Origin of the sequence: Lysinibacillus sp. NPDC097214, from assembly GCF_050277945.1 — a bacterium.
In the GTDB taxonomy this organism is placed as follows: Bacteria; Bacillota; Bacilli; order Bacillales_A; family Planococcaceae; genus Lysinibacillus; species Lysinibacillus xylanilyticus_B.
The window spans coordinates 1-105,253 of sequence record NZ_JBNNSS010000013.1 but is presented as its reverse complement, the minus strand read 5'-3'; the positions used below and the strand labels follow the sequence as shown (position 1 = coordinate 105,253).

At 38.1% G+C, this 105,253-nt stretch carries 87 protein-coding genes, 1 rRNA gene and 1 riboswitch; of the genes, 31 read left to right on the top strand and 57 right to left on the bottom strand.

Annotation, left to right across the window (positions count from 1 at the left end):
* Positions 1-288: 288 nt before the first annotated feature.
* The 9 genes from ACQKMI_RS21920 to hutH all read right to left on the bottom strand — a co-directional run bounded on the left by ACQKMI_RS21920 (position 289) and on the right by hutH (position 12,486).
* Positions 289-2,136 (bottom strand): SLC13 family permease, encoded by a 1,848-nt coding sequence (locus tag ACQKMI_RS21920; protein WP_427492372.1) that lies wholly within the window; start codon positions 2,134-2,136, stop codon positions 289-291.
* Between the two features lie 256 nt (positions 2,137-2,392).
* Positions 2,393-3,007, bottom strand: coding sequence for a nicotinate-nucleotide adenylyltransferase (nadD, locus tag ACQKMI_RS21915; protein ID WP_427492364.1), 615 nt, complete (start codon positions 3,005-3,007; stop codon positions 2,393-2,395).
* A gap of 27 nt (positions 3,008-3,034) precedes the next feature.
* Positions 3,035-4,504, bottom strand: coding sequence for a nicotinate phosphoribosyltransferase (locus tag ACQKMI_RS21910; protein ID WP_427492362.1), 1,470 nt, complete (start codon positions 4,502-4,504; stop codon positions 3,035-3,037).
* A 15-nt stretch (positions 4,505-4,519) separates the two neighbouring features.
* A complete protein-coding gene (locus ACQKMI_RS21905; protein WP_427492361.1) occupies positions 4,520-5,071 on the bottom strand; it encodes a cysteine hydrolase family protein in 552 nt (183 codons plus the stop codon).
* Between the two features lie 91 nt (positions 5,072-5,162).
* A complete protein-coding gene (locus ACQKMI_RS21900; protein WP_427492359.1) occupies positions 5,163-5,963 on the bottom strand; it encodes an NUDIX domain-containing protein in 801 nt (266 codons plus the stop codon).
* Positions 5,964-6,570: 607 nt separating this feature from the next.
* Complete coding sequence (gene hutI, locus ACQKMI_RS21895; protein WP_427492357.1) at positions 6,571-7,857, bottom strand: imidazolonepropionase; 1,287 nt, start codon at positions 7,855-7,857, stop codon at positions 6,571-6,573.
* Positions 7,854-9,524 (bottom strand): urocanate hydratase, encoded by a 1,671-nt coding sequence (gene hutU / locus ACQKMI_RS21890; RefSeq protein WP_427492355.1) that lies wholly within the window; start codon positions 9,522-9,524, stop codon positions 7,854-7,856. Before hutU ends, hutI begins: the two co-directional genes overlap by 4 nt.
* Before the next feature lie 15 nt (positions 9,525-9,539).
* Positions 9,540-10,868 carry a YjiH family protein gene (locus tag ACQKMI_RS21885; RefSeq protein WP_427492353.1) on the bottom strand — a complete coding sequence of 443 codons (1,329 nt, stop codon included), beginning with the start codon at positions 10,866-10,868 and terminating at the stop codon, positions 9,540-9,542.
* Positions 10,869-10,971: 103 nt separating this feature from the next.
* Positions 10,972-12,486, bottom strand: a complete 1,515-nt coding sequence (hutH, locus tag ACQKMI_RS21880; protein WP_427492351.1) for a histidine ammonia-lyase — start codon at positions 12,484-12,486, stop codon at positions 10,972-10,974.
* Positions 12,487-12,717: 231 nt separating this feature from the next.
* Between hutH and ACQKMI_RS21875 the strand changes: the two genes are divergently transcribed.
* Entirely contained in the window at positions 12,718-14,163 is a 1,446-nt protein-coding gene (locus ACQKMI_RS21875; RefSeq protein ID WP_427492349.1) for a helix-turn-helix domain-containing protein, read from the top strand.
* A 438-nt stretch (positions 14,164-14,601) separates the two neighbouring features.
* Positions 14,602-16,107 (top strand): catalase, encoded by a 1,506-nt coding sequence (locus ACQKMI_RS21870; protein ID WP_427492347.1) that lies wholly within the window; start codon positions 14,602-14,604, stop codon positions 16,105-16,107.
* A gap of 258 nt (positions 16,108-16,365) precedes the next feature.
* Here ACQKMI_RS21870 and thiC read toward each other — a convergent pair whose 3' ends face one another.
* Positions 16,366-18,144 (bottom strand): phosphomethylpyrimidine synthase ThiC, encoded by a 1,779-nt coding sequence (thiC, locus tag ACQKMI_RS21865; RefSeq protein WP_427492346.1) that lies wholly within the window; start codon positions 18,142-18,144, stop codon positions 16,366-16,368.
* A 133-nt stretch (positions 18,145-18,277) separates the two neighbouring features.
* Positions 18,278-18,392, bottom strand: a riboswitch (TPP riboswitch).
* 61 nt (positions 18,393-18,453) lie between these two features.
* On the opposite strand from thiC, the gene ACQKMI_RS21860 reads away from it, so the two are divergent.
* Entirely contained in the window at positions 18,454-18,579 is a 126-nt protein-coding gene (locus ACQKMI_RS21860) for a hypothetical protein (RefSeq protein WP_427492344.1), read from the top strand.
* A gap of 424 nt (positions 18,580-19,003) precedes the next feature.
* Here ACQKMI_RS21860 and ACQKMI_RS21855 read toward each other — a convergent pair whose 3' ends face one another.
* Positions 19,004-19,933 (bottom strand): AEC family transporter, encoded by a 930-nt coding sequence (locus ACQKMI_RS21855; protein WP_427492342.1) that lies wholly within the window; start codon positions 19,931-19,933, stop codon positions 19,004-19,006.
* 335 nt (positions 19,934-20,268) lie between these two features.
* Here ACQKMI_RS21855 and ACQKMI_RS21850 point away from each other — a divergent pair, with 335 nt between their 5' ends.
* The 6 genes from ACQKMI_RS21850 to ACQKMI_RS21825 all read left to right on the top strand — a co-directional run bounded on the left by ACQKMI_RS21850 (position 20,269) and on the right by ACQKMI_RS21825 (position 27,166).
* Entirely contained in the window at positions 20,269-22,173 is a 1,905-nt protein-coding gene (locus ACQKMI_RS21850) for an S-layer protein (protein WP_427492341.1), read from the top strand.
* Positions 22,174-22,249: 76 nt separating this feature from the next.
* Positions 22,250-22,495 (top strand): hypothetical protein, encoded by a 246-nt coding sequence (locus ACQKMI_RS21845; protein ID WP_427492339.1) that lies wholly within the window; start codon positions 22,250-22,252, stop codon positions 22,493-22,495.
* 288 nt (positions 22,496-22,783) lie between these two features.
* On the top strand, positions 22,784-24,082 hold the full coding sequence (locus tag ACQKMI_RS21840) for a hypothetical protein (protein WP_427492337.1): 1,299 nt from the start codon (positions 22,784-22,786) through the stop codon (positions 24,080-24,082).
* Positions 24,083-24,823: 741 nt separating this feature from the next.
* Positions 24,824-25,078 carry a FeoA family protein gene (locus ACQKMI_RS21835; protein WP_323650688.1) on the top strand — a complete coding sequence of 85 codons (255 nt, stop codon included), beginning with the start codon at positions 24,824-24,826 and terminating at the stop codon, positions 25,076-25,078.
* Entirely contained in the window at positions 25,075-25,800 is a 726-nt protein-coding gene (locus tag ACQKMI_RS21830; RefSeq protein WP_427492335.1) for a FeoB small GTPase domain-containing protein, read from the top strand. Before ACQKMI_RS21835 ends, ACQKMI_RS21830 begins: the two co-directional genes overlap by 4 nt.
* Positions 25,772-27,166: a nucleoside recognition domain-containing protein gene (locus ACQKMI_RS21825; protein WP_419150419.1), complete on the top strand. Its 1,395-nt coding sequence runs from the start codon at positions 25,772-25,774 to the stop codon at positions 27,164-27,166. The genes ACQKMI_RS21830 and ACQKMI_RS21825 overlap by 29 nt, the downstream gene beginning before the upstream one ends.
* Positions 27,167-27,351: 185 nt before the next feature.
* Here ACQKMI_RS21825 and ACQKMI_RS21820 read toward each other — a convergent pair whose 3' ends face one another.
* Positions 27,352-31,764 carry an S-layer homology domain-containing protein gene (locus ACQKMI_RS21820; RefSeq protein ID WP_427492333.1) on the bottom strand — a complete coding sequence of 1,471 codons (4,413 nt, stop codon included), beginning with the start codon at positions 31,762-31,764 and terminating at the stop codon, positions 27,352-27,354.
* 483 nt (positions 31,765-32,247) lie between these two features.
* The gene (locus tag ACQKMI_RS21815) at positions 32,248-33,816 is read right to left on the bottom strand and encodes a sensor domain-containing diguanylate cyclase (RefSeq protein ID WP_427492331.1); all 1,569 of its coding nucleotides are present in this window, start codon (positions 33,814-33,816) and stop codon (positions 32,248-32,250) included.
* A 272-nt stretch (positions 33,817-34,088) separates the two neighbouring features.
* On the opposite strand from ACQKMI_RS21815, the gene ACQKMI_RS21810 reads away from it, so the two are divergent.
* Together ACQKMI_RS21810 and ACQKMI_RS21805 are read left to right on the top strand one after the other, a co-directional pair.
* The gene (locus tag ACQKMI_RS21810) at positions 34,089-35,000 is read left to right on the top strand and encodes a CAP-associated domain-containing protein (RefSeq protein ID WP_427492329.1); all 912 of its coding nucleotides are present in this window, start codon (positions 34,089-34,091) and stop codon (positions 34,998-35,000) included.
* Positions 35,001-35,552: 552 nt separating this feature from the next.
* Positions 35,553-36,737: a CaiB/BaiF CoA transferase family protein gene (locus ACQKMI_RS21805; RefSeq protein WP_427492327.1), complete on the top strand. Its 1,185-nt coding sequence runs from the start codon at positions 35,553-35,555 to the stop codon at positions 36,735-36,737.
* Between the two features lie 118 nt (positions 36,738-36,855).
* Here ACQKMI_RS21805 and ACQKMI_RS21800 read toward each other — a convergent pair whose 3' ends face one another.
* The 3 genes from ACQKMI_RS21800 to ACQKMI_RS21790 form a co-directional block, all read right to left on the bottom strand.
* Entirely contained in the window at positions 36,856-38,331 is a 1,476-nt protein-coding gene (locus ACQKMI_RS21800; RefSeq protein WP_427492325.1) for a hypothetical protein, read from the bottom strand.
* 557 nt (positions 38,332-38,888) lie between these two features.
* A complete protein-coding gene (locus ACQKMI_RS21795) occupies positions 38,889-39,443 on the bottom strand; it encodes an HPP family protein (RefSeq protein WP_427492323.1) in 555 nt (184 codons plus the stop codon).
* A gap of 212 nt (positions 39,444-39,655) precedes the next feature.
* Complete coding sequence (locus tag ACQKMI_RS21790) at positions 39,656-41,014, bottom strand: acetamidase/formamidase family protein (protein WP_427492321.1); 1,359 nt, start codon at positions 41,012-41,014, stop codon at positions 39,656-39,658.
* Positions 41,015-41,936: 922 nt separating this feature from the next.
* On the opposite strand from ACQKMI_RS21790, the gene ACQKMI_RS21785 reads away from it, so the two are divergent.
* Entirely contained in the window at positions 41,937-42,659 is a 723-nt protein-coding gene (locus ACQKMI_RS21785) for a response regulator transcription factor (protein WP_427492319.1), read from the top strand.
* Positions 42,656-44,047 (top strand): sensor histidine kinase, encoded by a 1,392-nt coding sequence (locus ACQKMI_RS21780; RefSeq protein ID WP_427492318.1) that lies wholly within the window; start codon positions 42,656-42,658, stop codon positions 44,045-44,047. The genes ACQKMI_RS21785 and ACQKMI_RS21780 overlap by 4 nt, the downstream gene beginning before the upstream one ends.
* Positions 44,048-44,074: 27 nt before the next feature.
* On the opposite strand, the gene ACQKMI_RS21775 is transcribed toward ACQKMI_RS21780, so the two are convergent.
* The 7 genes from ACQKMI_RS21775 to ACQKMI_RS21745 all read right to left on the bottom strand — a co-directional run bounded on the left by ACQKMI_RS21775 (position 44,075) and on the right by ACQKMI_RS21745 (position 50,954).
* Complete coding sequence (locus tag ACQKMI_RS21775) at positions 44,075-44,437, bottom strand: YxeA family protein (RefSeq protein WP_427492316.1); 363 nt, start codon at positions 44,435-44,437, stop codon at positions 44,075-44,077.
* A gap of 1 nt (position 44,438) precedes the next feature.
* Positions 44,439-46,307, bottom strand: coding sequence for an FtsX-like permease family protein (locus tag ACQKMI_RS21770; protein ID WP_427492314.1), 1,869 nt, complete (start codon positions 46,305-46,307; stop codon positions 44,439-44,441).
* On the bottom strand, positions 46,294-47,061 hold the full coding sequence (locus ACQKMI_RS21765; protein WP_323650654.1) for an ABC transporter ATP-binding protein: 768 nt from the start codon (positions 47,059-47,061) through the stop codon (positions 46,294-46,296). The genes ACQKMI_RS21770 and ACQKMI_RS21765 overlap by 14 nt, the downstream gene beginning before the upstream one ends.
* Positions 47,062-47,352: 291 nt before the next feature.
* Positions 47,353-47,826: a glutathione peroxidase gene (locus tag ACQKMI_RS21760; protein ID WP_427492312.1), complete on the bottom strand. Its 474-nt coding sequence runs from the start codon at positions 47,824-47,826 to the stop codon at positions 47,353-47,355.
* An 18-nt stretch (positions 47,827-47,844) separates the two neighbouring features.
* Complete coding sequence (locus tag ACQKMI_RS21755) at positions 47,845-49,179, bottom strand: FAD-dependent oxidoreductase (protein ID WP_427492310.1); 1,335 nt, start codon at positions 49,177-49,179, stop codon at positions 47,845-47,847.
* A gap of 13 nt (positions 49,180-49,192) precedes the next feature.
* On the bottom strand, positions 49,193-50,338 hold the full coding sequence (locus tag ACQKMI_RS21750) for a VanZ family protein (protein WP_427492309.1): 1,146 nt from the start codon (positions 50,336-50,338) through the stop codon (positions 49,193-49,195).
* Positions 50,339-50,666: 328 nt separating this feature from the next.
* Positions 50,667-50,954 (bottom strand): DUF6509 family protein, encoded by a 288-nt coding sequence (locus tag ACQKMI_RS21745; RefSeq protein ID WP_323650648.1) that lies wholly within the window; start codon positions 50,952-50,954, stop codon positions 50,667-50,669.
* Between the two features lie 173 nt (positions 50,955-51,127).
* Here ACQKMI_RS21745 and ACQKMI_RS21740 point away from each other — a divergent pair, with 173 nt between their 5' ends.
* The 6 genes from ACQKMI_RS21740 to tatC all read left to right on the top strand — a co-directional run bounded on the left by ACQKMI_RS21740 (position 51,128) and on the right by tatC (position 56,603).
* The gene (locus tag ACQKMI_RS21740) at positions 51,128-52,312 is read left to right on the top strand and encodes an alanyl-tRNA editing protein (protein WP_427492307.1); all 1,185 of its coding nucleotides are present in this window, start codon (positions 51,128-51,130) and stop codon (positions 52,310-52,312) included.
* Positions 52,313-52,481: 169 nt separating this feature from the next.
* A complete protein-coding gene (locus ACQKMI_RS21735; RefSeq protein ID WP_427492305.1) occupies positions 52,482-52,616 on the top strand; it encodes a hypothetical protein in 135 nt (44 codons plus the stop codon).
* 418 nt (positions 52,617-53,034) lie between these two features.
* Positions 53,035-53,781 carry a gluconate 2-dehydrogenase subunit 3 family protein gene (locus ACQKMI_RS21730; RefSeq protein WP_427492303.1) on the top strand — a complete coding sequence of 249 codons (747 nt, stop codon included), beginning with the start codon at positions 53,035-53,037 and terminating at the stop codon, positions 53,779-53,781.
* 16 nt (positions 53,782-53,797) lie between these two features.
* Entirely contained in the window at positions 53,798-55,510 is a 1,713-nt protein-coding gene (locus ACQKMI_RS21725; protein ID WP_427492301.1) for a GMC family oxidoreductase, read from the top strand.
* A 32-nt stretch (positions 55,511-55,542) separates the two neighbouring features.
* On the top strand, positions 55,543-55,746 hold the full coding sequence (gene tatA / locus ACQKMI_RS21720) for a twin-arginine translocase TatA/TatE family subunit (protein ID WP_323650642.1): 204 nt from the start codon (positions 55,543-55,545) through the stop codon (positions 55,744-55,746).
* Positions 55,747-55,757: 11 nt separating this feature from the next.
* Positions 55,758-56,603: a twin-arginine translocase subunit TatC gene (gene tatC, locus ACQKMI_RS21715; protein ID WP_427492299.1), complete on the top strand. Its 846-nt coding sequence runs from the start codon at positions 55,758-55,760 to the stop codon at positions 56,601-56,603.
* 14 nt (positions 56,604-56,617) lie between these two features.
* Here tatC and ACQKMI_RS21710 read toward each other — a convergent pair whose 3' ends face one another.
* The 11 genes from ACQKMI_RS21710 to ACQKMI_RS21660 all read right to left on the bottom strand — a co-directional run bounded on the left by ACQKMI_RS21710 (position 56,618) and on the right by ACQKMI_RS21660 (position 66,483).
* Positions 56,618-57,433, bottom strand: coding sequence for a metallophosphoesterase (locus ACQKMI_RS21710; protein ID WP_427492297.1), 816 nt, complete (start codon positions 57,431-57,433; stop codon positions 56,618-56,620).
* Positions 57,434-57,751: 318 nt separating this feature from the next.
* Complete coding sequence (locus ACQKMI_RS21705) at positions 57,752-58,474, bottom strand: amino acid ABC transporter ATP-binding protein (protein WP_427492295.1); 723 nt, start codon at positions 58,472-58,474, stop codon at positions 57,752-57,754.
* The gene (locus ACQKMI_RS21700) at positions 58,467-59,126 is read right to left on the bottom strand and encodes an amino acid ABC transporter permease (protein ID WP_323650637.1); all 660 of its coding nucleotides are present in this window, start codon (positions 59,124-59,126) and stop codon (positions 58,467-58,469) included. The genes ACQKMI_RS21705 and ACQKMI_RS21700 overlap by 8 nt, the downstream gene beginning before the upstream one ends.
* Positions 59,127-59,211: 85 nt before the next feature.
* The gene (locus ACQKMI_RS21695) at positions 59,212-60,009 is read right to left on the bottom strand and encodes a transporter substrate-binding domain-containing protein (RefSeq protein WP_427492292.1); all 798 of its coding nucleotides are present in this window, start codon (positions 60,007-60,009) and stop codon (positions 59,212-59,214) included.
* Between the two features lie 707 nt (positions 60,010-60,716).
* A complete protein-coding gene (locus ACQKMI_RS21690) occupies positions 60,717-61,076 on the bottom strand; it encodes a Na+/H+ antiporter subunit G (protein WP_323650634.1) in 360 nt (119 codons plus the stop codon).
* Positions 61,054-61,338 carry a Na(+)/H(+) antiporter subunit F1 gene (locus tag ACQKMI_RS21685; RefSeq protein ID WP_079562764.1) on the bottom strand — a complete coding sequence of 95 codons (285 nt, stop codon included), beginning with the start codon at positions 61,336-61,338 and terminating at the stop codon, positions 61,054-61,056. Before ACQKMI_RS21685 ends, ACQKMI_RS21690 begins: the two co-directional genes overlap by 23 nt.
* The gene (locus ACQKMI_RS21680; protein ID WP_427416564.1) at positions 61,338-61,820 is read right to left on the bottom strand and encodes a Na+/H+ antiporter subunit E; all 483 of its coding nucleotides are present in this window, start codon (positions 61,818-61,820) and stop codon (positions 61,338-61,340) included. Before ACQKMI_RS21680 ends, ACQKMI_RS21685 begins: the two co-directional genes overlap by 1 nt.
* Entirely contained in the window at positions 61,820-63,325 is a 1,506-nt protein-coding gene (locus ACQKMI_RS21675; RefSeq protein WP_427492290.1) for a Na+/H+ antiporter subunit D, read from the bottom strand. Before ACQKMI_RS21675 ends, ACQKMI_RS21680 begins: the two co-directional genes overlap by 1 nt.
* Positions 63,318-63,656 carry a Na(+)/H(+) antiporter subunit C gene (locus ACQKMI_RS21670; RefSeq protein ID WP_079562761.1) on the bottom strand — a complete coding sequence of 113 codons (339 nt, stop codon included), beginning with the start codon at positions 63,654-63,656 and terminating at the stop codon, positions 63,318-63,320. Before ACQKMI_RS21670 ends, ACQKMI_RS21675 begins: the two co-directional genes overlap by 8 nt.
* 3 nt (positions 63,657-63,659) lie before the next feature.
* Positions 63,660-64,082 (bottom strand): Na(+)/H(+) antiporter subunit B, encoded by a 423-nt coding sequence (locus tag ACQKMI_RS21665; RefSeq protein ID WP_427416562.1) that lies wholly within the window; start codon positions 64,080-64,082, stop codon positions 63,660-63,662.
* Complete coding sequence (locus ACQKMI_RS21660; RefSeq protein WP_427492288.1) at positions 64,069-66,483, bottom strand: Na+/H+ antiporter subunit A; 2,415 nt, start codon at positions 66,481-66,483, stop codon at positions 64,069-64,071. Before ACQKMI_RS21660 ends, ACQKMI_RS21665 begins: the two co-directional genes overlap by 14 nt.
* Before the next feature lie 834 nt (positions 66,484-67,317).
* Between ACQKMI_RS21660 and ACQKMI_RS21655 the strand changes: the two genes are divergently transcribed.
* Positions 67,318-68,004 (top strand): histidine kinase, encoded by a 687-nt coding sequence (locus ACQKMI_RS21655; protein ID WP_427492286.1) that lies wholly within the window; start codon positions 67,318-67,320, stop codon positions 68,002-68,004.
* Positions 68,005-68,569: 565 nt separating this feature from the next.
* On the opposite strand, the gene ACQKMI_RS21650 is transcribed toward ACQKMI_RS21655, so the two are convergent.
* Entirely contained in the window at positions 68,570-69,775 is a 1,206-nt protein-coding gene (locus ACQKMI_RS21650; protein ID WP_427492284.1) for an MFS transporter, read from the bottom strand.
* Positions 69,776-69,894: 119 nt separating this feature from the next.
* Here ACQKMI_RS21650 and ACQKMI_RS21645 point away from each other — a divergent pair, with 119 nt between their 5' ends.
* Positions 69,895-70,620 (top strand): DUF421 domain-containing protein, encoded by a 726-nt coding sequence (locus ACQKMI_RS21645; protein ID WP_427416558.1) that lies wholly within the window; start codon positions 69,895-69,897, stop codon positions 70,618-70,620.
* 403 nt (positions 70,621-71,023) lie between these two features.
* Here ACQKMI_RS21645 and ACQKMI_RS21640 read toward each other — a convergent pair whose 3' ends face one another.
* The 5 genes from ACQKMI_RS21640 to ACQKMI_RS21620 form a co-directional block, all read right to left on the bottom strand.
* Positions 71,024-71,806 (bottom strand): ABC transporter permease, encoded by a 783-nt coding sequence (locus tag ACQKMI_RS21640; protein ID WP_427492282.1) that lies wholly within the window; start codon positions 71,804-71,806, stop codon positions 71,024-71,026.
* On the bottom strand, positions 71,803-72,696 hold the full coding sequence (locus ACQKMI_RS21635; protein WP_427492280.1) for an ATP-binding cassette domain-containing protein: 894 nt from the start codon (positions 72,694-72,696) through the stop codon (positions 71,803-71,805). The genes ACQKMI_RS21640 and ACQKMI_RS21635 overlap by 4 nt, the downstream gene beginning before the upstream one ends.
* Positions 72,693-72,896, bottom strand: a complete 204-nt coding sequence (locus ACQKMI_RS21630) for a PLDc N-terminal domain-containing protein (RefSeq protein WP_427492278.1) — start codon at positions 72,894-72,896, stop codon at positions 72,693-72,695. Before ACQKMI_RS21630 ends, ACQKMI_RS21635 begins: the two co-directional genes overlap by 4 nt.
* A 279-nt stretch (positions 72,897-73,175) precedes the next feature.
* Entirely contained in the window at positions 73,176-73,607 is a 432-nt protein-coding gene (locus ACQKMI_RS21625) for a protein-tyrosine phosphatase family protein (RefSeq protein WP_427492276.1), read from the bottom strand.
* Between the two features lie 20 nt (positions 73,608-73,627).
* Entirely contained in the window at positions 73,628-74,575 is a 948-nt protein-coding gene (locus ACQKMI_RS21620; protein WP_427492274.1) for a carbohydrate kinase family protein, read from the bottom strand.
* Positions 74,576-74,924: 349 nt separating this feature from the next.
* On the opposite strand from ACQKMI_RS21620, the gene ACQKMI_RS21615 reads away from it, so the two are divergent.
* Together ACQKMI_RS21615 and ACQKMI_RS21610 are read left to right on the top strand one after the other, a co-directional pair.
* Positions 74,925-75,488 carry a GNAT family N-acetyltransferase gene (locus ACQKMI_RS21615; RefSeq protein WP_427492370.1) on the top strand — a complete coding sequence of 188 codons (564 nt, stop codon included), beginning with the start codon at positions 74,925-74,927 and terminating at the stop codon, positions 75,486-75,488.
* A gap of 17 nt (positions 75,489-75,505) precedes the next feature.
* Positions 75,506-76,423: an EamA family transporter gene (locus ACQKMI_RS21610; RefSeq protein WP_427492272.1), complete on the top strand. Its 918-nt coding sequence runs from the start codon at positions 75,506-75,508 to the stop codon at positions 76,421-76,423.
* Between the two features lie 256 nt (positions 76,424-76,679).
* Here the strand turns inward: ACQKMI_RS21610 and ACQKMI_RS21605 are convergent, their stop codons facing one another.
* The 4 genes from ACQKMI_RS21605 to ACQKMI_RS21590 all read right to left on the bottom strand — a co-directional run bounded on the left by ACQKMI_RS21605 (position 76,680) and on the right by ACQKMI_RS21590 (position 80,157).
* Positions 76,680-76,877 carry a bacteriocin-like WGxF protein gene (locus ACQKMI_RS21605; protein ID WP_427492270.1) on the bottom strand — a complete coding sequence of 66 codons (198 nt, stop codon included), beginning with the start codon at positions 76,875-76,877 and terminating at the stop codon, positions 76,680-76,682.
* A gap of 1 nt (position 76,878) precedes the next feature.
* Positions 76,879-77,508 carry an ATP-binding cassette domain-containing protein gene (locus ACQKMI_RS21600; RefSeq protein WP_427492268.1) on the bottom strand — a complete coding sequence of 210 codons (630 nt, stop codon included), beginning with the start codon at positions 77,506-77,508 and terminating at the stop codon, positions 76,879-76,881.
* A gap of 7 nt (positions 77,509-77,515) precedes the next feature.
* Positions 77,516-79,693: a DUF1430 domain-containing protein gene (locus tag ACQKMI_RS21595; RefSeq protein WP_427492266.1), complete on the bottom strand. Its 2,178-nt coding sequence runs from the start codon at positions 79,691-79,693 to the stop codon at positions 77,516-77,518.
* A 65-nt stretch (positions 79,694-79,758) separates the two neighbouring features.
* Positions 79,759-80,157, bottom strand: coding sequence for a lactococcin 972 family bacteriocin (locus ACQKMI_RS21590; protein WP_427492264.1), 399 nt, complete (start codon positions 80,155-80,157; stop codon positions 79,759-79,761).
* 654 nt (positions 80,158-80,811) lie between these two features.
* Between ACQKMI_RS21590 and ACQKMI_RS21585 the strand changes: the two genes are divergently transcribed.
* The 5 genes from ACQKMI_RS21585 (at position 80,812) to ACQKMI_RS21565 (ending at position 87,741) form a co-directional block, all read left to right on the top strand.
* Positions 80,812-81,912: an extracellular solute-binding protein gene (locus ACQKMI_RS21585; protein WP_427492262.1), complete on the top strand. Its 1,101-nt coding sequence runs from the start codon at positions 80,812-80,814 to the stop codon at positions 81,910-81,912.
* 538 nt (positions 81,913-82,450) lie between these two features.
* A complete protein-coding gene (locus ACQKMI_RS21580) occupies positions 82,451-83,521 on the top strand; it encodes an ABC transporter ATP-binding protein (RefSeq protein ID WP_427492260.1) in 1,071 nt (356 codons plus the stop codon).
* A gap of 12 nt (positions 83,522-83,533) precedes the next feature.
* Entirely contained in the window at positions 83,534-85,255 is a 1,722-nt protein-coding gene (locus tag ACQKMI_RS21575; protein WP_427492258.1) for an ABC transporter permease, read from the top strand.
* Positions 85,256-85,282: 27 nt separating this feature from the next.
* Positions 85,283-86,797 carry an argininosuccinate lyase gene (argH, locus tag ACQKMI_RS21570; protein ID WP_427492257.1) on the top strand — a complete coding sequence of 505 codons (1,515 nt, stop codon included), beginning with the start codon at positions 85,283-85,285 and terminating at the stop codon, positions 86,795-86,797.
* A complete protein-coding gene (locus ACQKMI_RS21565; RefSeq protein WP_427492255.1) occupies positions 86,785-87,741 on the top strand; it encodes an N-acetylglucosamine kinase in 957 nt (318 codons plus the stop codon). The genes argH and ACQKMI_RS21565 overlap by 13 nt, the downstream gene beginning before the upstream one ends.
* Positions 87,742-88,045: 304 nt before the next feature.
* Here the strand turns inward: ACQKMI_RS21565 and ACQKMI_RS21560 are convergent, their stop codons facing one another.
* The 4 genes from ACQKMI_RS21560 to ACQKMI_RS21545 form a co-directional block, all read right to left on the bottom strand.
* Positions 88,046-89,350 (bottom strand): transglutaminase domain-containing protein, encoded by a 1,305-nt coding sequence (locus tag ACQKMI_RS21560; RefSeq protein WP_427492368.1) that lies wholly within the window; start codon positions 89,348-89,350, stop codon positions 88,046-88,048.
* Between the two features lie 100 nt (positions 89,351-89,450).
* Positions 89,451-90,605, bottom strand: coding sequence for a transglutaminase domain-containing protein (locus ACQKMI_RS21555; protein WP_427492253.1), 1,155 nt, complete (start codon positions 90,603-90,605; stop codon positions 89,451-89,453).
* A 246-nt stretch (positions 90,606-90,851) separates the two neighbouring features.
* Complete coding sequence (locus ACQKMI_RS21550) at positions 90,852-91,112, bottom strand: metal-sensitive transcriptional regulator (RefSeq protein ID WP_010857552.1); 261 nt, start codon at positions 91,110-91,112, stop codon at positions 90,852-90,854.
* A 78-nt stretch (positions 91,113-91,190) separates the two neighbouring features.
* On the bottom strand, positions 91,191-91,901 hold the full coding sequence (locus ACQKMI_RS21545; protein WP_323650590.1) for a glycosyltransferase family 2 protein: 711 nt from the start codon (positions 91,899-91,901) through the stop codon (positions 91,191-91,193).
* A gap of 360 nt (positions 91,902-92,261) precedes the next feature.
* On the opposite strand from ACQKMI_RS21545, the gene ACQKMI_RS21540 reads away from it, so the two are divergent.
* The gene (locus ACQKMI_RS21540; RefSeq protein ID WP_427492251.1) at positions 92,262-94,199 is read left to right on the top strand and encodes an SEL1-like repeat protein; all 1,938 of its coding nucleotides are present in this window, start codon (positions 92,262-92,264) and stop codon (positions 94,197-94,199) included.
* A 479-nt stretch (positions 94,200-94,678) separates the two neighbouring features.
* Here ACQKMI_RS21540 and ACQKMI_RS21535 read toward each other — a convergent pair whose 3' ends face one another.
* The 6 genes from ACQKMI_RS21535 to ACQKMI_RS21510 all read right to left on the bottom strand — a co-directional run bounded on the left by ACQKMI_RS21535 (position 94,679) and on the right by ACQKMI_RS21510 (position 99,797).
* On the bottom strand, positions 94,679-95,083 hold the full coding sequence (locus ACQKMI_RS21535) for a hypothetical protein (RefSeq protein WP_427492249.1): 405 nt from the start codon (positions 95,081-95,083) through the stop codon (positions 94,679-94,681).
* Positions 95,084-95,159: 76 nt separating this feature from the next.
* The gene (locus ACQKMI_RS21530) at positions 95,160-96,530 is read right to left on the bottom strand and encodes a sensor histidine kinase (protein ID WP_427492366.1); all 1,371 of its coding nucleotides are present in this window, start codon (positions 96,528-96,530) and stop codon (positions 95,160-95,162) included.
* A complete protein-coding gene (locus tag ACQKMI_RS21525) occupies positions 96,530-97,201 on the bottom strand; it encodes a response regulator transcription factor (RefSeq protein WP_427492247.1) in 672 nt (223 codons plus the stop codon). Before ACQKMI_RS21525 ends, ACQKMI_RS21530 begins: the two co-directional genes overlap by 1 nt.
* Positions 97,202-97,335: 134 nt before the next feature.
* Entirely contained in the window at positions 97,336-98,433 is a 1,098-nt protein-coding gene (locus ACQKMI_RS21520; protein ID WP_427492245.1) for a DUF1648 domain-containing protein, read from the bottom strand.
* Positions 98,434-98,436: 3 nt separating this feature from the next.
* Positions 98,437-98,832 carry a GntR family transcriptional regulator gene (locus tag ACQKMI_RS21515; protein WP_427492243.1) on the bottom strand — a complete coding sequence of 132 codons (396 nt, stop codon included), beginning with the start codon at positions 98,830-98,832 and terminating at the stop codon, positions 98,437-98,439.
* A 77-nt stretch (positions 98,833-98,909) separates the two neighbouring features.
* Positions 98,910-99,797, bottom strand: a complete 888-nt coding sequence (locus ACQKMI_RS21510; RefSeq protein WP_427492241.1) for a LysR family transcriptional regulator — start codon at positions 99,795-99,797, stop codon at positions 98,910-98,912.
* A gap of 128 nt (positions 99,798-99,925) precedes the next feature.
* On the opposite strand from ACQKMI_RS21510, the gene ACQKMI_RS21505 reads away from it, so the two are divergent.
* Complete coding sequence (locus tag ACQKMI_RS21505) at positions 99,926-100,591, top strand: O-methyltransferase (protein WP_427492239.1); 666 nt, start codon at positions 99,926-99,928, stop codon at positions 100,589-100,591.
* Between the two features lie 422 nt (positions 100,592-101,013).
* Here the strand turns inward: ACQKMI_RS21505 and aceB are convergent, their stop codons facing one another.
* Together aceB and aceA are read right to left on the bottom strand one after the other, a co-directional pair.
* Positions 101,014-102,612: a malate synthase A gene (gene aceB / locus ACQKMI_RS21500; protein WP_427492237.1), complete on the bottom strand. Its 1,599-nt coding sequence runs from the start codon at positions 102,610-102,612 to the stop codon at positions 101,014-101,016.
* Between the two features lie 110 nt (positions 102,613-102,722).
* Positions 102,723-104,006, bottom strand: coding sequence for an isocitrate lyase (gene aceA, locus ACQKMI_RS21495; protein WP_427492235.1), 1,284 nt, complete (start codon positions 104,004-104,006; stop codon positions 102,723-102,725).
* 214 nt (positions 104,007-104,220) lie between these two features.
* Between aceA and ACQKMI_RS21490 the strand changes: the two genes are divergently transcribed.
* Complete coding sequence (locus ACQKMI_RS21490; RefSeq protein WP_427492233.1) at positions 104,221-104,892, top strand: LytTR family DNA-binding domain-containing protein; 672 nt, start codon at positions 104,221-104,223, stop codon at positions 104,890-104,892.
* Positions 104,893-105,111: 219 nt separating this feature from the next.
* Here ACQKMI_RS21490 and rrf read toward each other — a convergent pair.
* Positions 105,112-105,227, bottom strand: a 5S ribosomal RNA gene (gene rrf / locus ACQKMI_RS21485).
* Between the last annotated feature and the right edge of the window lie 26 nt (positions 105,228-105,253).

Genomic DNA, 105,253 nt, shown 5'->3' with positions numbered 1-105,253 from the left:
TATTTAATTTAATTGTTTTTCAGAAGTTATCTTGGCGACTCGTATAATATTACTCTCTTAATTCAAAAAGGTCAACACTTTTTCTAAAAAAAATTGATACTTTTTCATTTCATCGAAAAACTTCCTATTTATATACTTACGAAAAAAATTATTATTAGACGCTTCATCTCTAGTTAATTTAACTTTATATTGGTATCTAAAATAGAATTCTATCATAATTTTCAATAAGAAATTAATAGATTTCAAAAAATAATCAACAAAAAAAACTCGGTATAGAGACCGAGTTTTTTAAAACGGGAAGAAGAATGGAATTGCGAGCATCATGACGATAAACATAACAACTTGTAACGGAATTCCAACCTTCACAAAGTCCATAAATTTGTAGCCACCCGCTGTCATAACAAGTGCATTGGTCGGGGAAGCAATTGGTGTAACAAAAGCCATACTTGCTGCTACAGCAACAGCAATCATAAATGTCGTAGGACTTGCTTCCATCGCTATCGCGGCATTCATAGCAATCGGTGCGAACAATACAGCAGTCGCCGTATTACTAATAAATTGTCCAAAAATAGCTGTTAAAATATATACGCCAACTAGTACTCCATATGATCCATAATCTCCAAGCGCGTTAATAATACCGTCGGATAAAATGACCATACCGCCTGTTTTCTCCAATGCGGTCGCCATCGGAAGCATTGCAGCTACAAGCACAATACTTTCAAAATTCATATTGCTGTATGCATCTTCCATATTACGCAAACAACCTGTTAATATCATCAATACGGCACCAATCATAACGGAAATAACAGCAGGGAAAATTTCAAAAGCCATTAACACAATCATTAAAAGCATAATGACACCAGCAATACCTGCTTTCCCCGTCGCTGCTGCTACACTAGCATGCTCTTTTGGCTGACCAACAACAACGACATCCTGTGTTTCCCTTGCCAGTAACAAAATTTCATCCCATGCACCTTGTACTAAAATGGCATCTCCAAATTTCAATTTATGCATCACCATATCTTGAAGTTTATAGCCACCTCTACGATTAATGCCAATTATATTAAGATTATATTTCTCTCGGAAGCCCAGGGTGCTTACAGTCTTATTAATAAAGCTAGAATTTGGTGTTAATAATACCTCAGCAATACCAAGATGCTTCGATACCAACTCATCAGCCTCACCTTCAGCCAGTTCTTGCATCTCAAGACTATAATCAGAAGCAAAACGACGAATATTCTCTTCCTCACCTTGGACATACAATTCATCTTTGGCATGTATCACACTTGTCGGACCTGCCATTTCCTGATATGTCACCGGTAAAAAATTAATGCCTTCTTGAGATCGTCGATGAATTTTCATCATACAAAGCGTATATTTGGCCGGAAGCTTTAATTCTGCTAATGTTGCGTCAATAATCGACGAATCCTCGGGCACAAACACTTTAAACAAACGATTGTTTAAATCATATTGCTTAATAATTTTCTTCGGAGAAAGTCTATAGTCAGCCTTTGTTTGTGTACGACTCTTTTCATTTGGTAAAAGAATGTTGCGTACAAGTACTAAATAGGTAATACCAACAATCATCCCTACAATACCGATGGGCGTTACTTCAAAAAAACCTAGTTTATTGTAACCACGATCGACCAATAACTGACTAACGATTAGATTTGTCGGTGAAGCAATAAGTGTCATCAGCCCAGAAAGACTTGCAACGTAAGAAAGTGGTAGTAAAAATTTTGACGGGCTTATCTTCATACTAATCGCGATACTAACAACTATTGGCATCATCAAAGCTACAGTACCTGTATTACTCATAAATGCACCGACAGAACCTACAATAATGAGCAATAACACAAATAATTTCAACTCACTATTACCTGACCACTTTAGTAGTAATTGCCCTGCCATCCCCGCAAGTCCTGTTCGTAAAATTCCTGCACCCACGACAAACAGCCCTGCAATCATTAAAACTACAGAGTTTGAAAAACCAGCTAGTGCTTCTGCGGGTGTTAAAATATCCGTAATAACAAATGCTAGAAGTGACACAATCGCAACGAGATCTGCTCGTACTTTATTAGTCACAAATGCAAAAATTGTCGCTCCTAAAATAAGAAATGTTAATGTAAGTTGCACATCTAAGAATTCCTTTCTAACATTAATCACTGTGTTTTATTGAGGGTGATACGCAAAGCCTTTTGTAATGCCAGCACTTTGCATGTTTCCTATATCACTTAGATTTATTATATCTTACTAAGATTTAAATATGAGAAAGTTCACCATCTTTTCAAAATAAAAGTCTCGTCACATAACGCGAGGTTGATTTTCGTTTCGAAAAAAATAAGTGCGGTCTTATCCCGCACTCTACTATCATATATCGGCCACAGCTAAATTATTTTTGATAAAGATTATGTTCTTTAATATAGTCATAACAAGCGTCAGGGAGTAGGTATCTTGGTTCACCGCCCATTGCAAATTCTTCTCGAATATAGGTAGAGCTAATTTCCATCGCTAACCCTTTGTCAATTAAATGAAATCTTCCATCGTCATGATTCCTCAAAATAGGGGAACGACTAATTGTTGATAACATATCAATTCCGTGCCTTGCCATTACAATAAATTTATTCTCAGCTACTAAAGCATCTCCCTTTTTCCACAACCCTGCACCAATATCAACTAATAAATCAGCTCCCATAATAAAATGAATTTCATCATTCGGGTGTTGTTCTCTAAAATATTTCATCGTATCGTACGTGTAAATATTCCAGCCCTCTTGCTCCATTTCATATGAATCTGCAATAAAACGCTCATCCTTAGCAATAGCCAGCTGCAGCATATTCCATCGATGCGAATTCTTTGTTTTTATCTCCTTGTCTTTTCGTTTATTAGAGCAAGGTAAAAATATCACTTTATCTAATTTGCAACGATGTGCGACTGTGCTTGCGGTCCAAAGGTGAACATTTGTAATTGGATCAAAGGATGATCCGTAAATCCCTATTTTCGCCATTTCCTATCCCTCCATTCCTCTTCCCTATTAGTTTCTCCCATCCATCATCTTCGTGACTTTTTCTTTAATTTCTTTAATTCTTGTCATTTTGTTATCCCAGCACGCTTGACTTAAATCGACCGGATACTCTTCCGGATTCATTGTTCGTTTGTACTCACTCCATAGTAGATGTAAATTTTCTTCTACATATACTTGAATTTCTTGAAGTGTTGGTTCTTTGTAAAGAATAGATCCATTGACTACAATGTCTTGATGTAATTCTTTCGCTGTAAAATTCGTCACAAATTTACTGATATAAGTATGAACAGGGTGAAACATTTTCAAGCGTTTTTCCTCTTGCGGGTTTTCGTAGTCCAATGCAATATAATCTCCTTCCGCATGACCATTGTCTTTATTAATAATTCGATAAATACGCTTGCCGCCTGGAGTCGTTACTTTTTCAGGATTTCCGGAAATTTTGATGGTATCGACCATTTCCCCGTTTTCATCTTCAATAGATACTAATTTGTATACGCCCCCAAGAGCTGCTTGATCGTAGGCTGTAATAAGCTTAGTTCCGATTCCCCATGTATCAATTTTAGCCCCTTGTGACTTCAAATTTATAATCGTGTATTCATCCAAATCATTAGATGCTATAATTTTCGCTTCAGTGAAGCCAGCTTCATCTAGAATTTCCCTTGCCTTTTTTGACAGATACGCTAAATCTCCACTGTCCAAACGAATTCCTACGAAATTAATTTTATCTCCAAACTCCTTGGCGACCCGAATTGCATTAGGGACACCCGAACGCAACGTATCATACGTATCTACTAAAAAAACACAATCTCTATGCGTATTTGCATATTTTGTAAATGCAGTGTATTCATCACGATATGCCTGTATCATGGCATGTGCATGAGTACCTGAGACAGGGATGCCGAATAATTTTCCAGCTCTTACATTGCTAGTTGCAGAAAATCCACCTATATAAGCTGCACGAGTTCCCCAAATCGCTGCATCAAATTCATGCGCTCGACGAGTACCAAATTCCATCGCCACATCCTTACCAATCACTTGTTTAATGCGCGAAGCCTTCGTTGCAATAAGAGTTTGGTAATTAATGATATTCAATAAAGGTGTCTCCATTAATTGAGCTTCTGCCAACGGGGCTTCAATTCGTAAAATAGGTTCATTTGCAAATACCAATTCACCTTCCTTCATTGCAGAAATAGAGCCTGTAAATTTTAGACTTTGAAGGTATTTAAGAAATTCCTCTGAGCATTTTCCTTCCTCGCGTAAATATTGAATATCGCTATTAGAAAAACCAAAGTTTTCGATAAACTCCATCACCTTTTTTAAGCCTGCAAATATCGCATAGCCATTCCCGAACGGAAGTTGTCGAAAGTACAGTTCAAAAACCGCTGTTTGATTTTGAGTACCATCATTCCAGTAAGTTTCCACCATATTAATTTGATATAAATCCGTGTGCAACATGAAGCTATCGTCTGCATATTTCATGCCCTGTTCCTCCGTTTACATAATAGTAGCTCCTAGCGAATGCTCGAAATGTCCTAACGCCCACTCATGCCCTGCTTGATTAAAGGATGCTACTGCATTTTTATGAATTACAATGTTAAATCCTTTATTATAGGCATCTACCGCTGTATGAAGAACGCAAATATCCGTACATACACCTATTAAATGCAGTTCAGTAATGCCTCTTTCGCGCAATTTAATCTCTAAATCCGTACCTGCAAAAGCAGAATATCTGGTTTTATCCAAGTAGTAGACATGATCTAACTCTTTATTGCCTTCATATAGTTCTTTTAAAGAGCCATATAGTTCTCTCCCCCGTGTATCTCGAATATTGTGAGGAGGAAAAAGCTTTGTTTCTGGGTGATAGCTATCTTCTTTTTCATGAACATCAATAGCGAAAACTACAAAATCGCCGTTTGACATAAATTCCTTTGTTAATTGTGTATTTACCTCTTCCAATAGTTGCCCCGGTATTCCACAAGTTAGAGCTCCATCTGGTGCTACAAAATCCACTGTATAATCAATATTTATCAATGCACGTTTTGGCATATTTCCATCACTCCTCTTTCTTTCATTAATTAGTAATTAACAAATTACAAATTAGTTTATTGAAAATTAATTAGGAAAGACAAATGCTTTCCTAATGATAAATTGACTCTACGATTTCGAAGTCATTAAAAGAATATAATTGCGACGGTCTAAATGAATTTCTTTTCGTTTTCTTCGGTTTCCCTTCTTCATCTAAAACTTTTTCAATAAAAGGCAACTTGGGCGCTTTTGTAAAGAACACCGAATCATTTGAAATGCGTGGATCATCTCCCACTGTCAATAAAACCCTCTGTAGTTCAGATAACGTGAATTCTTCCAGTAAAAAGTTTTTAGCAACCGTTGTTTGAATCATATCTTTCTTAATAAATTCTAATGCGTCTGAAATAATTTTCCGATGATCAAAGGCTAATTTGAGTTTGAACACTTCATTTATATCGAATAGTTCTACTTCTGCCGCATCATCATTGGCTTGACGCTGGTCAATGTATACTTCCGGAACGATTGCATAAAAGGCATTTGAAATCATCCAACCTCGAGGATCACGATCTATATTATCGTAGACACCAAAGTGCTTAATGTGTAGACCGTCGACATTCGTTTCCTCCTTCAATTCTCTTTTAGCAGCTATATAGGCAGTTTCCCTTTTTGTCGCATCTACAAATCCACCTGGAAGCGCCCATTTTCCACCTTCGATATTTGGATTTCCTTCATGATCTTTTTCAGCCCGTTTAATCAACATGATTTTAAGCGTCATCATCGGAGGTGCTTTTTCCTCTACTTTTTCGGATGTTATTGTAAAAATTGCGATATCCGACGTATACCCATCAGGTGTTATATATTTAGAAGAATCATAATTCGCAAGAACTTCTTCTTGTGAGCGATATTTTGTCATTTTAAGATAACTCCTTTGATTCAATGTTTTGCAGGAAAAGTTTTGATAAAGCATAATGCGATGAAATGTATACACCCCTTTAGAGGGCGAGTATTTGTCCATAACGTATGGTTGATTTCCGTTCCGACTGGGCGCTTTGCCGCTGACGCTTCGCTTTCGCGCAGAGCAGAGCTTCCTGGGGGCGTCCGATGAGCCGCTTCGCTTCGCTGCAGGGTCCCGAGCCAACACGATGTTGGTCACGAAGGCGTTATCACAGGATGTGATGCTTTTAGCCTTCGTTCCCCTAATCGCTAATCCCCGAGGAGTCGCCCAACCTCCACTCCAATCAACTCCTGTATATGGTAGACGTTTAACAAATGTCATCCACAACACTTGTTGACGAGTCAAAAATTAGCTTATCCAGAAATTCGAACATTACCCTATTCATTTTCCATAAATCACTAATTATCAATCAGTAATTTGCAATTCAAGAATTACTATTTAATAACATGATAACTTTTCCAGTTGAAAATTTCAACTGTTTTTATAATAAAGAGTAAGAAGAATTACCTTCCATAAAAAAAGCATAAACAAAGCATCTCTGCCTTATTTATGCCTTTCTTATTATTTAATTTACTAGTTGATTTTTTAAAAGAATTCCATCCTGTACGACAACTCGCCCATTCTTAATGACAGTATTCGTATGATTCATGCCATAGAAATATTGTAATTGCTTGTAATTGGCAACGTCCAATATAATGAGGTCAGCTTGTTTGCCCGCTTCAAGTGAACCAATTTGATGTCCACGGTTAAGAGCATATGCTGCATTAACGGTAGTCGCCGTTAACACTTCCTCTAGTGTCATCCCCATATGCATACAAGCTAAATTCATGATAAATGGCAGACTCAACGTCGGAGATGAGCCAGGGTTAAAGTCAGTTGAAATAGCTACTGGTACCCCTTCATCAATCATTAGGCGTCCTCTCGCAAATGGTGCACGTAAGAAGAATGCTGTTCCAGGTAGTAACACGGCAATCGTGCCAGCTTCAGCCATTTTTTGTATCCCTTCATCAGAAGCAACTAGCAAGTGCTCCGCCGATATGGCTCCTACTTCCGCAGCAAGCTCCGCTCCCTTATAAGGCTCAATTTCATCTGCATGAATTTTCGGTGTTAACCCCAACGCTTTCCCGGCCTCTAAAATGCGTCGTGATTGCTCTGGCGTAAATACACCTTTTTCACAAAATACATCATTGAATTCCGCAAGGTTTAGCTCAGCTACTTTCGGTAACATATCATGAATGACTAGATCCACAAATTCATCCTCACGTCCCTTATAGTCACGCGGCACCGCATGAGCTCCCATAAAGGTACTAACAACCTCGATGTCATGTGTAGCTTGCAATTCCTTTGCTACTTCCAGCTGTTTCTTTTCTGTTTCCCAATCCAAACCATAGCCTGATTTGGCCTCAACCGTTGTGACACCATGCTTTAAAAACACATCTAAATGATTCATCGTTTTTTCATATAAATCATTAAAGCTAGTTTCTCGTGTCCGGTTTGTTGTGGCATGAATCCCGCCACCCGCATTCATAATTTCCATGTATGTCGCACCATTGAGTCGCATATTAAACTCCTGCTCACGTGTACCTCCGTGAACTAAATGCGTATGACAATCGACGAGACCCGGCATAACAATCTTACCTGTGGCGTCAATAACTTCAGCCACCTTTACAAGTTCAGGGAAGTCCGCTTTTAACTGTGCAATTGGCCCTACTGCAATAATGCTACTTCCCTCCATTAAAATACTACCATTTTCCACTACTGCAATATCACGCATTTGTTCTTTTGTACGCGGACCTTGTACGGCACTTTTTAACGTGATCACTTCATTGGCGTTCTTAATTAAAATAGTCACTTAGCATCATCCTTTAACATTGGTATATGCACACCTTTGTTCTTCGCTGTATTAATGGCAATTTCATAGCCTGCATCTGCGTGACGCACAACACCCATTCCTGGATCCGAAATTAACACTCGTGCAATCTTCTCTGCGGCTAGTTCAGAACCATCCGCTACTAGCACTTGGCCAGCATGTTGCGAATAACCCATTCCTACACCCCCACCGTGATGCACACTTACCCAGCTAGCACCACTCGCTGTATTAACAAGTGCATTTAGAATTGGCCAATCTGATACTGCGTCAGAGCCATCAAGCATACCCTCTGTTTCACGATTTGGTGATGCAACTGATCCTGAATCTAGATGATCTCGACCAAAGACAATCGGCCCTGATAGCTCACCATTAGCCACCATTTCATTAACCTTCAATGCAAAACGATGACGATCACCATAGCCTAACCAGCAAATTCGCGCCGGTAACCCTTGCCATTTAACCATTTTTTGCGCCATATCAATCCAATTCACAAGACCTTCATCTTCAGCAAACATTTCTTTAGCAAGTGCATCTGTTTTATAGATGTCCTCAGGGTCACCTGAAAGTGCAGCCCAACGGAATGGCCCTTTCCCCTCACAGAATAAAGGACGAATATACGCTGGAACAAAACCAGGGAAATCAAAGGCATTCGTTACACCCATCTCTTTGGCATAAGCGCGAATATTGTTACCGTAATCAAATACCTCTGCACCCGCCTGTTGGAATTCAAGCATTGTACGAACATGCTCAGCCATCGTCTCTTTTGCTCTTCGCTCATACGTTTTTACATCACTTTTACGCAAATCAAGCGCTTCCTCAAACGTCATGCCATTTGGAACATAGCCATTGATCGGATCATGGGCAGATGTTTGGTCTGTGACAAAATCAGGAATAATTCCGCGGTTCAACAGTTCACGATTAACATCTGCACAGTTGCCAACAAGACCAATCGACGCAGGTTCTTTTTGGTCACGTAGTTTATTGACTAATTCAATCGCTTCATCTACTGTCTCTACAAGATAATCACAGTAGCCCTCTTTAATTTTACGTTCAATTCGAGCACGATCCACTTCGACTACTAAAATAACAGCGCCAGCCATTTTCCCAGCTAAAGGCTGCGCACCACTCATACCACCCATACCACCCGTAAGGATGAATTTGCCGCGCAAATCCGCTGAGCCGAATACTTTTTTACCTGCCTCTACGAATGATAAATATGTTCCTTGTAAAATGCCTTGTGCACCAATATAAATCCAGCTACCAGCTGTCATTTGACCGTACATCATTAAATCACGGTCCTCTAACTCATAGAAATGCTCCCAATTCGCCCATGACGGTACTAAATTAGAATTTGCAATTAATACACGTGGTGCATGTTCATGTGTACGGAATACAGCTACCGGTTTTCCTGACTGAATCAGAAGTGTTTCATCATTCTCTAATTCTTTTAATGATGCAATAATTTGCTCATAGCTCTCCCAATTACGCGCCGCCTTACCGATCCCACCATAGACGATTAGCTCATCCGGATTTTCTGCCACTTCAGGATCTAGATTGTTCATTAACATACGCATTGCAGCTTCTTGAGTCCACCCCTTACAAGATAATTCATTCCCACGTGGTGCACGAATATTTGTTTTGACTACCATAAAAAACACACTCCTTTAAAATAGTAAAAATGCTATTGGTGTTACGATGATTAAAGTTAATACGACACGTTCAAACCAAATGATTATAATTTGGCGCAATGTCAATGGAATTTCAGATGATAAAATAAGCGGAATAACAGCTGAAAAGAACAAAACTGCCGATATTGATACGACCGCCACAATAAATTTCGTCACAAGTGTTGCTTGTGTGACAACAAGTGCTGGTAAAAATACTTCTGCTAACGATAATGACAGCGCTTTCGCCGTCAAATATGGTTCTGGAACTTGTAACAAATATGTGAATGGTACAAAAATGTACGCAAACCAGTCAAAAATTGGTGTATACGTTGCAAGTACAATTCCTAAAAGTCCAATTGATAGAATCGATGGGATAACCCCCATCGTCATGATGAAGCCATCCTTTAGATTCGCCCATAAAATTTTAGATAAAGGTGGATTTTGCTCAACTGCATCCATCGCTTGACGCCATGCTTCTTTAAAACGGTCCTTCTTAACAATCTTTTCTGGCATCGGCGTCGCGCCCTTGTAATATTCATCCTTCATGGAACGAAGTGGATAAATACGTGCTGTTAACGCAGTGACCACGAATGTTACAACGAGCGACACCCAGAAAAACGCATTCCAATGCTGCATAATATCCAGCGTACTCGCAATCACAACCATGAACGTTGCAGATACAGTCGAAAAACCTGTTGCAATAATCGCGGCTTCCTTTGCTGTGTAGCGACCTTCCATATAAACACGGTTCGTTAAAAGTAATCCAACGGAATAACTGCCGACAAATGAGGCAACAGCATCCACTGCTGAACGTCCCGGTGTTTTAAAAATAGGCTTCATAAACGGCTGTGTTAAAACACCGATATATTCAAGCAATCCATAGCTTACTAGAAGTGCCAAAAACAAAGATCCAATTGGTATTAGTACCCCTACCGGCTTAATAAGCTTCTCCATTAAATATGGACCGATACTTTCATTCGCTAGCCATGCAGGCGCTATATTGAAAATTAATAAAATCCCCGCAACCATACCGCCCACTTTGAAAATGGACAATACAATATTGACTATCGACTTATTCCACTTCTTAGTAAGAAATGGATGGACCGCTCCACCTACAAGCATTATGAGCACATATGCAGTTACTAGCAGTGGTGCTTCGGTGCGAATAAAGTTCACAATGTGATCAATTAAAATTGTATCCTTACCTTGCCATTCAAATGATATAAAGAAACTGAATATTCCGACTAAACTACATGCAATCATCTTCATAGCGGAGGAGACTCGAAATTGCGAGTCTTGCCTCAGCTCTTGTTGTTGAAACTCCATCCTATCCCCCCATGTAAGTATCACTTCCTAGAGAAATTTCCAGGTCATCCGAACAAGCTAATGGATTTTTTGAATTTTCTCTAGGGAGTTATCGCCTTAAAACCTACATATACTCATTCAACAGAACATCACTTGTTAATAAATATTCCGAAAGCGCTTCAATTTCATCCCCGATAGGTTGATCCGCTAATAGTGGTGGGCAAAACTCACGCACTTTTTCTAAAAACTTTCGTGTTGTTGGAGATAACTGCTCTTCTGCCTTATCTAAATGGATCGCCTGCGAAGCACAAATCATTTCTATCGCGATGACACGAGCGGCATTGTGTACGATTTGGCGTACTTGGCGAGCAGATGTTGTACCCATGCTCACATGATCCTCCTGGTTACCTGATGTCGGTATAGAATCTACACTTGAAGGATGTGCCAATACTTTGTTTTCAGATACGATAGAAGCTGCTGTATATTGAGCAATCATTAGTCCACATTCAATACCAGGATTTGTCGCTAAAAATGGCGGTAACCCTTCATTAAGATGTGGATTAACCATGCGTTCTGTACGTCGCTCCGAAATATTAGCCCACTCGCTTACACCGACTTTTAAAAAGTCCATTGCTAATGCAATTGGTTGACCGTGGAAATGCCCACCAGACAATACTTCTCCATTTTCTAAAACAATCGGATTATCTGTCGTTGCATTCATTTCAATTTTCACGCGTTCCTCCGTATAGAAAAACGACTGCCATGAAGCACCATGTACTTGCGGAATGCAACGTAATGAATAGGCATCCTGCATGCGGATTTCACCTTGCTTTGTCACACGTTTACTTCCATCAAGCCACTTGCGGATTCGTCCACCAACAAGCTCTAGTTCTGGGTGTGGTCTTACCGCCAAAAGCGCTGGATCAAATGCGGAAGTAATCCCCTTCAGTGCCTCAAGCGTTAAACTCGCTGCCATATCTGCTGCTAGCCCCATACGCTCTGCCTCGTTCACTGTTAAAACGCCGATGCCCGTCATTGCTTGTGTACCATTTACAAGCGCTAGCCCTTCCTTAGCTTGTAATCGGACAGGCATTAGCCCAGCTTGCTGTAACGCCGCACTGCCGCTCATAACCTCTCCATTAAACTCCGCCTTACCTTCGCCTACTAGTACTAAAGCCAAATGTGATAACGGCGCTAAATCTCCACTTGCTCCAACTGAACCTTGAGAAGGTACAATCGGATGGATTCCCTTATTAATAAAATCCAATAGTAGCTGTACTGTTTCTAGACGAATTCCTGAAAAACCACGTGCTAAAGCATTGGCACGTAAAACCATCATGGCGCGTACAACATCTGTTGGGAATGGTACACCAACACCTGTCGCATCTGAGCGTAATAAATTCAACTGTAAAAGTTCAATGTCTTCCTCTTCAATCTTTATATTACTTAGCTTTCCAAAGCCTGTATTCACACCATATATCGTTTGGCCCTCAGCTAAGCGTTTTTCAATTCGCTCCCTACTTAAACGAATACGCTCCACACTGTCTGCAGATAGCGCAACCGTAGCAAGACCGTTTACAATTTCCCCTATTTGTTGTCTTGTTAATGTCTTGCCATCAAGCTCGATAATAGACTTCATAATGCCATCCCCCTGTTTCCTTTATAACTATGTAAAAATGTTTTTAATCCATTTCGCTATCGCTACTAAAGATAAATAACAATTACTCTACCTACATTGTACTAACTACCTTTTTCAGAAAATAGGGAATTTTAAAAGAGAATACATGAATTATTTCAGATTTTTTGTTATTTTAACAATATAATCGTATTTTTTTACGAAACTAGATAATTTTAAGGTGGGTTTGTACGTATGAAATTGTTATTAATTGATAGAGACTCCGCTGATCTTTCAGGTATTCGTTGGTTTTTACATACATATTTCCCTGGGGATGTAACCATTGAAATATGTACAACTATTAATGAAGCACTTCAAAGTATCCAGCAATTCGAGCCTGACGTGATACTACTGAATATTGACCTATTCTCGAATAATCGTTTAACTGCGCTTTATCGTGTTTTACAAAAACATTCAGGAACTATTTTAGCTATGACAACAGAGCCATTATTTAAAAACGCATTAAGGGCAATCGATTTACAGGTCGCACATCTCTTCGTTAAACCAATTGATTTAGAAGTATTAAAGCAAAAACTCACTGCTATTTCCCTTCGAACACCCAAGGCAGAGGCAGTGTATCAAGAAGCTACAGATGAATCTTTTTACGATCAACTATTTTTAGATAGCAAAACTAGTACTCTAGAGACAAATATACATTTCACCATGATTGAGCCTGAGCATCCCGAAATGTTTAACAAACTATACAACTGGCTTCAGCAAACTCCTATTTATTCTAGTATGAGGATTTATCCTTTATCAGAGAGAATGGTTTGCTTATTCCAAACAAATGATTTAGAGAAAGATGTTCGTTCATTAATCAAGGAATGGCGATTGACAAGTAATAGCTCTTTAAATATCGGCATTTACGATGGGGAACCTACAACTATGAAGAATATGTATACCTTAACGAAGCGTGCACTTCGTCAAAGTTTTTACGAAGGCTATGGGCATATTTTTTATACGAGTAAACAGCTGAAGACACAGCCCTTCGATCCTTTACTAACACCCGAAGAGCAACAATTATTGATAAGTAGTTTAGAGGACGGGAATATCGAGGCTGTCAAAGTCTTTTTATATCGACTATCTAATGAAGGAATTTATTACGAGCAAGATGACTTACGTATTCATCTAACAAGTGTCTTAGCGCAAATCCGACGTTTTATGCTGAAGTATAAATTACATGAGAAAGCTGCAATTGAGCAAAATTATCGTCAGCTTTTTCATTTAATTATTGAACATCCTATATTTTATACGATTCAAAATGGCATCATATCGTTTACACAAAAACTGATTGAATTGGCCCGTGAGGCACGAATGGAGAAACGGGCTGACTATGTAGAATTGGCCATAGAAATTATCGACCAACAATTTCAGGATAGCGGGTTATCTTTACCTTACGTTGCCCATAAATTAGGAATTAGTCCCAATTATTTAAGTACGATTTTTTCAAAGAAGCAAGGCTTGCCACTTAAACGCTACCTGCAGCAGGTCCGAATTCATAATGCTACAAAAATGCTTGTAGAAACTGATTTTGCTATTAGTGAAATTGCCGATTTAAATGGTTTCGAAGATTCGAATTACTTCATTAAAATTTTCAAACAGCACATCGGCATTACTCCTAATCGATATCGTAAAGCTTAATAGGGCTTATCAACGTAACGTGGAGTTGATTTACGTTCCGACTGAGCGCTTTAGGCGAAAGTGTAGAGGATAGAGGCGTTATCACAGAATGCGTTGGCTTTAACCCTTCTTTGTTCATAAGCCATAAAAAGCCCTTTTTTCAATTATCATATTTCATTTTCAATAATCAAAAGAATTCACTTTAAAACCTTTTAATTTTGAGCTATCCCTTCTTTATAGCTCATTTTCAATAATTCTCGAAAAACGTTTCAATAAACTAGTTTTGTTGTAAAAGTTATTCATAAGCACTTTTAATCTAGCATATATTTATAGTTTATATCTTAATATAAATATTCTTTAACAATAATGATTATAATTTACTAGCAATTCTAGTTTGTATTTGTTATAGTTATTGATGAAGAGTTTGACTCACAATTTTTCTTTAGGAGGTAAACTAATATGACAAACAAAAATGATCGTAGCCGTCGTTTTACAACAGCAGGTGGCGCTCCAGTAGTAAGCAACCATGATTCAATGTCAGCAGGTCCTCGTGGTCCTCTACTTCTTCAGGATGTATGGTTAGTTGAAAAATTAGCGAACTTCAACCGTGAAGTTATTCCTGAACGTCGTATGCACGCTAAAGGTTCAGGTGCATTCGGTACTTTCACAGTAACGCATGATATTACTCAATATACAAAAGCAAAAATCTTCTCAGAAGTTGGGAAAAAGACAGACATGTTTGCACGCTTCTCAACAGTTGCAGGTGAGCGTGGTGCAGCGGATGCTGAGCGCGATATTCGTGGCTTTGCACTTAAGTTCTATACTGAAGAAGGTAACTGGGATTTAGTTGGTAACAACACACCTGTATTCTTCTTCCGTGATCCTTTACACTTCACAGATTTAAACCACGTGGTAAAACGTGACCCACGTACAAATATGAAAAACGCTAATTCAAACTGGGATTTCTGGACTTCATTACCAGAAGCGCTTCACCAAGTAACAATCGTAATGTCTGACCGTGGTATTCCATCTGGATACCGCAATATGCACGGTTTCGGTTCTCACACTTATAGCTTTATTAATGAAGAAAATGAGCGCGTATGGGTTAAATTCCACTTCAGTACAGAGCAAGGGATTAAAAACCTAACTGGTGCTGAGGCTGCAGAAGTAATCAGTAACGACCGCGAATCTTCACAGCGCGATCTATATGGAGCAATTGAAAATGGCGACTTCCCTAAATGGAAAATGTCTATTCAAGTAATGACAGAGGAACAAGCTCGCAAATTACCATATAACCCATTCGATTTAACAAAAGTATGGTATAAAAAAGACTTCCCATTAATTCCTGTGGGTGAATTTGAGTTAAACAAAAACTCGGACAACTACTTTGCTGAAGTTGAGCAAGCTGCATTTGCACCATCTAACATTATCCCTGGAATCAGCTTCTCGCCAGACAAAATGTTACAAGCTCGTATCTTTGCGTATGCAGATGCACAACGCTACCGTTTAGGTGTAAACCACTACATGCTTCCTGTAAACGCACCAAAATGTCCATTCCGTTCATTCCACCGCGATGGTGCTATGCGTTTCGATGGCAACCTTGGTTCTACTTTGGGCTATGAACCAAATAGCTACGGCGAATGGGAGCATAACTTAGACTATAAAGAGCCTGAATTACGTATTGACGGTCATGCAGGTATCCATGACTTCCGTGAAGATGACAACAACTACTTCGAGCAGCCAGGTAAATTATTCAACCTAATGACTGCTGAAGAGCAACAACGCCTATTCGAAAATACTGCTAATGATATGGCATCAGTTGAAGAGTTCATCAAACGTCGTCACATCCTTCACTGCTATTTAGCTGATCCAGCATATGGTGAAGGTGTAGCAAAAGCTATGGGTCTTTCATTAGAAAGTATGGATCTTTCAAATCCATACGTGAAACAACCAACTAACGTTTAACTTATTTCAGCAAACAAACATCTGCTGAAATAAGTTAAAGCCTCCAGCGGATGTCACGGAATCAGCAAGGAGTTCTTTGTACAAGCACAAAGCCGATTCCAGACGCAATTATGCCGAGGCAAAATTGATTTCCAACTATTATTGATATCCAAATCCAACTTTTTACTCCATGTGAAGGGCAACCTCACATGGAGTTTTTTTCTTAATGACAAAATAAAGCTTGTGCCTAATTTGATAGACACAAGCCCGCTCTAATAATTATTGATAAATTTGACTGCCTGCCTTTTTAAATTCCTTCGCCTTCTCCTGCATACCTTTGTGGATTGCTTCAGTCGTATTTAAGTCTTTTTCTTTTGCATAAGTACGAATATCCTGTGAGATTTTCATACTGCAAAACTTAGGTCCACACATGGAACAGAAGTGCGCAGTTTTTGCTCCTTCTGCTGGCAATGTTTCATCATGATATTCGACTGCACGCTCTGGATCTAGCGATAGGTTGAATTGATCGCGCCAGCGGAATTCAAAGCGTGCCTTAGAAAGTGCATCATCACGTTGCTGTGCCCCCGGATGCCCTTTCGCTAAATCAGCAGCGTGTGCAGCAATCTTATACGTAATAACCCCTACACGAACATCATCACGATTTGGTAAGCCAAGATGCTCTTTAGGCGTCACATAACATAGCATTGCCGTACCATACCAACCTATCATCGCAGCACCAATGGCTGATGTAATATGGTCATAGCCAGGAGCAATATCTGTTGTCAGTGGCCCTAAAGTATAGAAAGGAGCTTCCTTACACACCTCTAACTGCTTATCCATATTTTCTTTAATAAGATGCATCGGCACATGCCCTGGTCCTTCTACCATCACTTGTACATCATGCTCCCAGGCAATTTGCGTTAATTCCCCTAGCGTTTCCAGCTCCGCAAACTGAGCCTCATCATTTGCATCTGCAATAGAACCCGGGCGTAAACCATCACCTAAAGAGAAAGCAACATCATAGGTTTTCATAATTTCACAGATTTCTTCAAAATGTGTATATAAGAAGCTCTCTTGATGGTGATATAAACACCACTGCGCCATAATCGAGCCTCCTCGAGACACTATGCCTGTTACACGATTAGCCGTTAATGGCACATAACGTAGCAATACCCCTGCATGAATCGTGAAGTAATCAACACCTTGCTCTGCTTGTTCGATTAACGTATCACGATACACTTCCCACGTTAAATCCTCTGCCACACCATTTACTTTTTCTAGCGCTTGATAAATCGGCACCGTTCCTACTGGCACCGCGGCATTACGGATAATCCATTCACGTGTCGTATGAATATGCTTACCAGTAGATAAATCCATAATGTTATCAGCACCCCAGCGTGTAGCCCACGTCATTTTTTCTACCTCTTCAGCAATAGAGGATGACACCGCTGAATTTCCAATATTGGCGTTAATTTTCACGTGGAAGTTACGTCCAATAATCATTGGCTCTGCCTCAGGGTGATTAATATTAGATGGCAAAATTGCACGCCCCGCCGCGATCTCTGAGCGCACGAACTCAGGATCCATATTTTCGCGAATCGCTACAAATTCCATTTCTGGAGTAATAATTCCCTTTCGTGCGTAGTGAAGCTGTGTTACATTTCCACCTTTCTTCGCGCGCAAAGGCTTTCTAGATAAATCAGGAAATACATTTTCTTTTATTCGTGGATCGTCAGCATTGCGAAACCCATTATCTTCTGGCTTGATCGTACGACCTTCATATTCTTCAACGTCACCTCGTTCTCTGATCCACGCACTACGTAAAGCTGGCAATCCTTTCGTAATATCCACCTTATGCGCAGGATCAGTGTACGGGCCACTCGTATCATAAACACGCACTGGTGCATTTTTCTCTTCACCAAAGCTTCCTGTCGTCGGACTTAAAGCAATTTCACGCATTGGGACTAAAATATCTGCTCGAGATCCTTCTACGTAAACCTTTTTACTTCCTTCAAAATTTGACATAATCGTAATGTTCTTATCGCTAACTGTTGTCATAAACTACTTCGCTCCCTTTTATATTTATATAAGGACCGAATCTAGCTCACCCAACAAAAGCAAAAGCCGAATCCAAAAAAATTTTGGATCCGGCTAAGAATGTAAAGGTATAGTTATTGCAAATAACATAGTGTGCAATAATGGTTAACTTTCCCACGCTGGTATGAGCCAGATCAGGTCCAAAGGGTCAAGAAACCTCTATGCGTTTCCCTCTCAGCCTGACTCATCAGACTCCCCTAGTTAATACTATTAAGTTTGATGCTAGTGTAGCAGATTTTGCTAATAGATGGAAGCTTCATTTGATTATTTTTGGCTTATCATCAAAAGTTGGCGACAGCCATTGATCAATTATACCTCGGCATAATTGCGTCTGGATTAGGCTTTGTGCCAAGGCCTGCAGATGTTTTTTGTGCGAAAGCGAAGCGTCAGCAATAATATGATGCAGGTCAATTAGCTGTTATCGCATGGATATGATGATTTTAGGCTAACATTCTATATTAATCCCTTGCCGATTCCGTGTTCCACTGATGCATGGACACTGCTGAGATGGGAGACTTCTACTGAAAGAAGTTTAAACGTAATCCATGAATTTTAGTTGATTGGAGTGGAGGCTGGGCGACTCCTCGGGGATCAGCAATAGAGGAACGCGAGTGAATCGGCTCATCGGATACCCCCAGGAAGCTTTGCTCTGTGCGAAAGCGTAGCGTCAGCAATTGTTTTATCTGTGCGAAAGCGTAGCGACAGCAACAACAAAGCGCCCAGCCGGAACGGAAATCAACCACACGTTTTGGTAATTAACTTATATAAGTCCCTACAAGGAGGGCTGCAACCCTATCTTTGATTCAGAAGAGCACTTAGGTTAGGTAAACAACAGTTCCGCTACATAAATCACAATTGTGACTGTAATACAGCTAACAATCGTTGAAAATAAAACTGTTTGTGCAGCAGTTGCCGATTCTACGTCATATTCTAATGCCAGACTAGAGCTATTTCGCGAAGTCGGGAATGAACTAGCTATAAAAAGTGATTGTGCCACGACACCGTCAAGACCAAGCGCAAAAATGATAAGCAATGCTACGGCTGGCCCTATGATTAGTCGTGTAAAACAGCTAATGTATACCATCTTATTGAACATGGATTTAATTTCAAGCTGTGATAATTGTGCCCCTAAAGTTATCAATGCTACAGCGATAAAGCCATCTGCCACATGGTCTATCGGAATTTTTACGAACTGCGGAATAGGGATATTAAAATAGTTCATAGTAACGCCAATAATAAGTGCATGAATAATAGGCATTTTGAGGAAGTCCTTCAAAATGGACATGCCTGATTTTGTTGAAGAAATTAAATTGTACAAGCCGTAAGTATAGGTCGTCATATTTTGAAATATGACGAGAATGACTTGAATCGCTACCCCAATCGGTTGGGTCACGAAAATCATTTGTGCAACTGGAATACCATAGTTGCCTGAATTAATTAGGACAACGCTATTTTTAAACACCGCAGCCTCTGTTTTTACTAAACCGAGTCCCTTTGCCAGAAAGTGGCTAAGCACCATTTGACTTCCGATAAAGAGCAGAATAAATAATGCCACTTCCCCTAGCACAGACAGCTCTATACTCGTCTCGTATAAATTCACAAAAACAGCTGCTGGCATAAAGCAATATGTAATAAGTTGAGATAGCGCCTTTAAATTAAAACGAAATTTCCTTTGTAAAACTGCGCCAAGTACTAGAAGCACTAAAATCGGAGCTACAATTTGAAAAAAAATCATGCCGAGATACATCATAGCGATGTCCCCCTTTCCTCTCCTATAGTAGTGCTGTTTGTATACTCGGTCAATGCACTTCATCGTTTATTCATTCCTCATAACAAGGCCATTTTCTGAACATAACGAAACTCATCTAGTATTTTCATCATGTTAAAACAACGGCAAATGGCTCTTTTGGTTGGAAGGATGATTTATTTATTGAGATAATAAAGAATTCAATCTTAAAACAAATGATACAGAAAAAGAGGCTATTACTTTATTTAAATTAATATAGTAAAATGACCCAATTGCGCACTAAATTGAAGAAATGTATGATATATTATCCATTAAATACAATGATTAGGGTGACAAAAATGAAGAATAAAATAATTTCTACTTTTATGGCTACTGCTATTACAGCAACCTTAGTAGTACCTGCGTCAACTGCAAATGCCACATCTAATGATTCATCTTTAAACCACTCAATTCACATTGATGGGCAGGTAGCTGCAGCCAAAACAAAGGGGCAAAGTGTGACCATTACTAACATTACTAATGATAAAGTACGTACATCCAATGGCCAATTTAAAATTAGTCAGTCATTGAAGCCCCTCTTAAACACATCTAATAATGCTGCATTGGCGAATGCTGAAGCTACTATAGTCGTAAAGAACGGTGAAATTACAAGTATTTCATCGCTAACACTAACTAAAGCTGGAACAAAAAATAAAGCGGTAGATTTTGATGGTGGTGACGCGCAAATTGCTGGGAGCCTAACTGTAAATGCGGATTATGTAAAAGTTCAAAATGTCACTATTGAAGATGAACTTATTGTAACGAATCGTGTGAAGAAGGCCATTACAATTGATGACGTTACTATTGGGGATACAATTACTTTTAGACCTTTATTGACTAGAAATAGTAATTGGTTAAATGTTTCTCTAAAAGATATGCAATCTCCAAAAATTAACTTAAAGCGCACTAAAGTAAGTGTGACTTCTGACAAAACTATTTCGGAAGTCGAGGTAGTTGGTAAAGTTACTGCATTTGAAGTAACGGCCAATGTTGATAAACTGACTATCGATGTTGAGAAAGATTTCAGCCTTTACGGAAAAGGTAAAATTGAGCAAGTGGTTGTCAAGCATGGGACAAAGGTGGCATTAAATTCAGGACATCTAATTAACAAAGTGCAGGTGGATGATAAAAAAGCCTCTGTGACATTACCTGTTTTGAATAAAACAGAGCTAAGTAATTTAGTAGCTTCACCTCCGTACGTTACAGTATCTGTTAATGGGTATGACGTTTCAACAACAGAGAAATGGACAACGCAGGCTGAACGTACAACATTCGAATCTGCCGTAAGCAGCGCAAGAGCAGTAGTTAATAATTCTTACGCCTCTCAGGAACAAGTAAACAATGCTATTACACAGTACAAAAAAGCATTAAGCGCTTATCAAGCTGTGCAAAAATACGGAACAAAATATGTCTATGGTGATAAGTCTTCACTACAATCGATCATCTATTCTGTTCAGTATGTAACGGTTTCTTGGAACAGTGGTAATGATGTAGCATCATATGTACCTTGGACGACTCAAAGCGAGAAGGATGCTCTAACCTCTGCCGTTTCATCTGCTCAGTATGTTGTAAATAATAACTATGCAACACAGTCTGATATCACAAACGCTATTAACAATTTAAACTACGCTATTACAGTTTATAAAAACGTGCAAAAATACGGTACTTATCAAACGAATGTCGATCGATCTGCCCTTTTTTCACTTATTAACTCTGTTCAGTATGTAACCGTTTCTGTGAATGGATCTGAATTATCCTCCAATGTCATTTGGACGACGCAAAGTGAAAAAGATGCTCTAGTTTCTGCCGTTTCATACGCACAAGGTATTGCAAATAATAGCTCCTCGTCTCAGTCAGATATTTCGTCTGCCTATTATTATTTAAATAATGCCATTTCAACATATAGGAGTAATTATAAATCCGGTACGAATTATTGGCATTACGTTGATAAATCTTGGCTAGCATCACTCATTAACTCTGTTCAATATGTAAAAGTTTCTGAGAATGGAGATGGCTCTGATATCCCCTATTACGAACTATGGACAACAGAAAGAGAAAAACGCAGTCTAGAAAAAGCAGTTCAACACGCTCAATCCATTGTTAATAACGTCTATGCTTCTTCGTACGACGTGACAGATGCTATTAACAAATTAAACAAGGCCATCGACATCTATAAAGATGCTCAACGTTCAGGTAAACAATAAAGATTGAAAAGGACTCGGCGCAAAGCCAAGTCCTTTTCAATCTCAACAAAAAATCAATTATGCGTCCAGAATCGTGGTGCCGGCTTCGATAACACTGATCTATCCGTCCTTTGACGAGGCTATCCACGACTTTGGCCGTTCTATCCACGATTTTGACGGTTCTATCCACGTATTTGACGGTGCTATCCACGACCTTGGCTGTTCTATCCACGTATTTGACGGTTCTATCCGTCGCTTTGATGATTCTTTCCGTCACTTCGACAGTTCTTTCCGTCGCTTTGATTTATATCCGTCACTTCGACGATTCTATCCCTCTCTCTAAAAGAGCATTCTGCTTTCCATTCATATTTCCATAAGTACATAAGACACAAAGTATTTAAAAATTACACAATCAATCTACCTATTCACTTAAAATATACATAAAAAAGTCCTAAGCTATGATAAAATTGGTTTAACAACATATATTAGGAAACTCCCGTCTAGACACGACTCTTTTCGGCAGGTAAATAATAAACCACTTCACAAGACAATCGAAGGTTTCACCTGGGTTAAAAATCCTATGATTTACCCATCACACTTATCCAAAACCAAATAGGAGGTTTCCCGTATTATGAAAAACAAAAGAAAATTAGCCTTACTAGCCCTAGTTGCGGTCCCTTCACTAATCTATACTGCACCTACTACTTCAGCATCAGCTGCTGATTTTACTGGACATTCAAAAACTGCTTACATATACGATTATACTTATTACTACAACGCTAACGTTTCGAATGTTGTTCGACTTATTTCAAACATTAATGATACAACAGCTTCGTTCCAATCAGCTTTAGAAGCAGCCAATAAGGCCTACGATGAGTTAACTGAAACAGAAAAACCGTACGTTACGAACTATTCTACGCTGTCAAATCATCGTCAGACGAGAGTTGCGTACCGTAAGCTTGCTGAACAAATTGAAGAGAAATTAGCTTCGGTGGAGTCAACTTCCGTTAATTACTACCAAAACGTTACGGAAGCGAAAGATTGGTACAATACGTTAAATGCTGCGCAAAAGTCTTTTGTGAGTCCGGAATCACAAAGAATATTGACATCCTATATCGCGCCAAATACATCTATAGATAAGGTGGTCAATAAAATCCAATTATTAAACTCATCTCGCATTACCTTCCATCAAGATGTAGCTGATGCTAGAGCTGAGTTAAATGCACTACGCAGATCTGCATACATCTATTTACCTGTTGGCATAGAGCAGATTTTATTAGATGCTGAACAGCTTGTAGTGAAGGATAAGGCGGCAGCTAAGGAAGTGGAAAACGCCATTGCCGCTTTATCGCCTAAAACGTCCACTGCCGAAAATGTACAGGCAGTCAAAACAGCCTTTGAAGCCTTAACTCCCGTGCAACAGCAGCTTGTACCAAATGTCTGGACTTTAGTAGACTTTGTAAATGGAAAATATGATTTACCAACTAAAGGGAACGGGACAAAAACGCCAATTTTATCGGATACAGCAGCCGTACCAGGTAAAATTACAGCTATGACTAAAAACAAAAATACTTATACAGCAAAAATAAACGTTGCCGACACGGAAAATAGTACAGATCGCTTTGTTTTAACAACAAAATCCAATATGACTGTTATTATTCCACCACTAGGAACTCTTCTTAATGAGGATACTGGTGTTATGGAAATTAACATTACAAAAAAATCGAATCGTATCACATTCCAGGCAACATTAAATAAAAAACCAGTTGAATTCGAAGCGAACATGGAAATCATTATCAATAATTTATCACCGAATGCCTCCATCGTTCGTAATGACTTTGGCAAACCAGTACCGGCTGATTATACAGTAGAAGGAAATCGTCATTTCATTCAAACAAATTCCTCTGCTTCATTCCAAATCCTCCAGTAACACCAGAATAAAGGAAAAACCACGACCCTCTGCCAATACTTTATTAGTAGCAGAGGGTCATGATTTTTTGCTCCGCTACCGCTTCTTCACAGCAGATCCCCTCATATGATCAATTATGCCTCGGCATAATTGCGCCCGGAATCGGCTTTGTGCTTAGGCCTGCATGATGCAGGTCAGTTAGCCGTTATCGCATGGATGCGATGATTTTAGGCTAACATCCCCTAAGCACTCCTTTCCGATTCCGTGACATCCGCCGGAGGCTTTGGGCCAACACGATGTTGGTCACTCAGTCATTGCCACAGGACGTGGCGTTTTTAGACTGAGTTCCTCTCTTTCAGCGGGTGTTTGGACACCCACTGAAAAGTAGCTTAAATCCGCATTCATCTCACCACCTCTATAGGTGGGAGACTTCTGCTGAAAGAAGTTAAAAATTCAATAGGCATCTGTAACGAAAATCCACTTTCCTTAATACATCATAGTAAGGACCTTTTCATATCATTACATCAAATACTTTGCCCGCTTTGTATGCTATACAACTCCCCTTTTTTCAACATTTCTTTGTCCAACAAAAATGTGCCGTCATCCCTTACATTAGGACGCTCTTTTATCATGTTCTTTCAAAAAGATTTCAGAAAACTATTGACAATTGTCATAAAACAGGCATAATCATTAATAAAGTTTCCTTTAGGAAACAATATGACGTTCGGGAAATATTATTATAGAAAGGAATAAAAAATGCGTATGGAAAAAACATTAAAACCTCTTTCTAAATGCTCGTTTGGAGATTGCTTTTTAATAAAAGAAATAAACATTAAGGGCCCTTTAAGAAGACGATTATTGGATTTAGGCTTTGTAAAAGGCGCAGAAATCTCTGTTCTTCGCAAAAGCCCTTTAGGAGACCCTGTTGCTTATCGCGTCAGCAATACGACGATTGCCTTACGGAATGATGAAAGCTCAATGATTTTGGGCGAAATTGTTAGGGGGAATACAAAGTGAGAGTAAATAGAATTGCTTTAGCAGGTAACCCAAATACCGGTAAAAGCACATTGTTTAATACATTAACGGGATTGAAGCAACATACTGGGAACTGGCCCGGGAAAACGGTTGTTCATGCGGAAGGATCTTTTGAACATAACGGAGAGCAATATGTACTCGTGGATTTACCCGGGACCTATTCTTTATTTTCCAATTCAGCAGATGAAGAAGTCGCAAGAGACTACATTATTTTCGATCAACCGGATGCAACGATTGTTGTGCTCGATGCAACATCTTTAGAAAGAAATTTAAATCTTGCGCTCCAAGTTTTAGAAATGACGAGTAATGTCATCATTTGTATCAATTTAATCGATGAAGCTGAGAAAAAAGGAATCCGAATTGATGACAAGAGATTGGCTCGTGAGCTAGGAGTCCCAGTTGTCAAAATATCGGCAAGAAATAAAAAAGGTATTCATCAATTGCTCGATACATTAAGTCAACTCGTGAAGGGGCAAATCGTTACAACGCCATATCGTATGACATATTCGAAAGAAATAGAGGAAGCCATTACAAAGATAGAATCAAAATTAGAAGGTTATTTTGATGAAAAATATCCATCGAGATGGGTTACCCTTCGCTTACTTGATGGTGATGAAGAATTGATCTTAAAACTGCAAAATCATAAGGATAATAAACAGCACGAGGTGAGAGCGAATGGAGTCCCAGTCAGTGTTAAATCATAATTCACTTAAGGCTATTTTAGCTGAAGTGAACGAGGTTTCGAATGAGGATATTCGAGATGAAATCGTCAGTGATATTTATACTAAAAGCAAATCTCTATGTAAAAAAGTGGTATCGCAGCAGCCTACAATGTACAGATCTGATAAATTAGATGAAATTTTCACATCCCGCATTTGGGGATTCCCGATTATGCTTATCTTGCTTGGAACCGTCTTTTACATTACTATCGCTGGCGCAAACGTACCATCTGATATGTTAGCAAACTTATTTGGCTATTTAGAAGGAAAGCTAACCATTCTTTTTGAAGCAATGCACGCACCCGAATGGCTACACGGTATTTTAATTCTTGGGCTATTTAGAGGTACGGGTTGGGTTATTAGTGTTATGTTACCGCCAATGGCTATATTCTTCCCTATGTTCGCTCTATTAGAAAACTACGGCTACCTACCACGTGTAGCATTTAATATGGACCGTTTATTTAAACGAGCAGGAGGACACGGGAAGCAGTCATTAACAATGGCAATGGGCTTTGGCTGTAATGCCGCCGCTATTCTGTCAACGAGAATTATAGAATCTCCTCGTGAACGAATGTTAGCCATTTTAACGAACAATTTTGTTCCTTGTAACGGAAGATGGCCAACACTTATTTTATTAGCATCATTATTTATGGTAACTGGTTTTTCAGGTGCAACAGGTACATTTGTAACAGCAGCTATTTTAATAGGATTTGTTATGCTGGGCGTCGTTGTGACACTATCTGTGTCCTGGGTTCTTTCTAAAACCGCTTTAAAGGGGGTACCGACCCATTACACATTAGAACTTCCGCCATTCCGAAGACCAAAGTTCTGGAACACCATTTTAAGAGCAAGTCTTGATAAAGCATGGTATGTATTAAAAAGAGCGGTTGTCGTTGCAGCGCCTGCTTCTATTTTAACTTGGGTATTCGCCAATATTTACATTGGTGGTACGAGTATTTTAATGCATTTTGTTAACTTTTTAGATCCGTTTGGTCAGGCGCTTGGTATGGATGGCTTTATTATGGCTGCATTTATTCTTGGGCTACCAGCCAATGAAATTGTTATCCCTATCTTAATTATGGCGTATTTATCACAAGGAGCTATGCTAGAAATTGAGGATTTATCGAAGCTAAAACAAGTATTTATCGACCAAGGTTGGACTTGGCTAACAGCTTTAAACATGATGTTATTCTCACTTCTACACTTCCCTTGCGGAACGACTTTAGTCAATATTTATAAAGAAACCAAAAGTGCAAAGTGGACATTTATGTCATTCTTAATTCCAACTGTTATTGCCATTGGCGTAACGTGGCTGACTGCAACAATTGCTCGAGCGTTTGGTTGGGTATGAGGATGGGAGGGGCTGTTTAAAAGCCCCATTTTATTCTCTCAATCACTAATGTATTCAATAAATTTGCTGGACAAAGATAAACTTTTTATAGGCTAGAGAAATTATCAAAAAGTAAAACCTCTCGTGCTATTTAAAAAAAGCTAGAGAATTCGACATAAGAATTCTCTAGCTTTGCTTCTTCTTTTTTATGGTCTTGGCGCAGGTGAATACTGAATTTCAACATATTGTTGTGAAGTATGGCCTGAACCAGTTGTCTCTTTTTGATAAGCCCAGACAATATTTCCATATTGATCTTTTGTAAATAAGAATACTCTTTGACCCGTTTTAAACACATTCTTAATTCCAGGTTCAGTAGATGGATTAGCTACAAGAGGTAAAATCGCACTACCATCGGCTGCCTTTTTAACAGATCCTTTACCAAATAATAATATGCCATTATCGGCTGGTTTATTATTTTTAACACTTTCTAATATTAATTTCGGATCTAATGTTGTTTTATTCGCAGCAGTAACTGCATAGAAGTATTCTTGGTTTAATTCAAGCAGTGTCAGAATATTTACAGAAACATCCATTGTTGTTGAATTGTATTCTGCTGGTACGCCACCAACACTACCTGTTAAGTTAGCATAACTCATCGTGTTATATGCATCTTTACCTTGGTAAACATACTTACCAAAGTCAGCTATATCAAACTTATTACCTTTATTGTCTGCAATAATGTAGTCGCGTGCTTCATCTTTCATTTTCACAGTAAATGTTTTATCCGCCGTACCTGAGTCAGATGCTTTAATAATTAATTGGCTCTCATCAGTTGTTTTTGTACCTTGTGTATACTCAACAAACTGATATTGCGACGTAATATCTTTACCGGATTCATCTGTAATGGTTAATAAACTTAGATCTTTAAGTGAAGAATCGCCTTTTTCATCACGCATGATGGCTTCACTGAATGAAATCGTAAATGTACTATCTGGATTGCGATATACAATATTGCGTTTCTTTTCTTTACCGACTGTCATTTCAAAACGTGGTGGTGTGCCATCGGAATAGAAGTCTTGTTTCATCCAACCAGCATTTGATTCATCGTGAATTCCATCTTTATTAGCTTTATAAACAGTAAAGTTACCATACGTATCCTCTGCACCCAAATAAACAACATATTCGGTATGTGGTGTTAAAGTAACTCCCGTCATATCTAAAGTTCCTGACGCGCCTTTTCCACTTTTTGTGACTGAAGGGCTTGATTTAAGTTTATCTTCTAATGTTTTTCTTTCTGCTGCTGTGTTAATAGTTAGCTTTGCATCCGGATTATCTGTTCCATCAGCGTTTTTCTTTGGTACGAACCAGTAATGAAGCTTTGTTGTCTCATCTGTATTGAAACTTACAGTGGCTTTCGTATCATCATAACCTTTAGTAGTACCAGACTTCACTGCTATCTCGGACACTAATGGTGCTTTTGAGTCGCCAAATATTTCTTTAGAAGCTATTTTGGAAAGCTCGCCGCCACGGTCTTTTAATATCATATGAACTGAATAGCTTATGAATGGATTTAGTTTATCTTTATCAATAACAATCGGGAATTTCTTTGTATCATCTTCTAAGTCGGCCGGACCAGAGCCAATTTCAATATAAATATCTTTTCCGCCTATTTGGAAGTACCCAGATTTTAATGAGGATTCATTCGCAAATTCATTATAGAAATCTCTCTCCGTAATACCTTTATCTTTTAAATATTGCTCAAATGTTTTTGTTTCTCCATTGTCTTCGACCGTATCAGGTAGCACCATGTAATAGTACGTTCCTGCTTTATTTGGCTTAAATTCTACCTCAGCCCGTTTATATTTTTCATCTTGGTCTGGTTTCCCAATAACGTTTAATGCTAGAATCTTCGGTGGAACATAGTTTTCATGCACATATTCTGCAAAGTTCCGAACATTTTTACCAGCTTCAACAGTATTAGCATTTTCAAATTCATTGTCTGCTAAATCCTTAACACCCGGTAATACTGTTACACGTAATGTATCTCCATAGACAAAACCGGTTTCAGATGGAATGGTTAATAATACTTTTTTATCGCCTTCCTTATACTCTACAGCAGAAGGTTTTATTTTTTTCTGACCTGTCATATTGACGATAACTGTTCCTGATAGATCATAGTTATTTACATTTCGTGCGCTTTCAGGGTCTAATGCTTCATTTAAATAAATGTAGAATTGATTTTCCTTACCAGCGGCAGGCTCAAGCTTCGTCTTTTCAACGAATGGATTGATATTATCAAGTTCTCCCGTTGTAAATTCCTTCACTGCAGCAGGATCTTTTGAATAATTGCCTGAATCATCCTTCATTACTACATAAAGTTGGTAGTCCGTTTTAGCGTCTAAGCCTGTTAGAATTTCTGCAATTGCAAGTTTCCCTGCAACCGCCTTGCCCTTACCTGTTGGTTTAGTAACAATATCTTCAGTTGTTGGATCAGCTGCTGACGTCTTTTTACGTACGTAGTAGTAATAGTCTCCTGGTTCACTTGCTGTAAATTTAAATTCAGCACGTTTTCCACCATGTAGAGGTGTAACTGTTAAAGATTTAACAACTGGCGGTGTTCCATCTTTCATTTGGAATGATTGTGATTTAATATCAGAAACATTTTTCGCTCCATCAACGACCATCACATAAACAACATATTCTTTTTTCTCACCTAAACTATTGATTTTAATAGTGTTTTTGCCATTCACTGCCGCGCCTGTTCCATGTGCTACATTGTCAGTAGAAATGCGATTCACCATTTCTTTTTTCGTTGGTGGATCAGCGTCTTTGTCACGAACAATATAATAGTAAGTTCCAACTTTATCTGAAGTGAAGTCTACCTGAACATCACTACCATTTAAAATTGTTACATTCGTAATGTCGATTAACGGTTTTGTTTTATCAGCTGGGTCTTGTTTATCAATATCGTCTTTATCGACTGGTTTACCGTCTTCATCTACAATATTGCCAATATTATCTTTATCCTCTAAGAAGTCGTCGAAGATATTATTTGGTCCCTCGCCCTTCGGTATAATCACTTTGTCAATATACGTGTAATCTCCAATATCAACCCAACCGTATACATTATCAACATACAGAACACCTACACGACCATCTATATATAGCTCTAAATCTGTATAGCTATTGTAGTTAATCCAGTCGATGTTGCCATCTCCGTAAATTGTCAGCTTCGTTTCTGTATCAAGGTTTAGTGTGCCGATATTTCCTTGAATCTCAAATTCACGAACACTTCCGATGATGTCTACACGTGGTAGCTTCATATTTGTTTCGATTTTTGTACCACTTTGAGAGACAACTAGGCGTGATACAGTGCTGTTATAAAATTCAATATGTTTTTCAACATTTTTCATCGTCACTTTATCTTTAGACCAGTTCTCAAATGGCTTGTTTTTATCAGGATTCTTGTTAGAATTCTGATCTGTCCAATCTTGAAGATCTTTTGCTGGACCGTTATTGGATGAAGACGAGCCTTCATCATTTGGATTATCTGGATTCGACCAGTTGATAAATGCAGTGTTAGTGCTTGCTATACGGCCAAACGCTAATGGCTTATAGGTAGAGACGCCTAATTGTAAAGGTGGACGTACCGTTTCGTTGACAAGCATTGTACCAGTCAATGTAACATTTGAGAATTCAATATAGTTCCCATTAACAACGATTGTCGCGCCGAAGGACTTATGATCGCCATCGAACTCTAGAAATCTTGAGCTTGTCCCACTTGCATTCAATGTAAGCTTTGATACAGAGCGAATGGTTTTACCTGAAAGATCCCCTTCAATAAGCGCGCCTTTTAATACCGGTGCATTATCTTCGTTAAAAATATGTGAAAGACTTGTTGGTACTGAGTATCGCTCACCATTTATGTAGACAGTATCGTCCTCAACACCTGTAATTTTGAAAGAAGTGGCATTGCCCTTTTTCTCTTGTGAACGCACAATAAAGGATGCAAATTGTCCACGTGTAACCGCATTATGTGGTGAGAAAGTGACAGGCGTTGTCCCTTCCGTAATCTTTAAATCTACTAAACTTTGGATATAGATAGCGTTGCTTGTTTGGCTAGTTACATCTTTGAAACTATTGTTGTAATTAGAGGCTATCTCAAATTTAAAGCCAAGCACTAAAATTTTCGCTAATTCCCCACGTGTCATCACTTCATTAGGCATAAATGTTCCGTTTGAATAGCCAGACATGATTCCTGCATTTTGTAAGGCCGCTATATACTTGTAATATTCACTACTTTTTGGAACATCTTTTAAGTATGGATCTTGTACATTTTTCAAATCTAATTTTAAAACAGTTGCCAGCATTTTTGCCGCCTGACCACGTGTTACACTTTGATTTGGTCGAAACGTTTTATCTGCATACCCATCAATCGCACCTTGCGTGTATAGTTTTAAAATATCGTCATAATGACTTGAATAGGGGTCAACATCCGTAAATGGTGAAGAAGCCGCAGCTGCCTTTTGTGGTGGTGGCACTACAACAGCAATCCCACTAGTAGCAAAAACAGTTGCTATAAGTGCTTTGTTCACTTTTTGGATTTTTGTTTTATCCATCCCACTCTTCCTTTCATCTATGTATTTGATACGTTCAAAATATCATTTTCATCATACCCTTTATATCGACAGGTAGGTAGTGAACCTTCATAGATAAATCTAAATTAATGGAATAAAATTGTTAGCGAAAATCGGCAATAAGCAAAAAAGTTCACCACCATGAGGTGAGGTTGATCTCCGTTCCGACTGGGCGCTTTCCTTTTCCTTAATTCCACATAAAAAAGCCAAGGAGCATCGGTGCTCGCTTGGCTTTTAACAATATATAGGCATACATCTAGACGTACTTGTGATGTCATAAGGGAAAGGGGGATAACCTTGCATCTTGTCAAGTCGATCAAGAGATGTGTCCCGAGTTTACGTATCATTTGAACATGTTTGATAAGTCATATGGGGAATGACTTAAAAGTAGCTTGCCCAAATGACCGTTGCATTAATCATGTACCCCAAAATTAGAAATGTATGCTTATTTCAACACAAAAAATTTTATTTATTTTCTTGCTTTGCTACTATGACTTGATTTCGTCCTGCTTGTTTTGCAAGATACAGCGCACCATCCGCTGCTTCAATTAACTTTTCTGTCGTGTCGGCCATTTGTGGATACACGGCAACACCTGCAGATAATGTAACTGGACGACCACAAGGACTTATAGTATGCGCCAAAATATCGCGTAGTTGCTCTGCCACCTGTGCCGCTTCCTCAGCTGCAGTAATTGGCAATAACATCACAAATTCCTCACCACCGTAGCGACAGCAAACATCTCCCTCACGAGCAACAGCTTTCATATTTTGAGCCAAAAATTGTAAAACCTTATCACCTACTGCATGACCATACGTATCATTTACACTTTTAAAATGATCTAAATCAAGCAGAATAAGGGCATGCGGCAACTTGTTCTCAAGCCACTCCGCTAGCATCGCATCCATTGTGCGACGATTGGTTACACCTGTTAACGGATCTGTTGTAGATTGATCTTTAAAAAAGGACACCTGTCCCTGTAAAAATGTTAAACTCCGAATGAGAGCACTTTTAAGATAATGCGCTTCAAAATACCAACTACGTACAGATTTCAAGCCTTCTACATTTTTCGATTCCATGCTCTCCTCTGTTAAAGTAGCTAATTGCTGTAAGGGATTTGCAATACGTGCTGCCGCCCAAAGGACAATTAAAATTGAAATTAGCATAATCGGAATGGATTTTATAGCAACTTCCTGTACTCTATCAAACGAAGGAGCTAATGCTATATCTAACGGTCTTTGAGCAACTACTCCCCAACCCGTTAAAGGTACGGTACTAAAACCAGCAAGCATTTCTACTCCTTTAGTATTCACTACTTGAAAAGCACCGTTTTTCCCAGAAACTACCGATTGGACAACTTTATTATCAATAGCGATATCATTAACGCGACTTGGGTCCTGATGATAAATAACGCGCCCATCCGAATCAACTACATACACATATGACCCATCATGATAATAATGCTCTCCGAGTAATTCATTAAAAACATTTCGTTCTTTTAAATAAATTGTCCCAGCTACCATCCCTAAATATTCATTTGTCTCTGAAAATATAGGATATGATATAAAAATAAGGAGGCGCCCAGTCATTCCCTTATAAGGCTTTGAGACAAGAGGCTTCTTTTTAGATAAAGCCTCCTTCGCTCCAACAGATGTTAACACCGCACCTTGTACCTCTTCAGATGGTGGTGAAATAGATAATACAAGACCTTCTGCATTTGTGATCAGCACAGAGTTAAACATGTCATTTTGCATTTTCAAACGCTCTGTTTCCTGAGTCAATGCATTGTTATCATGCATTTTTGTTTTTATCGAACCGGCGCTATATCCTAAAATCTGAAAAGATTCTTCTAGATAGGAACTAGCGGTTGTTGCTAATTTTTGTGCATAGACTCGATTCGTTTCAAGCGTATTCTCTTTAATCGAGTCAACGTTCATTCGGTAACCACTCCAAATACTGCCAATACTTGTTAAGATAAAAGCAGCTATCGCAACTCCCATGATTAAATACTTTAACTTTATCTGTTTTGATTTCATTTTCTATCTTTTACCCCTAGTTTATAATTTCCTCTATTATTCTATTAAAACACAAAAAAACTTCTTATTAAGAAAATTTCGTATAGTAAGAGTAAAATATTTGTCAAAATAGTGCTTCTCAAGGCCCTCTTATAACAAAAGTAATATAGTAGAGAAAGTTCCATAATTTTAGCATCGTTAACAGATCAAAAATATAGTAATTTATATCTATAAAACTTTTATTAATTCGATAGATTTTTATTATAAATTTATTTTAAGAAGAGGGTTTTAATATGTTGTTACGTAAAGTAGCTCCAATAATGCTTGGTTTTAGTATGGCTCTATGGACGAATACTTCTTTCAATCCAAATAAGTCAGCCCGTTCGAATGTAACAAAGACACAAAAAGCTTTGTCGCTATCCAGCTTTCAAAGTGACTATAAAATGAAATGGCATCGAGTAGCGAAGGACTATTCCGCATTTTCCCTCGTAGGGATACATAATTCTAACGAGGTTGGAAGATATGAAACACGTACTGGGCATAGCGTATTTGGCATTCGTATCGGTGCTAATCGAATAGATGTAAATAGAAAATACGGTCTTCCGCTTAAAGCCATTCACTATGAAAATACAAGCTATTTGCTCGATTACAACGATTGTGAGGGTAATACTACACACGGGACCTATTTCATTGATGATCACTATGTTACTTTTTTCTATGATTTACACAAAAACAATATTGTTCGTTCTATTATTTGGATTAATGCCAAAACAGAATTAAGTAAACGTGGTTATTATAGTAAGCCCTCCAACGAACTACGAACAGGACTTGAAGATTTAATGGTTGACCTTATTAACCATGAGCGAGTTATAGAAGGTTTGCAGCCACTCATTTATGACAAAGAATCTAATCCTATTGCTCGGCAGCATAGTAGCAATATGATCACACATCAATTTTTTAGTCATGAAGATCATAAAGGTAATCATTCCAACGACCGCCTCACTGCTGGTGGAGTTAATTACTATTGGTATGGCGAAAATATAGCACAAGGTCAGCACAATAGTATTTTTGCCCATGAAGCCCTGATGAATTCAAAAGGACATCGTATCAATATTTTAAGGCAAGAGTTTACACATATTTTTGTTGGTGTTTGCTTTAAAGATAACGGCGCACCGTATTATACGGTTAACTTTTATTCTAAGTAATTTGAATGGTGAAGTTTATCGTCATGACCAATATATACACAAAAGATCTCTATGCAGAAATCTATTGCATAGAGATTTTTTGTACTCTTATAATAACCGTTTTCTGGAATATTCAACTAAGAGTCTTCTGTAACCACAGAAACATTTGTTGCTGTCGCTTCGCTTTCGCACAGAAAACATTTGTTGCTGTCGCTTCGCTTTCGCACAGAAAACATTTGTTGCTGTCGCTTTGCTTTCTCACAGAAAACACCTCTGCCCCAAGCATCAATTGGGAACGAAATCATCTCCTCGTTATAGCGGCAATTCTATTTTCTAAATTTTTTTACTTTTTTTGTTATTCTGACATATAATTTTTTGACTAATTATTTTATAATAAAATTTAACATAGTCAAGCCATCAATTCTTCTGTTATAATACTGATAATTTATATTCACCACTGTATTAATACAGTGGTGATAAATGCTTTTCACAAAATGGGGATTATGAGAAAAGCGCTACAATGCATTCTTGAATGGATGACAATGTAGCCTACACAAAAAGGGGTTGGGAGATTTGGGTATTTTAAAGGGGTTAAAAATTCTCGATTTTTCTGCATTACTACCGGGGCCAATGGCGACAATGATTTTTGCTGATTTAGGCGCAGAGGTTATTCACATTGAATCCTCAAAGCGCGTAGATTTAACGCGTATTATGCCTCCTTACGACGATGATCATGAGGCGTATATTCATCAACATTTGAATCGCTCTAAAAAGTCTTTAACATTAAATTTAAAATCGCCTGAAGCTATAGAAATTGTGAAGTCACTCGTTAAAGAGTACGACATAATTATCGAAGGATTTCGACCTGGTGTCATGCAAAGGCTTGGCATTGGCTACGAAGCTCTAAAAGAAGTAAATCCTAAGGTTATATATTGTGCTATTACAGGCTATGGACAAACTGGACCATTTAGCAATCGGCCAGGACATGACAATAACTATTTATCATTAGCTGGCTTACTCGATTATTCACGCCATAAAGATAAAAAACCTGTCTCCATGGGTGTTCAGCTCGCTGATATTGCTGGAGGCACGATGCATGCGGCAATTGGAGTACTCGCTGCTGCTTTACATCGTGAAAAAACAGGTGAAGGACAATACATTGATATAAGTATGACCGATGCTGTATTTTCGCTCAATGCTATGTATGGTTCTGCCTATATTGGCGGTGGTCGCGTGCCTCAACCCGAGCAAGAAATTTTAAACGGTGGCAGCTACTATGACTTTTACAAAACAAAGGATGGTCGATTTTTCTCGGTAGGAAGTCTCGAGCCTCAATTCCGTAAATTGCTTTGTGAAGCGCTTGATATTCCCGAGCTCATTGATAATACTTTTAATGATTCATACTATACACAAATTCGTTTTAAAGAAGCCGTCCATGATGCATTCTTATCAAAAACTTACGAAGAATTGCTTGAAGTGTTTAACGAGGATTTCGAGGGATGTGTCGAACCAGTATTAACGTTTCCAGAAGCATGCGAGCATCCTCAACTCAAAGCTCGTAACATGATTGTTGATATTCCCAAAAGCGACGGTACTACCCAAAAACAAATTGCATCTGCGTTTAAGTTTGATGGTGTTCAACCGCAATACAAACATGTCGGTGCTAAGCTTGGAGAGCATAACAAGGAAGTGTTGTCTTCACTTGGCTATAGTGTCGAGCAAATTGCAGACTTACAGGACAAAGGAGTTTTAGAATAATATCCGCACAAAATTAAAAGAGTGTCTAATGCTGCATTTAACACACACATTAGACACTTTTTGTATTTCTAATCAATTATGCCTCTGCATAATTGTGTCCGGAATCGGCTGAAAGCAGTTAAACATATGCACTTATAAAGACCCGTAACTTTTCAAAATGATCGTCAATGAGTAAATATTTTTTATATATTTCCATTAATTTTTCAAAAAGCTCGTACTGCTCCGTTACAAATAACACCTTTAAAATATTGAGCATATGCAAGGATGCGCTCTGTGCCACCAAAGAGTAAGGCATTTCTGGCTGACGAAAATGTTGGCGCCACTCCTCCACAGACAAGCCAATATGCTGTAATGAATTATTAACATGGAGAGCAATATCCTGCTGAACTGACGCTTCAATCGCAATAAATTGTTCATTACTATAGTTGTTCTGTACTAAAGCGGCATGTATTTTTTTATTGGATGCTAGTACATGTTCCTTTAAAAGCTGAAGCCCCTCTTGATAACGCTCCATTTTTACATACTGATCAAGTAATACTGCATACAAGTTTTCTAAAAAATTAAGTTCATAATTTTTAATAATGGCAGGAGGCGTTGGCTTGCGATTCGGCAATAACTCCTTATATTCCAACAAAATCTCTATCGCGTAATTATTTAGTCGTTCATCTTCTAATAAGTACTCACCGTAGTGAATAACAGTTTCAGGATTCTTCTCCTTGTGCGCTATATGAAACAGAAGATAGGCAATCAGAACTTTTTCTTTCTCTGTTAATGCATACATCGAATAACGCCAATCCGCTTCAAAGGAAGTAATTAGAGCTTTAACGCATGAATACTCTCCTTCAGATAGACGATAATGCGTTACAATTTGGTAAAGGTGTAACTGCTTTTTTGCTAAACAAGTAGCATTATAGTTATCCACGTGAGTTATACACTTATCCAGAGTTTCTCTATAATTATTCACAAAGTTATCCACATATCCACAAACTTTTCTTGTGCATTGTTCAATATGACCCATCATTTCATGAATAAATGTGAATTGTTCTAATGGTTTGTGGATAAACAGTGAATAAACTTTTTTCATGAAAAGCCAATGCCAAAATTGAGCATCTTCTTTATAAATCATATGCACTAAATATTCATCCTCAAATTTATATAAAAATATAGTTTGTAGTTCGTTGACCGGCATTGTAATTTGCATTCGCTTCCCGAAAATTAGCCAGATTAATCGCTCTAAGTCCATTGTATGCTGTGCAAAAAGCTGATCAAAAAAGGTCTCCTTGCCTTTTTGCGTATAAAAAAAAGCATTGAGACGTTCATTCACAAATTCAGTATCCAAACCATACTTGGTAAAAAAAGTTTGCATCTCTATCGTTACACGACCCCAATATTTTCGCGCAGTTGAAAACGCAATATTCATCGCAGCTTCCTCATTCACTAAAAATAATTTCGGTGAAAGTGCAGTACCTAGAATTTTCGGGTCTGCCGGTGAATCACTCTCTGCCTCTAACCATTTTGACAGTAATTTTTCAGCACCCTTTTCACCACTTTTTTTATATGTCATGAATAACTGCTCATCACAATCCAACAGCATGCAAATGGAGCCCCCCATCAAATTCAACCAACAACGATCTTCCCCTATTCTGAAAATACTTGCCAAATTTTTTAACACTCTTTCTTCAATATAACAAATCTTATCCATCATATGCTAAAAAAATCGTAATATGCATAAAAGAAGACAACAAAAGTATTCGTGCAAAATCGCCAACTTCAGCTACAGCAGTATAAAAAAGCCATCTATAAAGGGCAAATACCTCATAGATGGGTTAAAAAATTCAGTTTGCGGTTTAAAAGAAAAACGGCAAATGAGTTCATTGGACAATCACTCATAAGTTGGTAGCCCATTTTAACATTAGCTCTATCAAAGCTAGCGCCATAGTTCGCACAACTAAAGAAAGCTATGCATCATTCACCAATACAATCAGGAGAAATTAATTTTCACAACAGTAGACGAGCGACCAATAAAATAGTTACGAATGCAGAGCGGCAGGGGCCAGGTCAAATTTTTGAGGGATGTTTCTGCATCGAAAACGCACAACAATGTTTATCTGCCCCAAAAACGAAACTCCCCCACTTGCTAAAATTTATTCCTCACCAAAACAAAGGATACTTCCGCGTTTCACGTAGATTATTTATCATAAGACCAAAAAATACGATAATGAGAGCACCAATAAGAACGGGCATTACTAGATAGCTCCATCCATAGCCTCCTAAAATAATAATAATCGGATTTGCTCCTGCAGGAGGATGAATGATTCCTAATAGGGCCATAAAAAAAATGGTTAAACCTACGCCAATGCTAATGGAGACAATGCTCGTCCCTAGCAGCGAATACATGATCAAGCCGACAAAGGCTGAAATTACATGACCTCCAATAATATTTCGAGGTTGGGATAACGGCGCATTCCAAACGACAAACACGAGTACACAGCTCCCACCAAGTGACGCCATTAACCATGGAGCCCCTGTATAGTTCGTCAACCAAAGCAATACGGAAATACATATTAATCCACCGATTGCACCTGTTATAGCATCAGCAAAATTTGTTCGTGAAGGAGCAGGTCCCCCTCCTTTCATCTTGGATATGTATGTTTTAATAGGGCTTGTTTTTTCTCTCTTGCCCTCCAAACGTACGAAATCAGCCATAAGTTACCTTCTTTTCTATCCAAATTTCTATAGAATCTTTCGATTTTTTGTATAATCTAAGCTTGTTCTATTATAACACTACTAAATAGAATTCAATTTCTAAATGTCGAATTTTAGACACATTTTTAATAGTATCTAACTCAGTTGTTTTTCGCCCTATAGCAAAAAAGCAAACTATGAAATTTTCTAGTTTGCTTTTTTTCGATATGCATTTAATCATATTGTTTTTTCACTGGTTTATAAATTCGTGCTTTTTTCAGTACTGTTTTAGGTACTTGGAAGGTTGCGGTTACGACGCCTGGATGACGACCAATTTCAATCGATCCTGTAATTGTCGCTCGATTCATAACCTCTGGCTCGCTCATCTCAAAAAGCCTTGCAGCGCGGCTAATAGCATTAGTTGTTGCTTCATTTAATGATGTTCCTGAGCCAACAATTGATACAGGGAATGCGTCCTCCACTTGCTTAACGCCGAATTCCTCTGCAAGCTCACGGGCACGACGTTTTTCTTCCTTTGTAAAAGGTTTAGCCGTATAAGGTAAATCCTCTGTATTTGGCAATAAAATAGGGCCATCCAAAGCTACTTTTTTCAATACACTTACCTGAAGCTGAACTATACCAGCAACATCCGTTGTATGCCCCGCAATTTCACCGTCCCCTTGCATTGCGTGCATATCACCAATATACACACCGCCACCTGGAACCTTTACTGGGCAAATAATGGTTGCCCCCTCACGAACACGACTAATATCCATATGGCCATCTGTACGGTGTGTATCTAATTCCGACTGCGTAAATGAATATTCATGGGGTGCACCGATTAAAAACGAACCAAAATCGCCAGCATTGTGGGAGTCTGGCATTGCCTTTGAAGGTGTCGTTCCAAGTTGCCCTAAAAACGGTCGCATTCTTGCCATAACACCAATCAAATCACTTGGTGCTAACGCAACCACAGGATTTTGCACAGAATTTTCAGGGGTACGCATATAATTTTTCGCATCAAGTGCAATACGGCGAGCCCCTTCTCGCCCAACAGTGACACCAATATTACCCTTATGATCTAACGCCATAGTATAGCCATTCGTCATGTTAAATGGTGATGTTTCAGTATCACATGTCGCACAACGAATAGCCTGCCGACCTATCCCTTTGACAACTGTATTAGGATGAAGCTTACCACAGCCTGGACATTTTACTGATACGAACGGATCCCCAATGAATCGATCTACAATTACCTCATCGTGTCCAGATGCTGTTGCTACAGATGTTACCTGTAGTGATTTAATCTTGATAACAATGGCGTCTCCTACCTCTGCACCTTCTACAAATACAGGCTTTGTTACTTCATGTCCACCACGAATCGTGGGTGTTAGCATCGGGCCCCAACATCCTGGTGTCGTATTAGCAATGATCGTTCCACCATCTTTGACAGGTCCAAGCATTTTCTGTTGTGGATCTAAAATACCATCTATGAACTCATTTACGAATAATGTTTCGACGGCTTGCGGCTGCTGTACAAGATTTTCATTTTGTATTTCTTCTTTTTCTAGTACATGCAATTCGTTTATCATTTTTTCGTCACGCCCCTAGTTTTTATTTTATGTATATTGATTTTTGATCAATTATGCCTTGGCATAATTGCGTCCGGAATCGGCTTTGGGCCAACGTGATGTTGGTCACTCAGTCGTTGCCACAGGACGTGGCGTTCTTAGAACTGAGTTCCTCTGTTCAGCGGGTGTTTAGGTACCCGCTGAACAAGTTAAATTTGATTTCAACGCTTTTTATATCTCTTTGTAGTAAATTGTCGATTGTAAAACTTAATTTCGACATCAAGCTCGATAATTCCTTCCATATCGAGGAAAATGTAATGAATCGTATGTATTGAATAATTAAAGTAGCGTTGAAATCCTTTTTTCACCCAACAGAATGGCTGTTGAATATATGGAAAATTATGCCGTTCATTTTATGTATTTTCAACCATTTATACATAAAAAAGCACAGACTCGCACAAATGCATTGTAAAAGTCTGTGCTTTTATTTTGTAATTACCACAAGCATCTTCATTTCTTTTTAGGCGTAGGAAATCTTAGTACTATGAAAATAAGTATGTTCAATGACTCTGTGTGAGGCTTGCCATCTAAACCGTAAACAATCATCGCTATTTACATTTGATTGTGTACAGCCCTGTACTCTAATGTAAAAGGCTGCTTTAAATTATATTGATCAATTATACCTCGGCATAATTGCGTCTGGAATCGGCTTTGTGCTTGCACAAAGAACATTTATTAACTCAAGTAATGTCTGAATTCCTTTTATACGCAAGTTTCATTTATAATGAGTCACATAAGACACTTCAATCGTTGGGTAAATCTCAAGCTAAGAGACCATTTATCTTGGCTCTTCGGTTAATAACTTAATAAGGAAATGTTTATCGAGCTACTGCTAAACATATTAGCTATACGCAAAATAATAAAGGGAAAGGACGTGTGAACCATGCAAGAACCAACTATTCTAGTGGTGGATGATGAGGCTGATTTAGCAAACCTGCTAAAAGTCAGCCTGCAAAAAGAAGGTTATAAACAAATTCATACAGCTGGCTCCATTCAAGAAGCCTGGATGAGCTTTCAACAAACACAACCCGATATTGTACTTCTTGATGTAATGCTTCCTGATGGCGAGGGCTACGATTTATGTCGTCGTATTCGAGAAGTATCTCATGTGCCAGTGCTTTTCATGTCAGCTAAAAATGAGGAAATTGATAAAATTTTAGGACTTGCTATCGGAGGAGACGATTATATTACGAAACCTTTTAGTCCTAAAGAGGTTGCCTATCGTGTGAAGGCACAGCTTCGTAGAGCCGGCTATCAGACGCAGGAAGCAGCACCAGTAGCTTCCGCGAAGTCGATTCAAGTAGGTCCATTCCTGCTTAATGATGATGAAACGGAGGTACATAAGGACGGCGCTTTATTGGAGCTAACGGCAAAAGAGATCGGCTTGATGGCTAGCTTTATGCACAATCCTAATCGAATTTTAAGCAAAGAGACTCTGTTCGAGCGTGTATGGGGAGAGGACTTTTTCGGCTCAGACAATACTGTTATGGTGCATATTCGACGTCTACGTGAAAAGGTTGAAAAAGATGCATCAAAACCTGTATATATTACAACTGTAAAAGGGCTTGGCTATAAATTTGTCGTTCCAAAAGAGGAGCAAGTATGAAATGGAAATTAACAGCTAGATTCCTTCTGTCTGTGCTGTCTATTGTTATTATTGTTATTTTCTTGAATACAGCCATTTTAATTGGGTTTTTCATTTTTCAACAGGTAAAAGATTACGATCATACCACTTCGTATTCAGAGGAAAACTTCGTACGCGAGTTCCAGCAGTATATTAATATAAGTAATGGAACGGTAGCAGTAAGCAAGGATGGAATTCAACAATTGCATCAGCGAAATGCCTGGATTCAATTACTTGATAATAATGGACAGGTCGTTGAAGCCCATTTTGCTCCAGATAAAGCTCCTTCGCACTATGCGCCGATTGATTTAATTCAAGTTTATAAATATAAAGAATTCGATGTCGATACAACCGTATACGTGGGAAATAAAGAAAGTATTAGTTATCTTATCGGTATCGAGGGAAGTGGCGTTACTAGATATGTCACTCATTTTTCTGGCTCATCAGTCTTACAGTTTATTGGAAAATTTGGTTTACTCATTGTCATTGCTGATTTGTTAGTAGCTGCACTCGTTGGCTGGCTTTTCGGTCGAACATTGACCAAGCCTCTACATGCAATGATTGAACGTATTCGTCATTTAAAAAATCATGAGCATGTAACTAGTAAAGTGCCAGGCGGTGTGTACAAACCTGTTTTCGAGAATTTAAATGAAGTATCAAGAGAGCTAGCTGCTCACGAGCAGGAACGCAAACGACTTGAGATGATGCGTGAGGAATGGATCAGCAATGTATCACACGATATGAAAACACCACTTGCCTCAATTCGTGGTTATGCGGAGCTACTGAATGATGGAAAATTAACCACTGATGAACAAACAGAATACGCTCAGATTATCGAAAAACAGTCATTGCATATGCAAGATTTACTGGATGATTTAAACTTAACTATGCGCCTCAGACATCAGCAGCTTCCGCTCAGCTTAATCGAAGTAAATATGGTGCAATTTATTCGCGAAATCGTCATTGATACACTCAATACACCTCAATATGAGGAGGCCAATATTGAATTTAATGCAACTAAAGATGTTATCAAGCATCACATTGACGAGCACTTTATGCGACGAGCCGTAATGAATTTTTTACACAATGCATTGCTTCATAATCCTTCTGATGTATCAGTTAACATTTTTGTTGAAGATCATTCAATTACGATTTCTGATAACGGAAACGGCATTTCAGCAGAAGACCTTGAACATATTTTTGAGCGCTATTATCGAGGGACAAATACTGAGCAAACACATGGTACTGGTTTAGGTACTGCTATTGCTAGAGATATTATTGAAGCGCACGGAGGAACTGTAACGATTACCTCTGAAGAACAACAAGGTACAACTGTCAGCATTCAATTACATGAAGAAAAAAAGGAGTAGCCCTTTACTATGGACTACTCCTTCTTCTTATTTCTTCATTAGCTCCTGTACTTTAGTAGGTAGCTCATGGAATTTTACTTCATCATATGATGTAACTTCCGTTTCTTTTTTTACATAAAGCTTCAAGTATGCATCGTGGCGTAAATTTTTCTGAGCTGAAAACTTTAATGTTTGCTCTTCACCGTTTTTGTCATAAGCAGGTACCTCATACCAATATGACTTCCATATTTCACCATCGCTTGCCTTGAATTCCTCTACTTTACCGTCAGTAGTGATATGAACATAGTATGCTTCTTTATTTAAACGGTTAAAATCTACGGTCATTAGAACAACAAGACCTGCTACGAACAATAAAAACAATGCTCCTATACCTAAGAAAACTTTTTTCATATCAATTCCCCTGTCTAACAATTTTATAGAATGAACGAACTGTAAAGATATAATATATGCCGTAAATTGCAGAATAAGCAATCATCCACAGTATTACTGGTTTCGTTATATCCATACCAAATAACTGTGAAAAGGCTAGCAGCGCAAATGCACTATGTGCGATACCAACAATGAGTGGTGCACTAAAGATAACGGCAACCTGCCCTGCAACTGTTTTTAATATCTGTTTTTTATTAACACCGATTTTATTTAAAATCGCATATTTAGACTGATCTTCCTCTGCCTCTGTTAAAATTTTAAAGTAAATAATACTTCCTGTCGCTGCTAAAAATACTAATCCTAAAAAGCTTCCTACAAACAATAGTGATCCTACAGTAGCTAAACTAGCCTCATAACTTTGTGGAACACTTGAAAACCCTTCCTGCTGTTCAGGAGCTAGTTGATTGGAAATCTCTTTTGAAATCTCCTGTTGCTTCAAGTCATTATCCATACCAACTACTTGCATTTTAACATTTTCTGCATTTGTTGCAGCGAACACTTTATCATTAACAACGAGTACTGTACCAGCCGGTATAAAGTTTAACACACTCTCCGTATACATTTTATCAACATGGAATGATTCCCCGTTCTCCAGTTTAAACGCTTCACCCGTAAAATCATGTGAGAAACGTTCATCGAATGTTGCATCAAGTAACACTGTTGAACCATCTGCAATGTGCAGTTCTTCATCTTTCCCCTGCAATTTTGCTAAACGATTATAGTCAGCTTCCTTTAATAATGTATATTCAAAAAACGAATATTCATTATCGACACGTAAATTTTTTACAGAAAGCGCTTCGTTGTACAAGACGCCTTCTTGTGAAAATTTTACTGTCTCACCCTTCCACATAAATGTGTTAGGTAGCATATGACGTACAGTTGCTTCCGCATTGTAATACATCCCGAAAACGCCGCCACCTGCTGTAATCGTTGTCGCACTTAAAATAGCGATGATCGAAAGCGATTTAGCGTTTGCTCGAATACGGTACAATAATTGTGATACACCAATTAAATTCAAGCCTTTCCATGACCAAGAAGTTGCATTTTTCAACGCCGTTAACACAAATACGCTAACACTATGGAATAACAGATATGTCCCTGCAATTGTCACACCTATAACCATTAATGGCGTACCTAGTATTGTGAAGAATCTCCAGATATTACTTGTAAATATATCTTCAGATGCTGTGTAATAACCAAATGCAATTAGCGCTGCCCCAAGAATAGCTGCTAATAATGATGCACGCGGAATCTTCTCTCCTTGCTTCTCAGCATGGAACAAGTCAATCAGTTTAAATTGATAAATGACACGATAGCCCTGTAAAGATGTGAATAAAAATAATAGAGCGAAAATGCCTGTTGTATTTACTAGAGCCTCAGAGGAAAAAGTTAAACTTCCTACAACCTCATAGCCCATTAATCGAACTAAAATCATTAATAGCCCTTGTGACATAAAGAATCCTAGAACAATTCCTAGTACTAGAGAAACAAGACCAATCACTAAATTCTCGAAAAAGAGCATTAAGCCAATTTTTTGCTTACGCACACCTAGTAGCGAGTAAAGTGCTACTTCCTTTTTTCGTCTCTTCATAAAAAATGAATTGGAGTACGCCATAAAGATGATGATAAAGAATAATAGCACAACGGATGATGCACTCATCAATCCTTTAATTTGCTGCGATGATTGTTTTAAGGCTGAAAGATCATCATTATATTTCAATGTCACAAACGTAAAGTAGATGACGATACTAAAGACCATCGAAGCGATATATAAAAAGTAGTTCGACAAATTACGTTGAACATTTTTACGCGCTAAACTAAATAACGTCATTTACTCCACCTCCGATGCCAGCAAGCACCTGTAAAATCTCTTGGAAGAACTGCTTTCTTGTTTGAGTACCACGATGAATTTCCTTAGAAAGCTGTCCGTCCTGAATGAATAGAATGCGCTGACAGAAGCTTGCTGCAAATGCATCATGTGTAACCATCATAATCGTGGAAGCTTGTGAATTATTTAAATCACTTAAACTTTCAAGCAAGTCTGTTGCTGATTTTGAATCAAGAGCACCCGTTGGCTCATCCGCAAAGATTAGTTTCGGCTCTGTTACTAACGCACGTGATGATGCTGTACGTTGTTTTTGCCCACCAGAAATTTGGTATGGATATTTATCAAGTAACTCTTTTATCCCAAACAGTGTAGCTATACGTTCTACCCTTGCGTTAATTGCCTTTGTTGGCACTTTTGCAATCGCCAGAGGCAGTACAATATTTTCACGAACTGTTAAAGAATCGAGTAAGTTATAATCTTGGAAGATAAAACCTAGATTGTCGCGACGAAAATCTGCTAACTCTGCATCCTTCATACGTGCTAAGTTTGTATCTCCAATAATAATTTCACCAGTCGTTGGCGTATCAATTGTGGCTAACACATTTAATAGTGTCGATTTCCCAGCCCCTGAAGGCCCCATTACACCAACAAACTCTCCTTTTTCTACTTCAAATGATATATTCGATAGCGCTGTAAATGTATTTGCGCCTTTGCCGTAAGTCTTTTCTACATTTTGTACTTTTAATAATGGCGTCATAAACGCTCACCTCTTCTTTCTGACTTTAGTATACGCCCTCAAACTTACAACAAATTTGTCCCAAGCTTACAACAACCTTAAATCAACCTATCCACATGACATACGTTTTAACAAAATGTCACCCAACTTTTGAGTTTTATCGATTAACTTTCACGTTTTATCGCCCAACTTTTGAAATTTATCGACCAACTTTCAAGTTTTATCACCCAACTTTTAATTTTTATCGACATCTCCCCTCAAAAGAGCAAAAAAAGGATTCACACACAACTGTGCGTGAATCCTTTAACTTTATTATGCTAATGCTTTTTGTATATCGTCCTCAAAGCTACTTGGCTTATCAGCTGATCCATAGCGTCCAACAACTTCACCATTACGATTCACAAGGAATTTTGTGAAGTTCCACTTTATACTGTTGCCGAGAAAGCCTTTTGAATGCGATGTCAAATGCTCAAAAATAGAGTGTGCATCCTTACCATTGACCTTCACTATTTCATGCATAGGGAACGACACCCCATATGTCAAACGACATTGTGACGCCGCTTCCTCAGCAGTCGCTACCTCTTGCTTAAACTGATTTGATGGGAAGCCAAGAACAACAAGACCTTCATCCTGATATTTTTTATATAGACCTTCTAATTCTTCAAACTGCGGTGTAAAACCACATTTTGAAGCCGTATTAACAATTAGCATTGCCTTACCCTTATAACGATCTAAGCTATATTCAGTACCATCTTCTAAAGCAACCTGAATGTCATAAATGCTCATTTCTAATTACCCCCTACGTTATAAACGCGCATTTATTCTGGCAACCTGCTGTAGCGGATCCCAAACACCATTGAATGGAGGCGCGTAGGCTAAATCTAAATCTAGTAAATCTGGTAACGTCATTTTATTGTATAAGGCTGTCGCAAACACATCGATCCTTTTATCAACACCTGCCGGACCAACAATTTGTGCGCCTAAAAGCTGTTGATCCCGTTTACGAACAACAATTTTAATAAACATCCGTTGGGCACCTGGATAATATCCTGCAATATGGCGCGCAGACAATTTAAATGCCTCATATTCAAAACCTAGCTCTTTAGCATTGCGCTCATTAATACCAGTCGTGGCGATCGTTAAATTGAAAAACTTTAAGATCGAAGTACCTACAATCCCACGAAACGGCGCAAACTTGCCCGACATATTGAGCCCTGCTAATCGACCTTGCTTATTAGCTGTCGTTCCAAGAGGTATATAATCTAGGCGTTCTTTCACAATATTAAAATGCGTTGCACAATCTCCCGCAGCATAAATATTTTCAACAGATGTCTCTAAATGTCGATTGACGATAACCGCACCATTTTTAGCTAGTGCTATGCCTGTTCCCTCTAAAAATTGAGTATTTGGTTTAATCCCCACAGCCATTATGACTAAATCCGTATCATATGCGCCATTGTCCGTTATAACACGCTCAACACGGTGATTCCCCTCAAACGCCTCTACTTTTGTATTTAGCACAAGGTCGATATCATTCTTTTTCGCTTCCTCATGAACATGTTGTGCAAGCTCTTCATCTAGAATCCTAGCTACAAAGCTACCTCGTTGAATCAATCTCACTTTTTTGCCACAAGCATGAATCGTCTCAGCCATCTCTAGTCCAATATAGCCTGCGCCTATAATTGTTACATTTTCTATATCCGGCGTTAAATCGGCTAGTAATTCATCTAGCTGAGGTATTGTTTTCACAGTGTGTATACCCGTCAAATCCGAACCCTTCTCCACCGGCATAATAGGATCCGCGCCTGTTGCAATAAGAAGCTTATCATAAGGAATTTCAAATAATTCTCCAGATGACTGTGTTCCAAAAACAAGCTTCTTGTCTACATCAATTCCGTTAACCTCATGACCAACACGAGCATCAATACCGTACTTATCACGAAACGTTTCTACATCTCTTGCTATAAGACGCTTGGTCGATGAAATACGCCCATCCACAACATAGGGCAAGCCACACTGCCCATATGAATAAATAAATCCACGTTCTACAGATGTAATCTCTGCCCCAGGTACATTTCGATATATTTCCATTGCTGCTGACATTCCGGCAGCATCTCCTCCGATGATTACGTATTTCATCCAACAATCCCCCTTATTTTTTTCTCGTTGCTAGTAAGCCTGCATAATAGTCCATATAAAAACGGCGTCTACCTCCACTTACAATGACACGTATTACATGAATAGCAATGACCATCATTAAAACAAAGTTCGCTATAAAGGCTAACAATGTAATGACAATTTGTAGTACATAATATGGTGAATCCATATCTAATTTTATATTCCCTATAATTGCTATAATCTCCGAAGTGCAGACTACCACGAGAATAGCAACACAACGGCGCAAAGATTGACTGACAATACTTTTGCCGTTTTCACTTACCATTGTAAATCGCATAAACTTCATCCCTAATGTTGCACCTTTTGTAAAGCTTGGAACAACACCAAATAGCAACAAATACAAAGCAATTTTTACTAAAAACTCGAAAATACCACTATATCCTGTTACGACACTAACGAAGAACAAAATAACTTGCGCTATAAATAAATCTACTGCTAATGCCAACAAAATAGATAATGGTTTGACAATATCTTTCTCGACCATTTCTGCTGCTTTAGCCGTCACCTTTTCATGAGAAGGAAACAACGCCCACACAACAGGGGCTAAGAAGAACCCTAATAGTGCACCAACACTGTTAAGTATTAAATCATCCACATCAAAAATTCGATACGCACAATTAAAGTAGCCATATATCCCTGTATATTGGGTTACCTCATAAAACAATGTTAGCAAAAAGCTAAATAGAAATGCACGCTTCCAGTACTTTCTTTTTTTTAAAAAATAACGCAAGTACACGCCAAAAGGCATAAGCAGTAAGAAATTATAAAATGCCTGAAAAAAAGCAGGCTGCTTTGGAATATAAATCCACGTTGATGGATTCGTCAGAACAATCCCACTATCCTTTAAAATATCCGTGACAAATTGAAAAGGATGTAAATTATAATGGACTGTATCTGGGGCTTGCAGAGAGCAAGTATCACGTGTCTCCGGGAAAGGCAATAATACTAAGCATAATGCCGATAAAAAGTAAAAAATAAATGAGAACGTAATAATGGTTTTGGATACAGATAAGTAGCCATATTTCCGATACGTATAAATAAGCCAAGGTACAAATAGCACAAAGGATGAGAAAATTGTTATTAAAAAAGCTACCATTATAGAATGTGTATAAACTGACATAGAACACCTCTTCGTTTAAAAATCGGCTCTTCACCATAGGGTATACGTCTGAAAAATATCATCCCTAACTTTTGATGATAAACCTAAAAATATCCGTTTTTTTATTTCATAAACCTAGTTTATCACTTGAACACAACACTAATATTTCACCAATCTTAAATAATTCTTAATTAGCTATTATTGATGTAAAGTGAAAATTCCGCGTAGACTTTCAGGAGAAAAACAAGAGTACGTAAATGTAGCTCGTGCCTGCCCACGGAAAGAAAAGCGGAATTTTACCAAATAAGAAAATATTAATTTTTGTTGGAAAGACTTTTACACGAGCATACTATGCTTTTGCGACTTCCTCTTTGCAGAATGCTAAAATTTCTTCTAACTCATCATCCTCTAATGCAAAATCCAAATACTCACCTTCTGCTTTTTCTATGATGAAGTAATTTAAAATAAATGACTCTTCACCTTTTTCAGCAATCAGTACTCGAATCTCAATTCCTGCCTCGTGATAAAGCTCATCTTCTTCATCAATATTTACATCTAAAATAAATTCGTAACGTTTACCTTCAATAATATTTGTTGGGTCTAAAATTTCTTCCATTGCGAATTGTGTAATTTCCATTGTACGATCTCCTTTAAGTTAACCTGTTCTTACTATATTATATTAAATCAAATTCAGCATGGGTCAAATAGAAAACTCGTATACACTTGAAAGTAATTATGCCACAATGAAAATAAAATAATTGAGAGACGTGATTCTCTTAAGGATACTCTACATAAAAGGAGGCTTTTTTCTTGAAAGAGCTACTATATTACCAAGATGTTATGCTACGTGAATTTAATGCAACAATTGTCAATAAAGGTACTGATATAGATGGCCGTAACTACGTGGTGCTATCAAATACTGCATTCTATCCAACAGGAGGCGGACAACCTCATGACACAGGTACTTTAAACGATATCGAGGTCATTGATGTCGAGAAGATCAATGATGAAATTCGCCACTATATTCAAGGCGACTCTTCTAGTTTAGTTAGAGAAGTGCATGGACAATTGAATTGGCAACGACGATTTGATCATATGCAACAGCATGCAGGGCAACATATTTTAACAGCGGCCTTTGTCGAGCTTTTTGATGCACCAACTGTTAGCTTCCATTTAGGTAGTGAGCAGGTCACAATTGATATTGCCGTGGATGCCCTAACGGAAGAACAGCTTGTGGCCGCAGAAGCCCGTGCCAATGAAATGATTCTAGAGAATCGTCCGATTGAAACGACATGGATTACAGAAGAAGAACTAGAGAACTATAGCCTACGTAAAGAGGTGGCCGTTACAGGAGATATTCGACTTGTTATTATTCCTGATTTTGACTACAACGGTTGTGGCGGTACCCATCCAACATCAACAGGACAAGTTAGCGCAATAAAAATCCTTGGCACAGAAAAAATGAAAGGTAATATTCGCGTCTCCTTTGTCTGTGGCCACCGAGTTTTAGCGGAGCTTGCCATGCGAAAGAAAGTACTAGCTGACGTTGCAAGACAATTAAGTGTACCTGAGGCTGAAGCAGCTACAGCACTTACAAAAATCTTAACGACACAGAAAAATACAGAAAAAGCACTTGTGGCGGCAAAAGAAGAGCTGCTAAATTATGAAGCAAAAGCGCTAGTTTCTAGTGAAAAACGTATTATTACTGCTGCCTTTACTCAACGTACTATGCAAGAGCTTCAAAAATTAGCTCGGACTGTTGTCGCTGAGCAGGTAGATGCTATCGTATTACTTGTTTCAGCAAATGAAGACAAGCTTCAGTTTGTCGCAGCACGTGGTGCAAAAGTTGAAAAAAGTATGAAGGACATTGCCGCAAAGGCACTGCCTCTCGTTAATGGAAAAGGCGGCGGCAGTGATCAGATGGTGCAAGGCGGTGGCGAGCGTATCATCTCTACCGAGCAACTATTTGAAGCAATGCAAGAAGTTCTCAACTGATTTCAATAAATTACAACAAAGGAGCTGCTCTGTTACTGGGGCGGCTCCTTTGTTATTAAAAACTATTTATATCAATGAGATCAAAGTATCATATTTAAATAAAGTAGCGCTCTTCGGCATAACCGGGGTTGATTTCCGTTCCGACTGAGCGCTTTCCTGGGGGCGTCCGATGAGCCGCTTAGGGCAACAGGATGTTGGTCACGAAGGCGTTATCACAGGATGTGATGGTTTTAGCCTTCGTTCCTCTATCGCTAATCCCCAAGGAGTCGCTCAGTCTCCACTCCAATCAACGACTTTTACATAGTCTGTATCTTCAGGCATATTACTTTAACTTTATATTCAGAAACAAATGTTTATTGTGCGAAAGCGCAGCGACATCACAAAGTGGAAGAAGCGATGTGACACTTTAGGAGCTTTCCTTTTACTAGGAGAGCTCCTTTCCTCATTTATGCACATAATCATTTGCACATTCTTTTGCTGTTATCTCCCACATCGATGATTATCCACAGACATTTGCTCAGTCGAAGTAATCGATCCTTCAGCACCTCACTTTATCCACAAATTATCCACAATTAACCCACAACTTATCTTGATTATATCTAATCGATTCACCAGTTGGATTAAATAAAAATTTTTTCCATAGATACCTGATTATTATTTCCTTTTTTTGCTGATTATAAAAAATAGAATAGTTTCTATACATTTTGAAAGGAGGATTTTCGATGAGTCCAGAAAAGGATATTTCACGTCGTAATTTTTTAAAAACAACGGGAATCGCAGCGGGTACATTAGTCGGAGGCGGCTTAATAGGAGGTCTTGTAGGCTATAACATGCCTGGTAAAGGGACTACCACGTTAGATCATGGTCAGCATGGAACTGCTACTGCAGAGACTGGTTCGCCAAAAGCTAAAATGTTTTTTATGAATCAACGAGATTTTAATATTTTAGCAAATGCTACTGAACGTATTTTTCCTGAGGATGATTTAGGCCCAGGGGCGAAGGGCTTAGATGTGCCCTACTTTATCGATCATCAGCTAGCGGGGCAATACGGCAGTAATTCTAAAGAATATATGCATGGACCCTTTGGTGAAGGTGCTCCAACACAAGGCTATCAAAGTCGGTTAACCCGTGCAGAAATTTTTAAGCAAGGTGTTCAAAAGCTGGAGTCGGAAGCACTGAATCGCTATAAAAAGAGCTTTAATGATATTGATGGAAAGCAAATGGACGAAATTTTAACTGCCTTCCAGAAAGGTGACGTGCAAATGAGTGGTGTCACATCTGCTTTCTTCTTTACTTTATTACGAGCCGCAACATTAGAGGGCGCTTACTCTGACCCTATATATGGTGGGAATCGCAATATGGATGGCTGGCGTATGAAAGGCTTCCCTGGTCATCAAATGGCGTATATTACTCAAATTGAAGATCCGAAATTCCAAAAAATTGAGCCTAATTCATTAGGTAGCCACTAATATAGGGGGTAAAAAAATGGCAACAACATTACCAAGTGTAGACGTTGTAACAGTAGGGGTAGGCTGGACCGGCGGCATTGTCGCTGCAGAGTGCGCAAAAGCTGGCTTAAAGGTCGTTGGTTTAGAGCGTGGCCAAAGGCGTGGCACAGAGGATTATATGACGGTCCATGACGAATATCGCTATGCGATTCGTTACGATATTATGCAAAACCTTTCAAAAGAAACCGTAAGCTTCCGTAATAATCGCAATATGAAGGCATTACCTATGCGTCAGCTCGGTTCCTTTTTACTTGGTGAAGGGCTTGGCGGCTCTGGTACACACTGGAACGGTATGACGTATCGCTTCTTACCATATGATTTTCAAATTAAAACATTAACAGACAAACGGTATGGATCGAAAAAGCTTGGACCTGATTATTTATTACAGGATTGGGGATTAACATACGATGAGCTTGAGCCCTATTTCGACAAATTCGAAAAAACGGCAGGTATTTCTGGAGATGATAAAAATCCATTTAGCGGAAAACGTTCAAATCCTTATCCGACCGGCCCTATGAAAATGACACCGATGCTTACGCAATTTGAAACAGCTGCAAAAAAATTAAAATTATCACCTTACATGGTTCCTTCTGCAAATTTATCAGAAGTTTATAAGAACCCTGACGGTGAAACGATTAATGCTTGTCAATATTGCGGCTTCTGTGAGCGCTTTGGTTGTGAATATGGCGCCAAATCATCTGCAGAGGTTACTGTTGTTCTTACTGCATTAAAAACAAATAATTTTGACTTACGCTATAATTCCAATGTTGTTGAAATCTTAAAGAAAGGCAATAAAGTAACTGGTGTCCGATACATCGATACAATATCTGGTGAAGAATTTATTCAACCAGCAAATGCTGTTGTACTTACTAGTTATGTCTTTAATAATGCCAAGCTCTTGATGGTCTCTAACATTGGAGAACGCTATGATCCAGCTACTGGAAGAGGGACACTTGGAAGAAACTATTGCTATCAAATACTACCGGGAGCAGCAGGATTTTTCGATGAGCAGTATAACACATTTATGGGTGCAGGTTCACTCGGTATGAGTTTAGATAACTATAATGGTGATAATTTCGATCATAGTGACTTAGATTTTATTCACGGTGGAAATATCGCTCTAACACAAACAGGTGCACGCCCTATCGGCTCGAATCCAACACCTCCTGATACGCCAATATGGGGTGCAGAATTTAAAAAACAATCGATTCATTACTATACACGCTCATTCGGGATTGGTGCACAAGGGGCTTCAATGCCACATAAAGAAAATTATTTATCTCTTGATTCTACGTATAAGGATGCTTACGGCTTACCTCTAATGCAGTTAACGTATAACTTTACGAATCAGGACCGCGCGCTTCATAAATATATTTCAGCACGTGCAGCTGACATTATGAAAGAAATGGGCGCCAAAATTGTTGTCCCAAATGCCGAAATAACTGATTACAATATTGTACCGTATCAAACAACCCATAATACAGGCGGGACAGTTATGAGCTTAAAGCCAGAAGATGGCGTTGTGAATAACTACCTGCAGCATTGGAATGTAGAAAATCTTTTTGCTGTGAGTGCTGGAAACTTTGCACACAATAGCGGCTACAATCCTACCGGTACTTTAGGGGCACTAGCCTACCGCTGTGCGGAGGGTGTTGTGAAATATAGCAAATCAGGTGGTTCCTTAGTTTAAAAACAGACATGTTAGTAAAAGGAGGCAAGACTATGGGAGGTCTCGGAGCAATTGGAGTACCTGGGTTAATCATTATTTTGGTCATTGTTTTAATCGTGTTTGGTCCAAAAAAATTGCCAGAAATCGGCGGTGCAGTCGGTAAGACATTCGCAGAGTTTAAAAAGTCCACGAAGGGGCTTATCGATGACGAGGATGATCCAGCGAAAAAAGAAGAAAAAAAATCTGACGCTTCGTAGGAGGTTTTCCTATGGATCCATATGAAGAAGGAAAAAGAAAATATTTAAGTCCACTTGATAAGAAAGAAGCCGAGCCTCTCACTCCTGTAGAGGCTTTTGTTAAAGTTCCGGAAGAGACAATTGAACAGACTATAGTAGTAGATGAACCCCTTTTCCCAATTGCATCTCTGCTCGAACATCTCACTGAACTACGAAAACAAATGATTAAAGGGCTTATCGTATTTATTCTATTTTTTATTATCGTATTCTCTACTATTAATATTTGGTTTCCTTATGTCACTCGAGGACATTCACTAATTATTTTGGGGCCTTTAGAGGTTGTTAAATTTTACATGACGATTTCCACAACACTAGCATTCGGACTATCTATGCCCTTTTTAGTTCATTTTTTGTGGAGTTTCATAAAGCCAGGTTTAAAAGAAGAAGAAAGCCGTTTCCTCGGTCTTTATGCACCGGTCATGCTTGTACTCTTTTTATTAGGCGTAGCTTTCGGTTACTTTATTGTTAATCCACTCAGCTATTCATTTTTAGTAAGTATAGGGGCAACTAATTTTGATGTTATGGTATCAGCAAATGAATACATGCATTTTTTAGTGATGACAACTGTACCACTCGGACTACTCTTTGAATTACCAATCGTAGCCCTCTTTTTATCGTCCATAGGGCTCCTAACAGCTGAATCCATGAAAAAAATACGAGGCTGGTCATATATCGGGATGGGCGTTGGTTCCGCTGTGATTACACCACCCGATTTTATTAGTCAGCTACTCGTATTAATTCCAATGATTATTTTATATGAAATAAGTATTTATCTTGTTAAACGTATAGAGCGTAAACAAATAGAAAGCACTGCGTAGCAAAGACGCAGTGCTTATTTTTTCTTTAATTCCATTACAAGAATCTCTGGTGGGTTAAAAATTCGAATAGGTACTGTACTGTTACCTAATCCTCGACTAACGGCCATAGTTGTTGTTCCTTCTTCAACAACGCCTGCCGTATACTTCGGGAGTATTCCTTGTCCTCGTGCGAAAAGACCACCAATACCAGGAATTCGAACTTGTCCACCATGTGCATGTCCTGCAAATACTAAATCAATTCCATATTCCACATACGTATTAAACACTTCTGGTCGATGCGCTAGTAAAATCGTTAATACATTGGGCGGAACATTTTTTGTTGCTATCTCTAGCATTTCTTTCGTTGTTCTACCCGATAACGGATCTTCGATGCCAACAATCGCCAAGCGCTCCCCGTCGCGCTCAATAACGGTCGATTCATTGGACAACACATGTACCCCTAACGATGATAGCTCGTCATAAATTACATTCACTTTATTCGTCGCTACTTCATGGTTTCCTAGTACATAATAGACATCCGCTACTTTAACTAATCCTCTAACAGCTTGCAAGCTTCGCTCCAAATTATAACGATTACTATCAACTAAATCACCTGTAATAAAAATCAGGTCAGGATTTGTTGTCTTCACTTTTGCTATGAGTTTCTCTTGATGTTCACCAAAGAGAGCATCCTGTAAATCTGTTATTTGCGTAATGCGTAGCCCATCAAAATTGGCAGGCACTTTTTCTGACTCGAATTCATGCTTGCTTACAACCAGCCAATGATTGTTTACGTACAAAAAAATGACTATAAAAACAACAAAAAAAGCTACATATAATAATTTTTTCAATCGCAATCGCTCACTTTGTGGCTACTTTTCAGAAAAAATCTGACCCTCCTATTATAAGCATAAAACAAAGTAATTGTAAGCATATGCTCTAAAAATCCACAAATAGCACAAAAAGTCTAACTCCGCCTTCGTGTTAGTCTCCTGAAGATTTTGGGATAAAAGATGCTTACTACCTATTTCAATAAATATTGAGATTGAATAAATGTACATATTGGTGCTTTCTTTTGAAAAGAAATCTTATTTTAACTGTCCTATTGATAAGTAAACAAAAAACGCATTTAGACACTCCTTGAACAGAGTCTAAATGCGTTTTTTCACTTATAATACTTTTTCTAAGAAATCCTTCGCACGCTGTGTAGATGGTGATGAGAAAAACTGTTCTGGTGGTGAGTCCTCAATTAACTTTCCGCCATCAAGGAACAGTATACGGTCAGCCACTTCACGTGCAAAGCCCATTTCATGCGTTACGATTAGCATCGTCATACCCGTATCAGCAAGATTTTTCATAACGGCTAATACCTCTTTTACCATTTCAGGGTCAAGAGCTGAAGTAGGCTCGTCAAATAAAATTACTTTTGGATCCATTGCAAGTGCTCGGGCAATGGCAACACGTTGCTTCTGTCCTCCCGATAGACGGCTTGGATATTCATTGCGCTTTTCAAATAGGCCTACCTTCGTTAATAAATCTTCAGCCTTTTCGATAGCCGCTGTCTTATCCATTCCTTTCACATTAATCGGTGCGTATGTTAAATTTTCAAGTACCGTTTTATGAGGGAAAAGATGAAAATGCTGAAATACCATACCGACTTCTTCACGGATCTTCATAATGTTTGTCCCTTTGTCCGTTAGAACGTCGCCCGCAATTGTAATCTTTCCACTCGTTGGCTCTTCTAATAAATTTAAGCAGCGCAGGAATGTTGATTTACCAGACCCTGATGGACCAATAATAGCAATTACTTCTTTTTCTTTAATTTCTGTTGAAATACCCTTTAGTACTTCGTTTTGTCCATATGATTTGTGTAAATCTTCAATTTTAATCACTTTTTCTCATTCCTTTCTCAATTCGTCTACCAAGGAACGTTAAGACAAGCGTCATAATGTAGTAGATTACACCCGCAAATAGTAAAGGCTCAAGATAGCGATATGTTGAACCACCTACAATGTAAGCACGGCGCATAATATCAAGTGCACTAATAACCGTCACAACAGCTGTTTCTTTATTTAATGTAATAAACTCATTCACTAAAGATGGTAAAATATTTTTTACGGCTTGTGGGATAATAATGTCTTTCATCATTTTCGCATATGGAATACCTAGTGCTTGTGCCGCTTCCATCTGTCCTTTATCAACCGCATTAATACCAGCGCGAATGATTTCTGAAATATAAGCACCTGAGTTCAACCCGAATGCAATAATAGCCGTTGGAACTGGCTCAATTTGAATATCTAATAATTGTGGCACTGCATAATAGATAATCATTAATTGTAGTACAAGCGGTGTACCACGGAAAATCGATGTATAAAAATCTGCAAACCAACGTAAAACTTTCACTTTACCAATTTTGCATAACGCTAGTAATATACCAACTATAAAACCGATGATTGATGCGCCGATTGCAATTTGAAGTGTGACACCTATCCCTTTTAGTATATAAGGAATAGAGGGAATGATAGCTGTAAAATCTAAATTCACAGTGCCCCCTCCTTTCTTGTTCGTTTTTCAGGAAATGAAAGATATAAGCGATAGCCCAAAATAGAGCTATCGCAGTTAAACTTGCTTATTTAACTTTTAACCATTTGTCTTCTAGCTCTTTAATTTTACCTTCAGTAGCTAATTCTTTTAATGCTTTGTTAATTTTATCTTTAAGATCGCTACCTTTTGGAACAGCGATTGCTTTAAAGTCTTCAGGTTGCTCTTTAACAGGGAACGCTTCTAGTTTATCGTTCGTATCAAGATAACCTTTTGCTACGCCACTTTCTACAATTCCCGCATCTAAACGCTTAGACATCATGTCTTGAACAATTTCAGGAATTCGAGTACGTCCTTCAACAGTAGCATCTACTTCTTTAGCAATTTTATTACCTAAAGTTTCTTGGATAGAAGCATTTTGAACACCAATTTTTTTACCAGCTAAATCAGCCTCTTTTTTAATTCCACTATCCTTTTTCACGATAAACACTTGCTCTGTTTGATTATATTTATCAGAGAAATCTACAACTTTTTCACGTTCTTCATTAGGTGACATACCAGAAATAACAATATCCACTTTTCCTGCTTGTAGAGCTGGCACTAGACTATTGAAGTCGATATCTTGAACTTGTATTTCTGCACCAATCTTTTCACCAACTAATTTAATTAAATCAATATCAAAACCAATAATATCGTCACCTTTTGCAGCATCAACATACTCAAATGGTGCATAATCAGATGAAGTACCTACTTTTAATACTTGCTTTTGCTCTGTGCCTCCGCTAGCATTTGAATCTTTATCGCTTGTCTTATCATCTTTTGCGCCACATGCCGCTAGTACACCAATTACTAGAACGAGCATAAGCATGAAAAATTTGTTCTTCATATTCAACAATCTCCTTTTATTTATGTTTTATTGTCTATGAAACTCTTGTTCTCGAAAATAATTGAATGGATATTTATTCACTGCAGAGAATAAATATCTATCTGCTAATAAGATATACTCTTTCGAAGTAATAATCAAGCTAATCTGAAAATTTCCCGATAAAACATTATATACATAATTTTTAGAAAAATCAATACATTCAGATTTACACCATAAAAAATACGCTCCTCATCATAACGTGGGGTTGATTTCCGTTCCGGCCAGACGCTTTCTTAGGGCGTCCTGTTGTCTGTGCGTAAGCGAAGCAGCAGCAATAACAACATCATCATCATCACAACACGAGGTTGGTCACGAAGGCGTTATCACAGGACGCGCTGCTTTTAGCCTTCACTCCCCTAGCCGCTTCCCTTGCACTTCCAACAACTTGTACATGGCGTACGTTTTAACAAATGTAATCCTCGAATTTTGGTGATGAGCAAATCATTTCAAAGTGCATATACATTCATTTAATTGAGAGTTTTAACAAAAAAGACCCCGAAAATGGGGGTCTCAGATTATTAACTAACGCTACTCCTGCGGGATAAGCTTGCGCTGAAAACCACGAGGAGCTTGAAGCAAGCGAGGCTCGCGGAAAGCGTCCACTCGGAGTGGAAATCAACCTTTATTTATAGATTCACATTTATGCCTTTAGAGGTTTGCCACTTATTTTATTTTTCATCTGCAAATAGCTTTTCCTTTAGCTCATCCTCTCCTGACCCTTCTGCTAAAGGTACGCGAGAGCGATATGCTGCACGACATATTAAATGCCCTGCTACAGGAGCTGTTACAAAAACGAAGCCAATCCCTAAAATTAAACGTACACTAACATATCCATCATGAACCCAAAAGTAAATAAATGCGCCTAATAGACATGTTAAGACCGATAATGTCGAACTTTTCGTTGCAGCATGTGAACGCGTGTATACGTCAGGTAAACGAATCATCCCAAATGCACTAATAACACTTACAACGGAGCCAATCAATATTAGTATGACTGCCGCCCATTCAATCATTTGATTTACGTTCAACAATCACACCTCTTTCAATATATTTCGTAAACGCAATTGTGCCGATAAAAGCTAAAATCCCTAATATTAAAATGGCTTCTAAATACGCCTTTGTTTTCAAAATAATAGAGACGATAGCGATTGCTGAAAGTAGATTAACACCTATTGTATCAAGTGCAATAGCACGGTCAGGCAACGAAGGACCCCGAATCACACGAAACAGCGACAACGCAATCGATACACTGAATAATGCAAGAGCCAAAAGTAAAATTTTATCAATCATTAACGTGTCACCTCCATGATCGCTTGTTCAAATTTCCCTATTGAACGAATGACAGCTTCTTTTGATTGTTCAATATCCATTGCATGAATATAAAACATATCTCCCTCTTCAGAAACTTCCATCACGACTGAACCTGGAGTCAGAGTGAGCAACAACGCAAGAGCTGTTATTTCCCAATCTCCTTTTAGCGCTGTTTTATACGTAAATATTCCAGGAGTTATAGTGAGCTTCGGAGTAGTTATTTGTCTTAATACGCTGTAACTCGATAATAGTAGCTCCCAATTAAAGAGCCATAATAATTTAATGATTGAAAACACACGTCGTAAATAAAATTGTGTGCCGTAAAAGCGGTGCATTGCATATAAAATCCCTATTCCGACGATAAACCCCATTAAAAATGTCGAAAACTGTGGAATCACTTCATCCTGTAACAAGAGCCAAAGTGTTGCGATAAATAAATTTAAGATAAATTGCATCGCCATTATTTATTCACCTCACCTTGCCATGTTGTGCCATCTAGCACTGCATCAATATAGATCGATGGCGTATAGAGCGTCTTTGCTGCATCTGTTACATAAGGAGCCATCCATTCAGCTCCAATTCCTAAAGCAATTGTACAAGCTGCCAACAATGTTAATGGTAAGACCATACGCTTTGGTAACGGTTTTTCATCCTCTAGACTAATAATCGTTTCCCCAAAGAATGAGGAGAGAAATATTCGTAATAGTGAATACAAAACAATTAAACTAGATAAAAATCCTAGCCCTAGTAGAACAAAATTTCCACCCTCAATAGCTCCTTGCCCAATTAAAACCTTACCTAAAAAGCCACTCAATGGTGGTATCCCAGCAAGGGAACACATGACAATAAAGAATAACCAGCCAAATAGAGGGTAATTTCGAATAAGCCCACTCATTTTATCAATAACCGTTTCACCGGTAACATACATCATCATGCCAACTGCTAAAAACAGCATGGCCTTTGCTACCATATCATGCATCAAATAGTAAGTTACGCCTTGTAAGGCAGACTCCGTACCGATCGCTAGACCGGCTACTATAAAGCCAACACCAATAAGGACGTTATAAGCGGCAATTGTTCTGACATCTCGTCCTGCTAGTGCTCCCATACATCCAGCAATAATCGTAAGTCCTGCCATAATGCCTAGCACCATATGAGTCACTTCAGTATTATTTGGGAAAAGTAATGTAAAAGTACGAACTAGTGCATAAATTCCAACCTTTGTTAATAATGCTGCAAAAAGTGCGGCTATAGCTGTTGGAGGTACACTGTATGAGCCTGGAAGCCAGAAGAATAATAATAGGCCAGCCTTCAAGCTAAAGACAATTAAGAAAATAAGAGCCACAGTCGTGATTAGTGGGTCGGCTCCTAGCTCCATCACGCGGACAGAAATATGTGCCATATTCAACGTTCCAACGGTTCCATATAAAAAAGCTAGTGCCACTAGGAAAATCCAAGATGCAACAATATTAATAAGGACATATTTTAATGCCTCTCGTAGCTGAACTTTCTCGCCACCTAAACTAATGAGTGCATAAGAAGCAAGTAACATCACTTCAAAGCACACAAACAAGTTAAAAATATCCCCTGTTAGAAATGAGCCATTCACACCCGCTACCATCAGTAGGACGAACGGGTAAAAATACATCTTTTCAAAGTTCTTACCGATTGTAAAAATGGCATATAACAGACAAATGGCTGCGACAATATTCGCCACTAATACAAGAAGCATTGCGAACGAATCAGCAACAAATAAAATGCCGAATGGCGGTGCCCAGCCACTAAAATCAATACGCATTACACCCTGTTTTTGAATCTCTAGCAATAAAATAACACTAATAAAGGCAACAAAGCTTACTGTCAACAAACTAATGATGCGCTGCAAAAAAACATTGTCACGTAAAAACACAAGTAAAATGGCCGTTATAACCGGCACAATTAATGGTAAAACAATCATATTACTCATCCGGCGTACCTCTCAATTCATCAAAATTCGCCGAACCGTTCGTTTTATAAGCTCGGTAACCGAGAACAAGCACAAACGCCGTCACTGCAAAGCTAATTACGATTGCAGTTAAAATCAATGCTTGCGGCAGAGCATCTGTGTAAGGACCTTCTGATTCCTCTAAAAGTGGGACATTCCCCTTCTTCAGTCCGCCCATCGTTAAAATCAGTAAATGCGCCGCATGCGATAATACCGCCGTTCCTAAAATCACACGTAATAACTGTTTCGAGAGGATTAAGTACGTCGCAACAGCTACTAATACACCAACTAAAACTAGTATTAAAGACTCCATTGGCTACTCATCCTCACTTATACTTAAAATAATTGTGACTACAACACCTACTACAGTTAAAGCCACACCAGCCTCGAAAATGGTTACAGTCGAAAAGCCCATCTTCCCGAATATCGGTACATTTATATAACTATGTGTCTGCGTTAAAAACGGAACATCAAAAAATAGTGAGCCGATTGCTGTGCCAGTCGCAAGTAATACACCAAGCGCTGCAACTTTTTTAAAATCAAATGGCATCCCTTTATGCACTGTTTCAATGTCATACGCTAAATACAGTAGAACGATGCCAGAGGCTAGCACGAGACCACCTATAAAACCGCCACCCGGCGCATGATGCCCTGCAAAGAATAAATAAATACCAAGAGTTAAAATAATGAATACGATTGTCTTTGTGACCGTCCGTAAAATAACGTCATTTATTTTCATGATCCGTTTCCTCCTTTCGTGGCTTTAGCTTCGTTAATGTATACACTCCTAAGCCAGCAATCAGAAGAACGACAACTTCTAGCATCGTATCAAATGCACGGAAATCGCCTAATATGGTGTTGACGATATTTGAACCACCCGCCAACTTGTAGGAATCATTGAAATAAGTAGCTACTGGCTCAAAGCGATCGAAATGGACAACTGCTAAGCCTATTAATGTAACTGTGGCGCCAACGAAAATAGATATAATGACCTTAGACCATTGCATTTTTTTACGAGAGGCTTCAGGCATTAAATCAGGTAAATATTTAAAGCATAGAAGGAATAATGCAGTTGTCACAGATTCAACGACTAATTGGGTTAATGCTAAATCAGGAGCACGGAAAATAACAAAGAAAAATGCGATTGAATAGCCAAGTACGCCATTCAATAACATTGCTGTTACGCGTCCTTTAGCGAAGATCATCCATACTGCAGCGAACATCATGACAAACACTAAAATGAGCTCATAGGACTCAATTGCGGAATCCATCGCAAAATTAAATGCCATAGCATCCGACCATATAAAATATCCTGCGATAAGGGCAACAAAGAATACATATATATAGACAAAATAATGTGTTAAATTACCTGTCATATAACGATTCGTAAGCTTTGCAGAACTGTTTTCACCAAACTCAATCAAACGATTGTAATACATATTAAACGTATATCTTTGCGGGAATATTCGATACAAAGGCTTCCAGCTTTTTAACGTTTTAAATAAGATGATCCCTACAATAATGACACCAAGAGTCATTAACAATTCAGCATTAATGCCATGCCAAGCATGAATATGTGGTGTTAATTCATTAGTTGATGGGAATGTTGGATAAATACTTGCCATAGCAGGCTCTAAAATATAATGCCCTAGTACATTTGGAAAGAAGAAAATCCCAACTACAAAGACACACAGAATAATTGGCGATAGTAGCATACCTAACGGAGCTTCATGCGGTTTTTTATCCAACTTATCAAGCTGTAGTTTTCCGAAAAACGTTCGGCTGATTAAAATCATACAGTAGACAAATGTAAAGATACTTGCCACCCATGCCACTATTGGAAATAACAGTCCCAAATCAGAAATTGAAAATGCCTCTACATCGCGAATAGCTAGTGCCGCGGCGAAAAACATTTCTTTACTTAAGAAACCATTAAATGGAGGTAAGCCGGCCATAGAAAATCCACCAATGACTGCAATGGTGAAAGTTACCGGCATTAAGGCCATTAACCCTCCAAGACGGCGAATATCGCGTGTGCCCGCCTCATGATCGACAATACCGACCATCATGAAAAGTGCACCTTTAAATGTGGAGTGATTAATGAGATGAAACAACGCTGCAAAGCTTGCCTGCGTGTAAAGAACAGTATCTGCAGCATAGCCATAATAATGACCAACGGATCCTAGTCCAAATAAACTCATTATTAAACCGAGCTGGCTAACCGTTGAAAAGGCCAGTAACGCCTTTAAATCTGTTTGCCGCACCGCATTAAATGAGCCCCAGAACAACGTTACAAGGCCAATCACACTGACTAGCCAGAACCAAATCGCCTCTCCTCCAAATACTGGAGAAAAACGCGCAACTAAATAAATCCCGGCCTTTACCATTGTTGCCGAGTGTAAGTAAGCACTGACAGGTGTTGGCGCCTCCATCGCATCTGGCAACCAAATATGGAAAGGAAACTGTGCAGATTTAGTAAATGCACCGATTAGTATAAGGATTAATGCTGGGATAAACAGTGTATGATCGCTTATAACCCCTACATTGGCTACGATTTCACGTATGCTAAATGTATCTGATGCTACATAAAGCATTAAAAAGCCTGCAAGCATTGAAAGACCACCGAAAACGGTAATTGTCATCGCTTTTCTTGCACCAGCACGAGATGCTTTTCGATGATGCCAAAATGCAATTAACAAGAATGAAGATACACTTGTTAGCTCCCAAAATGTGTATAATACCATTAAATTATCTGAAAAGACGACGCCAAGCATAGCGCCCATGAATAGTAATAAATAGCAGTAAAAATGGTGAAGTGATTCTTTCGTTGATAAATAAAAAATAGAATATAAAATGACTAAACTACCTACACCCGTAATCAGCAAACCAAAAATCATACTGAGTCCGTCGAGGTATGTTGTGAAATTTATATTAAAAGAGGGAATCCACTCATATGTATGAATAAACGTTTTACCCTCGGCAATTTGAGGAATGTAGCGCGCGAGTAAAAGAAACAGGATGAATGGAACGGATAAAACAAACCAGCCAAGATGTGCAACACGCCTTAGTCGCCTATAAAGTAGTGGAATAAGCGCAGCACAAACAAATGGCAAAAGTATCGCAATGAGAACTGTAACCAAGTGAAAACCTCCTACTATCAATTTCGTTCAGCAACTGTTTACTATAGTGCAAAAAATTGTGATAACCGATAATAAAGTATTCCCAAATATACTGAAGTTACTACCGTTTATACTTTACATCGCACACAAAAAATCTATAGCAATTGTTGGAGACTCTAACTTTATTCAGCAAACGTTTACACTGAAAAATAGTAAAGCCTTTTGCCTACCATCAGGCAGATATTGAATAAATAAAGCTAACTAACATATCAGAAATTTTCTTGAAATTTGATTTTTCATCACGTAATAAACTGGAATTGGAAAGTAAGCGGTATGTGTTGAAGTAATAGATATTATAAATAAAGACAATTCTTGTTCATTCAACATTCAGCACATATTTTATGCAGGAAGAAGCTTTTAATGGCAGCACTGCATAAAACCTGGGGAACTTTTTTGGCTATTTAGCTTCATATCCTAGGAAGCCTGAATAACCAATATCGCCTTAACTCTTTAGAGAATGGCCTGACTTTTAAATGAGATAATATGTACACACACATTGGCGTACCAAGTCACTTGACTATCTATTTAACTCACTGCATAATAGTGTGGCATATAGAAGCAATTGGTTTAAATGCACGAAATGCATAAATCAAATAACTGTAAAGTATAAAGATAAACCAGTTTTCTCAAGGCTTTCCCGATATATTGTCATTAACTTTTATACGTTTTTTAGTATACAATATAAATGAGCATAATGCACTGTACCAGCATCGATTTTAGCTGTTTTAGGATATTTTTTTCAAAATCGGCAGTAGAATTAACAAAATAACAACAAGGTAAGAGGTGTTAATTTTTATGAAGCATGTAAAAGGGCGTTTAGACGAAAGTATATTAGTTTGTGTTTACTATGGGCTTAACGGCGAGCGATTAATACGACGTGGTCATAAAATGGCTACAATGCTAGATTGTCCACTCTATATCCTTTCGGTCGATTCGCAACCCCTTGATGCATTTGACGCAGAGAAATCTAGCTACATTGAGCAATGGAAAAAGTTATCTGATGAGCTTGAAATTGAAGAGTTCATATTACAAGATAATGAAAAGCGTCCCATACAAAAGGTTATTGCAGAAGTGGCAAAAAATTACGGAATTTCTCAAATTATCGTAGGTCAAAGCGCACAAAGTCGCTGGGAAGAGATTACAAAAGGTTCCTTCCTAAATGTTTTATTAAAAGAGGTTCCTTTCGTTGATTTTCACATCGTTTCTGTCCAACGTCCAGCTGACGATGATGCAAACGATACATATGAGAAAGGTGTACGTGCTTATTTAATCCAAGAACATGAAGACTTTAAAGTAGCATTTACTTGTCCTAAATATGTATCCATTGAAGGAATATTCTTCAAAGAGATTGGTACTGACTTTGATAATGGTATTTTTAAATTCACTTACAATGATAAAATGCATGAAGTTCACATATCAGAGGGCTATATACAAGATAAGGGAAAACTCCCATCTGAATTTTTATCACCATTACGTCAATAATAAAAACGCGTTCCTCTAATTTGAGAACGCGTTTTTATTTATCGATAAAATAATAAATATAAATTAAAGTGAAGCATTAAACAAAAGTTGATTTTCACTCCGAGCTGGCTACTTTCCGCGGGCTTGGCTTTAACTTCTTTCAGCGGGTGTCCAAACACCTGCCGAAATAGAGGAACTCAGTCTAAGAACGCCACTTCCTGTGGCAACGACTGAGTGACCAACATCATGTTGGCCTAAAGCCTCCGGCGGATGTCATGAAATCGGATAGGAGTTCTTTGTGCAAGCACAAAGCCGATTCCGGACGCAATTATGCCGAGGCATAATTGATCAATCTCCTCGTCACTACGTTCCTGCGGGGCTTTCAGCGCAAGCTCATCCCGCAGGAGTCGCCACTCTCCGTGAAAAATCAACAGTTCCTCATCATTAGTTTGAGTAGCAAGCTGAACCAAAATAGTATAATAACATTGATTAAAATACTAAAAATTATTCTCCCAAATCAAGCCTCACCTTGGAGGAATCAGACTGTTTCGATGCTCCCCACAAAAAATCACCATACAGCTTATGATTACACCGCGGAAGCCGGTTTATCTTTAGGTAGGAAAAATGCTACTAGTAATAATAAAGGTAGTAAAGATACGACCATCATCGTAAAATCAATACCCCTATGATCCATCAATACACCAATGACCATCGCACCTATTGCACCCATTCCGAAAGCAAAACCAGTTGTTAAACCAGCCATTGTACCAATTTTTGTCGGAACAAGCTCTTGCGCGTAAACCACTGTTACCGAGAAGCTGATCATAATGAGCGTACCGATAATCACTAAAAATATCACGGCTACCCATAATGGTACATAAGGCAACGCTAAACAAAATGGCATCGGAACAACAACGGACAGTACAATAACGTTTTTTCTACCAATTCGATCTGATAATGACCCTCCGAAAAATGTACCAACGACGCCAAATGCCATAAAAGTGAAAATTAAAATTTGGCCAAGCTGAAGACTAACTCCATAATGATTCATTAAATAAAACACATAAAAGCTTGTAATATTAGTTGTATAAAATGATCTCGCAAAAATAATAGTAAATAGTAACGTCAACGCAATGCCTACTTGTTTCTTTGTTAATGGGGGCAAATTCGAAATTAATACTCGTTTTTTCTTTGCCAGACGTTCTTGCTCCAACTGCTTTTTATACCACGTTGCAATTTTACTTAAAAGTAGAATACCTATTGCTGCCACTACTAAGACAATTGCTGCACCACGTTGTCCAAAGATAGCGAAAATATAAGCACTAATTAATGGTGCAAGTGCTTGCCCAGAGTTACCTCCGACTTGGTAAATCGATTGAGCAAGCCCTCTTTTTGAGCCTGCTGCCATAAAGGAAACACGTGAACCCTCAGGATGAAAAATAGCAGAGCCAAATCCTAAAAATAATACTGCAATAATTATTATCCAATATTGTGATGTGAACGCTATTATGGCTATGCCAATAAATGAACTAATCATACCAATTGGTAAAGCATAAGGCATCGGCTTTTTATCGCTAACAAAACCTACAACCGGTTGCAAGGCAGAGGCAAACATATTTAATGCGAACGAAATCAGACCTATTTGTGTGAAAGTTAGCCCTAAATCACTCTTCAATATTGGGAACATCGCCGGAATAACAGCTTGCATCGTATCATTGATAAGATGAGCAACAGCTATTGCAATCATAATTGGATAGACTGGATTGTTTAAATTCTCTTTTTGCTTATTCATGCCACCACCCACTTTCCGATTTTTGTAAATCCTTATTTATAAGAGATCGTCGCATACTATTGACCTTTTTGCACAAGCTATTCATTGAAAATAGCAGTTTTAAGGGAGTTGATTTATGTATGAATATAGACGAATTTTTTAAAGCTGATTTTTGGGAAATGATACTTAGGTCCACCCTTTCCTTCTTTGCATTACTCATCGTAACCCGACTACTAGGAAAAAAACAGCTTGGACAACTTACATTCTTCCACTATACAACGGGTATCACATTTGGTTCCATTGCATCAGAAATAGCAGCACAGGCTGAGACACCTTTTTTAGATGGACTCATTGCCCTCATTTGGTGGAGCGTTTTAACATATTTAATGACCATCATTACCATTAAATCTAAAAAAGCTCGTGTGATTGTTGATGACAAGCCAACAATCCTTATTCAAAATGGAATTATTTTAGAGTCTGCCTTAAAGAAGAATCGTTTGCATATGGATGAATTAGCGATGATGCTAAGAGAACAAGCCGTATTCTCTGTACAAGATGTACAATATGCGTTACTTGAAACTACGGGTAAACTAAGTGTGCTACCAAAGCCTGCTGAACAACCAGCTACAAAACAAGATGTAAAGGCCGATGTTACACCACCAACCTATATACCAACAGAAGTAGCTTCAGATGGGAAGGTTATTTATGAAAACTTAGTTGAACTTGAATTAACTGAAGATTGGCTTATGAAAAAGCTGAAAAAGCAAAATGTCCAATCTGTTGAAGATGTTTATTTTGCTCAGGTTCAAACAAATGGCTCCCTCTATATTAGCATGAAAGATAAAGCAAGACGATCCAGCTCTTAACAGCTTGTATCGTCTTGCTTTATCTATTTCTACAATATCTAATGATGTAACAATGCCGATTCGTTTTTGATGTATAAAGCTTTAAAGCGGCGTCCCCACTCCACTCCTTGCTTAAAAAAATTTTTTAAATCACCCTAGTAACTATGCGAAAATAAAAAATCGCACTTAAGATAATAATTACCTTGAATACGCTTATAAACAAATATCATCAATAATATAAAACCTTATTATCTAATTTAAATAAAAAGCATCAACTCGATAAGAATCTATCAAGTTGATGACGTTTAAAAACAGTACTTATTTGTTTCAACAGACATGGAGTTCTTACTGTAACCATGTGGCTAAGTACACTTTAGTTTGGTATTGGCAGGGCATAATTGCGTCCGGAATCGTCTGAAAGAAGTTATATTTTCGTCATCGATGCGTTTTTCTTCATCGTCAAAATTCCGATACTCATACAAATGATCGTGATAACTAATGTAATAGATAGGCTCCACCAATAATCCGACATCTCCATCGTGCCCCTCATTAATTGAACACCATATACCGGTAATTTCCACGGTGATATTGTCCAAAATGCCCCAATTAAAGCGTCCAAGATTTGTCCAATAAATATGAAAGCAAATGCACATGCTGTTGCTACCACTGTTTTAAAAGTCGCACTCATCATTAATGTCACTGCTATCACAAAGAGCAGCCACGAAAAATACGTGAAAAAACTTGCCATAAGTGATCCTATCTCAAATGTCCCATAAAGCACGACCGTATAGTATACGCTCGCAGCAAAACCAGCTAAAATGCTAATAAAGCTAATAGTACTCATGACGATAAATTTACTCATAAAATAAGCGCCGAACGATATAGGACGAACATACAATAAAGTAGCCATTCCACTTGCTCTTTCTTTACTAATAGTTCCTACAAAAGAAGCTATTAATACGAGTAAACCTATCGTTTGAAATTGCCCAATGGAAGCTTGTAATAGGTCAACTGGCATTAATTCCGGCATCAACATTTCAAAGCCTTCTGGTAAGTTACCAACAGCATTTAAAATATCCATCATGTAATAGTTTGTTAGTGGGTCACTCATACCGAGCAATGCAAATACAAGAGGTATCCATAAAAACTTCCAGCTTCGCCAAGCTTCTCTAAATTCCTTTTGCAGAAGTACAGTAAATCCTCTCATATTTTTCTCACCACCTTCATGAAAATCTCTTCAAGTGATGCTGTTTGTCGCTCCACTTTTCGTATTTTATAAGGACTACTACTTAAATATTGAAGCAGCTCTTGCATACTCGGCTTCGCATCAATAATTTCTATATAAACATTACTGCCCTTTACTTCCCCAATAAGTTCAGATTGACTAGCAAACAGTTTTGCCTCTTTTTCAGTGCTAAATTCTACAACATAATTTGGTTCATCGAAACGTTGTCGAACTTCACGTAATGTCCCCTGTTCTACTAGCTTCCCATCACGTAAAAACAATAATTGATCGGTCATCTCTTCGGCATCATTTAAAATATGCGTCGAATATAATATAGTTGTTTCTTGTTGTAAGCCCTTTAATAAATCAAGAACTTCCCTACGACCTACCGGATCCAATGCAGACACAGGTTCATCCAATAACAGTAATTTAGGCTTATGCACAATTGCCTGGGAAATTCCAAGCCGTTGCTTCATGCCACCAGAAAATGTAGCAATCTTCTTATTTAAAGCATTACCTAGACCTACAAACTCAAGTGTTTTTTGTGCTTCTAATGTTGCTTTTTTTGCAGGCACACCATTTAACTTTGCAGCCATTTCAGTAAACTCTAACGCACTTAACCAAGGATGGAATTGCGGATATTGCGGCAAGAAACCAATATTGGCTCTTACATTACCATCCAGCATTTTCACACTTCCAGAGGTTGGTTTTAATAAACCTGTTAGCATCGATAATGTCGTTGTTTTACCCGCGCCATTAGGTCCAATTAAAGCTGTCGATGTATTTTTTTCTAATGTGAACTCGATTCCGTCCACAACTACTCTCTCTGCAAATTGCTTTGTAAGTCCTGTTACCTGGAATAATATCGTCATGATTGTTTTCTCCCCACTACAAAGTACGCAATCGACCCAATAATATTTGTAAAAATAATAAGAAACACCCATAAAATTTTAGGACCATTTGTTGCATGGATTTTACGCAAATCAACTAGAGCTACAATCATTAAAATAAATTGGACCACAATTAGTGGTGCTATGACTGCCCATGGAATCTTCGCTAACTCCTCCATCATACTGATCACCTCATCTTTGTTATACTATTACTATAACAAAAACTTTTCTAATATGTATAGCACAATTTTACATATTGAGAATGAGCCGCGTTGCTCGCTCCAATCAACCTATCGCATGACATACGCTTTAACAAAATATCACCCAACTTTTTAATTTTATCGATCAACTTTCACGCTTTATCGCCCAACTTTTAATTTCTATCGACATCTACCTTTCAAAAAGAATTAAAAAAGAAGATGTACCAAAGTTGAAAAAACCTTTTCGGTACATCTTCTCATTTATTTGTATAACTTCTGCAAAGCATCCGCCATTTTTGGACGAATTGTTACTTGTGGACGCGCGTTCTTTACAGCCGCTTCCGCTTCCTCTAGAGAATCGGTCATGCCAAGCTCCATTAATACAGCAGTGGCAGCCACTCCTGCGCGACCTCCCCCGCTTCCGCAATGGAAGTACACTTTCTGCCCATTCTCATAGGCAGAAACAATTTCCTTCGCAACTTTTTGAATAGATGGCGCTACTTCTATGTCCTCATCAGCAATCGGCATATGCTTGTACACATATGAAGCCGACTCCTGCTCCTCATTAGATAAGCCATTTACGCGAACATCAATCACGATATCCACCGTTTCTTGTTCAAAAGCTACATCTGCATCTTTCGCACCGCCAAAGAATAATCGATCCTTTACTAATACATCGTAATTTTTCTCCATTGTATGCACGCTCCAAACGACTATTTAAGTAAATGCTTAATATCATCATAGTATGGAAGAGCTGTTAGTGCCCCTGCTTTAGTGGCTGCCAAAGCACCTAGCTTATTGCCAAAGCTTGCACAACGAACAAGTTCTTCCTCTGTTGTAGGTAAACCATTGTAATGAACATCGCGTAATACTCCAGCCATAAATGCATCTCCAGCACCTGTAGTATCTACTGGCACAACCTTTTCTGTCGGTACATGGATAACTTCACCATTTAATACCGCATAAGTGCCATTTTCCCCTACTGTTACTAAAATAACAGGCACTAAATAACTGTTTAATTGCTCAATCCCCTCTTCCAAACTAGTTGTTTCTGTCAGGAAAAATAATTCTTCATCAGTAACCTTTAAAATATCTACTTGCTCAAAAAATGACGTGATCGTTTCACGGCAAACTTGCTCACTGCTCCAACGTAGAGGACGAATATTCGCATCCATTGCGATAATGGCGCCTTTTTCCTTTGCCATCTCTACAGCAGCTCGTGTTGTATCAAGTGCTGTAGGATGGAACATTGTCCCCGAACATACTGTTAAAGCAGATGCATGTTTAAAAGCTGCTTCGTTTAATTGTGTTGCTTCTACTTGTAAATCTGGCGTCTCATCGACATAATCTTTAAAAATTCGCTCACATGCTTCTGTTAAATGTACATAGACACCACTAACACGCTTCGCAGGGTCAAATACAGCATAATCCAAGTTTACCCCTTCTTGTGCAAGACCATCTCGAACGAATTGAGAGCCTTCGTCGTCTCCAGTAATCGTAATTAATGCAGATGGAGCGCCGATACGGCTAATTCCCGCAGCAACATTTACCGTCGCACCACCCATATATTTAGTAAATGATGTATTTGTTACATCATCAGCGATATAGTCAATAAAAGCATCTCCATAAACTAAAATATAATCCTTATCTTCCTTTGTCATTGTTGTCCTCCCGAAACTCTAGTCATTATAGATTAACACGAAATCAGATATCGTATAAAGTTTTAAACTTTCGGAAAAATAATCAAATACAGCTTGGCATAATTACCGCTGTCGCACAGATACACAATGCTTCCAGAATCTACTTTGTGCTTTTGCCTGCATGATGTCGGTCATTTCGATAATGCCACAGGACGTGGCGTTCTTTGACTGAGTTCCTCTATTTCATCGAGGGTTTGGACATCCGATGAAAAAATGTAAAAATGCCGTCAGAATATCACCATTAATTCAAAAACTTGAGTCAGCATTTATCTTTGTTATACTTGCGTATAGAAAGGTAGGGATTTTGACAATGAGTATTACAATTCGACAAGCGCAACCACAGGATGCCCATGCCGTTATACCACTAATTATTGATGCGATTGGTGAAATTGCCAACCGTTTAACAGGAGAACAGACAGCTAAAGCTGTAGAACAAGAACTTACTGTACTATTCAAGCGTGAGGATAATCGACATTCCTATTTAAATACTTATGTTGCTGTTGAGAATGAGCAAGTACTAGGAATTCTTGTTTATTATAATGGTGTCGAAGCCATTCACATGGATGCGAATCTCGTAAAGTGGCTTGAAGAAAAAAATGCGCCATCTGTAATCATCGATAAAGAAGCGCATGAAGATGAATATTATATTGATACTGTTTGTGTAGCACCAGAAGCTCGTGGTAAAGGAATTGGAACATTATTATTACAATTCGCCTTAGAGGAAACACAAAAACGAGGTTATACAAAATTATCATTAAATGTTGAAACAGAAAAAGAGGACGCTCGTCGCCTTTATGAACGTATGGGCTTTGTTATTACAGAGCCGTGGTCCATCATTGATGAACCATTTCATCATATGGTGAAACAATTTTAGGAAGTGAAATAAAAAACATGAAAAAGAATTTAATATATCCTCTTTTGATTGTCATTGCTTCTAGTAGCTACGGTGTACTATCGACAATAGTCAAAGTAGCTATGCAGCATGGCTTTACAACAGGAGAGGCAGTATCGAGTCAATATATTATTGGCTTTATGCTTGTTGCAACTATTTTTATAATTACACAAAGACAATTACCGAAGCTTTCTAAAAAGGGACTGCTTATTTTAGTGTGCGCCGGGATATTTACCGGTACTACAGGGATTGTTTACGGAGAATCATTAAAGTATCTACCAGCCTCTCTTGCCGTAGTAATGCTCTTCCAATTCACGTGGATCGGCTTATTAATAGATTGCGCACTTCATAAACGCTTACCAAGTCGAACTGAAGTGATTTCTATTATTGTATTATTTGCTGGAACTATTTTAGCGGCTGGCGTACTAAATGTAGATTTAAGCGGTATTGCGATTCAAGGCTGGCTACTAGGTTTTGTTGCTGCCTTTACTTTTGCTTGCTTTATCCAATTTAACTCTCGTCATGTGGAAGGTATTACAACTACATCACGCGTGTTGATTGTTTCCTTTGTCGCCCTTATCATCATTAGTATTTTCCTAAACCCTGAAGTTCTTTGGAACGGTAAATTATTTGCCGGTGGTTTATGGAAATTCGGACTAGCACTGGGACTCTTCGGTATTATTTTGCCGATTTATTTATTCTCTATAGCTGTTCCGAAGGTGGGAGGAGCTCTTGCCTCTATTTTAAGTGCTATGGAGTTACCCGTGGCTGTAACTGTTTCAGTTATTGTTTTACATGAACCTTTAACTCTTTTACAAATAGCGGGTATTATTTTGGTTATTCTAGGTATGATGCTACCAACAATACTTTCGCAGCGACGACAAAAGGATAAATCTTTAGAGCCTAATAGTAAGTAAATACTTTCATCTAAATTTAAAAGGGAGATGTATCATTTTTTGATACATCTCCCTTATTTCTGTATTAACTATAAATCAAGCGCTCTATACCTAAACGCTGTAAGTTGTGCGCGTGTCAAGTTTCGTTTGATCTAAAATTGCCGTTTTCATCGCTTAGTACAATGCTATTCACACTTAGTTTAAAGTTGATAAAAGAGATAAAGTCACTTAAGATAGATGATAAATTACCAGCTCTTTTTGTGAAGTCCTACCACATCTATAAATTATTTTTTTCTTTATAGAACATTATATTTACAAGCACATTTAATACTAAAAAAACTAGTATGAATAGACCCCAATATGTAACTAGATTAACATATCCCAACAACATTACTCTATAAATAATTTTATGTATAACTACAGTTAATAGTATTAACATACAATTGATTAAAGATAATGCTATGATTTTTTTCATCTTATTCTTTCCGCTCTATATTAATTATTCTATCTGACCATTCAGCTACTTCCTTATCATGAGTTACGCAAATAATAGTTTTCCCTGAAGCTTTTAAATGCTTAAATAAATTCAAAATAACTTCTTTATTTAAATCATCAAGATTTCCTGTTGGTTCATCTGCTAATATTATTTCGCAAGGTTTTAGCATTACTCTGGCTATAGCAATCCTCTGTTGTTCACCACCACTTAACTGATAAACTTTCTTTTCTAAATATGTAGCATTCAAGCCGACTTTTTCTAAATTATTTATCATTATTTCATTACTAAAATTGTTACTATACGCCTGTGAAATTAGTAAGTTATCTTTAACTGTTTCATTATTCATTAACACATAATTTTGAAATATATATCCGAATTTATGCCTTCGCAAATACATAGTAACTTTACGATTTGGATTTAAATGACCATCTATAGAAACAGTACCTTTTTCAGGCTTATCTAATAGACCAATCATATTTAAAACAGTCGTTTTTCCTGCACCACTTTCACCCATAATAGATACAAATTCTCCTTTATCAATGCTCAATGAAAAATTTGTAAGTATAGTTTTCCCCAAAAAACTTTTACTTATATTTTTGAGTTCAATCATTAGATACTCAATCCCCTTTTACTACTTTGTTTGTATTTTTCTCGTTCGAAAATTTGGCGAATATATACAAAAACAGCAGTTCTAAAAATAAAGTTCCTAAAAGTAATAAGATAACATTAGTACTTTTGAAGAAATAAAACACCAATACAGCTGCAAAAAAATTAGAGAGACTAGTTATAAGAATAATAGTTTTATTTCGTTTCCAATAAGAATAACCGAACAAATATTTAAGGGTTAATTGATAAAGATGTGCATTATAGTAAGACCAAATATATGCAATAAAAAGTATAAATGAAAATATAATAACAATAGTTAAACCAATTAGTTGTTGAAACAATTCCCACTTTAGTTCAATTATTTCATCACTTGCTTCGTCATAAACAGATACTACGCTATTTATTTCTTTAGCGTTTGCTTCTTCTAACGATGTAGAAATATTTTCATAGGCATTTCCATTCGAATTATCTAAGAAAAATAATGAATGTGTCGTATACGCACCTATGGTAGAGGTATCTAAGCTATCAGTGTATAAAATAGCGACAGGGTCTATAACTCTATTTTTTTGGTTTCCTCTATAATTACTATATGTAAAATATTCTTGTCCTTTTTTTGTATAGATTATATTAATTTTTAAATCGTCTATTTTCTTTTCAAGTAATGGTTGAGCGAGTTCTTTATTATACATATTGACAATTTCAACGCTTTGGAAATAAAACCAATCTCGATACGAATTCACAATATGCTCTTCGATAACATTTAAATGTTCAGGCACTAATACATTCAAGGTATTTTTATCCTCATGCAACTGCTTAATAATCGACACACCATTACTACTTTGAATCGGGTTGACTTTGAGATAATTTTCATCTATAACAATACGTCTTCCCTGAGGGGTATAAAGATCATTTGTATTTTTAATACCTAACATATAGCTATATATAGGTTTTCCATCTTTATAATTAATAACACTAAATTTTTCGGCTTCTATGAGAAAGGCCTGGTTATTTTTTTTGATTTTTTCATAAAACAGACTTAACCTATCGTTTAAATCTCTATCGAGTTTTAAATTATCCGAAATACTATTATTTAGCACACCTACTTGAATACGAAATACATTTTGAGTGTCATCCCAGTAACTTAAACTATTTAATTTATTGGTTAAATTATTATATTTCATAAAAGAAAAACTAATCATACTAAAAAGAACAATAGATACTAATGTCTTTAAAATAATAGACATCCACTGAATCTTTCGAAATGGTAAAGCACCTTTAACACTATAACGATATTTATTAAATTTAAAAATTAATAATATACCTAGTAATGTAACAAATAGAAGAATCATTAAAATCAAAATATTCACTAGTATGAACAGTGGGAAAAAATCTTTTAAAAAGTACACGTGTTTAAAAATTACGGAAAATATAATTAATCCCATTGTGACTAATGTGAATACAATGGACAAGAACCACAAAAAGGGACTAATAAAAGAACATACAATTTTTACTTTTGAATACCCCCATAAATTATATAATAATAACGTTTTCCGTTTTTGAATTAAAAAATAAAATATCCCTATTGTATAAATAACAAAAGAAAAAATAACAATCATTAATAAAGAAATATTTGCTAATGCTAAACTACTTATCTTTTCTTGTTTAGTTTGTATGTTACCGTATGGTGAGAATTCTTTAGTAAAAGAATGGAGGATTTCTTTATCTACACTACTCAAATAAAATTCATTGTTTAATCCTATATTTTTTATTTGTTTAAAATCATATATATGAACTTTCCAATTAGATAGTGGAAAGTAAAAAATACCTGATTGGTTTTTTTCATCTTCTTTCGAGTAATTAGCGATAAAACGCTTTCCAATCGGAAATCCTCCTGATTTTAAATTTATATAAGAATCTTTTAAAACGTTCGTAGAGTAAATATTTAAAGAATTTTCGCTTATAAAATTATATTGAGAAATATTAATATTATTTTTCTTAGAAAATTCAACTAAATGTTCAGTAAATTCATTAACGTTGAAGTTTAATTTAGCATAACTATAATCAATCATAACAATTTGATTTCTTTTATATAAAAAATCAACTACTTTATTATTCGAAAATAGTGAAAAACTGAATAAATTTGATGTGATTATCACAATAGTTAAAAATAGATATATTATTTTTTTCATGAATATATCCTTTCAATAAACACAAAGTATAGAGAAAATCCCTACACTTTGTATTTGTTTAATATTTATTTAGTATCCCAACCTGCTGTATTACCCCAAAGTGAAGTTTTAACCCATATATATGCTAAGTTACCTGGTGCTTCCCATTCACTTTTACGTTTGGTACTCCAATTACCTGCGGCTGACATATGTGCTTTTGAAGGATGGTTGTACTCCGAGGAATGACGATCCAATCCCCAGATTACTTCCCATGTACCGCCTCCAGCTTTTACAGGTTTTCTAACGATATTATTAGTATCATCCACTAGGAAAGAACCTGTTTCTTCTTGGGCTATTAATGCATCCAAGTCAATACCGCCTCCATTTGTAGGTAATTCTTCTGCCAAAGCTCCTTTTGCTGATACACTTAAACATGTACAAACTGCTAATCCTGCTATAATTCCACGAAACGATTTTTTAATCATTATAAAAACTCCTTTACTAAGATGATTAGGACATACATAAAAATAAATTTTATAGATGTCCTTTTTTCAAATCGTAGCACCAATTTCAGAATAATCAAAATCAATATTTGCGTGCTTTTGAGAAAATTTTGATAATTAGATAAGTTCAGATAAACAAAATTGTTTCTGCTAAAATCCCATGAAACGATCTTTAAATCATTATAAAACTCCTTTACTGCAATATTTAGACATACATAAATTAAACTTTATAGATTTCCTCGTTTTAATTTCCAACAAGTATTTCAAAAACACCAAAATCAATCTTTGTTCACTTTTGAACATATTTTGATAATCTATTCTCAAAGTCCCCAAAACCGAGACTACTCGCTACTTTAAAGCGTTTTCGACTCTAGATCACTTATACCTCGGTATAAGTGCGTCCGGAATCGGCTTTGTGCCTGCACAAAGCCGATTCCGTGACATTCGCCGGAGGCTTTAACTTCTTTCAGCGGGTGTTTGGGCACTCGCTGAAAGAAGTTAAACGCCATTGCTATCTAGTATTTTCTTAGCTATGAGGAATCTAATTATAATTTTTTAATTATTCTAACATTAATGTAAGGTCTCCGGATTATACTGCTATATGTAAGTTTTTCACTATTAGGGAGGGGGAAGATTATGCAGAAAACACGTATCTTCGGCTTTTTACTTGTGCTGATGGTTGTTGTATTAGCTGCTTGTAGTAGTGATAGTAAGACTTCTACAAAAGATGCTACAGATAACAAAAAATCCGATTCTGAAAAGACCGATGTGGCAGCTACACCATCTGGAAAGCTTGTGATCTATACAGGGCGCGATGAGGAAATGGTACAAAAGGTAATCGATCAGTTTAACGAAAAGTACCCAGACATTGAAGTGGAATTTTTAACAATGGGTGCGCAGCAAATTTTAGAACGCCTACGTGGTGAAAAAGCTAATCCTCAGGCTGATTTTTGGTGGGGCGGTACGCAGTCTGCACTAACTGTCGGCGCCAATGAAGATTTACTTCAAGCTTGGAAGCCTAGCTTTAACGACTCCATTGATGCGGCTTATAAAGATGCAGATGGTCGTTGGTTTGGTGAAATGTTACTACCAGAAGTTATTATGATTAACAGTGATGTATTAAAGAAAGAAACGGGCCCACAGGATTGGGATGAGTTATTAGATCCAAAGTGGAAAGATAAAATTTTAATTCGAGGTGTATTGGCTTCTGGGACGATGCGTACGATTTACTCATCTATGATTTTACGTCAAGGCGCAGATTCACCTGAGAAGGGCTACGATTGGTTATTAAAATTAGATGCCAACACGAAGGAATATACACAAGATCCAAATGCACTTTATTTAAAGATGACACGACAAGAAGGCAGCGTTTCTTTATGGAATTTGCAAGATATTTTATTAAAGAAATATACGACTGATTATCCTTTCGATTACATTTATCCGAAAAGTGGTGCACCGATTTTAGTTGATGGTGTTGGTGTTGTAAACAATGCCAAAAACTTAGAAAATGCAAAGCTCTTCACAGAATTCATATTTGAAAAAGGTATGGTGACTCAACTAGCCCACGATTACTATCAAATTCCTACTCGCTCAGATATCGATAAAGCAGCAATGCCTGAGTGGTATAAAGAATTAGATTTAAAAACTTTTGATATAGATTGGCAGCTCATGACTGAAAAAGAAGCTGAGTGGATGGAGCATTGGGATAACAATATTAAAGGCCGCGGAAAAAAGTGACCGATGACTAAAAAGTTATGAGCTGGCCCTATGTTGCTAGGAATAACATTTGTTAAAACGTATGCCTTTTATCTTCATTCAGTAGAAGACTCCCACCTCTAAAGATGTTGAGATGAATGCGGATGCGTTTTATGGGGTGTCCAAACATCTAAGGAATGAATTGTGCTGGCACAATTCAAAATCCGGACTCAATTACGCCAAGGCGAAATTGATAAAGGTTGATTGGAGTGGAGACTGGGCGACTCCTTGGGGATCAGCGATAGAGGAACGAAGGCTAAAACCATCACATCCTGTGATAACGCCTTCGTGACCAACATCATGTTGGCCCGAGACCCTGGAGCGAGCAACGCGAGTGAAGCGGCTCATCGGACGCCCCCAGGAAAGCGCCCAGTCGGAACGGAAATCAACCTTACATTATGGTGATGAGCCTTTAAATATCATAAAACATCTACGAATATTGTTCATGTTTATAAGCCTCGAGTATATTTTGCTCGAGGCTTCATGCAACTAATTTTCTAACGAGAAAGGAGCATTTCAGTTGAAAAGTGTCAAAATAGAAAATGTCTCTAAGAAATTCGGTCAAATTCATGGCGTAAAAGATTTAGATCTTCATATTAAAGCTGGTGAATTTTTCACGTTCCTCGGTCCAAGTGGTTGTGGTAAAACGACAACACTAAGGATGATAGCCGGATTTTATTACCCAACGGAAGGAAAAATTCTTTTTGATGATTTCGATGTGACAAGGCTTCAACCTAATAAACGGAACATAGGGATGGTGTTTCAAAATTATGCCCTCTTCCCACATATGACGGTAGACGAAAATATCGCCTTTGGATTACAAGTCCGGAAATTTTCAAAGGCGGAGATCAAGCAAAAAGTTGACCGTATTAGAGGGCTTGTCCATTTATCGCAATATGGTCATCGGAAAATTAATGAATTATCAGGTGGGCAGCAGCAACGGGTTGCATTGGCAAGGGCGCTTGTCATAGAGCCTGATATTTTATTATTAGACGAGCCATTGTCAAATTTAGATGCTAAATTACGCGAAGAAACGCGCATTGAAATAAAACGTATTCAATCTGAGCTCGGTGTTACAACCATCTATGTTACGCATGATCAAATGGAAGCTATGTCCATGTCAGATCGGATAATGGTCATGGAAAATGGGAACGTCAGACAAATCGGTACGCCTCAAGAGATTTATAATCGACCTTCAAACCGCTTCGTAGCAGATTTTATTGGTGAGACAAACTTAATTGAGGCGACAATCGATGCTGTTAATGATGACGATATACAAGTAAAAACAGCGAGTGGACTTGTTCTCACTGGGCGAAAGCAACAAAGCTCCCCCACTTTAACGCATATGATTGGAGACAAAGTGTTTATTTCTATTCGTCCTGAATCTATTCATCAAGGTACTGGTGAAAACACATTAACGGGTAAAATCACTTTTGTTGAATTTACAGGAATTAGTGTGAACTACATTGTGGAATGTCTAGATTTTTCACTAAAAGTAATGATTATTAATATGAATGGTCAATTCAAAAAAATTGGTGAAGAAATCACTCTAACTATAGCCCAAGATTCACTGTATTTTTTAGGAGAATAGGAGGGTACCAACATGGAAAAAACACACCACAATCCTTCTGAAGGAAACGCATGGACACGTCTAACTAGCTCGAATTGGTTTGTCTATATTTTAGTTGCGCCTTTATTTTTAGTGTTGTTTGCCTATGTGGTATACCCGTTCTATCAAACGTTTAAAGAAAGCTTTTCTAGTGATGATGCGCTCTCTAATTATAAAAACTTTTTTAATATAGCTAGCCCAGCAAATATAGAGGCTTTGTGGACTAGTATATATATATCCGCTATCAGTGTTATTTGTTGTGCAATCGTCGGTGTAACCATGGCCTTTCTTCTGGAACGCTATAATTTCCCAGGTAGACGGATACTCTCTGTTTTAGTATTGGTACCTATGGCTCTTCCGCCACTAGTAGGTGTACTGTCCTTTACATTTTTGTATGGAGACAGTGGTATTTTCCCACGTGCATTTCAGCACCTATTCGGTTTAGAGCAAGTACCCTTTTCATTAAAAGGCATATGGGGGGTTATCGTAGTACATACATTCACTATGTACACTTACTTCTACTTAACCGCCTCAGCAGCTATAAAAGGTCTTGATCCAGCTTTAGAAGAAGCTGCTACTAGTTTAGGTGCCGGGCGTATTCGGGTATGGACAAAGGTTATTTTGCCCATGTTAACACCTTCGATTGTTGCCTCATCCTTACTCGTATTTATGATATCTATGGCGTCTTACACTGCACCTTTAATGTTCGGTGTCGAACGCACAATGACCATGCAAATCTATTTATCACGTACGAACGGGAATTTAGATATGGCAGCGACACAATCTATGATCTTATCCTTTGTGTCCATTACCTTTTTAATTGTGATGCGCTGGTATCAAAACCGCCGAAATTATCAAAACCTTAGTAAAGGTATTAGTGTTCATCGTTCTGAAGTGTCATCAAGAGGCATGAAAGTTATGGCAACTATTGCGTCTTTCATAGGCACATTAATTTTAATTTTGCCGATTTTAGTGCTTATATTAATTTCATTTTCCGTTGATGGTGCATGGAAAACGCAAATTCTCCCAACAGACTATACATTGGATCATTATCAAGTACTTTTTACAGATGAACGGACGTGGCGACCAATTTGGAATTCCGTTCGAATGGGGATCGTTGCAACACTTGGCAATATAGTTTTCGGTGTTGCGGCAGCCTATGCAATGGTTCGGTTAAACTTCAAAGGTAAAACATTACTAGATATTTTAATCATGGTTCCTTGGGCATTGCCGGGAACGGTTGTAGCTGTCAATTTGATCGCAGCCTTTAGTACAGAAAATATCTTCGCCTTGAATCAAGTTCTTGTCGGGACATTCTGGATCTTGCCGTTAGCTTATTTTATTAGACATTTACCTCTTGTTTTCCGCTCGACATCGGCATCACTTGTTCAATTAGATCAATCTATCGAAGAAGCATCACGGAGTTTAGGTGCAACATGGTGGTATTCATTTAGACGTATTGTACTTCCCCTTACCTTTACAGGCATTTTGGCAGGTACGCTACTAGCACTTGTTCAAAGCTTTGGCGAATTCGTAGCGTCCATTCTTATTTACAGTACGTCGACCATCCCATTATCAGTGGCGATATTCCAAAAACTATATTCGTTTAAATTTGGAACTGCTTGTGCATATGGCGTCTTACAAATTTGTTTAATTTTAATTGTGCTTATTATTTCTGAGAAGTTATCTAAAGGCAGTGCTGGTTCGGCCATATAACTGCTAATCTAATAGGAGGCCATTCATATGTTTGAAGATTTCCGCAACAAAACACAGCAAGAGGATGGGATGATCTTCCCTTCTAATATTTATCGTAAAATTGTCTTACAGCCGGCTTACGATGAAGCCAAGAAAAACTTTTTAACATTTATGCTACAAATCAATATTGCACACTTAAAAATGTTAGAAGAACAGGGACTAGTCAAAAAAGAAGAAGCTAAAGAGATTGGTATCGCTCTAAAAAAACTAGACTTGAACTATTTTCGTATAGAGGATTACAGCCCGCGATACGAAGATTTGTTTTTCCGCATCGAAAATAAATTAATAGAGCTTGCTGGCGATATTGCAGGAAATCTTCACATTGGTAGAAGTCGTAATGATATGGGCATTGCCATTTATCGAATGACTTTGAGAAAAAAATTGTTATTGCTTATGCGTGAATTACTGACATTACGGGATGATTTAATTGCAGCTGCTGAGGAACACGTTGATACGATTATGATTGGCTATACACATACGCAGCAGGCACAGCCGACAACCTTTGCACATTATTTGAAGGCTGTCATTGATCAACTTGAACGCGACTTTGAACGTTTACAGCATGTCTACAAAACGGTGAATCGTAGTAGTATGGGAGCAGCGGCATTAACAACAACTGGCTTCAATATTAATAGAGAGCGCATGCGTGAGTTATTGGCCTTCGACGATATTATCGAAAATGCGTGGGATGCGGTTGCTGGTGCAGATTATATCGCAGAGGCAGCGAGTATCGTTCAGCTTGCGGCTCTTAATCTCGGCCGTACATCCCAGGATTTTCTACTATGGGCTACACAGGAATTCAATGCATTTACGTTGGCGAGCCCGTACGTACAAGTTAGCTCAATCATGCCACAAAAGCGCAATCCAGTTTCAATAGAGCATACACGTTCATTGCTATCAGCGGTTGTAGGTGACGCTAGTACTGTATTACAGATGGTACATAATACACCATTTGGAGATATTGTAGACACAGAGGATGATATGCAACCATATTTATGGCGCGCCATCGACCGTTTAATAGGTATTTACAAACTATTTGGTTCGTTAGTTGTCACGATGGATGTCAACAAGAAAAAGCTAAGAAGTCGAGCAAACAATAGCTTTGCCAATGTCACAGAACTTGCCGATACGTTAGTGCGTTCTGAAGGGATTTCATTCCGCCAGGCACATAGTATTGTTAGTAAATGTATTAAAGTATTGCTCTCTCATGGGGAGGAGTCTTTAGCAAGTCTTACATGGGGTCTTACCAATACACAATCCAAATTAATTACTGGTAAACCATTAAAAATTTCTGAGGAAGATTTTTATAACACATTAAAACCAGAATCCTTCGTTGGTGTACGTACATTACCTGGTGGTCCAGCGCCAGTAACGATGAAAGCGTCTCTTGAACGCTCCAAGGCAAATTCTCAAAATCTTTATGAGTGGATTCGTTTGAAGGAATTTAAGATTATTGAGGCAGAAAAACAATTAACCGTATTTATAGAGGAATGGAATCAATGATGGGATGGCTACTAATTATTGACGGTGGTGCTACAAAAACGGCATGTGCGCTCGTACATGCCGAGTCTGGCGAAATAAACTATACACATTCAACAAGTGGCTCGAATTATCAAGCGATCGGAGCTACATCTGCTACAGAAATAGTGCAAGCCTTATTAGCAAATGTACAGGACTTTTTGCAAAAGCAAGCTGATTCCACTATTGCTGTAGCTACCTTTGCAATGGCTGGGATTGATTCTCCCAAAGATCATGAAATCGTATCAGCAATCATTCATAGCGCCGTATCAGCATTACAGCTAAAAATAGATACGCTTATTATAGAAAATGATGCGCAAGCCACTTTACTTGGTGTTACTGCTGGACAGGCAGGCGCATTACTCATCGCTGGAACAGGAGCCATTGCTTACGCATTTACCGGTACACAAATAGTACGTGCAGGTGGCTGGGGGCATCGTGCAGGAGATGAAGGCAGTGGCTATTGGCTAGGGCAAGAAGTAATACGCGCCATTTTCCGCATGGAAGACGGACGCGGTGAGCCGACCCTATTAAAAAATGCTGTCTATCATCACTTACACATACAAGATGTTACAGAGCTAGCCACATGGCTATTCCGCCCATCTTACACGAACGCGCAGCTTGCAAAAATGGGGGCATTTTTAGCAGATGCCGTGACCAAAAAGGATTCATGTGCCATCCAAATATCAATGCGTGCTGCCCATGAATTAGCGCTCCTTGCATGTGCCGTGTTGAAAAAAATCGACTATCAAGGCGAAGCATTTAGCCTTTATTGTAATGGTGGTGCCATTAAGCATAATCCATTAATTTTTAAAACTTTTTCACAAGAAATGAAATCGATGTATCCACAAATTGAAGTTTCTCTATGTCAGCATCAACCTATCCATTATCTTATGGAGCGTACAAAAAGGGCCTATGACAATCTGTAATGTCATAGGCTCTTCATGTTGTGAAAAAACTATTATGTTCAATGAAATTAAGGTGTCTATATTATATGAGTGACATGCCAAAAGATCACGCTATGTGAAGTGATTGATTGGAGTGGAGACTGGGCGACTCCTCGGGGATTAGCGTCACAGATGAGACCCTGGAGCGAGCAACGCGAGTGAAGCGGCTCATCGGACGCCCCCAGGAAAGCGCCCAGTCGGAACGGAAATCAACCCCTCGTTTTGCAGAATAGTCATTCTTTATTTAACTGCAATGTCATAAGCTCTTTATTTTTAGCAAATATCATTAAAGCGCCATTTTTTTCAATTCATTTGTCGTGAAATATAAATAGCTGTCCTTCACAAATAAATCCTTCGTTTCTTCCCTATTTAACATTTGTTCTCCGCTTCCATCCGGGCGAATCTTCGTTAAATACGCTCCGTGTGAATAATTACTAAAATATAGCCAACCATCCGCATAAACAACGTACTGCGCACGTGAATTAGAAATGCGTTTCGATTTACCTGTTTCTAAATCAAGCACGTACAATTTATTATCATCAGAAACATTACTATAAAATATTTGTTGCCCTACCTGTGCAGCAAAATCTACATTGTGAAAGTAGTTATACTTTGTACTTGTGGCTTTCGGGTAGTCTCCAGCAATCCACGTATGGTCTTTTGCCATCGTTCGATCATCCACTAAGAAATATTGATAGCGTACCGCCCCTTTACGATCAGGCACCGGATCATTCCATGTAGTATCGAGGTGGTACCATTGACCATCCAACTTTACTAAATTCCATGCATGCCCTTCCTGGCCGACATAGCCTACGATATATTTTGTTTCTATCCCTAGCTTTTGTAACATCGAATGAGCCAGCAATGCATAGCCCTGACAAACGCCACCATGTTCCGCAAGCACTGTATAAGCGCTATGTGGACTTGAATTCGTTTGATCCGTATAGGCAGTATTGGCAACGATATAATCATTGACAGCCCTAACCGTTTCTACATCACTTAATGATTTTTTATGAATAGAGGCTACAACCTCTTGAACATTCATTTCAACAAATGCCGATTGCTCTGGTGTCATTAAATAACTTTGCTCCCCAAAGATTTTGGCCGTTCTTCCTCCATATTCAAAACGAATTGAGTGTTTACTAATATGCCCATATACATAATCATCTCGTTTAATAGCATTTTCATAGGCTTCTTCTACTAACTGTTCAATTCGCTGTGTATTGCCTTTATATTGAATCTCAAACGTAGGTGAAAAACTACTGTAGTACGCATACATCGCATCAGCCATTTCCTTTGCGTTTGTTACAACTAACTTTGCTTCAGGTTTTTTGACTGCAGGAGCTGTAACGGCTACTCCTTCTTTTGGCTGTTCTTCTATAGGTGTGGCCGTTTCAATGGAGGTATTCTCAGAAAGTTTAGCAGTAACGTCTATTATTTTTTCCTTTGTTGAATGAAGCATCGTTTCTATCTCATCATTATTTGCCCAAGTTATCACTTGTTGTACAACTGCCTTACCAGCAGTATAAATAGGGTCAATAAAAATAATGATCATTACGATAATGGCTAACTTTTTCCACAAAATCCTCACCTCCAACCGTTTTCCTGTATTCATTATATACAAAAAAAGCACAAAGAACTCAGTTGGAGGTCCTTTTGTGCTTTCATTTTATCAATAGATAAGGATATTCTTATTTAATTTTAAGTTTCTGTTCTTTGCCCTTAACATTATAAACTAAATAATTATCTTTCATTCTTAAATCTGTAACTGCTTGCTTCACGAGCATCTCAGTTTTTAATGTTTTTAGATTTAATTTTGTTAAGTAGCCACTGTTACTGTAATCGCTGAAATATAAAAAGTCATCTACTCCTGTAATATACAAGGCACGTTTATCCATAACCTTTGTTTTCTTACCACTCGCTAAATCTAGCTTATACAATTTATCTTTATCTGCTGTATTACTAAAGTACAGTGTATGATTAACTTGATATGCAAAATGAACATTTAGCATATAGTTATATTTTGTACTTGTTGCAGTTGGATAATTGGATACTATCCATTTATGATCTTTCTTTAGTTGTGCATCCGTTACTAAAAAATAATCGTACGAAGAAGCCCCGAAACGATTTGGTAATGGATCATTCCATGTTGTATCTAAATGATACCAGTACCCATCAACCTTTACTAAATTCCATGCATGTGCCTCGTTACCATTAACAGTACCAACAACATACTTTGCATCGAATCCAGCTTGTTCTAACATTTTATAAGTCGTTAACGCATAACCCTGACACACAGCTTGACCTTCCATTAACAATGCATAAGCGCTATGGGGACTAGCCTTTGCTTTAGTACCATATGTAGTATTTGACACGATATAATCATTAATCGCTTTTACTTTTTCGAATTCTGTCATTGAAGGCTTAATAATCGTTTTTAATAGTTGATCAACCTTTTTTTGTACCATTGCTTCTTGTGTTTGGTTTGTCAAATACTTCACTTTAAACGTCACATTGCCTGTTGAGTCTGCAGAAATAGTGGTACTTTCCATATGACCACTCGCATAGACTGCTTGCTCCTGTGCTTTTTCAAAGGACTCCATAAATTTCTTTTTGAAATCTGTCATTGGTCCACTATATGTAATGTTAATTTCAGGAGCGAAATTATTTAATTGCTTTACGATTTCTGTTGTGAATTGATCCCAAGTTGTTACGTTAGTATTAGCTACTACATGATAAGCAATCGCTGGGGAAGTATTTACTGAACGAGCGTCTGCATGTTGAGCATAGACTGCTGTTGGACTTAACATCAGCAATGCCGCTCCGCTTATCAACCATTTTTTCACAATAAATCACCTTCCCATTTGTTATATTCTTGTAATTAGAATAACAAAGAAAGTAACTACGAATCTATCGGACAAGTTCACTAACTATGACTTTTAACTGTATAACCAATAAACTTCAAATAGGTATAAACTCCTTTAAATACAAAATAAGTATCGAATAAAACTATATTTTTGTACAAAAATAAAAACTCACCTGTTTTAGTGAGTTTTCTAAGCCATTTTCTATCGAGCAGGCTTCTCTTTATGTTAACGACTTTTTACTACTAAATTAACGGCCTCTTGAATAACTTCATTCATTTTCTCGCCATCACCTTCAGCATTTTGTACACATTCTAAAAGATTCGTACTAACAATGACACCAACTGTGCGATCTACTGCTGAACGTACAGCCGATAATTGAGTTATGACTGCCTTACAGTCCTTTTCTTCTTCCATCATTTTTAAAATTCCACGTAGCTGGCCTTCCATGCGCTTTACACGATTTTTTACTTGATCTGAATATTCCATCATCATTGCTCCTTCTTTCTATACTCGCTACGTTCTTGAGTTATTATTCTTTATCCTATTACAAAATAAAATCTGTAGCTATTTTTTCCTTGGTTTTAAATAATTCATAAGCATTGTAGCAATAATTGCCCCTGCATTTGTTATTTCATCATACTGTATCACTGTATTTTTCTTTATTCGTAACTGACCTATCTCTACCTCAAAAATTGGACACTTTCTTTTAAGTGCTGCGACTAGCATATTTGTGTCGTAGTCATATCGTTCACCTTTTACTTTCATCAGCCATGGTAGTTCCTTTATAGAAATAAACCGTAAACCTGTTTGTGTATCCACTAATTTTCTATGATAAAGGATTTCAAAAAACAAACTTGTTGTACGATTACCCCAATATGATAAAAACGTACTGTCCGAAGAATGGAAGTTACGTACTCCTAACACAATTCCTTCAGAAAAGACCTTTGTCATCGTTAAAACGAGCTTTACATCTTGTATAGTATGTTGCCCATGAGCACCTACTGTAATAACACCTTGAAGCATACTTCTTTGCGACCTTACATAGGCAAAGGCCGTTTTTAGTGCGGCTCCCTTACCAATATTGTGGTCATGCTCTAGTACTCGACAACAATCAATATTTTTTAACTCTTCAAATACACTGGCATATTTTTGATCGCTGCCATCATTGACAATAATAATTTGGCTAATGGTGGTCGCTAATAATTGATGGACATAGGTTATAAGTGACTGTTGTGGATTATAGGCTGGTATTATTGCTGCTATATTTTTCATCATTTCTATCCCCCGGATAACATGAAACTTTGGCAGATGCACTTTTTGTAATCACTACTTCAAACCTCTACAAATCTCCTTATATCACATAGTATCACTTAACGAGGACAATTCAACAATAACGGTATTTTCCCGATATATGAAAAAAGAGGACTTTTATGATTCATCACCAAAAGTTAGGAATGGCATTGTTCAAAACATATGCCATATATAAGTTGATCTTCGTTACGACTGGGCGACTCCTTGGGGATCAGCGTCACAGATGAGACCCTGCAGCGCAGCGAAGCGGCTCATCGGACGCCCCCAGGAAAGCGCCCAGTCGGAACGGAAATCAACCCCACGTTATGGTCATGAGCCATTTTTATGAAAGAGGTGAGTGCTATCGTCATTCAATATGATATTCTCCAAGATCAATGTAAGAAATTAAAAGCTTTGTCCTTCATTAAATTGGCTAAAAATTTACAGGATGCTAGCTCTCTCGCCACGTCAAAGCCAGCTCTATCTTTACAAAAATCCCTCCTTGTATTGGAGGAAATTTTATATGAGCATTATAAACTAGAAATGGATGCAGAACCAAAGCTAAAAAACATTCGATCATTACTCAATAATCGTAGCTTTGTTGCAAAAATTCATCCACGTCGCATTTATTTACTAATGAACCTTGTAAACAAAATGACATCTAGTAATAGTAGTGAGATTGTGGAAGCAAAGGTCGCAAAAATTGTTCTAGATTATATAAGTGATATTGTAGAATGGTTTATTAAACGCTATGACAGTAGCTTAAAGGCAAAAATGATTCGCATAGCTCCTAGTTTTGAAGATATAACTTCAATTTTTGATGTAAATATGCTTCTTCAAGATAACCAATCACCCGAGGCCTATAAAAGTGCCGCAAACTGGTTTGAGCTTGCAGCAAAACAAGGGAATGCAAGTGCTCAATATAATTTAGGTGCTCTTTATAATCAAGGCCGTGGTGTTAAGAAAGATTATACAGTTGCAAAAATGTGGTATGAACGCGCCGCTGCTCAAAATGATGCAAATGCACTTTATAGTCTAGGCGTGCTGTATCATTTAGGTCATGGTGTTGTACAAGACTATGAAGAAGCCACTCGCTATTATAAAGCTGCTGCGGATTTAGAAAACGCAGATGCACAGTACAACCTTGGGGTCCTATACAACCAAGGACTTGGTATGCCACAAAATTTTGCGGAAGCTGCAAAATGGTACATGCTAGCAGCCAATCAAGGGAATACAAGTGCTCAAAATAACCTTGGATTCCTTTATCACAACGGAACTGGCGTCGAGCAAAGCTATGAGGAAGCTATAGCCTATTTTGAAATGGCCGCATTAGCTGGTGATGCAAGTTCTCAGTATAATCTTGGCTATATGTACCTTAAAGGTCGTGGCATCTCACAAAATTTTGAAGAAGCTGCGCAATGGTTCCATTTAGCTGCACTTCAAGACCATACAAATGCAGAATTTCAATTGGCAATGTTATACAACACTGGTCAAGGTATTCCTCAGGACCGCATAGAGGCAATAAAATGGTTTAAGCTCGCAGCACATAAAGGACACTTAAACGCTCAATACTGTCTCGGTGTACTCTATGTCAAAGAAAACGATATACCTTCAGCTGAAAAATGGTTACAGTTAGCCACTAATAATGGACATATAAGTGCAGGTTTTGAGCTTGGACGTATTTATGTATACCAACTTCAGCAACTAGAGAAAGCGCTCCCTTACTTCCAAGCGGCTGCCGAAAAGGGTTATGCTGATGCTCAGTACGAGCTCGGATTATTATATGAAGCTGACTTGAATTATGATGAAGCAGTAAAATGGTGGAGAGCCGCTACGGATCAGTCCCATATTCAGGCTGAATATCAATTAGGGTTATTATATGAGCACGGATTGGGAATCGAGCAGGACTTAGAAGAGGCACGACGCTGCTATCGACTAGCAGCCATCCAAGGGCATTCAGGTGCTCAATATCAGCTCGGTAATTTATTTGATAAGGGAAAAGGTGTTGCACAGGATTACACCGAGGCAGCAAAATGGATTGAACAAGCTGCCGCTAAGGGGCATGCCAAAGCACAGTATCAATTAGCTCAAATGCATAGCCATGGACAAGGGGTACCGAAGGATTTTGCGAAAGCAGCCCAACTGTATCGACTAGCTGCCAATCAAGGGCATCAAAAAGCCCAATTCCAGCTCGGTATGCTTTACAAAAAAGGACATGGTGTCGCGCAGGATTATACAGAGGCAACAAAATGGCTTAAGAAATCTCTTGAAAATATAAAGTAAATGGCTCATCACCATAGCGTAGAGTTGATTTCTTCTAGGTTACTCATTCCTACGTCGAGCGTCGAGATTTTCTTCGCTTTCGCACAGATACCTTGCTACATGCTATATGAAGTAGTTGATTGGAGTGGAGGCTGGGCGACTCCTTGGGGATCAGCGATATAGAGGAACGAAGGCTAAAAGCATCACGTCCTGTGATAACGCCTTCGTGACCAACATCGTGTTGGCCCGAGACCCTAGAGCGAGCAAAGCGAGTGAAGCGGCTCATCGGACGCCCCCAGGAAGCTCTGCTCTGTGCGAAAGCGAAGCGTCAGCAATTGTTTTATCTGTGCGAAAGCGTAGCGACAGCAACAACAAAGCGCCCAGCCGGAACGGAAATCAACCCCTCGTTTTGCAGAAATGACACTTTATTTAATATAACACCTTAGTTTTTCAATATCATAAATACCGTGTACCTCGTAAAGACAGTGACACGGTATTTTCTAGTTTTTCATTTCTTCTTTTTGATTCACCATAAATGTTACAACGATAAATAGAGCAAAGCTAATTAATAGCGTTGTCCCTCCTATGATAAAGAAAATTAATGTAAATGTACTGCTAAAATGAAATGGATTTATATTGTAGAACCACATGCCTAGTGTTAAACCAAAAACACCGAGAATAGCTGTCCAACCATGAGCTGTTACTAATTTTTGCGATTTCACTTTAAAAGCACGATAGAAAATGCCCCATGCAAACATACTTAACCAACCTACGAGCAAAATATGTGCATGTATCGGTCTATATTCATAACTACCTGAGGCAGACATATGTGAGCCTAGATACGTTCCCAATAAGGCAAAAATCGCAGCAAGACGAATAAGGCGTATACTCCATTTTAGTTCCATACAATAACTCCCCCTAAGCTTTTTCAACTTAGTCAGCAGTTTATCTCGTGAACATGAACTTTACATGAACTCCTCATTACAATTTTGGTAAGTGAACACGGACCTTTGTGCCGGAATTCATAACACTTTCCATATGAACCGTTCCCCCATGTAGCTCAGCAATTTGCTTCACGATGGCTAGTCCAAGCCCAGTACCTTGCTTTGTTCTGGACTCATCTACTCGATAAAAGCGATCAAATACCTTTTGTAGTTGTTCAGCAGTCAATCCTATACCACTATCCTCAATAAGCACTTCAATTGAGGTTGAGAATTCTTGCAAGTGAATATGAATTTCTCCACCTTCGACATTATATTTAATAGCGTTCGTCAATAAATTATCCCAAACATTTTGCAATAGCCCAGCATCACCATTACATGTTACTGGTTCAAGCTGATACGATAATTGTACATTTGCGTCTTCAAGCTGCCAGCGGTATTTTCTAACTGTTTCCTTTAATTGCTCATCTAAACGATAAGGCTCACGCTTTAACAACCTTGTAGATTGATCGAGTGACGTTAATAACAGTAATTGCTTAGTTAACGTCGACATACGCTTCGTTTCTAGCTCAATAATCGTTGTATACTCCTGCCTTTCCTTGTCGGTAAGCGAGGGATTCTTTAGTAAATCTACATAGCCTTGAATATTCAACAACGGCGACTGAAAATCATGGGACACATTACTAATAAACTCTTTTCGTATTCGATCATTTTCCTGTAATTTTTCTGTCATGACATTAAAACTATCTGCTAATTGTCCAATCTCATCAGCTCGCTCTATATCTAGTAGCGTATCGAATTTCTCATGTGCAAGTTGATGCGTTGCCTCTGTTAGTTGCGTAATAGGGCGAATTAGTGCCTTAGCAAAAAGTAGCATTGCCAACAGACTAAGTACTGTCATCGCTAGAATAAGTCCACCAAGTATCGTATGAACCTCAGAAAACAACAAGCGAATATCGGGTCTAATGAACAGTGCATACTGCTTATTTTCATAAGTAAATGGCACACCTATTGTATTTATTAACTCATTCGCAAAAAAACCTGTCACAAAAGTCTCTTTAGGAAAATCACGCATACCATGATAAATTTCCCCGTTTAAAACATGCTCGACTGTTTTGGGCGGTAGTGCTTTATCACGATACTTACCGCCGAAGAAATGTCCTTCGTCACCGGTTGTTACATAAATCTGATAACCTATTTCCCCAAGAGTTGTTAAATAATTTTCTAAATCGTCAGGTTTTGACGACTCAATGTATGACGCAATATCTTGCGCAATCTTCACATTTTTAGCATCATTTTTTTCCTTTACAACTTGATGATAATAAATATTTGTCGCTAAAAAGCCGATACATAAGCTGCCGATCATAACGAGCATTGTCGTGACAACAAATTTACTATATAACGTTTTCATCATGCAATAACCTCTAGCTTATAGCCAACACCACGCACCGTTGTAATTTCAACACCTGTTTCATAACGATACAAACGCTCACGAATCCGTTTCACATGCGTATTTAAAGTCTGCTCATCTCCATCATAGTCATAGCCCCACACTTGCTCCATAATAAAACTACGTGTAAACACCTGATTCGGACGAGAAGCTAGTAAAGCCAATAGTTCAAACTCCTTTAACGGCAGAACTAGTGTATCTTCCCCAATGACAACTTCAAAGCTCCGACGATCAATAACGACCCTGCCTACCTGGATGGTTACCTGATTTTTCTTATCTAATCTACGCAATATCGCGGCTATGCGGAACAGCAATTCTTTAGGTTCAAAAGGCTTCACAACATAGTCATCTGAACCTGCCAAAAACCCTCGTTCCTTGTCCTCAAGCTCGCCTTTTGCTGTTAATAACAGTACAGGAATATCGTAGTCCTGGCTCAATGTCTTGGTTAATGTAAAACCATCCATTCCAGGCATCATAACATCTACAATTGCCAAATCAGGCAAGTTTCCCTCAAGTAATTTAAGGGCCTGTTGTCCGTTTTCCGCCTGTATCACTTGATAGCCCTCTCTTGTCAGATAAATATTTACTAGCTGTAAAATATGTACATCATCATCTACTACGAGAATTTTCATTTAAGTCTACCCCCATCCAATTTGTTTCCGGTACACTATTTTAACAAAAAATCCGCTCCATTCCGCGGACGTTCTGCAAGCCTTGCGTTGCTCGCTGTCCAGCAAGAGTGTAGCGAATTTTTAATACATTTATATTATAACGAAAAGAAAGAAATCAGCAGCAATATAAGTAACGGCAAAACAATTACGATATAGCCTCGTGGATTTGCAAAATTCATCGTCCAACCGACCCCAAAGCGTTTCTCGACAAAAACGGAGGGATCTTGACGATTCACATAAATTAATCCACCCTTCCAATAGCGATCCTCATCAACATCCATTACTTCTGCAACGACATTATCTCCATATGTCACTCTCAGCTTGCGTTTTTTCCACGCGTACACAAGGACTGAGCCAAAAACAAGGCATAAAAATAAAACAAATACTGGCAATAGCCTATTCCCTGTAGTCATCGAAGGATAAATATTGCTTAGCTGTAATACTGTAAAAAATATAGTAAAGGCATAGCTCAATAACATAATGCTCCAGCTCATATACTTTCGACTTTTCAGCTGATCTTCCAATGATTCTTCCTTACGATTAACAGCTAACTTGATTGCTGAACGCTTGATGGAATCTACAATTCCCCACATCATACATTGCATCATTAGCATGACAAGCGGTAGTGAAATCGCAGTAAAATATGTTTTACTTCTCCAAGAATCCGCTTCACCACTTGGTCCCCAGTGTACAGCAATGTGATCTGGTATTTGGTCATAATGGAGGAATGTAAAGATAATTAGAAACACCGTAACACCAAAAGGGACTACATAAAATGGCCATGGAAGCATTTCATCACGACTACGTGCCGTTACATCAACAGTACGAACTTGTTTTATATTTAAGCCCCATTGCTCTTCCTTTTTAAGCTTTAAAACTTTTTGATGGTATATCCAATATAATGTCATACTGACTGTAAGCATCGCAAATAAGCATCCAAGCAGAAAATAACCTTGCATAAACTCAGATGGTGCAAGGTAATAATAGTTAACAATCATCATCATTAATAACATGACACCAGAAATTCCAACAATTTGAGCGTAATGCTTTTTCATATTACGTAATGCAGGATGTTTCACATTTTGTTCCGGTACTGTAACGCCAAAAGCGATTGTCTCTCGTACTATAAACGGAACAAATAATTGTAGAGCTAGTGTTATGATGTAGACGGTTGAAAAAACGCCAAGTAGCATGTACTACACCCCTTGTGCAGGTATTTGCAAATCAGAAAATACCTTTTTCATCATGTGCTCGATTTGCTCAACTGTTGCGCCGAGCACCATTCCTTCTACCACAACAGGCTTTAAGTTTTTTTCAATTTGTTGTAATTGTTCAGGCGTTAACGCTCGCTCCTCTGTTGAACGAATAATAGCACCTGATTTAGCTCTAATTGTAATAATCCCCTTCTCCTCTAACTCATGATAGCTTTTATTAACCGTGTGCATATTGACGCCCAAATCAGCCGCTAAATTACGTACAGATGGCAGAGTATCTCCTGGTTTCATTTCCCCTCTTGCAATACCTTCCATAATTTGTCGTGTTACCTGTTCATAAATTGGTACATCAGATTGTGGTTCTATTTGAATAAACATTACTATCATCTCCAAAATTGTTATACAAAAAGTATAACAGATAATCATTTATTGTGCATAAAGGAGGACTATTGAAATTATAGAGAGTTCTTAATAGTTTCTATAAACTTTTGCACAAGTAAGCTATGCCTTTCATTCTTTCTTGTACAAATTGCAATTTTATGTTTAATATGAACATCCTTTACATAAACCCTTGCCAATTGCCCACTACCAACATACTCTTTAACAGCTAGTGACGAAATAAAATTTGCACCATAGCCCGCCATTACTGAACGAATCGTTTCATTGATCCCATTAAATTGTAGTGCGATTTTAGGTGGTTTGACTTGATACGTTTGACATAAAGAAAAAAGATGCTCCCTCATAGAACTCCCTTCCTCTCGCATAATAAATGGCTCTCTCATCATGTCAGCAAGTGAAATGGATTGATTTGCATAAGGATGTTCAGGTGCGACTACAAACCATAATTCATCCTCAAAAAGCTCCTCCCACGCTACTTCTTCCGGTCTTTCTGAGATACCACCACCATAAATTGCAATATCAGCTTTATACTGTATTAATTGCTTGAAGGCATCTTGGGTATTAGTTGTCGTAATGACTAAATTAATATCTGCATTTGCACCTTTAAAGGTAGCGGCCCACTTAGGAATTAGAAAGTTAGCTGGTAAGTATGTAGCAACTATATGTATTGTTCCTGCTTTAGCAAGTCGATAATCTCCAATGAATGATTCAATATGTTCTTCAAGCATAACGAGTTTTTTTGCCTTTTCTGCTAAAGCCTCTCCAAATTCAGTTAATACTACGCCCCTTCCTTGCTGTTTAAATAATTGAACGCCAATCTCATGCTCAAATTTTTTTATTTGGCTTGAAACTGCCGGCTGACTTATACGAAGTAATTCTGCCGCTTTCGTAAAACTACCTGTAGTAGCAACTTGATAAAACAATTTTAATCCATGAGTATTCATGTTTTCACCTCATACCCATAATCTAAAGTTATGAGTTAATAATAATAATATATTTTCATTATGATTCATTCTATCATACACTTTACATGCAAGCTTGCACGAAAAAATGCGGAAATGGGGACTGTTTGATGACCAATTTTAATGTTTGGAATAATGTAGATGAGTACTTTATGAAAAAACTAATACCGGCAGACACAGAACTTGAAGAAGTATTACAAGCTAATAAAGCAGCGGGTATTCCGGAGATTGATGTATCACCAACTCAAGGCAAACTATTATATTTACTAGCTAAAATAAAAGGAGCAAAAAACATTTTAGAAATCGGAACACTTGGTGGCTATAGTAGTATTTGGATGGCCCGTGCACTACCGAACGAGGGTCAAGTTTATACACTCGAAATTGATCCCGAGTATGCCTCAGTAGCTAAGGAAAATATTAAAAGAGCTGGTTGTGAAGATAAAGTTGAAATTATCGTTGGAAAGGCCTTAGATACGTTACCTACTTTGAAAAAAATAGCCCCGCCATTCGATTTAGTATTTATCGATGCAGATAAACCTAATAATCCACACTATTTGAAGTGGGCATTAGAATTGGCTAAATCAGGAGCAATAATTATCGCTGATAATGTAGTTCGTGATGGTGCTGTAATTGATGAAAAAAATGAAGATGAGAGGGTACAAGGTGTGCGACAGTTTATGGATTTATTGCAAGAAGAATCTCGAATTGAATCCACAGCAATACAAACAGTTGGCAATAAAGGCTATGATGGTTTTGTACTCGCCGTAGTTAAATAATTGAAAAAGGAGATGTCTCATGATTCATTCGAGACATCCTTTTTCATTTACTGTTTCCCCTATTAATCGGTCCAGGAATCAATAATATTTCGTTATTTCGTCTGTTATGCCCCCCCTTACAATGTTTTAGAATATAAAAAAAATGCCTTACAAGCTCCCCATCTAAGCTCGTAAGACATCCTTCACCTTTTTAAATCTCTTTATTAATGACCCCTTTTTTGTAACCGTGTTCAATTTTCAGTAAGGAACGGGGGAACAGACCCCGCTCGTTACAATAGTGAAATACAGTGGACTCCATTCGAGTTTAGTCCACAACAATTTAGGAAAGTTAGGATATGTTCGTTTAATAGATTCATATCTCAAATCAATTATGCCTCGGCATAATTGCGTGACCCGCCGGAGGCTTTATTACTGAAAGCAAGTTAAGCTAATTTTTCGTAACCTGGAAGCGTCAAGAATTCCGCAAATTCATCTTGTTCAATTAAAGATTTAAACAGCTCAGCAGCTTCTTCATAGCGGCCACTGTTATAGACTTGTTCCCCAACAGCCTCTTTAATTTTCACAAGCTCTTCCTCCAAGATTGCTAGGACAAAGGCCAATGTAATACCACGACCATCATCCAAGATACCTTTTGGATGACGAATCCATTGCCATACTTGTGTACGAGAGATTTCTGCAGTTGCAGCATCTTCCATTAGGTTGTTAATCGGCGCAGCTCCGTTGCCTCGTAGCCAAGAAGCAATGTACTGAACGCCTACACTACAGTTAATACGAAGACCTTCAAGTGTAATTGTACCTTCTGGAACAGCTACTAAATCTTCTGCTGTAACATTTACATCCTCACGCTTTTTATGGATTTGGTTTGGTGTCGTCATAATCGCATCAAACTGTTCCATTGCCGTTGCAACCATACCCGGGTGCGCTACCCAAGTTCCATCATGGCCATCTGTTGCCTCACGACGTTTATCTTCTGCAACCTTTGCAAACGCTACAGCATTCGCATCGTCATCCCCTTTAACAGGAATTTGTGCTGCCATACCGCCCATCGCAGGAGCATTACGTTTATGACATGTTTGAATACATAAAGACGTATATGCCTTCATGAATGGTACAGTCATTGTTACTTGTCCGCGATCCGGTAAAATTACATCAGGTTGATTACGCAGACGCTTGATATAGCTGAAAATGTAATCCCAGCGTCCACAATTCAGACCAGCTGAATGTTCACGCAGTTCATATAAAATTTCATCCATTTCAAATGCAGCTAAAATTGTTTCGATTAATACAGTTGCCTTAATTGTCCCTTGTGGAATTCCGATATAATCTTGTGCAAACACAAAGACATCATTCCATAAGCGAGCCTCCAAATGGCTTTCAAGCTTCGGCAGGTAGAAATAAGGTCCCGTACCTTGTGCCAATGCATTTTTAGCATTGTGGAATAAATACAGACCGAAATCAAAGAAGCTACCAGAGATCGGTTCGCCATCTACTAGTACATGCTTTTCAAGTAAATGAAGACCACGTGGACGAACTAATAACACGGCTGTGTTTTCATTTAACTTATACGTTTTACCATTAGATGCTTGTGTAAATTCAATTGCCTTATTAATAGCATCACGCATATTTATTTGGCCGCCAATCATGTTTTCCCATGTCGGAGCAGATGCATCCTCAAAGCAAGCCATAAACATTTTTGCACCAGAGTTTAAAGCATTAATAACCATTTTACGGTCAACAGGTCCTGTAATTTCTACACGACGGTCTTGCAAATCTGCTGGAAGTGGTGCAATTGCCCAATCACCCTCACGGATATGCTTTGTTTCTGGTAAGAAGTCGAGTTTCTCACCTGCATCAAGACGCTTTTGGCGTTCTTGACGAGCCTCTAACAGCTCTATTCGACGAGCATCAAATTTTTCGTGCAGGGCAAGAACAAACTCAAGGGCTTCTGGTGTCAAAATTTCTTTTGTTTGCTCGTTTTGTTCCCCAACAATTTTAAGCTTACCTGTTGTTGCTTGTTCCATCAGTTATTTCCCCCACTTTTGCGATTTTAAGTAGTCTTCCCCCGCTTTAGGAGGGGCGGGGGAGACTAATCTATGATTATGAATTTAGGAATACACGTACTTTATGAAACTTATACGAATTGTTCTGTTTCAGTAGAGCCAGCCATCGCTGTTGTAGAAGAAGTACCACCAGAGATAGCTTGAGATACGTCATCAAAGTAACCAGTACCAACTTCACGTTGATGACGGGTAGCTGTATAGCCTTTTGATTCTGATGCAAACTCAGCTTGCTGTAGCTTAGAGTATGCAGCCATACCATTATCTTTATAATCATGCGCAAGCTCAAACATAGAGTGGTTTAATGCGTGGAAACCAGCTAATGTTACGAATTGGAATTTGTATCCCAATTTACCTAACTCGCGTTGATATTCTGCGATTTCTTCTTCTGATAGATTTGCTTTCCAGTTGAATGAAGGTGAGCAGTTGTATGCTAGCAATTTACCAGGGAATTCCGCATGAATAGCTGCCGCAAATTCACGAGCTTCCTCAAGAGATGGTTTAGAAGTTTCACACCAAATTAAATCTGCATATGGCGCATAAGCTAAACCGCGAGCAATCGCTTGTTTGATGCCTGGTGTTGTACGGAAGAAGCCTTCTGGCGTACGTTCACCAGTAATAAACTCAGCATCACGTGGATCGATATCAGATGTTACCATATCAGCAGCATCAGCATCTGTACGAGCGATTAAAATTGTATCAACACCCATTACGTCTGTTGCAAGACGAGCAGCAATTAAGTTACGAACAGCATTTTGTGTTGGAAGTAAAACTTTACCGCCTAAGTGACCACATTTTTTCTCAGAAGCTAATTGATCTTCTAAGTGAACACCAGCAGCTCCAGCTTCGATCATACCTTTTACAAGCTCAAATACGTTTAGAGGACCACCGAAGCCTGCCTCAGCATCTGCCACGATCGGAGCGAACCAATCAAATTGATCTACACGGCCTTCAGCATGATCGATTTGATCTGCACGTTGTAAAGCTTGGTTAATACGCTTTACTACTGCTGGTACAGAGTTTGCTGGATATAAGGATTGGTCAGGGTACATTTGACCAGAAAGGTTAGCATCAGCAGCTACTTGCCAGCCTGATAAGTAGATTGCTTTTAATCCGGCTTTCACTTGTTGTACAGCTTGATTACCAGTTAATGCACCTAATGCATTAATGAACGGTTCTTCTTGTAAAGAGTTCCAAAGTCGAGCGGCACCTTTAGTTGCTAAAGTTTGTTCAAGTACAACAGAGCCCTGTAACTTAACAACCTCTTCAGCTGAATATGCACGTTCAATACCTGCCCAACGAGAGTTCTCAGCCCATTGTTTTTCTAATGCTTGAATTTTTTCTTGACGTGTTGACATATTGAAATTCCACCTTCCCCTTTGTAGACAATATACTCTGTTAAAAAACTTTTAATCCGCTGTTCCATAACAGGTTTATTTGTTGTAAATTAATATATAACAGAACATCTGAATTTTCATTATTTTTAGATAAAATACCAAATTTTTATGATGAAACCGCTTTTTTTGGCGACGAAATTTGGTAAACTGTTTACAAACAAGGGGGATATTCACAATGAATAATGAGTTTAATTCTTTGCCAAAAGATATTTCACAACAGTTTATTTCAATGTTAAAGGACTGGGTTCCAGTCAACTCATCCATTGCAATTGCCGCTGAAAGCTCCTATATTTACTTTCATTCTGGACATCAAAACATTAACTTAGAAGTAGGCCAACAAGTACAATCTGGCAGCATTGCTGAGCAAGTACTACGTACAAGGAAACGAACAGACGCCATTTTAGATAATTCCTTATTTGAAACACCGTATTATGGGATAGGTTATCCTATAAACATTTTAGATGTGCCTGCAGCACTTATTGTAGTATTACCTTCAACCTTTACCGAAAAGAAATTAGAGCCCTTTCAATTTTTAACTGGAAAGCAAGATGAGGAATGGAATCCTGTTGCAATTGAAAAAATCTCTCATATTGAAAGCCTGCAGAAAAAAACGTGGTTTTATGTGGAGGGAGAACAATTTAAAACAAGTATTACACTGAAAGAACTTCAAATGCGTCTACCATCATCTTTTATTCGCATTCATAGATCTTATATTGTTAATATTCATTTCATAAAAAAAATGGCTCGTGATCTTACTTCCAATTTTATTGTCACTCTAAAGGATGGAAGTGAACTACCCGTTAGCCAATCTTATTTAAATAATCTTCGAAACGCTCTTGAATTTTAGATTTTGTCTTGGCGTAATTGTTGCTGTCGCTTCGCTTTCGCACAGAAAACATTTGTTGCTGTCGCTTCGCTTTCGCACAGAAAACATTTGTTGCTGCCGCTTTGCTTTCGCACAGAAAACATTTGCTGAATGAAGATAAAAGGCTGTCTTATACATCGGTTGTATAAGACAGCCTAAAAAAATAAAAAAGCCTGAGAAAAAATTCTCAGGCTTTAGATTGCCTAGCGACGTCCTACTCTCACAGGGGGAAGCCCCCAACTACCATTGGCGCTAAAGAGCTTAACTTCCGTGTTCGGTATGGGAACGGGTGTGACCTCTTTGCCATCATCACTAGACTATTTTCGGCTTTCAAGATACTCGT

What these genes read in the sequence shown, in the direction of transcription:
- nadD (WP_427492364.1), bottom strand. Translation starts at nt 3,007, where the DNA reads ATGGCGAAAATAGGGATTTACGGATCATCCTTTGATCCAATTACAAAT.
- ACQKMI_RS21910 (WP_427492362.1), bottom strand. Translation starts at nt 4,504, where the DNA reads ATGAAATATGCAGACGATAGCTTCATGTTGCACACGGATTTATATCAA.
- ACQKMI_RS21905 (WP_427492361.1), bottom strand. Translation starts at nt 5,071, where the DNA reads ATGCCAAAACGTGCATTGATAAATATTGATTATACAGTGGATTTTGTA.
- ACQKMI_RS21900 (WP_427492359.1), bottom strand. Translation starts at nt 5,963, where the DNA reads ATGACAAAATATCGCTCACAAGAAGAAGTTCTTGCGAATTATGATTCT.
- hutU (WP_427492355.1), bottom strand. Translation starts at nt 9,524, where the DNA reads ATGGTAGTCAAAACAAATATTCGTGCACCACGTGGGAATGAATTATCT.
- ACQKMI_RS21885 (WP_427492353.1), bottom strand. Translation starts at nt 10,868, where the DNA reads ATGGAGTTTCAACAACAAGAGCTGAGGCAAGACTCGCAATTTCGAGTC.
- hutH (WP_427492351.1), bottom strand. Translation starts at nt 12,486, where the DNA reads ATGAAGTCTATTATCGAGCTTGATGGCAAGACATTAACAAGACAACAA.
- ACQKMI_RS21875 (WP_427492349.1), top strand. Translation starts at nt 12,718, where the DNA reads ATGAAATTGTTATTAATTGATAGAGACTCCGCTGATCTTTCAGGTATT.
- ACQKMI_RS21870 (WP_427492347.1), top strand. Translation starts at nt 14,602, where the DNA reads ATGACAAACAAAAATGATCGTAGCCGTCGTTTTACAACAGCAGGTGGC.
- thiC (WP_427492346.1), bottom strand. Translation starts at nt 18,144, where the DNA reads ATGACAACAGTTAGCGATAAGAACATTACGATTATGTCAAATTTTGAA.
- ACQKMI_RS21855 (WP_427492342.1), bottom strand. Translation starts at nt 19,933, where the DNA reads ATGATGTATCTCGGCATGATTTTTTTTCAAATTGTAGCTCCGATTTTA.
- ACQKMI_RS21850 (WP_427492341.1), top strand. Translation starts at nt 20,269, where the DNA reads ATGAAGAATAAAATAATTTCTACTTTTATGGCTACTGCTATTACAGCA.
- ACQKMI_RS21840 (WP_427492337.1), top strand. Translation starts at nt 22,784, where the DNA reads ATGAAAAACAAAAGAAAATTAGCCTTACTAGCCCTAGTTGCGGTCCCT.
- ACQKMI_RS21835 (WP_323650688.1), top strand. Translation starts at nt 24,824, where the DNA reads ATGGAAAAAACATTAAAACCTCTTTCTAAATGCTCGTTTGGAGATTGC.
- ACQKMI_RS21825 (WP_419150419.1), top strand. Translation starts at nt 25,772, where the DNA reads ATGGAGTCCCAGTCAGTGTTAAATCATAATTCACTTAAGGCTATTTTA.
- ACQKMI_RS21820 (WP_427492333.1), bottom strand. Translation starts at nt 31,764, where the DNA reads ATGGATAAAACAAAAATCCAAAAAGTGAACAAAGCACTTATAGCAACT.
- ACQKMI_RS21815 (WP_427492331.1), bottom strand. Translation starts at nt 33,816, where the DNA reads ATGAAATCAAAACAGATAAAGTTAAAGTATTTAATCATGGGAGTTGCG.
- ACQKMI_RS21810 (WP_427492329.1), top strand. Translation starts at nt 34,089, where the DNA reads ATGTTGTTACGTAAAGTAGCTCCAATAATGCTTGGTTTTAGTATGGCT.
- ACQKMI_RS21800 (WP_427492325.1), bottom strand. Translation starts at nt 38,331, where the DNA reads ATGCTGTTGGATTGTGATGAGCAGTTATTCATGACATATAAAAAAAGT.
- ACQKMI_RS21795 (WP_427492323.1), bottom strand. Translation starts at nt 39,443, where the DNA reads ATGGCTGATTTCGTACGTTTGGAGGGCAAGAGAGAAAAAACAAGCCCT.
- ACQKMI_RS21790 (WP_427492321.1), bottom strand. Translation starts at nt 41,014, where the DNA reads ATGATAAACGAATTGCATGTACTAGAAAAAGAAGAAATACAAAATGAA.
- ACQKMI_RS21785 (WP_427492319.1), top strand. Translation starts at nt 41,937, where the DNA reads ATGCAAGAACCAACTATTCTAGTGGTGGATGATGAGGCTGATTTAGCA.
- ACQKMI_RS21780 (WP_427492318.1), top strand. Translation starts at nt 42,656, where the DNA reads ATGAAATGGAAATTAACAGCTAGATTCCTTCTGTCTGTGCTGTCTATT.
- ACQKMI_RS21775 (WP_427492316.1), bottom strand. Translation starts at nt 44,437, where the DNA reads ATGAAAAAAGTTTTCTTAGGTATAGGAGCATTGTTTTTATTGTTCGTA.
- ACQKMI_RS21770 (WP_427492314.1), bottom strand. Translation starts at nt 46,307, where the DNA reads ATGACGTTATTTAGTTTAGCGCGTAAAAATGTTCAACGTAATTTGTCG.
- ACQKMI_RS21765 (WP_323650654.1), bottom strand. Translation starts at nt 47,061, where the DNA reads ATGACGCCATTATTAAAAGTACAAAATGTAGAAAAGACTTACGGCAAA.
- ACQKMI_RS21760 (WP_427492312.1), bottom strand. Translation starts at nt 47,826, where the DNA reads ATGAGCATTTATGACATTCAGGTTGCTTTAGAAGATGGTACTGAATAT.
- ACQKMI_RS21755 (WP_427492310.1), bottom strand. Translation starts at nt 49,179, where the DNA reads ATGAAATACGTAATCATCGGAGGAGATGCTGCCGGAATGTCAGCAGCA.
- ACQKMI_RS21750 (WP_427492309.1), bottom strand. Translation starts at nt 50,338, where the DNA reads ATGTCAGTTTATACACATTCTATAATGGTAGCTTTTTTAATAACAATT.
- ACQKMI_RS21745 (WP_323650648.1), bottom strand. Translation starts at nt 50,954, where the DNA reads ATGGAAATTACACAATTCGCAATGGAAGAAATTTTAGACCCAACAAAT.
- ACQKMI_RS21735 (WP_427492305.1), top strand. Translation starts at nt 52,482, where the DNA reads ATGAGCCGCTTAGGGCAACAGGATGTTGGTCACGAAGGCGTTATCACA.
- ACQKMI_RS21730 (WP_427492303.1), top strand. Translation starts at nt 53,035, where the DNA reads ATGAGTCCAGAAAAGGATATTTCACGTCGTAATTTTTTAAAAACAACG.
- ACQKMI_RS21725 (WP_427492301.1), top strand. Translation starts at nt 53,798, where the DNA reads ATGGCAACAACATTACCAAGTGTAGACGTTGTAACAGTAGGGGTAGGC.
- tatA (WP_323650642.1), top strand. Translation starts at nt 55,543, where the DNA reads ATGGGAGGTCTCGGAGCAATTGGAGTACCTGGGTTAATCATTATTTTG.
- tatC (WP_427492299.1), top strand. Translation starts at nt 55,758, where the DNA reads ATGGATCCATATGAAGAAGGAAAAAGAAAATATTTAAGTCCACTTGAT.
- ACQKMI_RS21695 (WP_427492292.1), bottom strand. Translation starts at nt 60,009, where the DNA reads ATGAAGAACAAATTTTTCATGCTTATGCTCGTTCTAGTAATTGGTGTA.
- ACQKMI_RS21685 (WP_079562764.1), bottom strand. Translation starts at nt 61,338, where the DNA reads ATGATTGATAAAATTTTACTTTTGGCTCTTGCATTATTCAGTGTATCG.
- ACQKMI_RS21680 (WP_427416564.1), bottom strand. Translation starts at nt 61,820, where the DNA reads ATGGCGATGCAATTTATCTTAAATTTATTTATCGCAACACTTTGGCTC.
- ACQKMI_RS21675 (WP_427492290.1), bottom strand. Translation starts at nt 63,325, where the DNA reads ATGAGTAATATGATTGTTTTACCATTAATTGTGCCGGTTATAACGGCC.
- ACQKMI_RS21670 (WP_079562761.1), bottom strand. Translation starts at nt 63,656, where the DNA reads ATGGAGTCTTTAATACTAGTTTTAGTTGGTGTATTAGTAGCTGTTGCG.
- ACQKMI_RS21665 (WP_427416562.1), bottom strand. Translation starts at nt 64,082, where the DNA reads ATGAAAATAAATGACGTTATTTTACGGACGGTCACAAAGACAATCGTA.
- ACQKMI_RS21655 (WP_427492286.1), top strand. Translation starts at nt 67,318, where the DNA reads ATGAAGCATGTAAAAGGGCGTTTAGACGAAAGTATATTAGTTTGTGTT.
- ACQKMI_RS21650 (WP_427492284.1), bottom strand. Translation starts at nt 69,775, where the DNA reads ATGAATAAGCAAAAAGAGAATTTAAACAATCCAGTCTATCCAATTATG.
- ACQKMI_RS21645 (WP_427416558.1), top strand. Translation starts at nt 69,895, where the DNA reads ATGAATATAGACGAATTTTTTAAAGCTGATTTTTGGGAAATGATACTT.
- ACQKMI_RS21640 (WP_427492282.1), bottom strand. Translation starts at nt 71,806, where the DNA reads ATGAGAGGATTTACTGTACTTCTGCAAAAGGAATTTAGAGAAGCTTGG.
- ACQKMI_RS21635 (WP_427492280.1), bottom strand. Translation starts at nt 72,696, where the DNA reads ATGACGATATTATTCCAGGTAACAGGACTTACAAAGCAATTTGCAGAG.
- ACQKMI_RS21630 (WP_427492278.1), bottom strand. Translation starts at nt 72,896, where the DNA reads ATGATGGAGGAGTTAGCGAAGATTCCATGGGCAGTCATAGCACCACTA.
- ACQKMI_RS21625 (WP_427492276.1), bottom strand. Translation starts at nt 73,607, where the DNA reads ATGGAGAAAAATTACGATGTATTAGTAAAGGATCGATTATTCTTTGGC.
- ACQKMI_RS21620 (WP_427492274.1), bottom strand. Translation starts at nt 74,575, where the DNA reads ATGACAAAGGAAGATAAGGATTATATTTTAGTTTATGGAGATGCTTTT.
- ACQKMI_RS21615 (WP_427492370.1), top strand. Translation starts at nt 74,925, where the DNA reads ATGAGTATTACAATTCGACAAGCGCAACCACAGGATGCCCATGCCGTT.
- ACQKMI_RS21610 (WP_427492272.1), top strand. Translation starts at nt 75,506, where the DNA reads ATGAAAAAGAATTTAATATATCCTCTTTTGATTGTCATTGCTTCTAGT.
- ACQKMI_RS21605 (WP_427492270.1), bottom strand. Translation starts at nt 76,877, where the DNA reads ATGAAAAAAATCATAGCATTATCTTTAATCAATTGTATGTTAATACTA.
- ACQKMI_RS21600 (WP_427492268.1), bottom strand. Translation starts at nt 77,508, where the DNA reads ATGATTGAACTCAAAAATATAAGTAAAAGTTTTTTGGGGAAAACTATA.
- ACQKMI_RS21595 (WP_427492266.1), bottom strand. Translation starts at nt 79,693, where the DNA reads ATGAAAAAAATAATATATCTATTTTTAACTATTGTGATAATCACATCA.
- ACQKMI_RS21590 (WP_427492264.1), bottom strand. Translation starts at nt 80,157, where the DNA reads ATGATTAAAAAATCGTTTCGTGGAATTATAGCAGGATTAGCAGTTTGT.
- ACQKMI_RS21585 (WP_427492262.1), top strand. Translation starts at nt 80,812, where the DNA reads ATGCAGAAAACACGTATCTTCGGCTTTTTACTTGTGCTGATGGTTGTT.
- ACQKMI_RS21575 (WP_427492258.1), top strand. Translation starts at nt 83,534, where the DNA reads ATGGAAAAAACACACCACAATCCTTCTGAAGGAAACGCATGGACACGT.
- argH (WP_427492257.1), top strand. Translation starts at nt 85,283, where the DNA reads ATGTTTGAAGATTTCCGCAACAAAACACAGCAAGAGGATGGGATGATC.
- ACQKMI_RS21565 (WP_427492255.1), top strand. Translation starts at nt 86,785, where the DNA reads ATGGAATCAATGATGGGATGGCTACTAATTATTGACGGTGGTGCTACA.
- ACQKMI_RS21550 (WP_010857552.1), bottom strand. Translation starts at nt 91,112, where the DNA reads ATGGAATATTCAGATCAAGTAAAAAATCGTGTAAAGCGCATGGAAGGC.
- ACQKMI_RS21545 (WP_323650590.1), bottom strand. Translation starts at nt 91,901, where the DNA reads ATGATGAAAAATATAGCAGCAATAATACCAGCCTATAATCCACAACAG.
- ACQKMI_RS21540 (WP_427492251.1), top strand. Translation starts at nt 92,262, where the DNA reads ATGAAAGAGGTGAGTGCTATCGTCATTCAATATGATATTCTCCAAGAT.
- ACQKMI_RS21535 (WP_427492249.1), bottom strand. Translation starts at nt 95,083, where the DNA reads ATGGAACTAAAATGGAGTATACGCCTTATTCGTCTTGCTGCGATTTTT.
- ACQKMI_RS21530 (WP_427492366.1), bottom strand. Translation starts at nt 96,530, where the DNA reads ATGAAAACGTTATATAGTAAATTTGTTGTCACGACAATGCTCGTTATG.
- ACQKMI_RS21525 (WP_427492247.1), bottom strand. Translation starts at nt 97,201, where the DNA reads ATGAAAATTCTCGTAGTAGATGATGATGTACATATTTTACAGCTAGTA.
- ACQKMI_RS21520 (WP_427492245.1), bottom strand. Translation starts at nt 98,433, where the DNA reads ATGCTACTTGGCGTTTTTTCAACCGTCTACATCATAACACTAGCTCTA.
- ACQKMI_RS21515 (WP_427492243.1), bottom strand. Translation starts at nt 98,832, where the DNA reads ATGTTTATTCAAATAGAACCACAATCTGATGTACCAATTTATGAACAG.
- ACQKMI_RS21510 (WP_427492241.1), bottom strand. Translation starts at nt 99,797, where the DNA reads ATGAATACTCATGGATTAAAATTGTTTTATCAAGTTGCTACTACAGGT.
- ACQKMI_RS21505 (WP_427492239.1), top strand. Translation starts at nt 99,926, where the DNA reads ATGACCAATTTTAATGTTTGGAATAATGTAGATGAGTACTTTATGAAA.
- aceB (WP_427492237.1), bottom strand. Translation starts at nt 102,612, where the DNA reads ATGGAACAAGCAACAACAGGTAAGCTTAAAATTGTTGGGGAACAAAAC.
- aceA (WP_427492235.1), bottom strand. Translation starts at nt 104,006, where the DNA reads ATGTCAACACGTCAAGAAAAAATTCAAGCATTAGAAAAACAATGGGCT.
- ACQKMI_RS21490 (WP_427492233.1), top strand. Translation starts at nt 104,221, where the DNA reads ATGAATAATGAGTTTAATTCTTTGCCAAAAGATATTTCACAACAGTTT.